The organism is Streptomyces sp. NPDC039480, from assembly GCF_055597165.1.
Genome location: NZ_JBVITX010000007.1, coordinates 390,131 through 487,737, shown reverse-complemented (window position 1 = coordinate 487,737; position 97,607 = coordinate 390,131). Strand labels below are relative to the sequence as shown.

The window sequence follows — 97,607 nt, the reverse complement described above, 5'->3', positions numbered from 1 at the left end:
CCACCCACCCGTTTACCCCGCGACGTCCAGCGGGGGTAGGGGCCGGTGGGTGGGGGATGCCCGCCACAGCCTGCCGGAGGTGGGGGCGGGTGGGTGGGTGGGGGGTTGCCCTCGACGGCCTGCCGGGGTGGGGGCCGGTGGGGGGATGCCCGCGACGGCCCGCGGGGGTAGGGGCCGGTGGGTGGGGGATGCCCGCCACAGCCTGCGGAGATAGGGGCGGGTGGGTGGGGGATGCCCGCCACGGCCTGCGGAGGTAAGGGCGGGTGGGTGGGGGATGCCCGCCACGGCCCGCGGGGGTAGGGGCGCCCCCCGTCGAGTCGTCAGCCGTGGAGGTGGCGGCCGCAGTGGGGCCAGGGGGTTGCTCCGCGTTGGATGTAGAGCTTCTTTGCGCGGTACGTCTGTTCCGCCGCCGGGGCGTCCTGGGGGCGGCCCGAACCGCCGAGCCCCTGCCAGGTCCGCGTGTCGAACTGGTAGAGCCCTCCGTACGTACCGGAGGGATCCACCGCCCCGGGCCGCCCACCCGACTCGCACCGCGCGAGCGACCCCCAGTCGAGACCGTCCGCCCCGGCCACCGCCATGGGCCGCTGCTTCGTGCCGACCTTCACGATCCGTTTCTGCGGCTCCCGCACCACCTCGGACCCGACCCGCCGCGGCTTCTGCTTGACGCCGTTGACGCTGCGCACCGTGTACGTGACCCGTCTGACCCCCTGCCGCCCCGCCTGCGCCACGACCTCCGTGCCGCGGAACAGCGACGCGTCCTCCCTCCGCTCCACCTCGAAGGGGATCGCCTCCTCGCGCACCTCCCTCGACCCCGTGACCCGCATGACGGTCACGGTCTGCCCGTCGCGCGGAAAGCTGTCGGGATGGACCGACGTCGTGTCCTGCCCCCGCAGCGTCACCCCGGACTCGGCGACGGCCTCCCGCACGGTCGCCGCGTTCGTGCGGATGGTCCGCTCCCGTCCGTCCGCCATGATCGTGACGGTGCGTTCCGTGCGGACGTCGAGAGCGAGCCCGTCCCGGCCGATGCGGCTGCTGCGCGAGGCCGACAGATGCGCCCCCTCCGCCCGCACCCCGAGCTGCCGCAGCGCCCCGTCCACGGTCCGCGCCGTGGTCCACACCCGGCGGCGCTGCCCGTCGAGGGTGAGGTGGACGGGCCTGCCGTAGCGGACGGCGACCTCGTCGCCGCTGGCGAGTGCGGTCCCGGCCGCGGGCGCGACGATGTCGTGGGTGCCGACGTCCACGCCCTCGTCGGCGAGGAGTTCACCGACGTCGTCCGCGAAGGTGTGCAGCGTGCGGGGCTTGCCGTCGACGATGAGCTGGACGGCCTTGTCGTTGGCGACGAACGCGGACGTGCCGCCCGCGAGGAAGGCGACGACGAGGGCCTGCGGCAGCAGTCGCCGGATCACCTCGGGCCGCTCGGCGGCCGCGGGCTCCGACGGGGGCTCGGACGCCGACCCGGGCGCCGACCCGGGCGCTGACTCGGACGCGGGCCCGGGCCCGGGAGCAGCCCCGGACGCCCTGAGCCCCCTCTTGCCGAGCCCCTTCTTGCCGCGCGCTGCCCGCCGCGCCCCCGCCCGACCTCCACCAGGCGCCGCCGCCTGCCGCGGCAGCGTGGCGGCTTCCGCATACGACGCGGCGTACGACCCGGCGTACGGCACGTCGTACGCCGTGTCCTCCCCCACTCCGCTCTGCGGCTCGCCATACGGCTCGTATGGCGCATACGTCTCGTACATCTCGTACGTCTCGTACTGCGAATTGCTCACGCCGACGCTCCAGGGGGTACGTACCGGGCGCACAGAACCTAGCGGAGCTCTCGTCACTCTCCAAAGCAGCGCGACTACTCGACGTCGCGACGTTGACAGTCGGAAAGGGACGGTCGGGACGGTCCTAGTAGGCGAAGGCGCGCGCCGTGTTCGCGGCGACCGCCGTGGCCATGGTGTCCTCGTCGATGCCGCGCACCTCGGCCATCGCCCGCAGCGTGACCGGAACCAGATACGGCGCGTTGGGCCGTCCGCGGTAGGGCGCGGGCGTCAGGAACGGCGCGTCGGTCTCGACGAGGACGAGGTCGAGGGGGGCGACGGCCAGCGCGTCCCGAAGGCCCTGCGCGTTCTTGAAGGTGACGTTGCCCGCGAAGGACATGAAGTAGCCGTGTTCCGCGCAGACGCGGGCCATGTCGGCGTCGCCGGAGTAGCAGTGGAAGACGGTGCGCTCGGGGGCGCCCTCCTCCTTCAGGACGCGCAGCACATCCTCGTGGGCCTCGCGGTCGTGGATGACCAGCGCCTTCCCGTGCCGCTTGGCGATCTCGATGTGCGCGCGGAAGGAGCGCTCCTGCGCGGCCATGCCCTCGGGGCCGGTGCGGAAGTGGTCGAGGCCGGTCTCGCCGACGCCGAGCACGTGCGGCAGTGCGGCGAGCCGGTCGATCTCGGCGAGCGCCTCGTCGAGGGCCGCGTCGCCGCCCGGCTCGCGCGCGCCCTGCCGGGACCAGCCGTCGGGGTCGCCGAGGACGATGCGGGGCGCTTCGTTGGGGTGGAGGGCGACGGCGGCGTGCACGCTGTCGTGCGCGGCGGCGGTGTCGGCCGCCCACCGGGATCCGCGGACGTCGCAGCCGACCTGCACGACTGTCGTGACGCCGACGGACGCGGCCTTGGCCAGGGCCTCCTCCACCGTGCCCGACTGCATGTCGAGGTGGGTGTGGGAGTCGGCGACCGCCACCCGGAGCGGTTCGGGCAGGGGCGGCGGTGCGTCGGCGTTCTTCGAAGGCATGCTCCGATCCTACGAAGCGCTCCGGAGAACCACCTCGGGCCCTACGGCCCTATTGTCCCTTGCGGTGCCGGCCTCGGGCCCTACTGTCCCTTGCGGTGCTGGAAGGGGTGCAGCAGGTCGGCGAGGTGCCAGTGGTGCCGCTCCCGCACGTCACCGCCGTCCTCGGGCCCGACAGGGTCCACGGGTCCGGCCGGCTTCCCCACCCCGCTGCCGGGGCGCGCTGCCGTGGCCCCGCTCGCCTGCTGCCGCATCATGTCGAGGACCGAGGACACCTGCCCCGCCCGCATGATCCGCACGACGTGCCCCCCGCAGTTCAGGCACGTGGGCCGGGTCAGCGGGGACGGTACGCGGGCGCCGTCCGCGAGGTACATCACGAATTCCTGGCCCGCGGCGTCGACGTGGTGCTCGATCTCGTAGGACTGTTCCCAGCCGTGGCCGCACCGCATGCAGGCGAAAGCGTAGGACTCCCGCACGACATTCATCGCTGTGGTGGGGTGGCCGGTGTCTGCGATCTCACTCATGCCAGCTGCTCCTCTTGCCCGAGGGACAAGCACTGTGCGTCCCTGCGACCAGTGGACGCCTTTCCCGGAGCGAGCGCATCAGACCTGTCGAGCATTGGAGCCGATTTGGCCTCCCCTTAGGAAAGAGGCCCGAAAGCAGCCTGGTGCGCGGTCCGCGCTTTGCTTTTCACGATAGTCCTTTGCCTGCCGATGGGCTGCCCCGATCCGCATTCTTTGCCGCGACGACGGCATCGAAGACCTCGCGTTTGGGCAGGCCCGCTTCGGCGGCGACCGCGGCGATCGCCTCCTTGCGCCGCTCGCCCGCCTCCTCGCGCACCCGCACCCTGCGCACCAGCTCGTCGGGGGTGAGCTCGGCGGCGCTCTTCTCCGGGGCGCCCTCGACGACGACGGTGATCTCGCCGCGTACGCCGTCCGCCGCCCACTCGGCGAGTTCCTTCAGCGAGCCGCGCTTCACCTCTTCGTACGTCTTGGTCAGCTCGCGGCAGACCGCGGCCCTGCGCTCCTCGCCGAACGCCTCGGCCATCGCGGCGAGCGTGTCGTCGATGCGGTGCGGGGCCTCGAAGTAGACGAGCGTGCGCCGGTCGTCGGCCACCTCCCGCAGCCGCGAGAGGCGCTCGCCCGCCTTGCGCGGCAGGAAGCCCTCGAAGCAGAAGCGGTCCACGGGCAGCCCGGAGAGGGCGAGTGCCGTGAGCACGGCGGAGGGGCCCGGCACGGCCGTCACCCGCACGTCGCGCTCCACGGCCGCGGCGACGAGGCGGTAGCCGGGGTCGGAGACGGACGGCATGCCCGCGTCCGTCACGAGCAGCACGCGCGCGCCGCCCACCAGCGCCTCGACCAGCTCGGGCGTGCGCGCCGTTTCGTTGCCCTCGAAGTACGAGACGACCCGGCCGCCGACCTGCACGCCGAGCGCCTGGGTGAGCCTGCGGAGGCGCCGGGTGTCCTCGGCGGCGACGACGTCGGCCGCCTCCAGTTCGGCGGCGAGCCGCGGCGGGGCGTCGGCGACGTCGCCGATGGGGGTGCCCGCGAGGACCAGGGTTCCGGGGGAATCTGCGCTTCCTGTCACGGATCCATCCTCGCAGGGCCCACGGACGGGACTCGCACAGTCTGGTTCCCTACGATGGCGCGGTGACCAGTACCGCGTCTTCCCCGGACACCCGCGGGGGCCAGGCAGCCGAGGAGCAGCAGCCCCCGTGGCAGCGGCGGCTGCGCCGATTCGGCCATGCGGCGCGGCCCAGAGCGGACGTCAGGGCGCGCCTCGTGCCGCCGTACACGGAGCCGAGCCCCCGCCTGTGGATGACGCTCGGTCTGTCGAGGGCGGCCGCCGAGCAGGTGGTGCGCTGGTCCGGCTGGGTCGGTCCGCTGCTGATCACGCTCGTCGCCGGGGTGACGCGGTTCTGGAACCTCGGCAATCCGAAGGCCGTGATATTCGACGAGACGTATTACGCGAAGGACGCCTGGGCGCTCATCCACCGCGGCTTCGAGGTCAACTGGCCGGAGAAGATCAACGACGACGTCCTGCGGCAGGGCGGCGACATCGCGATCCCGCACGACGCGGCGTACGTGGTGCATCCGCCGGTCGGCAAGTACGTGATCGGGGTCGGCGAATGGCTGTTCGGCTTCGACCCGTTCGGCTGGCGGTTCATGACGGCGGTGCTCGGCACGCTTTCCGTCCTGATGCTCTGCCGGATCGGGCGGCGGCTGTTCCGCTCGACGTTCCTGGGGTGTCTGGCGGGCGCGCTGCTCGCGGTGGACGGCCTGCACTACGTGATGAGCAGGACCGCGCTGCTCGACCAGGTCCTGATGTTCTTCGTGCTCGCCGCGTTCGGGTGTTTCCTGATCGACCGGGACAAGGCGCGGGCGAGGCTGGCGGCGGCGCTGCCGACGGACCCCGACAGCGCGGACGGGATCGTACGACCGGACGCGTATGTGGCGGAGACGACCCGTCTGGGGTGGCGGCCGTGGCGGTGGGCGGCCGGGCTCTGTCTGGGGCTCGCCTTCGGCACGAAGTGGAACGGCCTGTACGTCATGGTCTTCCTCTGTCTGATGACCGTGTTCTGGGACGTGGGCGCGCGCCGGGTGGCCGGGGCGGCCCGGCCCTACCGCGCGGTCCTGCGGCGGGACGTGCTCCCGGCGTTCGTGTCGACGGTGCCGGTGGCCCTGTGCACGTACGTCGTGTCGTGGCTCGGCTGGATCCTGTCGCCGACGGACGGCAGCGGCGGCTACTACCGCAACTGGGCGGCCACCCAGGGGCAGGGCGGCAGCTGGACGTGGCTGCCGGACTGGGTGCGCAGCCTGTGGCACTACGAGCACGCGGTGTACGAGTTCCATGTGGGTCTTTCGTCTCCGCACACCTACCAGTCCAACCCGTGGAGCTGGATCGTCGACGGCCGGCCCGTCTCGTACTTCTACGAGTCGCCGCTGCCCGGCAAGGACGGCTGTCCGGCCGACACCACGGAGAAGTGCGCCCGCGAGGTCCTCGCGCTCGGCACGCCGATGCTGTGGTGGGTGGCGGCCTTCGCGCTGGTGTACGTCCTGTGGCGGTGGGTGTTCCGCCGAGACTGGCGGGCGGGCGCGATCCTCTGCGGCGTCCTCGCGGGCTATCTGCCCTGGTTCTTCTACCAGGAGCGGACGATCTTCTACTTCTACGCGGTCGTCTTCGTGCCGTTCCTGTGTCTCGCGGTGGCGATGACGATCGGCGCGCTGCTGGGCCCGCCGGGGTCGAGTGAACGGCGCAGGACGGTGGGCGCCGCCGCTTCGGGTGTCGTCGTTCTGCTCATCCTCTGGAATTTCATCTACTTCTGGCCGATCTACACCGGCACGGCCATTCCCATCGATTCCTGGCGTTCCCGAATGTGGCTGGATACCTGGGTGTAATGGACACCTTCGGATAACGAAAGCCCCTTGCGTCACTCCACCCGCTTAAGGTTCATGGCGAACCTGGGGAGGGGAGCGCACCGTGCGCAAAGGGGTCAAGGTCGCGTTGGTCGGCGGGGTGTTCACCGTCATGGTGGGGGGCGCCGGATACGGCGCGTACAACCTCGTGAACGACGTCGCCGGGGACGGCGGCTCGTCGGGCTCCGGCCCGGCGGCCGTGAAGACAGGGCCGCCCACGGGCGACGAGGTCCGGGAGACCACGCGGAAGTTCCTCGCGGCGTGGGCCGACGGCGACGCCCGGCAGGCCGCGGCGTACACGAACAACAGCGAGGCGGCCGCGGCCGCGCTGACCGGCTACCGCGAGGACGCGCACCTGACGAAGGTGAAGCTGACGCCCGAGCGGGCGTCGGGCGCCCGGGTGCCGTTCTCCGTGTCGGCGACGGTGTCGTACAAGGGCAAGAGCAAGCCCTTCGCGTACGACTCGCAGCTCACCGTGGTCCGCGGCAAGACCACAGGACGCCCGCTCGTCGACTGGTCGGCGGCCGTCGTCCACCCCTCGCTGGAGAAGGGGGACACGCTCGTGACGGGCGAGGCCACCACTCCGCCCATCCAGGCCGTGGACCGCGCGGGCACCGTCCTGCGCCCGAAGGACTATCCCTCGCTCGGCCCGATCCTGGACACGCTGCGCACCAAGTACGGCGACAAGGCGGGCGGCGAGCCGGGCGTGGAGCTGTACGTGCGGCACGCGGACGAGAACGCGGGCTCCCGCGTGCTGCTCACCCTCGCCAAGGGCAAGCCGGGCAAGCTGCCGACGACGCTCAGCGCGGGCGTGCAGAAGGCGGCGGAGCAGGCGGTGCTGCGGAGCGACGAGTCGTCCGTGGTGGCGGTGAAGCCGAGCACCGGGGAGATCCTCGCGGTCGCCAACAACCGCAAGGACGCGTTCAACGCGGCGTTCCTCGGCAAGGTGGCGCCCGGCTCGACGATGAAGATCCTGACGGCGGCGATGTTCATCGACAAGGGCGTCGCCAAGGCGGACGGGCCCGCCCCGTGCCCGGCCACCGCGACCTGGCAGAGCCAGACCATCCACAACCTGAAGGGCATGGTCCCGAACGAGTCCGCGACGTTCTCGGAGAGCTTCGCGCGCTCCTGCAACACGGCGTTCGTGAAGCTCATCGACGAGGACGGCATCACGGACTCCTCGCTCACCGAGGAGGCGCGGAACAACTTCGGTCTGGGCGGGGACGACTGGCAGGTCGGCGTCCCCTCCTTCGACGGCTCCGTCCCCGCGTCGGCCGGCCCCGACCGCGCGACGAACGCCATCGGCCAGGGCGAGGTCCAGATGAGCCCGCTGAACATGGCGTCGGTCACGGCGACGGCGATGACGGGCACCTTCCGGCAGCCGGTGATCGTGCCGAAGTCCCTCGACGACCGTGAACTGGCCACCGCCCAGGGGCTGCGCGCCTCCACCGTCCAGCAGCTGCGTCAGATGATGCACCGCACGGCGGTGAGCGGCACCGGCGCGCGGGCCATGGCGAGCCTCGGCAGCGACATCGGCGCGAAGACCGGATCGGCCGAGGTCGACGGCCAGGAGAAGTCGGACAGCTGGTTCACCGGCTACCGGGGCGATGTCGCGGCCGCAGCGATGAGCCAGCGGGGCGGGCACGGCGGCGACGCGGCGGGGCCGATCGTGGCGGCGGTGCTGGGCGCAGGGTAATCGGTCGGGTGGCGCGTCGCCCGGCCGGGCGAAGAAGTGGTCGAGGGCTTCTCCGTACGCCTCTAAGGTGGCCTTCCGGTGACGAGCCGGGGGTTCTGGTGAAGAGCCGGGGGTTCTGGGGAACTGCGGAGGGTTTGTGGGCAAGCGAAGGCGCGCCACCGAGCGCAAGAGCGTCGGCGTCGGGAACGTGCGCATGGGGAACGTGCGGGTCGGGAACACGAGGCTGCACCCGGGTGTGCTCGGCGGGGCGGCGGCCGTGGTCCTGTGCAGTGTGGGGGCCGCCGCGTTCGCGCTGTCCGGTGGCTCCGGTACCGGTTCCGGTGGCGACGGGTCGACCGTCGACGAGAAGCCGGTGGCCTCCGGCCCGCCGACGGCCGCCGAAGTCCGCACCACCGCACGGGCGTTCCTCACCGCGTGGGCCAAGGGCGACGCGGCGCGGGCCGCGGCGCTCACGGACGACCGCGCGGCGGCGGAGAAGGCCCTGACGTCCTACAGCAAGGACGGCCACCTCACGAAGCCCCGCCTGACGCCGGGCAAGCGGTCGGGTGCAGAGGTACCTTTCAAGGCGGCCACCACCGTCTCGTACAAGAAGCAGAGCAAGCCCCTGTCCTACGAGTCCGAACTCACCGTCGTCCGCAGGAAGAGCGACGGGAAGACGCTGGTCGGCTGGCGCCCCTCGGTGCTGCACCCGGAGCTGAAGCAGCCGGGCGACCGGCTGGTCACCGGTGAGGCGGGCGATCCGCCGATCAAGGCGGTGGACCGGGACGGCGGCGAGCTGACCGCGGCGAAGTACCCGTCGCTGGGCACGGTCCTGGACGGGCTGCGTGAGAAGTACGGCAAGGAGGCGGGCGGCAAGGCGGGTGTCGAGCTGCGGGTGGTGCGGGCGGACGACGCCTCGGCGAAGTCCGCGGGGGGCGCGGCCGGCAAGGCGTCCGGCAAGGCGTCCGGCAAGAAGGACGACGCGAAGTCGACGCCCGACAAGACGCTGCTGACGCTCTCCCCGGGCACGCCGGGCACGCTGAAGACGACGTTCAGCGGCTCGCTGCAGTCCGCCGCCGAGCGCGAGACCGCCAAGCGGAAGCGGGCGTCCGTGGTCGTCGTCAAGCCCAGCACGGGCGAGATCCTGGCCGCCGCGAACTCGAACCCCACGGGCTTCAACACGGCTTTCCAGGGCTCGCTCGCACCCGGCTCCACGATGAAGGTCGTGTCGTCGTCGATGCTCCTGGAGAAGAAGCTCGCCGGGGTCGACAAGAAGCACCCGTGCCCCAAGTACGAGACGTACGGCGGCTGGAAGTTCCAGAACGACGACAAGTTCCAGATCAAGAACGGCACGTTCCGGGCGAGCTTCGCGCGGTCCTGCAACACGGCCTTCATCAGCCAGGCGAAGAAACTCGACGACGACTCCCTGACCAAGCAGGCCCAGGAGGTCTTCGGGCTCGGCCGCGACAACTGGTCGATCGGCGTGCCGTCCTTCGACGGCGCGGTGCCGGTGCAGAGCGACGCCCAGATGGCGGCCTCCCTGATCGGTCAGGGCGGGGTGCGCATGAACCCCCTTAACATGGCGTCGGTCGCGGCGACGGTGAAGTCCGGCACGTTCAAGCAGCCCTACCTGGTCTCCCCCGACATCGACGACCGCACGCTCGCGACGGCGCCCCGCAAGATGTCGGGCGCGACGGCGTCGGCGCTGCGGGAACTGATGCACTACACGGCGGTCGCGGGCACGGCGGCGGAGCCGATGCGGGGCCTCGGCTCCGACATGGGCGCGAAGACCGGCTCGGCGGAGGTCGACGGCCAGAAGAAGCCGAACGGCTGGTTCACCGCGTACCGCGGCGACCTCGCGTCGGCGGCGGTGGTCCAGCAGGGCGGGCATGGAGGGGAGTCGGCGGGGCCGGTGGTGCGGGCGATGCTGCGGGCGGGGTCCTGAGGGCCGGGGGCATCCGGGAGCCCCGAAACCGCTGAGTGGGCGACTCTGTCCGCTATACGGATACGTGGTCGCATGCCCCGTACACGGACCGCTAGCGTGCGGGGCATGAGCGCTACAACACCCACGCCTTCCGGCGCGTCCGACGCCCACCCCCGATTCGCCGAGGCCCTGCGTGACCTGGGCCTCGGCGAACTGCTTCCCCGGGTCCGCCGCTTCCCGGAGCAGACCCGGACGGCGGCGGAGGCGGCCGCGGCCATCGGCTGCGAGCTCAGCGAGATCTGCAAGTCGCTGATCTTCGCGGCGGACGGCGTCCCCGTACTGGTCCTGATGGACGGCGCGTCGCGGGTCGACCTCGAACTCGTACGGCAGGAGCTGGGCGCGGAGAAGGTGACCCGCGCCAAGGCCGACGTCGTCCGGCAGACCACGGGTTACGCGATCGGCGGCGTACCGCCGTTCGGCCACGCCACGAAGACCCGCGTCCTCGCCGACCGCTCCCTCCTCGACCACGACGTCGTGTGGGCGGCGGCCGGCACGCCCTACGCGGTCTTCCCCATGGCCCCCAAGACGCTGATCGCCCACGCGGGCGGCACGCTGGTGGCCGTGCGCGAGCCGGCGAAGTGACTGCGGGAGCCCGCGGAGTGGCCGTGCAGCCCTGTGGAGTGACCGCGCGAGCCCGCGAGGTGACCGCACACACCCGCGAAGTGACTGCGCGAGCCCACAAGGTGATGGCGTGACCCCGTTGGTCGCGGCGGCCGTCCTGCTCGCCGCCGTCACGCATGCGAGCTGGAACGCGATCGCCCACCACATCACGGACAAGCTGGTCGGCTTCACGCTCATATCCGGCGGCGGCACGCTGATCGGCCTGCTCATGGCCCCCTTCGTACCGATCCCGGACGCCGGGGCCTGGCCCTACCTGCTCCTCTCCGCGGCGATCCACGTCGGCTACTACGCCCTGCTCATGAAGTCGTTCAAGCTCGGTGACTTCGGCCAGGCGTACCCGATCGCGCGCGGCACGGCGCCGCTGGTGGTCACCGTGCTCGCGGCGGTCTTCGCCGGCGAGGTCCCCGACGGCTGGCAGGCGGCGGGCGTCGCGGTGTCGTGCGCGGGCCTGACGGGGCTCGCGCTGTGGGGGATACGGGGTTCGGGGCGCCGCCCGGACTGGACGGCGATCGGCGCGGCGCTCGCGACGGGCGTCTCCATCGCGGCGTACACGGTGGTGGACGGCCTGGGCGTCCGCGCCTCCGGCTCCTCGATGGGCTACATCGCGTGGCTGATGATGCTGGAGGGCGTAGCGGTCCCGCTGTACGCGGCGTACCGCTGGCGCGGCGAACTGCTCCCGCGCCTGCGCCCGTTCGCGGGTGTCGGCCTCCTCGGCGCGGCCCTCTCGGTCTCGGCGTACGGCCTGGTCCTGTGGGCCCAGACGAAGGCGGACCTGGCCCCGATCTCCGCGCTCCGCGAATCCTCGATCATCGTCGGCGCGGCCATCGGAGCGGTCTTCTTCAAGGAACGGTTCGGGGCGCCGCGGTTGGTGGCGGCGGGGTTGATGGTGGCGGGGATCGGGTTGATGCTGCACGCGGGGTAGCTCCGTCAGCGGTGCGCAACTGGGTGGCTCGCCACCTGCCACCCGGCGGGGGCGACGACGCAAGGCGAGCCACCGTCCCCTCCCCCTCTACGTCCCGTTCACTCACACAGGTGCCGACACCTCCGCCCACACCACCTTCCCGGGCCCGTCCCGCTCGGCAACATCCCACCGCTCGGCAAAGGCCGCGACGAGAAACAGCCCACGCCCCGAACACTCGTCGTCACCGGGCAACGACATCGGTTGCGGCAGCGCGGGGGCATCGTCGTACACCTCGATCCGTACGCCGCCGTCGACCATCCGCAGGTAGCGGGTCTCCACCTCCCGCCCCCTGGGCACCTCGCCATGGACGACGGCGTTGCTGAACAACTCCGAGAGAACGAGCAGCGCGGCGTCCTCGACACCGCTCAACTCCCAGCCGGCAAGGACCTTCCGCAGCCCTTCTCGCGCCCGCCGCACGGATCGCGGGTGACAGGGCCACCGCAGCACTACCGTCTCGTCCGTTCCTCCATCCATCAGGCCACCTCCATGCCGTGGATGAACCTCGGTCCGACATCGACGCCGTGCACGGCCAGCCACAACGCCCGTCTCCGCCGCCGCAAGCGCAGTTCGTCGGCCATGAGGTAAGGCCGGACGAGCGTGTTGTCCTCTCCGTTGAGCAGGTCCACCTCGATGAGCGGGACGGGCTGCCCAAACCCGCCGTGCGGGCAGGCCAGTCCGCCTCTGTGGCGCCCTGTCGCAGGGAGCAAGAACCGCAACAACGGTTCGAAGAGACGGGCGATAAGGTCTGTCATGTCAGCGCTCCTCCAAGCGTTGGCCATGCCCCCGGGCCGTTCCAGCGGCTGCGGGGGTTCTTTTGTGGCGCCCTGACATCACACTGAGCGTGCAGTGATACGCGGAGCGTCACCACGCCAAGTTAGGGGTGTTCGAACCACTACTGCAAGTAGCTCTCTCGCAAATTTGCGACCAGCCACCACGCCAAAGGTGACTGGCTGCTCGGAGCGCCAACACGGCAGACTGAACGAGACGTTGAGGGGAGACACCATGCCCGCAGGTGGGAGGCCGACGGTCCGCAGCCGGAGGCTGGGTACGGCGCTCAAGCGGCACCGTGAAGCCGCCGGCCTGGACCAGTCGGCTGCGGCCGAAGCGATTCTGAAGTCCGTCACCAAGGTCAGCCGACTGGAGGCGGGGCAGGTGTCGGCCTCAGCCCTGGAGGTCCGGACGCTCCTGGACTGCTACGGGGTGCAGGACCAGGACGAAAGAGAGCGGCTGGAGAAGTGGGCCCGCGCCAGCAACGACCGTGGCTGGTGGCTCGATTACCAGGAGATCGTCCGGCCCGACTACGCGGACCACATCACGCTGGAGAGCGACTCGACGTACATCCGCTCCTGGGAGCCGGCCCTCATCCCTGGCCTGCTGCAAACCCCCGCGTACGCCGAGTCCGTCATCACGTCGGGCCCGACCTTCATCACAGCTGAGCGAGTCGGACGGTTGGTCAAGGTCCGACAGGAGCGGCAGAAGCGGATCGAGGAGGGTGGAGCACATTTCACCGCCATCATCTGGGAACCCGCCCTCTTGGCCCTGGCTCATGACGCGTCAATCTGTGGCGAGCAATTGCTGAAGCTGCGCGACGCGAGCCAACGGCAGAACGTCACCATCCAGATCCTCCCGGCCGAGGCCAGCAACGCAGCTGGAATGTCCGGAGCATTCGTCACCTTCTCCTTCGGAGTCGAGCCCAACGTCGAAGCGGTGACCGTACGAAACGTGGCCAATACGTCCGTTGTGGAAGCGCCGGAGGACCTGGCTCTCTATGCGAACGTGTTCGATCAACTACGCTCGGCCGCCCTGTCGCCCGAGGAGAGCTCCGCCCGAATCCAGCACCTCCTCACCACCACATCACAAGAGATGGATGGCAGTCCGTGAACCCAGAGATCGTCACCGAGTTCCGTAAGTCGTCCTACTCGGATCAGCAGGGCGACTGCCTGGAGATCGCACACACCGGATCCGGCGGCCGCGCCATACGCGACAGCAAGAACCCGGGGGGACCGACTCTCGTCTTCCCCCCGGGACCCTGGGGCGAGTTCGTCATAGGGATCAAGTCGGTCCTTCTCAGGTAGCCCCGGGTCAGCCGACATCACGCCCACATCCGCAAAACTCCCGTTCCGAAGAACCTGGACACCCACGTGGTGCGTGCCCCGGCAAAAGTCGGCGCCTTCGGGCCGGCTCAGTCCAGCGCGAGGCCCGCGACCGGCAGGGTCGCGCAGCGGCGGCAGGCTCGGGCTGAGGTGGCTACGACGGCGTGGGAGGCCGCTGCCAGGGCTCCTGCGGCGGTGAGCAGGGGCCAGTTCGTGGCCAGGGCGGCGGACGTGGCGAGGGCGAGGGTCGCGACGGCCATCGCGGCACTTGCTGTGGTGCCGGTCCAGGCGACGACGAGGGGCAGTCGGTGCGGGGTCCGGTCCGGGACACTGTCCGGGGTGGGCAGGCGGCGGGCGAGGGGGCCGGTCGCGGCCAGTGTCGCCGCGGCGAGCAGTGCGGCGAGGGTCGCGACGAAGGCGAGGTGGACCGCCAGCAGTTGGGGCGTGTGCGCGAGTTCCCCGGGCGACGGTCCGCCGCCCGCCGTGCGGGCGAGGTACCAGCAGGCGACCAGGAAAGGCGCGGTGAGCGCGACCGTCCTGGCGGTGTGCCGGGCTTGTGCGATGGTCAGCTCGCGTTGGCAGGCGGGGGCTAGTTCGTCGACGGTGCCGAAGTCGCGGATCGCCCGGTGAGCCGCCGCCGCCTCGTCCGCCCCTTCGTCCTCGTACGCGGCGGCCGTGTCCGCGAGGCCGGCGCGCATCTCCTCGACCAGCCGGGCCTTCGCCTTGGCCGGTCCGTGCAGGGCGGCGGCCAGAGCCGTGATGTGCTCCTCGACCGGGTCGGCGGTTCGCAGGCCCGCGGCGGCGCTCATGTGGCGAGCCCGGGAGCCGTCGTGCCGGGGTTGAGGACCGAGCCGATCGCCGCCGTGAACTCGCTCCACGCCGCCCGTTCGCCGGCGAGCGTGGCGCGTCCGGCGTCGGTGAGCTCGTAGGCCCTGCGGCGTCGTTCGCCCGCCACCGTCTGCCAGTTGCTGCTCAGGAGGCCGAGGCGCTCCAGACGGTTCAGCGCCGGATAGATCGTGCCCGTACGCAGCTCGAGCGCGCCCCCGCTGCGGCGCTGCACCGCCGCGATGATCGCGTACCCGTGCAGCGGGCCCGGTTCCAGCACGGCCAGCAGCAGTCCGTCGAGGTGCCCTCGCACCGCATCCGCCTTCATGAGTAGGCAGCCTACCCAAAAGAGGCGTTGGCAGTGTATGTATTGGCAGCCAACGTAATTGCGTTGGCTGCCAATGTATGGGGTGGCGGCAGGTCCGAGCAGCCCCGGCCGGTTCGTTTTGGAGGCCTCGCGGTGACCAAGTTCCTGTTGTCCGTCCACGTATTGGTGGCGATCCTGGCCGTCGGGTCGATCACCGTCGCCGCGTCGATGTTTCCGCGGTACGCGCTGCGAGCGCTGGGAGGGACGGGGCGTGGAGCAGGGAGCGGTGAGGAGCCTGGCGGCGGTGTGGGGGCGGGTGACAGTGGTGAGCGGGGCGACAGTGGTGAGCGGGGCGACAGTGGTGATCGCGGTCGGGCCGCTGGGATCGCCGCGCTTCTGCACCGCGTCTGCCGTGCCTACGCCGTCGCCGGCCTCGCCGTCCCGGTCTTCGGCATCGCCACCGCGGCCCAGCTGGGCGTCCTCACCGACGCGTGGCTTATCGCCTCGCTCCTGCTGACGGCGATCGCGGCGGGGCTTCTGGCGCTGGTGATTCTGCCGGGGCAGCGGAGTCTGCTGGAGCTCGCGGAGTCGGCGCCGGGGGTTGCCCGCGACGCGGTGGTCGACCCCGCAACGGTCGCCCCCGCGACGGTCGACCTCGCGACGGTCCGTCCCGCGACGGCACGTCTGGCGATGCTCACCGGCATCTTCAACGTCCTCTGGGCGACGGTCACCGTCCTGATGATCGTCCGCCCCGGCTCCACGACGGGGGCGTGACTGTCGTGCTCACCCTGCGCACGCTCCGCATCGCGGCAGGCGCGGAGGCGGTGTCCCTGGCACTCCTCCTCACCAACCTGTTCACCGTCCACGCCCGGCCGCTCTCGTCCCTCCTCGGCCCGCTGCACGGCACGGCGTATCTGGTCGTGATCGCGGCCACATGGATGCTCCCGGCGACGACCGCTGCGCAGGACGCGGGGGCCTCCCGCGCCTCGGGCGCCGCGCGGTGGCGCGCCCTGGTCCCGGGGATCGGCGGCCTGCTGGCCTTGCGTCGGCTCAAGGACGGGGCCTGACCGGCCCCCGCCCCTCGTCAGCCGTCGGTTACTGTCACCGACGACATGGATGATGATCACGGGGGCGGGGACGCCATGAACGGCCGGTGGTACGTCGTATTGGGCGTCAACCTCCTGCTCGGCGTCCCTGCCGTCGTCCCGATCTGGATGCTCTACTACATCGCCATGACCTGGGCACACCCCGCGCCAGAAGAGAACGACGGCCTCGCTGTCGTCCTCGTCGGCTTCGGTTCCTTCGTCGCCGCTTGCGGGTTCCTGTGGTGGCTGGCCAACCGCCCTCTCGCCGCCCGCACGCGCCTGCACCCGGCGCTGTACTGGCTCCTGTGCATCCTCGGCACGCTCGCCCCTACGGTCACGCTGATGGGCATCAGCACCTGAGCACGGGTCGGCGCCACGGCTGTGGCGTCGCCGCGTCGCCGCGTCGGCAGTACGCAGGGGCGTGGGGGAAGTTGGCGGGACCGGGCGGGGGACGGTGACGTGCGGGGCTCGGCCGCGCGGGGCGGGTGACGGTGCGCGAAGCGCGGCCGCGCGCGGCCGGTGACGGCGCGCAGAGCTCGGCCGCGCGGAAGCGGTGACGGCGCGGTGAACCAGGGCCTGCTGGGCGCTGCGAGGCCACGGCGTCGCCCCGGCCCGGGGCCTGTCCGAAGGCTCCGCAAGGGCGGGCGGGTGGGGAGCTGACGGGGCCGGGCGGGGGCGGTGCGGTGGGGGGCCGTTGGGGGGTGTGGACGACGTCGCCCCGGGCCGTGGTCTGCTCGAAGGCTCGGTGGGGCGGGTGGGTGGGGAGTTGGCGGGGCGAAGGGAGTTGGGGGTGCCCGGTGCCGGAGGCGCGTACGAAGACGGGTGCGGCGCCCGGCGCCGGGGCCCCGCCCCGTAACACGTCACATCGCGTCGCGGAGCGCGCGGACCAGCGCCTGCGCCCGCGGATCCGCCGTAACCCCCTTGTTCATGCCATTGGTGACGTACCCGAAGGCCAGGCCCGACTCCGGGTCGGCGAAGCCGAGGACGCCCCCGCGGCCGGGGTGGCCGAAGGAGCCGGGCCCGAGGAGCGGCGACGCCGCCCCGTGGAGCATGTAGCCGAGGCCGAACCGCGTACCGACGACCAGGACACGGTCGGGCCCCGCCGACACCTCGCCCCGCGCCAGCGAGACCGTGGAAGACTCGAACAGCGGCCGAGCCCCGTCCACTTCGCCGATCAGCGCGGCGTAGAAACGGGCAAGTCCGTCCGCCGTGGCGATGCCATTGGAGGCAGGCAGGGCCGCCGCCCGGTAGGCCGGATCGTTCTCGTCCGGCAGGGGATCGATCGCCCCGAACGCACGACGGGTGAGCGAGTCGGGGTCCGCGTACGCCTCCGCCACATTCCGCTTCGGGCGCATGCGAAGCCCACCCGCCCCACCCGCCCCGGCCGGCGCCGGCTCGACGGGGCCGAGGCGGCCGGCCCGCGCCGCCGCCGCGTCGGGAAGCCCGACCCACAGGTCGGCACCGAGCGGCCGCGCGATCTCGTCCGCGATCCACTCCCCGACGGGCCGGCCCGTCACGCGCCGCACCAGTTCGCCGGTGAGCCAGCTGTACGTCTGCGCGTGGTACCCGTGGTCCTCGCCGGGCTCCCAGAACGGGGTCTGCGCCGCGACCACCGCGGCGGCGAGGTCCGGGTCGAGCGCCTCGGAGGGCGTCAGCGGACGGTCCAGGGCGGGCACCCCCGCGCGGTGCGCGAGCACATGCCGGACCAGGACGCGCTCCTTGCCGCGCGCCTTGAACTCCGGCCAGTAGGAGCCGACCGGCGCGTCCAGGTCGAGCTCCCCGCGCTGGTGCAGGAGGAGCAGCGCGGCCGCCGCCACCCCCTTCGTCGCCGAGCGGACGACCTGCGCGGTGCCGGACTCCCACGGGGCGTCGCCCGCCGCGAGGTCCCCGTCGACGTCCTTCGCCCCGCCCCACAGGTCCACGACCTTGCGCCCGTCCCGGTACACGGCGACGGCGGCGCCCCGCTCCCCGCGCTCGGCGAAGTTGCGTACGAAAGCGTCCCGTACCGGCTCGAACCCGGCCGCGACCGTGCCGTGCACCCGAGCGGCCCCACCTGTGACCGGCCCACCTGTGACCGCCCCACCCATGACGGCTCCACCTACGACGGCTCCACCTTCGACGGCTCCACCTATGACGTCATTCATGACAAGGCCAACCATCCCACTACCCCATCGATTCCCTACCCGCGAGCCCTCACCGTCTTCGGATCGAAGCCGAAAGGCAGTTCCAGGCGGTGTGCGCTCATCAGGTCCTCGTCGGCGAGGAGATCGCCCGTCGGCCCGTCCGCCGCGATGACGCCCTCGCTGAGGATCAGGGCGCGCGGGCAGAGCTCCAGGGCGTACGGCAGGTCGTGCGTGACCATCAGGACCGTCACGTCCAGCGAGCGCAGGATGTCGGCCAGCTCGCGGCGCGACGCGGGGTCGAGGTTCGAGGACGGCTCGTCGAGGACCAGGATCTCCGGCTCCATCGCTAGGACCGTGGCCACCGCCACCCTCCGCCGCTGCCCGAAGGAGAGGTGGTGCGGCGGGCGGTCCGCGAACTCCGCCATGCCCACCTGCGCCAGGGCCTTCCCCACCCGCGCCTCCAGCTCCGGCCCCCGCATCCCCGCCGCCGCAGGACCGAACGCCACGTCCTCCCGCACCGTCGGCATGAACAACTGGTCGTCCGGGTCCTGGAAGACGATGCCGACCCGGCGCCTGATCTCCGCCATGTGCTCCTTGCCGACGGGCAGCCCGGCCACGGCGACCGTGCCCGCGCCGCCGGCCAGGATGCCGTTCAGATGCAGGACGAGGGTCGTCTTGCCCGCGCCGTTCGGCCCGAGCAGGGCGACGCGCTCGCCGCGCGCGACGGTGAAGTCGACGCCGAAGAGGGCCTGGTGCCCGTCGGGATAGGCGAAGGCCAGTCCGGCCACTTCCAGAGAGGGGGCAGAGGTGGGTGCAGAGGTCACAGCGTCCATCCCAACAGGCATACGACAAGTGCGGAGAGCGGCAGGGTCAGCGCGTACGTCCACTGCGCCCGCGAGGCCGTCACCTCGTCGATGACCGGCATCGATCTGGGGGCACCTCCCACGCCTTTAGCAGTGGGGGAATAGCCCCGGCTGACCATGGCGAGGTGCACCCGCTCGCCCCTCTCGTACGAGCGGATGAAGAGTGCGCCCGCCGACTTGGCGAGGACGCCCCACTGACGTACACCCCGCGCCTCGAAACCGCGCGACTCCCGGGCGATCTTCATACGGCGCATCTCGTCCGTGATCACGTCGCCGTACCGGATCATGAAGGAGGCGATCTGGACGAGCAGCGGGGGCAGCCGCAACCGCTGCAGCCCGAGCAGCAGGGAGCGCAGCTCGGTCGTGGCGGCGAGGAGTACGGACGCGGCGACGCCCAGCGTTCCCTTGGCGAGGACGTTCCAGGCGCCCCAGAGTCCGTTGACGCTCAGGGAGACGCCGAGTACGTCGACGCGCTCGCCCTGCGCGACGAACGGCAGCAGCACGGAGAACGCCACGAACGGGACCTCGATCAGCAGCCGCTTCAGCAGGAAGCCGGCCGGGACGCGCGCGGCGTACGCGACCACGCCGAGCAGGACCGCGTACAGCCCGAAGGCCCACATCGCCTCGCGCGGCGTGGACACCACGACGAGCACGAAGCAGAAGACCGCCGCGAGCTTGGTGTGCGGAGGCAGCGCGTGCACCGGCGAGTGACCGTGCCGGTAGAGCCGGTGAGCGTGCCCCGCACCCACGTCAGGCCTTCTCGGAGGGGACGTCGTCGGGCACCGCGGTCGGCGAGGCGTCGCCCGTACGACGCCGTCGCAGCGCCCAGAACACCGCCGTGCCCGCGACCACCGTGACGCCCACGCCGATCACGCCCGCGAGGCCGCCGGAGAGGCGGGTGTCGGTGATGTCCTTGACGCCGTAGTCGGCGAGCGGGGAGTCCGCGGTGGCGTGCTCCTCGGTCTTCTTGTCGATGCCCTTGTCGTGGGCGACCTTTTCCAGGCCGTCCGGGTCGGCCGAGGCGTAGAAGCTGACGAAGCCCGCGAGGACCAGGGACGCGATGATGCCCGCGATCCAGACCGGGCGGGTCGAGCGGGAGGCGGCCACCGGCGCGGAGGCAGGGGCCGGGTCCGGGGCGGAAGCCGGAGCCGGGGCGTCCACCAGTTCTCCGGCGACCCGCAGCTTCAGCCGCTGCGTCATGCCCCGTGCCCCGTACACCAGGTCCGGTCGTACGGCGATGACGGCGCCGACCGTGAGCGCGGTGATCGCGGCCTCGCCGATGCCGATCAGGATGTGGACGCCGACCATGGCGGTGGCGACCTTGCCGATGGAGACGTCCGTCGTGCCACCGATGGCGTAGATGAGCGTGAACGCGATCGCGGCGGCCGGCACGGACAGCAGCGCGGCAACGAAGGAGGCGACGGTGACGGAGCGGCGCCCGCGGGGCAGCACCTTCACCAGGCCGCGGAAGGTGAGGTAGGCGACGACGGTCGTGACGATCGCCATGTCGGCGATGTTCACGCCGAGCGCGGTGAGGCCACCGTCCGCGAAGAGCACGCCCTGCATGAGCAGGACGACGGAGACGCAGAGCACCCCGGTGAAGGGTCCGACGAGGATCGCGGCGAGCGCGCCGCCGAGGAGATGTCCGCTGGTCCCGGCCGCGACGGGGAAGTTCAGCATCTGCACGGCGAAGATGAAGGCCGCGACCAGACCCGCGAGCGGCGCGGTCCGCTCGTCCAGTTCACGCCGGGCGCCTTTGAGGCTGACGGCCACGGCACCCGCCGCCACGACCCCGGCAGCCGCGGAGACCGGGACATTGATGAACCCGTCGGGGACATGCATGCGCGCGCTCCTGGGCAGGCGCCCTGGACAGGGCGGAAGGCTCGTGAACCGTTCAAGGATAGTGCGTTGTTGCAAACGGTTTGCAAGAGCGCGAAGGTCCCGAATCGGCTACGCACCCCCGCGCGCCCCTCACCGCGCCGCCGCGCCGCCCGGCCGCCCGCCCACCCGCGGCGAATTACCGTACATATGGGACATTGGTGAGGAAGTGCCCGTAAGGATGAGGAGTCCAGCGATGCCCGCAGTCGAGCAGTACGCACGCGCCCACCTCGTCACGGACTCCTCCGAGGGCCACCGCGCCGTGTCCGTCGTCCTCCGTTACGACCCGGAGGCCGACCCGGACACCGTGCGGATCGACCTTCCCGGCTCCCCGCACCGCCTCTTCGCCCGGCAGCTCCTGGAGCGGGGGCTGCGGGCCCCGGTCACCTCCGGTGAGGTGCACGTATGGCCGTGCGGCCGGGTCCAGACGGTCGTGGAGTTCCACGAACGCGACGGGGTGACGGTCGTGCAGTTCGACGCGTCGGCGCTGATCCGCTTCCTGCGTCGTACCCACACGACCGCCACCCCGGTCACCCGCTGACCGCGACCCGGTCGGACCTCTGACCGCGCACCCGGTCAGACGCTGACCACGCACCCGGTCGGATTCCGACCGCTCACCCGGTCAGACGCGAGCAAGCTCCCTCTCGGCGTCCTCCTTCTCTGCCGCCGTGCGCAGTCCCTCGCCCTCCACGTCGACGTTCGGCAGCGCGCGGTCCAGCCACTTCGGCAGCCACCACGCCTTCTTGCCGAGCAGCGCGAGGACCGCGGGCACCAGCGCCATCCGGACCACGAACGCGTCGAAGAAGACCGCGATCGCGAGGCCGAAGCCGATCATCTTCACCATCTGCTCGCTGGAGCCGATGAAGCCCGCGAACACCGCGATCATGATGACGGCCGCCGCCGAGACGACCCGCGCCCCGTGCCGGAACCCGGTCACGACCGCCTGCGCCGGGCGCTCCCCGTGGACGTACGCCTCCCGCATCCGCGTCACGAGGAACACCTCGTAGTCCATCGCGAGGCCGAAGACGACGCCCACCATGAAGATCGGCATCATCGACATGATCGGTCCGGTCTGCTCGACGCCGAAGAGCGAGCCGAGCCAGCCCCACTGGAAGACAGCGACGACCGCGCCGAGGGCCGCGAGGACCGAGAGCAGGAAGCCGAGGGCCGCCTTGAGCGGGACCAGGATCGAGCGGAAGACGACGATCAGGAGCAGGAAGGCGAGGCCCACGACCAGTGCCAGATAGGGCAACAGCGCGTCGTTGAGCTTCTGGGAGACGTCGATGTTCATGGCCGTGGTGCCGGTGACCATGATCTCGGCGCCGGAGTCGGACTTGATCTGCGCGCCGGTGTCGCGGATCGAGTGGACCAGGTCCTCGGTCTCGATGCCGCTCGGCTTGGAGGACGGCACGACGCTGATGATCGCGGTGTCCTTGTCCTTGTTGAACATCGGCGCGGCGACGGTCAGGACGTCGTCGAGCTTGGAGATCGTCTTCTTGATCTCACCGGCGGCCGCCGCGGGGTCCTCGGCGCCCTTCAGGTCGCCGACGACCATCAGCGGACCGTTGAAACCGGGGCCGAAGCCGTCCGAGACCAGGTCGTACGCCTTGCGCTGCGTCGTGGACGTCGGCTGTGCGCCGTCGTCCGGCAGGCCGAGCTCCAGCTGCGAGACCGGGACGGCCGCGGCGCCGAGGCCCACGATGCCGACGAGCAGCACGGCGACCGGGCGGCGGACCACGAAGCGGGCCCACCGCGTGCCCATGTTCTCCTTCGCCTGATCCTTCGCCTTCTCCTTCTCCTTCGCCTCGCCGGAGGCGCCCGCGGCCTTCTTCCTGCCGCCGCCGAACAGCCTGCTCTTCTCCCCCATGGGAAGGACGCGCCTGCCCGCGTAACCGAGCAGCGCCGGGATGAGCGTGAGCGCGATGAGGACGGCGATGACGACCGTGCCGGCCGCGGCGAAGCCCATCTTGGTGAGCATCGGGATGTTGACGACGGCGAGGCCGACCAGCGCGATGACCACGGTGAGTCCGGCGAAGACGACCGCCGAGCCCGCGGTGCCGACGGCCCGGCCGGCCGCCTCCTCGCGGTCGCGTCCTTCGGCGAGTTCACCGCGGAAGCGCGAGACGATGAAGAGCGCGTAGTCGATGCCGACCGCGAGGCCGATCATCATGGCGAGCGTCGAGGTGGTGGTGCCGAGGTCGAGCGCGTCGGCGAGCGCGGTGATCGACGAGACGCCGATGCCGACGCCGATCAGCGCGGTGATCAGCGGCAGTCCGGCCGCGATCAGCGAGCCGAAGGTGATGACGAGGACGACCGCGGCTACCGCGATGCCGATGATCTCCGTGGACCCGGTCTCCGGCATGGCCTGCAGCGCGTCACCGCCGACCTCGACCGTCAGCCCGGACTCGCGCGCGTCGTCGGTGGTCTTCTCCAGCGCCTCGCGGTCGTCGTCGGACAGCTCCATCGAGGTGACCTTGTACGAGACCGCGGAGTACGCCGTGGAGCCGTCCTTGCTGACCGTCTTGGTCGCGAAGGGGCTGTCGGCGCGGGCCACCTGGTCCGAGCCCGACTTGATGGCCGCGACGGTCTTCTCGATCTCGGCCTTGTTGGCCTTGTCGGTGACCTTCTCGCCGTCCGGCGCCTTGAAGACGACGCGGGCGCTCGCCCCGTCCGCGCTGGCCTCGGGGGCCCGCTTCTCCAGCAGGTCGAAGGCCTTCTGGGCCTCCGTGCCGGGTATGGAGAAGCTGCTGGAGGCGGCGGTGGGCGCGGAGGCCGCGCCGACGCCGGCGAGCGTCAGGAGCGCCACCCATATGAGGGCGACGAAGTGGCGTCGCCGGAAGGCGAGTTTGCCGAGTTTGTAGAGGAAAGTGGCCACGAGGGCGTACTCCCGGTCAGGTCGTGTGTCCGGATGTGGGCAGGGGGGATCAGCCCGACGACGTGAGCGGTGACGTCAGGTGCAGGGGGGTGGGGAGGGTCAGACGCCGAGGGCGGGGAGGATCACGGCGTCGATGTAGGAGGCGAGGAAGTCGCGGTCGACCGGGCGGTCCTCGATGAGGTCCCGGGCCACGAAGGCGCCGACCAGCATGTGGACGGCGAACTTCAGCGCCGGATTGTCCGCGGCGATCTCGCCGCGGTCCACGGCTCTGCGCAACAGGTCGTTGAGGCCGGTGAGCTCCGGCTCGATGAGCAGGTTCCGCAGCGCCTGGTGGAGTTCGGGGTTGTCGTGCACGGCATGGAACAGGCCCCGCATCAGCGCGGCGTCCTTCTCCATCTGGCAGTCGTCCGAGCGGGCCACCATCTCGTACAGGTCGCCGCGCAGCGACCCGGTGTCGATGTCCGCCAGGGACGTCGGCTTGTTGTGCCGCAGCGCCTTGGCGACCAGCTCCGGCTTGCTCCCCCACTGGCGGTAGAGGGTGGCCTTGCTGGAGCGGGTGCGGGCGGCGACGGCGTCCATGGTGAGGGCGTCGTAGCCGACCTCGCGGAGCAGGTCGAGCACGGCCTCGTACAGCTCGGCCTCTCGCTCGGGGGTGATCCGGCTGCGTCGTGGCGTCGCCGTCTCCGTCATGATCTCCACCTCCTCCGGGTGCCCGGATCGCCCGGTGCGTAACTACCTCGTACGAAACGGTTTCGTACGTCTGAGTACGCCATGACTGTACGCCCCTCACCTAACGAAACGAAACCGTTTCGTACGTGTGCTGCGTCACGCGCGACTTTCCTCCCCGGCAGAAGTTGCCGCGGCCCCCGGAGCGGAAAAGCATGGACAGGTGACCGACGCGCGCGACGATGCCCAGGACGACCACGCCGACCAGGCCTACCTGCGTTTTCCGCACCTCAGCGGCGACCGCCTCTGCTTCGCCGCCGAGGACGATCTGTGGGTGGCCCCCCTCTCCCCCGCGGGCACCCCCGCGGGACGGGCCTGGCGGCTCACCGTCGACCGGACCAAGGTGAGCCATCCCCGCTTCTCACCGGACGGCCGCCACATCGCGTACACGACGTGGCGCAGCCTCGACCCGGAGATCCATCTCGCGCCGGTGGGCGGCGGGCCCTCGCGCCGGCTGACCTACTGGGGCAGCACCGACACCCGGGTCTGCGGCTGGTCCCCCGACGGCGACATCCTCGCCGTGTCCTCGCACGGCGAGCCCTTCTCGCACCTGTGCTGGGCCTACAGCGTGCCCCTCGACGGCTCCCCGGGCGGCAAGCTGCCCTGGGGACCGGTCTGGGACATCGCGATCACCGACTCCCTCGCCGACAGCGACTGCGACCGCAAGACGCTGCTCCTCACCGGCAAGCCGCCGCACGAGCCCGCCGCCTGGAAGCGGTACCGGGGCGGTGCGACGGGCCGCCTGTGGATGCACGGCGAGCAGATCCTCGCCGACCTCGACGGGCACCTCGACTCACCCATGTTCGTCGCCGGGCGCATCGCCTTCCTCTCCGACCACGAAGGCATCGGCAACCTCTACTCCTGCCTGCCCGACGGCTCCGACCTGCGGCGCCACACCGACCACGACGCCTTCTACGCCCGGCACGCGGCCAGTGACGGCACCCGCGTCGTCTACCAGTGCGCGGGCGACATCTGGCTGGTCGACGACCTCGCGGCGGATTCCGTGCCGCGCCGCCTCGACGTGCGGCTCGGCGGGCCGCGCGCCGGCCGGCGGGTCTATCAGGTGCCGGCCGCGCAGCACCTCGACGCGCTCTCCGTGGACGCGACGGGCCGGGCGAGCGCCGTCGTCGTCCGCGGCTCGCTCTACTGGCTCACCCACCGGGACGGCCCGGCCCGCACCATCGCCGACACCCCGGGCGTGCGGGTCCGCCTCCCCGAGATGCTCGGCACCGGCGGACAGGTCGCCTACGTCACCGACGCCGAGGGCGAGGACGCCATCGAGATCGCCTATCTGCCGCGGGCCAGCGGCGCGCGCGAACCGCGCAGGCTGGCGAGCGGGCGGCTCGGCCGCGTCCAGGAGATGGTCGCCGACCGCGACGGTGAACGCCTCGCCATCGCATCGAACGACGGCCGACTGCTCCTGGTCGACACGTCGGAGGACGCGGCGGACTCGGGGGGCTTGGGGAGCTCGGAGAGCTCCCGGAGCTCGGAGAGCTCGGGAAGCTCCCGGAGCTCGGAGGACGCGGGAAGCTCCCGGAGCTCGGAGGACGCGGCGGACTCGGAGGGCTCGGGAAGCTCGCGGAGCTCGGACGGCTCAGGCGGCTCGGGCGGGCCGGGCGGCTCGGGCGGGTCGGGCAGCTCGGGCGGCCGGGTCACCGAGTTGATTCGGTCTGTCAATGGGCCCGTGCGCGATCTCGCCTTCTCGCCCGACGGCTGTTGGCTTACCTGGTCGCACCCCGGCATCGGCCGCTCCCTGCGGCAGATCAAGCTGGCCCGCATCGCCGGGCCGGGCCCCCGCACGATCGTCGACGTCACCAACGGCCGTTTCGAGGACGAGAACCCCGTCTTCACCCGCGACGGCCGCTATCTCGCCTTCCTCTCCTGGCGCGGCTTCGACCCCGTCTACGACGTGCACACCGGCGACCTGTCCTTCCCCCTCGGCTGCCGCCCCTACCTCGTACCGCTCTCCTCCGCGACCCCGTCCCCCTTCGCGCTGCTGCCCGACGGGCGGCCGGTGGCGGGTGGCCTCGACCCGGCCGACGGCGCCGGGGGTGACGGCACCACGACGGTGGAGGTCGAGGGGCTCGCGGCGCGGGTCACGCCGTTCCCCGTCGCCGCGTCGAAGTACTCGGCGCTCCAGCCCGTCAGCGGCGGCGGCCTGGTCTGGCTGCGCTGGCCGATCTCGGGCGCGCTCGGCGAGACCTTCGTCAACCCGGCCGACACCTCGGGCCGCCCCACCCTCGAGTACTTCAACATCGCCAAGGCCAAGAAGTCCCAGCTCGTCGACCACCTCGACTGGTTCGCGCTGAGCGGCGACGGCTCGCGGCTCGTGGTCGTCGACGAGGGCGACCTGAGCGCCGTGCCCGCCACCGAGACGGGCGACGTCGACACCACCGTCTGGATCGACCTGCGCCGCATCCTGCACGAGGTCGACCCGGCCGCCGAGTGGCGCCAGGCCTACGAGGAGGCGGGCCGGATCATCCGCGCCTACTTCTGGGACCCGGGGATGTCGGGCATCGACTGGGACGGGGTGCTCGCGCAGTACCGGCCGCTGGTCGAACGCGTCGCGTCCCCCGACGAGTTCGCCGACCTGCTCCGCGAGGTCCTCGGCGAGCTGGGCACCTCGCACGCGTACGTCTCCGCCGCCCGCCGCAACGAGGGCCCGCCGCACTACCAGCGCGCCATGGGCCTGCTCGGCGCCAACCTCGTGCACCGGGACGGCGGGTGGATGGTCAAGCGGATCCTGCCCGGCGAGTCCTCCGACTCCAAGGCGCGCTCGCCGCTGGCCGGGTCCGGCATCAGGGAAGGCGCGATCCTCACCCACATCGACGGCCGCCCGGTCGACCCTGTCACCGGCCCCTTCCCCCTCCTCGCGGCGGCGGGCGGCACGACCGTCGAGCTCACCTTCGAACCCGCGGAGGGCGAGGGCCCGGCCCGCCGGGTCGCGATCGTCCCCCTCGTCAACGAACGGCCCCTGCGCTACCAGGACTGGGTGGCCAAACGCCGCGAGGTGGTCCGCGAGTTGAGCGACGGCAAGTGCGGCTACCTGCACATCCCCGACATGGGCGGCTCCGGCTGGGCCCAGTTCAACCGGGACCTGCGCATGGAGATGTCCCGGCCCGCCCTGATCGTCGACGTGCGCGGCAACGCGGGCGGCCACATCAGCGAACTCGTCGTGGAGAAGCTGACGCGCAAGATCCTCGGCTGGGACCTGACACGGAACGCCGAGCCGGTCTCGTACGCGTCGAACGCGCCCCGCGGCCCGGTGGTGGCCCTCGCGGACGAGGCGACGTCCTCGGACGGCGACATGATCACGGCGGCCTTCAAGCTGCTCGGGCTCGGCCCGGTCGTCGGCCAGCGCACCTGGGGCGGCGTGGTCGGCATGACCGGACGGCACGCGCTCGGCGACGGCACGGTGATCACGGTGCCGATGAACGCGGGCTGGTTCGACGCGTACGGGTGGGGCGTGGAGAACCACGGCGTACCCCCGGACCTCGACGTCCTGCGGACGCCGCTGGACTGGGCGGAGGGCCGGCACGCCCAACTCGACGACGCGGTACGGCTCGCGCTCGACCTCCTGGAGCGGAATCCGGCGGTCGCGCCCCCCGACTACTCGGACGTGCCGGACCGCAGCAGGCCGCCCCTGCCGCCGCGACCGCCCCGGCCGTGACCACACTCCTGACCTGGCCACATGATCGAAATGCGAAGAATGCCCGCCCATGTAAATCTGATCGAGGCCCCATCCCCCCACCCAACTACGGGAGTGAATCGCATGGGCATGAAGGACCAGTTCCAGGACAAGGCTCAGGACCTCGCCAACAAGGCCAAGAGCTCCATGGGCGACAAGAGCGACCAGGCGCGCGACCGCGCCTCGCAGGCCCAGGACGAGGCGAGTGAGCGGTCCTCGCAGGCGCCGGACCAGGCCCGTGACGCCGCGCAGGAGCAGCGGGACAAGTTCGACCGCGACTACGAAGCCTGACGTCTGACGTCTGACGCCTGACGTGCAACTCGTGCGAGGAGGCCCCCGGGACGCCGGGGGCCTCTGCGCTGCGTACGGCCTCCGCGCTGCTTACGACCGCGCGACGCCGGCTCAACCGGCGGCGCGCTCCCGTTCGTCCGCCGAGCCGCCCGCGCCGACCAGACCGGTCGACACACTGCCGAGCCGCGGCTCGAAGCGCCGCATCTCGCGCTGGCCGACCGAGCCGATGACCGCGGGCAGATAACCGCGGACGCCCTGCATGCCCCGCAGCCACCACTGCGCGTACACATGGCTGGAGCGCCGCTCGATGCCCGCCACGATCCGGTCCACGGCAGGACCCAGCGGATACGTCTTGTTGGACGGCCACGGCAGCCGCTGCCGCAACTCCCGCATCACCTCGTCCTGGTCGGCGCCCCGCACCATGTCCGTGTCGGTCCAGGACAGATAGCCGACTCCCACCTTGACGCCCTTGTAGCCGACCTCGGCCCGCAGCGCGTGCGCGTACGCCTCGACGCCCGACTTCGACGCGCAGTACGCCGTCATCATCGGCGCCGGGGTGATCGCGGCGAGCGAGGCGATCTGCAGCAGATAGCCGCGGCTCTCCATGAGGACGGGCAGGAAGGCCCGTCCGGTCACCGCGCTGCCGATGAGGTTGACCTCGATGACGCGGCGCCACGCGTCCGGGTCGGACTCCATGAAGGGCCCGCCGCCGGCCACGCCCGCGTTGGCGACGACGATGTCGACCTTGCCGAAGTGCTCCTTGACCTCCTGCGCGACCCGCGCCATCGCCGCGTGATCGGTGACGTCGGCGTGCCAGTGCGCCGACTCGGTGTGCAGCCGCTCCGACACCTGCTTCAGCTCGTCCGGTTCCAGGCCGACGAGCGCGACCCGCGCGCCGCGCGCCGACAGCTTGCGCGCGAGCAGCTCACCGACGCCGCGCGCCGCCCCCGTGACGACCGCGACCTGTCCCTCCAGGCTGACCCTGCTCATGCGTCCTCCTTGATCGGCTTGGCCGGCTCGACCTGCTCGACCGGCGTGCCCTGCTCGACCTGTACGTACGTTCCGACGAGCTCCGCGATCCGCGCGGTGACCGCCTCGGGTGCCTCGATGGGCGTCATGTGTCCGACCCCGGTCAGCTCGGTGAGCCCCAGGCACTCGGGCAGCGCCGCCGCGATCCGCCGCGCGTGCACGACGGGCGTGAGCCGGTCGACCGTGCCGGCGATGACGGCGGTGGGCGCCCTCAACTCGCCCACTTCGACGTCCAGTTGCAGGGCGTCGAGGACGTGCGACCAGCCGTACCGCACGTCCCGCGGGCACGCGTGCACGATCCGCGCGCAGGCCTCCACCTTCTCCGGTGACGCGCCGGGGCCCATCGTCGCGTACTTGAGGACGCGCTTGGCCAGCGGCGTGACGGGCCCGAGCGGCGCGCGCGAGCCGAGCACCGACCGCGTGACGCGGGTCCGCGCCCGCCCGGCCCGCAGCAGCGGCACCACCAGCGACTCGGCGACCAGGGCCGAACTCCCCGTGCTGCACAGCAGGACGGCCGCCGCGTGCTCGCGGACCTTGTCCCTGCCGCCCGCCGCCATGATGGTCATGCCGCCCATGGAGTGCCCCACGAGCACGGCCTTCTCGCCCGGCGCGAGTGTCGCCGCCAGGACCGCTTCGAGGTCGTCGGCGAGCGCCCGCGTGCTGTAGCCGTCGGCGGCCCCGGGCGCGTCACTGCGCCCGTGCCCCCGCTGGTCGTACGCGATGACGCGGTGACCGGCGCGGAGTTCGCGGATCTGCGCGGCCCAGAAGGCGGTCGAGCAGGTCCAGCCGTGGGCGAGCACCACGGCGGGCGCTCCCTCGGGGCCGTGCACCTCGACGTGGACGCGGGCCCCGTCGGCGGAGACGGCGGTCAGTTCGCGTGCGGGGGCGGGCGGCGCGTAGAGCCCGTCCCGCACATGGGTCAGTCGGCTCATGCTCCGGCCTCGACCTTCTCGGCGCCGGTGTCGGGCACGGCCTTCAGCGCCCTCGGCTCCCGCAGCACCTCGTACTCGGAGAGGTCGACCCGTCGCGTCGCCGCCCGGAACTCGGTGGTCGTACCCGGCCAGACCGTGGTGTTGACGCCGTTCTCGTCGAGGTACCAGCTGTTGCAGCCGCCGGTGTTCCACACGGTGCGCTTCATCCGCTCCTGCACCCGGCGGTTCCAGGCGCTCACGGAGTCGGTCCTGGCGGCGAGGGCGGCGCGGCCGCCGAGGAGGTCCAACTGCCGCAGGTAGTCGGCCATGTAGTTCAGCTGCGACTCGATCATCAGGATCATGGAGGAGTTGCCGAGCCCGGTGTTCGGGCCGATGATCGTCATCCAGTTGGGGAAGCCGGCCGCGGTCGCGCCGCGCAGCGCGTTCATCCCGCCCTTCCAGCTCTCCATGAGGGTCTGGCCCTCGTCGCCCACCACGCGCTCGGCGATCGGCATGTCCGTGACGTGGAAGCCGGTGCCGAAGACGATCGCGTCGACCTCGGCCTCCGTGCCGTCCGCGGCGACGACGGTGTTGCCGCGCACCTCGGTCAGACCGCTGGCGACGACGTCGACATTCGGCTTGGCGAGCGCCGGGTAGTAGGTGTTGGAGAGCAGGATGCGCTTGCAGCCGATGCGGTACGTGGGGGTCAGCTTGGCCCGCAGCGCCGGGTCCTTGATGGCCCGGTACATGTTGCGCTTGGCGAGCTGCTCCACCATGCCGAGCTCGTTCGGCCGCTTGGTGAACGCCTGGACCTGCAACTCCCTGATGCCCCACAGAAGGCCGCGCCGGGCCTGCGTGGTGAACGGCAGCTGCTTGTGCAGCCAGCGCTCGGCGCCGGTGATGGCACGGTCGGCGCGCGGCATCACCCACGGGGGCGTGCGCTGGAAGAGCGTGAGCCTGCCGACCTGCTTCTGGATCTCCGGCACGATCTGGATGGCGGAGGCGCCGGTGCCGATCATCGCGACGCGCTTGCCGCGCAGGTCGTAGTCGTGGTCCCAGCGGGCGGAGTGGAAGACCTTGCCGGGGAAGGTGTCGATGCCCGGGACGTCGGGGGTCTTGGGGTCGGAGAGCGGCCCGGTGGCGGAAACGACGACATCGGCGGTGTAGGTGCCGTTGCTGGTCTCGATCGTCCAGCGCAGCCGGTCGGCGTCCCAGCTCATCAGCTTCACCTCGGTGTCGAGGCGGATGTGCGGGCGGAGCCGGAAGGTGTCGGCGACGTGCTCCAGGTACTCCCGGATGTGCTCCTGGCCGGAGAAGGTGCGCGGCCAGTCCGGGTTGGGCGCGAAGGAGAACGAGTACAGGTGCGAGGGCACGTCGCAGGCGCAGCCCGGATAGCTGTTGTCGCGCCAGGTGCCGCCCACCGCGCCGGCCCGCTCCAGGACGACGAAGTCGGTGATGCCTTCGCGGCGCAGCCGCACGGCCGCGCCGAGGCCGCCGAACCCGGAACCGACCACCGCCACTCGTACGTGCTCGTGCTCTGCCATTCCGCCGCCTCCCGGAAGTTCGCGAACCGTGCCAGTGGATACTGGCGCAATTGGAGAGTAGGGCAGTTCCGTACTCATGGGTAGGGGTCGAGCACGGTCGACTGACCCGTGCCCCCATCAGGGGCGCGGGGAATTGCGCGAGCAACCGACGACAAGCCGCACTCGCGGTGGAACCCGCCGCGGCAGACGCGACCGGCGCCTCGGCGGGGGCCGAGCGCGCAGTCCCCCGCGCCCCTGCCGGGGCACGGCATAGGCTTCCCCTGTGGCAGACGAACGTGACAGCGGATCCGGGGACGTACGCGAGTACCGCATGGCGGAGCTGGCCGAGGCGGCCGGCATCACCGTGCGCACCGTCCGCTTCTACCGCGAGCGCGGCCTCATCCCGCCACCGCGCCGCGAGGGCCGCATCGCCTGGTACGACGAGCACCACCTGGCCAGACTCCGCACCATCGCCGCCCTCCTGGAGCGCGGCCACACCCTCAACGGCATCGCCGAACTCGCCGACGCCTTCGAGAAGGGCCGCGACGTCGGCGAACTCCTCGGCCTCGGTGAGCCGACCGAGGAGCAGCCGGTCCGCCTCACCCCCGAGGAGCTGGCCGACCACTTCGCGGGCGAGGTCACCCCGGAGAACCTCGTCGCCGCCCTGGACCTCGGCTACCTCGGCACCGACGGCGACGAACTGGTCCACATCAGCCGCCGCCTGCTCGACGCCTCGTCCACGCTGGTACGCAAGGGGGTGCCCCTCGCGGCGGTCCTGGAGGCGGGCCAGCGCGTGCGCGAACACGCGGACGCGCTCGCGGAGTTGTTCATCACGGTCATGCGCACCCACACGCCCGAGACCGCGGAGGTCGACATCGAGCAGCTGCGGCCGCTCGCCAAGAGCGTGGTGGAGGCCGAGCTGTCCATGGCCCTGGACAGGCGCCTCAAGAAGCCCTGACCGGCGGGCCAGTGGTCCTGACCGGCGGGCCGGTTGTTACGGGTTCAGCGGGGCAGCCACCAACGCGCTTTATAGATACCGCCGTTGACGAGCTTGTAGCTGCTCGGGGGCCGGTGCACGCTCACCGTCGTGGTCCACCAGGTCTCGTCGAGCCCGCTCTCCGGCACGGTGGTCAGGACCTGCCCGGTGCGCGGATCGTCGCCGACGGCCTTGACGGACTTGCGGGAGATCTCCTCGGCCCCGGCGAAGTCTCGCAGGAAGGCGCCGCTGTCCGGCTCGTACTGGAATACGGCCGCGCTGGTCGTCACCCACAGCCGCCCCGGCCGCCCCGCCACGGGGAAGAGGTCGTGCCCGCCGGGCGTCCGGCCCGGCGTCCCGACCGGCAGGCCCACCGCGTACGTCCGCGTCAGCGTGGGCCGCCCGGCCGTGCCGCCCACCGCGTACGACACCAACTCGTCGTCACCGATGGCCCACAGCACCCGACGCGCGCCGTCCCAGTGCAGCCCGTGCGCGCCCTTGAGCGTCGCCTCCGCGTACCGCGTGGCCCGGGGCCCCCGCGACGCCGCGTACAGCCGCACCAGCGCGCCCGTGCTGCACGCGACGGCCACATTGCCGTCGGGCAGGATCTCGGCGCTGTGCGGGTTGAACAGATCGTCCCCGGGCCCGAGCGCCGCACCCCAGTACCGCCGGCCCGAGGGGTGTTCGACGACGGCCACGAAGCCGAACGACGCCGTCGTCAGCACGTACGTACGCTTCCGGTGCACCCGCACCTTCGCCTCGCACGGGTACACCCAGCTCTCGTCGGGCCGCAGATCCTTGTAGCGCGGGTCGCCGAGCGGCGAGAACTGCCAGCGCACGACGGACGGATCGAGGGCCGGGTCCCAGACGCGGCGCCGCGGGTCGAGGACGAGGAGGCGCCTGCTCGCCTGCTCGGTCAGCAGGACGGGCGGCGTACCGGCGGGCACCCGCACCCCGCCACCGCCGCCCTTCGCGTACGCCCGGGTGGCGGGCAGGGCCGCCGCGATCCCGGCACCCGCCGCCCCCAGCACGACGGCACGTCTCGATGGCGTGGCGGATGTGGACGCAGCTCTGGACGCAGCTCTGGGCACGGCCGACATGAAGTCCCCCCGGCAGCTGGGCAGTTGGTCATGTACGCGACCGCAATCTGCCATGCCGGGCGGGCGAGGGACAGCCTTCTGCCGGACTTTGCGCCCACGCCCCGCCACCGGCCACTCCTATGGCCCCCCTATGGCCCTTCCCATGCCCCGGGGATGCGCGGATCGAGGGCCGACCTACAGGTCGTAGACCACCGTCACGGGCGCGTGGTCGCTCCACCGCTCGGCGTGGGTCGCGGCCCGCTCCACGTACGCCTTCACCGCGCGCTCGGCGAGCCCGGCCGTCGCGACCTGGTAGTCGATGCGCCAGCCCGTGTCGTTGTCGAAGGCGCGCCCGCGGTAGGACCACCACGAGTAGGGGCCCTCGACGCCCGGGTGCTGGGCCCGTACGACGTCCTCGTACTCCGCGAAGACCTCGTCCATCCAGGCGCGCTCCTCGGGCAGGAACCCGGAGTTCTTCTTGTTGCCCTTCCAGTTCTTGAGGTCGGCCTCCTGGTGGGCGATGTTCCAGTCGCCGCACACGACGACGTGCCGCCCCTCGGCGGCGGCCCGCGCCTTGAGCTCCTTCAGGTAGTCGAGGAACTCCTTCATGAACCGGACCTTCTCGTCCTGCCGCTCCGTGCCGACCTCGCCGGAGGGCAGATACAGGCTGGCCACGGTGACACCGGGCAGATCCGCCTCGACATACCGCCCACTGCCGTCGAACTCGTCGGACCCGAAGCCGACCCGCACCCGGTCCGGCTCACGGCGCGTGTACAGCGAGACACCGGCGCGGCCCTTGGCGGCCGCGGGCGCGTGCACGACGTGCCAGCCCTCGGGGGCCCGCACCTCGTCCGGCAGCTGATGCGCCTCGGCGCGCACCTCCTGGAGGCAGAGCACGTCGGCCGAGGTCCCGGCGAGCCACTCCACGAAGCCCTTCTTGGCGGCGGCGCGCAGGCCGTTCACATTCACGCTGGTCACAGTGAGCATCCCGGCACGATACCGGCACACTGGACGACACCACTCCCATCCGATACGCATAGAAGTACGATGGAGCGCATGAATATCCAGGCCCGCGACACCGCCACCCACATCCCCGCCCAGCCCGGCACCACCACGGCCGCCACCACCCCTGCCCCCATCCACCTGCGCACGGTCACCTTCGCGCACCCGGACGCCGTCCGCCTCAACGACCGCGTCCAGCTCGAATACGCGGAGCGCTACGGCGACGACGGGGACCTCACTCCCCTCGACCCCACGATGTTCGAGCCCCCACGCGGCCTCTACCTCATCGCGTACGACGACGAGGGCACCGCCCTGGCCACGGGCGGCTGGCGCGGCATGGACCGGAACGAGGAGAACTACCGGGACGGCGACGCCGAGCTGAAGCGCATGTACGTCACCCCGGAGGCCCGGGGCCTGGGCCTCGCCCGCCGCATCCTCGCGGCGCTCGAGACCGACGCGAAGGCGGCGGGCCGCACCCGCATGGTCCTGGAAACAGGCACGAAGCAGCCGGAGGCGATAGCCCTCTACACCTCCAGCGGCTACACCCCCGCCGACGAAAAGTTCGGCTACTACCGCTTCGACGACTTGAGCCGCTGCTACACAAAACTCCTGTAGCGCACCGAGCCCCCCCCCCAGGGCCGCAGGAAACTACGCGCCCCAGCCACCCCCCAGGGGCGCGGGGAACTGCGCAATCACCACGGCGGGCGGCACGGGAACCCGCAGCCCAGCCCCGACCCCCAGGGGCGCGGGGAACTGCGCGACCAGCCCCCACAAACCCGCACACAACCCCCAAGCCCCAAGCCCCCCAACCCCCCAACCCCCGGAGGGTCACCGCAAAGCCGACCGCAGGTCGAACTCGACCAACGCCCCACCCCCCACCGAATTGGCGAACCGCAACCCCGCCCCCAACACCCGCGCCTGCCCCTGCGCGATGGTCAGCCCAAGCCCAAGCCCCACCCCCTCCCTCCCACCCCCGCTCCGAAACCGCTGCGGCCCCCCGGACAACAGGGACTCCGGAAACCCACCCCCGGAGTCCCGCACCCGCACCACCCCACCGTCGACCTCCACCACCACCGGCACCGCCCCATGCCGCAACGCGTTGCTGACGAGGTTGGCCACCACCCGCTCCACCCGCCGAGGATCGGTAACCACCTCCACATCCCGCACAACATCCACCGTCACACCCCCCACCCCGCCGCCCCCGCCGCCCCCGGCGGCTCCCGCAGCCCCCGCCGCAACAGACCTCCGCACCACCGCCCCCAGTGCACACACCTCCGCCGCAACCTGCTCCCCCGCCCCATCGAGCCGCGCCACCTCGATGACGTCGTCGACAAGCTCCCGCAACCGCCCCGCGGCCTCCCGCACCAGCTCGGACGGCCGCCCCGGCGGCAGCAACCCCGCCGCCGTGACCATGCCGGCCACCGGCGTACGCAGTTCGTGCGCGATGTTCGCCGTCACCTCACGCTCCGCCTGCAACCGCGCGGCAAGCGCGTCGGCCATCGTGTTCACGGCGGCCGCGAGCTGAGTGATCTCGTCCTTGCCCCGCAAGGGCAACCGCGCCGTCAGATCCCCGTCGGCGATGCGCCGCGCCGCCCCCGCCTTCGTCCTGAGGCGCCGCCCGAGCCGCGTCGCCACGAGCAGCCCCGCCGCACACGCGAGCGCCGTCCCGATACCGCCGGAGATCCACAGCACCCGGTCCAGGTCCCGTACGGTCTCCGCCTCCCTGTCGTACGGGCGCTTCAGCGCGACGACATGCTCGCCGTACTTGCTCGCCGCCCACAGCTGCGGCACCCGCCCGCTCCGGTCCAGATAGACGCCCCACCGCCCCTTCGCCACGGCCCCGGCGAGCGGCCCCGGCAGATCGGCGGGGTCGATGAGGGTGCGGTCCCCGTCGATCCCGGCCGCGTGGTCCTGCACGGCGGTCCGCAGCCGGTCCCCGATCTGGCTGCGCGCGGCCGCGTACTGCGCGTCGACGGTGCGGTGGTGCACGAGGAGCCCCATCACCGCGGCCACCACGGCCGCGGTCGCCGCGATGGCGAGCCCGATCTTGGCGCGCAACCCCATCCCCACACTCATGCCCGTGCCCTCAGAGATCCGGGGCCGACAGCCGGATGCCCTGGAACTGCACGTTCACCGCCGCGGCGGGCAGTTCCTCAGGCTTCCTCGGCTCGACGGTGGCCCGCCGGTAGTACGCCACGCCCTCCGGCCGCTCCAGACCGCTGAGCGTCAGCGTCGCGTCGTACGGCCTGTCACGGCACCCGGGTCGGCACCACGGGCCGCCGAGCTTCCCGGTGGCCCGCGCGGTCGGCCCGCCCCAGTCCCGCCAGCTCAGCTCCGCGACCACGACGGACTCGGTGAGCTCCACCTCGGCCGGCTGCTGCAGCGGCCGCCCCGACACGTCGGCCACATAGACGGGCCCGGCCACCCGCGTGGGCCGCAGCGCGGGCCCCTCCACCCGCAGCCCCCGGGGCTCGGCACACCCGCCCACGAGCACGGCGGCCAGAAAAGTGCCGCAGATCACGGCAACCCGCAAAGGGGACAGCATGGATCAAATGTATCCAGCTACGGATAAACCACACGGGGGCCACACCCGAGGACCACACCCATGGAGCGCAACGCAAAGATCCCGCCCAGTTCGATGAACTGGACGGGATCTCATGTGCAGTGGACCTGTGGGGATTTGAACCCCAGACCCCCTCGATGCGAACGAGGTGCGCTACCAGACTGCGCCACAGGCCCTTGCAACGAGTGAAACTCTAGCATCCCGATCCGGGTGCTTGGAAATCCGTTCCTGGCTGGTCAGCCGGTACGGACCTCGCCGCGCTTCACTCGTTGGCCGCACGCGGCCGGTCGCCGTCCTCGTACTGGTCGAAGAGCGGCGTGCGGCCGCGCTCGCGAGCGCGCCGCGCGGACGCCGCCCGGCGCTTGTCGCTGCGCCCGCCGCCCGCGTCCGCGCCTTCGGCTCCGTCGATGTCCCCCGGGCCCGCGGCCGACCGCTCCTGCTCGGCCGCGCGCTCGGCGGCCGGCTCCGCCGTGCTCGACCGCACGGAGCTCCAGACGTCGGGCGCGCCCAGGTCGACGCTGCCGGTGGCGCGCGGCGCGACCGGCGCGGTCACGTAGGTCGGCAGCGGTACCGGGACCGGGTCCCAGCTGTCGCCGCGGCCCGGGCCGCGCTGCCGCTCCCGCTGCTGGTCGACCCACTCCGCGTGGTCGGTCTGCTCGACGAGGGCGCGGCGGTCCGCGGCGAGCGCGGAGAGTCCGGTCTCCGTCTCGGGCGCCTGCCCTTCCTCCACCGAACCGTCGGGGACGTGTTCCGTGCCCGCGGGCCTGCGGCGGGGCTGCCGCTCGCGCAGCCGCTGCGCCGCGGCCTCGGCCCTGCGGCGGTCCATCGTGTAGGTGAAGCGGCGCCGCTCCTGGCCGCGCAGATAGACGATGTACGCGCTGAGCAGCACGGCGGGCCCTGCGGGCGCCCACAGGAAGGCGAGCCCGCCGACCGCGGCGACGACCGTGCCGGCCGTGAAGGCGAGGAAGAGGAGCACCGTCGTGCGGCGGCGCCGGGCGAGGACCTTGACGCGCCGGGCGCGCGCGGCGGCCTCCGCCGACGCGGCGCGCTGTGCGGGCGTGGGCCGGGCGGCCGGGTCCTTGCCGGGGGCCTGGGCACGGGGCGCGGGCGCGCGTTCGGGTTCGCGCTCCCGCTCACGTTCGGGCTCCCGCTCCCGCTCGTGTTCGGGTTCGCGCTCCGCCCGGTCGGGCCGGTCGGCCCGGTCCGGTCGGGATGCCGCCGTGTCGGACGGGGGCGCGACGAAGGACCGGACGTCCACCGAGCCGGTGATGACGTCCGGGTCGTCGAGCGACTCCCCTTCCTCGGGCGAGCGCGCTTGCAGGTCCCTGGCGTATCGGCGCTCCATCCCCGCCCGTCCGGACAGCAGCCGGATGGCGGTGCTGAAGCGTTCCGTCGGACGGGCTTCGTTCAGCTCGTCCTGCCTACGGAGCCACATCGGCACCAAGTAGGCGGCCCAGGCCCCGACGATGACTGCGTAGATGAGGCCGCTGCTGCTCACGCTCACACGGTAGAGGGGTTTGCATGAGGCCATCTGCCAATTGCGCCGGTGTGTCGCACGATCTGGCTGATATCTCGAACTTTTTTTGTGACTGATGCGATCAACGACGCGTCACGAGCGGGAAATTAATGCCTGAGACAAGTCTCATACTCGCCTCATACTCGCCTCGGACGGACCTTCGACGATCAATTTCGAACACATATTTCATTTACGGAGGTGACGGCCCGTTAGGCCGTGTTCCGAGGTCGCGCCTGGTGCCAGCGGCGCAACAGCCCTTCCGGGACCTCTTCGGCCGTGAGCGCGAAGACGAGATGATCCCGCCACGCGCCGTCGATGTGCAGATACCGCGGGCGGAGTCCCTCCTCGCGGAATCCGAGTTTCTCCACGACCCGTCGGCTCGGCGTGTTCTCGGGGCGAATACAGACCTCGATACGGTGCAGCCCCACCGAACGGAAGCAGTGGTCGACGGCGAGCGCCACGGCGGTCGGCATGACCCCGCGGCCCGCGACGGACTCGTCGACCCAGTAGCCCACGTGCCCCGAGCACATCGATCCCCAGGTGATCCCCGCGACCGTCAACTGCCCGACGAGACGGCCCCGGTACTCGATGACGAACGGCAGCATCCGGCCCGCGTTGGCCTCCGCGCGCAGATGGCGGACCATCTGACGGTAGGTGGGACGGTGCACGATCGGGCCGCTGGGGGTGGGCGGCGGGATCGTGGCCTCCCAGGGGCGCAGCCAGTCGCGGTTGCGCCGGTTGACGTCGCGCCAGGCCCGCTGGTCACGCATCTTTATGGGACGGAGGGCGATGTCGCCGTCCGTCAGCTCGACGGGCCAGGAGGAGCCGTTCAGCTCACACCCCCGGGCGGGCCTGCATGGTCGCCGCCCCGCAGCTGGTCGACGGCGTGCCTCAGCAGCGGCTCCAGGACGGCGAGTCCGTCGCGTACGCCTCCGGTGGAGCCCGGCAGGTTCACGATGAGCGTCCGGCCCGCGACCCCGGCGAGCCCGCGCGAGAGCACGGCGGTGGGGACCTTGTCCCTACCGTACGCGCGGATCGCCTCGCCGATGCCCGGCACCTCGTGGTCGATGACGCGGCGGGTGGCCTCGGGGGTGCGGTCGGTGGGCGAGATGCCGGTGCCGCCGGTGGTGAGGATGACGTCGTAACCGGCCTCGGCGCCCGCACGCAGGGCCTGTTCGACGGGGTCGCCGTCGGGGACGACCTGGGGTCCGTCGACGGCGAAGCCGAGCGCGGTGAGGCCCTCGACGAGGATCGGCCCGCCCCGGTCGGCGTAGACGCCCGCGGCGGCGCGGTTCGACGCGGTCACGACGAGCGCGCTGTACGGCGCGAGCAGGGCGCCGCCCAACGACGCGTCCGGTCCTGTCTGCCGCGGCGTCCCGCCCGGCTCCCGACCCGCCTGCGGCGCCGCGTCGTGCTCCACGCGTGCGTGCCCGTCACCCGCGCTCACGCCCCGGCTCCTTCCCGGCTCCACGTCCCCGACTTGCCGCCGGTCTTCTCCTCCACCCGTACGTCCGTGATGACGGCGCCCTTGTCGACGGCCTTCACCATGTCGACCACCGTGAGGGCGGCGACGCTCACCGCGGTGAGGGCCTCCATCTCGACGCCCGTGCGGTCCGTCGTCTTCACCGTGGCGAGGATCTCGACGGCGTCGTCCGCCACGGAGAGGTCGAGCTTCACTCCGGAGACGGCCAGCGGATGGCAGAGCGGGATCAGGTCCGGCGTGCGTTTGGCGCCCATGATCCCGGCGATCCGCGCGGTGGCCAGGGCGTCGCCCTTCGGCACGCCCTCACCGCGCAGCAGCTCGATCACGCGCGGCGAGACCAGGACGCGGCCGCTGGCGCGGGCGGTGCGCGCGGTCACGTCCTTGGCGGACACATCGACCATGCGGGCCGCGCCCGCCTCGTCGATGTGGGTCAGTCGCTGCTGGTCAGGGGCTCCGGGGGTGTCCCCCCGGGAAATCGCGGTCATGTGCTTGGCGCTCCCGGTCCGGGCTCCGCGCGGTGCGGCGCGCGGGCCTGTTGTGCGCGACACGGTACCGCGCGGGCGGCCTCCTCAGCCGAGCAGGACCACCTCGACGTCCGTGCCCGGCTCCACCGAGGTGGTGTCCTCGGGGACGACGATCAGCGCGTCCGCGTGGGCGAGGGCGGCGATCAGATGCGAGCCGGACCCGCCGACGGGCGTGACGTCGCCGGCCGCGGCGTCGTACCTCCCCCGGAGGAACTGGCGGCGTCCCTCGGGCGAGTGCAGCGCCTTGTCCGACACCAGCTTCGCGCGCGTGGTGGACCGGCGGACCTCCGGGAGGCCCATGAGGGTGCGGATCGCGGGGCGCACGAACAGCTCGAAGGAGACGTACGAGGACACGGGGTTGCCCGGCAGTGCGAGGAGCGGGGTGTGGTCGGGGCCGATGGAGCCGAAGCCCTGCGGCTTGCCGGGCTGCATGGCGATCTTGCGGAACTCGACGCCGCTGCCCGCCCCGATGCCGTCCTCGGCGTCCGGGTCGCCGATGGCGGTCAGGGCCTCCTTCACGACGTCGTAGGCGCCCACGCTGACGCCGCCGGTGGTGACGATGAGGTCGGCGCGGATCAGCTGGTCCTCGATGGTGGAGCGCAGCGTCTCGGCGTCATCGGCGACCGCGCCCACGCGGTAGGCGATGGCTCCGGCGTCGCGGGCGGCGGAGGTGAGGGCGAAGCTGTTGGAGTCGTAGATCTGGCCGGCCGCCAACTCCTCGCCGGGCTGGATCAGTTCGCTGCCGGTGGACATGACGACCACGCGCGGGCGCGGGCGCACCTTCACCGTGCCGCGGCCGATCGCGGCGAGCAGGGCGATCTGCGGAGGGCCGAGGACGGTGCCCGCGGACAGGGCCCGGTCGCCCGCCCGGACGTCGCTGCCGCGCTCGCGCACGTGCGCCCGTGCCTCGGCGGGGCGGTGCACGCGGACCTCTCCGGAGGCACCTTCGGGGGCGGCGCTGTGGGCGCGCATCCCGGAGACGGGGCCCTCGCCCAGGCCGCCGTCGGTCCACTCCACGGGGACAACGGCCTCGGCGCCGGGCGGCAGCGGGGCGCCGGTCATGATGCGGGCGGCCTGGCCCGCGCCGACGGTGGGCTGCGCGCCCGCGCCCGCGGCCACGTCGCCGATGACCGTCAGGACGGCGGGGAACTCCTCGCTCGCGCCCGCGAGATCGGCGACCCGCACCGCGTAACCGTCCATGGAGCTGTTGTCGAAGGGCGGCAGCGAGACGGGCACCGTGACGTCCTCGACCAGGACGCAGCCCTGGGCGTCGAGGAGTTGGAGCTCGATCGGTTCGAGCGGGCGGACGGTCGCGAGGATGTCGTCCAGATGCTCTTCCACCGACCAGAACTCGGGCCGGCCGGTGGTCGGTGTCGTCCTGCTGCTGCTCAAAGTGCTACATCTCCTCGGTGACGTAACTGCGAAGCCAGGCCTGGAAGTCCGGGCCCAGATCTTCACGTTCGCACGCGAGTCTGACAATGGCACGCAGATAGTCGCCGCGGTCACCGGTGTCATAGCGGCGGCCCTTGAAGACCACGCCGTGCACCGGGCCGCCGATCTTCTCGTCCGCGGCGAGCTGCTGGAGGGCGTCGGTGAGCTGGATCTCGCCGCCGCGGCCCGGCTCGGTCTTGCGCAGGACGTCGAAGACGGCGGGGTCCAGGACATAGCGGCCGATGATCGCGTAGTTGCTGGGCGCGTCCGCGACGTCGGGCTTCTCGACCAGGTCGGTGACCTTGACGATGTCGCCGTCCTCGGTGGCCTCGACCGCCGCGCAGCCGTAGAGGTGGATCTGCTCGGGGGCCACCTCCATGAGGGCGATGACGCTGCCGCCGTGCAGCTCCTGGGTCTCGACCATGCGGGCGAGGAGCGGGTCGCGCGGGTCGATGAGGTCGTCGCCGAGGAGGACGGCGAACGGCTCCCGGCCGACGTGCGGTGCGGCGCACAGGACGGCGTGACCGAGCCCCTTGGGGTCGCCCTGGCGCACATAGTGCATCGTCGCGAGGTCGCTGGATTCCTGGACCTTGGCGAGGCGGGCCTCGTCGCCCTTCTTCAGGAGGGCGGACTCCAGTTCGTAGTTGCGGTCGAAGTGGTCCTCCAGGGGGCGCTTGTTGCGGCCCGTGACCATGAGGACGTCGTCGAGACCCGCGGACGCCGCCTCCTCGACCACGTACTGGATCGCCGGCTTGTCGACGACCGGCAGCATCTCCTTGGGGGTCGCCTTGGTGGCCGGCAGGAAGCGTGTGCCGAGGCCCGCCGCGGGGATGACCGCCTTGGTGATCCTGGTGTGGGGGGGTTGAGACTCAGTCATGGCGCCCACCATATCCGGTGCCTATGTGCGGAATCTGTGGGTCCAGATAATTTCTCGGCATATGCGCCGACCAGGAACGATTTGGGAGATCCCTGTGAGCCGAACCGGCGGAGCAGACGGCCAGCCAACCAAGCGGATGTTGCGGCGAGACTTCCTCGCGGTGAGAAGCGGGTTGACGGCGGATGACGTGCGGAAGGCGGCCGCGGCCCTCGCCGAACGCGCGCTGGAACTACCGGAACTCGCCGCCGCGCGGACCGTCGCGGCGTACGTCTCCGTGGGGAGCGAACCCGGCACCCGCGCACTGCTCGACGCCCTGCACGCGCGCGGGACCCGCGTCCTGCTCCCGGTGCTCCTCCCGGACAACGACCTGGACTGGGGCGTGTACGCCGGAGAGGGCTCGCTCGGCCGCGTACAACACCTGGGGAAGATCGAGCTGCTGGAGCCCGCGGGGGCGCGGCTCGGGCCCGACGCCGTCCTGGAGGCGGACGCCGTGCTGCTGCCGGGGCTCGCCGTGGACACGCGCGGGATGCGGCTCGGGCGGGGTGGCGGATCGTACGACCGGGTCCTCGCCCGCCTGGAGCGGTCGGCGGCCGACCCCGCGCTCGTGGTGCTCCTGTACGACTCCGAAGTCGTCGCCCACCTCCCCGAAGAGGCACACGACCGGCCGGTGCACGCCGTCGTGACGCCGTCGCGGGCGCACCGCTTCCGCTGAGACCCGGGACGGTCACCGAGGCCTCGGGAACGCCGAAAGGGCCCTCCACGCGTGCGTGGAGGGCCCTTTCAGGATGTGACGTGCGCGACCGTCAGGGGCGCAGCACCAGCTTGTCGCTCGTGCTGCCCTCGACCGCCTTGTCCGTGTAGGCCCACGGCAGGAGTTCGCCCTTGGCCCACTTGTCGGTCTGGTCGGTGTAGTGGGCGTTGTACGCGTGCCCCGAAGCGCCGGTGAGGTTGATCCACTTGGACTTGTCGAGGTCCTTGAGGTTCACGACCATCCGCATCGACGGCACCCAGAGCACTCCGTAGCCGCCCGCCGCGTTCCAGCCGGTCGCGTTGACCGCGGCCTCGCCGCCGCCGAGCTTCCACGGGCCGCGGTTGAGCACGTACTGCACCCAGCCGGGGCCTTCGGTGCCGAGCGTCTGGTTCTTCAGCGTGAGCCGGTGCAGGCGGCCCCAGCTCCAGGTGTCGATGTCCTTGCCGAGCTTGGCCGTCAGGTCCCAGCGCGCGTCCTCCAGGGCCCGCGCGAACAGCTGGTCGCGGGTCTTGGTCTCCTTGTCGGTGCGGGTCCCCGGCGACTTCCACCAGGCGTTGGTCTCGTCGTCGATGATCTTGCGGATCACCTCGTAGTAGCGGTCGCCGCCGTCCGGCTGGGCCGAGTCCGCGTCGCGCTCACCGCACTCGCGCACCTTCTTGCCCTCGTCGGCGGGGCCGGTGTTGCCGGCCGGCTCGACGCTCAGGCACTGACCCTTGACGCGCAGCTCCTTGGGGAGCTTGTTGCCGAAGGCCAGCTTCAGGATGTTGCGCCAGACCGAGTTGAAGTACGCGGCAGCCGCCGAGTCGGCGTCCTGGGTGTAGTCCCAGCCTTCGAGCAGCTTCTGCGCCTCGCGGACGTACTTGTCCTTGACGTCGATCTTCAGCAGCTTGGGCACGAGCAGCTTGGCGATCTCGCTGCTGTTGTCCATCTGCATGAGGCGCATGTCCTCGGTGGAGATCTTGCCGCCGTTCTTGATCTTCGACTGGATGAGGTCGTCGATCCGCTGGCTGCGTGCTCCGTAGCCCCAGTCCGAGGTGAGCTTGTACGGGTACTTGTCGCTGATCACGGCCTGGTTGGCGGTGACGATGTAGCCGCGCTTGGGGTTGTACTCGTACGGCAGCGCATCCTGCGGGATGGAGCCGGTCCAGCGGTAGTCGCGGTCCCAGCCGGGCGCGGGGAGCGAGCCGTCGCCCTTGCCGCGGGTGGGGATCTTGCCGGGTGCCTGGTAGCCGATGTTGCCGTCGGTGTCGGCGTAGATCAGGTTCTGGGACGGCACTTCAAAAGAAGCGGCCGCCTTGCGGAACTCCGTGAAGTTCTTCGCCTTGTTGAGCTCGAAGACGGCGTCCATGGACTTGCCGGGGGTCAGCGCGGTCCAGCGCAGCGCCACTCCGTAGCCGTCGCCCCGGTCGGGGGCCGCGGTGTCGACGTGGGCCTTCTTGCCGACCTTGACCAGCTCGTCGTTGCGGTCGGAGATCAGCGGGCCGTTGTTGGTCTCGCGGACCGTGATCTTCTTCGACTTGCCGCCCGCGACCTTGATGGTCTCCTCGCGCGAGGTGAACGGCAGCACCTTGCCGTCGTACTGGTAGCCGTCCCCGGTGAACTTCTCCAGGTACAGGTCCGTGACGTCGGCGCCGAGGTTCGTCATGCCCCAGGCGATGTCCTTGTTGTGGCCGATGACCACGCCCGGCATCCCGGAGAAGGTGTAGCCCGAGACGTCGTACCCGCACTTCTCGGAGACCGACCGGCAGTGCAGGCCCATCTGGTACCAGACGGAGGGCAGCTGCGGCGCCAGGTGCGGGTCGTTGGCGAGGAGCGGCTTGCCGGTGATGGTGTGCTCACCGGCGACGACCCAGGAGTTCGACCCGATGCCGTTGCCGTTCGGGCCGAGGATGGCCGGGACCTCGTCCAGGGCTCCGGAGAGGCCGTTGAGCTGCGACTGGAGCCCGTCGGGGGCCTGGGCGCCGCCCGCGAGGCCGCTTCCGGCCGCGCCGCCGGTACCGCCCGTGCCGGTGCCTGTACCCGTGCCCGTCCCGGTGCCTGTGCCGGTGCCTGTGCCCGTACCAGTGCCCGTACCCGTCCCGGTGCCGGTCTGCGTGTCGGTGGCCGTGGCGTCGGGGTCGTACTCCTCGGTGACGCTGTTGTAGGCGCCCTCGCGGACGATCGGCTTGTTCCGCTTGTACGGGTACTTCGGGTACAGGTCCTTGATCTGCGACGGGCCGAGGCGGCTCGTCATCAGGGAGCGGTCGATCTCGTCCTGCATGTTGCCGCGCAGGTCCCAGGCCATGGCCTTCAGCCAGGCCACGGAGTCGACGGGGGTCCACTCCTGCGGCTTGTAGTCGTTCTTGAAGCCGAGCGCCGCGTACTCGACGGAGATGTCCTTGCCGTCCTTGCCGGCGAGGTAGGCGTTGACTCCCTTGGCGTACGCCTGGAGGTACTTCTTCGTCTCCGGCGAGAGCTTGGAGTCGTACTCCTTCTTCGCCACCCGGTGCCAGCCGAGCGTGCGCAGGAATTCATCGGTCTTGACCTGGCCCTTGCCGAACATCTCGGAGAGCCGCCCGGAGGTCATATGACGACGGACGTCCATCTCGTAGAAGCGGTCCTGCGCCTGGACGAAACCCTGGGCCATGAAGAGGTCGGCGTCGGAGTCGGCGTAGATCTGCGGGATTCCGTTCCCGTCCCGCTTCACCTCGACATTGCCCGAGAGGCCGTCGAGCTTGATCGTTCCCTTGGTCTGCGGGAAGGAGGCGCGCACGGTGCTGATGCTCCAGTACGCGCCGAAGCCGATGCCTCCGACGATGGCCAGGACCAGGACGATCACGACGAGTCGGGCTCGGCGCCCCTTCTTCTTGCCGGACTTATGACCGGAAGAGGCGGTGGTGTTGGAGGGCATCGCTGTCCTTGCTGTCCTTACGCGAGCGGCAGGGCGGGCTGTGCTGTCGACTGGGCGGCTCTGGGAGCGCAGGAGCAACCATAGGCGCAGGGCGTTCCGGCTCCGGACGCGGAGTCAGGAACCCGCGCCTCAAAAGATCGAATAACCATTCGAAGGCGTCAAGGAAGCGTTAACAATTAGGTAAGGTAACGAAGTACTCCTACGTAGTGCTCGGCTTCCCGGCGGAGCACTCGGCTCAGCAGCGGAAGGAACGGCCCCTGACTGTCCACCACCTCAACCAGCTCCTGCTCGTCTGCTCGCTCGTGCTGCTCGTCGCCGTGGCGGCGGTCCGCGTCTCGTCGCGCAGCGGGCTCCCCAGCCTGCTGCTCTACCTGGGCATCGGCGTCGCCATGGGCCAGGACGGCGTCGGCGACGTCCACTTCAACAATGCCGAACTGACGCAGGTCATCGGCTATGCGGCCCTGGTCGTGATCCTCGCCGAGGGCGGCCTCGGGACGAAGTGGAAAGAGATCAAACCGGCCCTGCCCGCGGCGGCCGTGCTCTCGACCGTCGGCGTCGCGGTGAGCGTCGGCGTCACGGCCGCGGGAGCCCACTATCTCGTCGGCCTCGAGTGGCGGCAGGCGCTGATCATCGGTGCGGTGGTCTCGTCCACGGACGCGGCCGCGGTCTTCTCTGTGCTGCGGAAGGTGCCGCTCCCCTCCCGTGTGACGGGAATCCTGGAAGCGGAGTCGGGGTTCAACGACGCCCCTGTGGTGATCCTCGTCGTGGCGTTCTCCACGGCGGGACCGGTGGACGACTGGTACGTACTGATCGGCGAGATCGCCCTGGAGCTGGCGATCGGCGCCGCGATCGGCATCGCGGTCGGCTGGCTCGGCGCCTACGGCCTGCGGCACGTGGCGCTGCCCGCCTCCGGCCTCTACCCCATCGCCGTCATGGCGATCGCGGTCACCGCGTACGCCGCGGGCGCCATGGCGCACGGCAGCGGCTTCCTGGCCGTCTACCTCGCCGCGATGGTGCTCGGCAACGCCAGGCTGCCGCACTGGCCCGCCACCCGCGGCTTCGCGGAGGGGCTCGGCTGGCTCGCCCAGATCGGCATGTTCGTCCTGCTCGGGCTGCTCGTCACGCCGCACGACCTGCTCGACGACACCTGGCACGCGATCCTCATCGGCCTGGTCCTGACCGTGGTGGCACGCCCCCTGGAGGTCGTGCTCAGCCTGCTGCCGTTCCGCACGCCGTGGCAGGAGAAGGCGCTGCTGTCCTGGGCGGGCCTGCGCGGCGCCGTGCCCATCATCCTGGCCACCATCCCGATGGTGAGCGGCGTCGAGGACAGCCAGCGGATCTTCAACATCGTCTTCGTCCTGGTCGTCGTCTACACCCTCGTACAGGGCCCCACGCTGCCCTGGCTGGCCAGGAAGCTGCGGCTCGGCGACGGCTCGGAGGCCGCCGACCTCGGCATCGAGTCCGCGCCCCTGGAGCGCCTCCAGGGGCACCTGCTCTCGGTCGACATCCCCAAGGGTTCCCGCATGCACGGCGTCGAGGTGGGCGAGCTGCGGCTGCCGCAGGGCTCGGCGGTCACGCTGGTCGTCCGCGACGGAGAATCGTTCGTGCCGCTGCCGACGACGGTGCTGCGGCGCGGCGACGAGCTCCTGGTGGTGGCGACGGACCCGGTGCGGGACGCGGCCGAGCGGCGGCTGCGGGCGGTCGGACACGGCGGAAAGCTGGCCGGTTGGCTGGGAACCGACGGAGAAAAGCACCAATCGTAGGTGGCGGGGGTCTCATCGGCTGCGAATACAGGGGCCGATGGGACGTTCCCCTGTACGATAAAGGCACCAGATCGAACCAACTCTGCCTGAAGCAGAGCTGGCGCGACCGTATGGCGGCCGAGGCACCCTCGCAGTGGGGCCCGGCATCTACCGCAGTTCCGCGCAAGAGGACAGCTCTCGGCGTCGTCGCCCTACCAGGGCGACCGCTACCAGGCGGCAGAAAGGCACGGGCCGTGGCATCCACGGTCACCGAATCCCGCCCGGGTTACGGACAGCTCCTGCGCACCCCTCGCGCCTGGACGTTCCTGCTCCCCGGCTTCGCGGCGCGACAGCCGTTCGCGATGCTGACCATCTCCATCGTCCTGCTGGTGCAGCACACCACCGGCTCGTACGGTGCCGCGGGCGCCGTCTCGGCCGTCACCGGCGTCTCCATGGCGCTCTTCGCCCCGTTCACCGGCAAGCTCGCCGACCGGTTCGGGCAGCGCGCCGTCCTGCTGCCCGGTGTGCTCGTCCACTCCGCGTCCGTCGTCACGCTGACGGTGCTCGCGCTCTCCGACGCCCCCCTGTGGGCGCTCTTCGTGGCCGCCGTGCCCGCGGGCGCGTCGACGCCGCAGATCGGCCCCATGGTGCGGGCCCGCTGGGGCGTCAAGCTGCAGGACTCCCCCCTGGCCACCACCGCGGCCGCCTTCGAGTCGGTCACCGACGAGCTGACCTTCGTCCTCGGCCCGCTCCTCGCCACCGCCCTGTGCACCGGCATCTCGCCCTCCGCCGGACTCCTCACCGAGGCCGGGCTCACCCTGGTGGGCGGTCTGCTCTTCGCCGCGCAGAAGAGCACCCAGCCGAAGCCGTCCGCACACGACGACGCCCACGCGCGCGTGGAGCACGTCTCCGCGCTCCGCATCCCCGGAGTGCGGGTCCTGATCGTCACGTTCCTCGGCATCGGCGCCGTCTTCGGCGGCATGCAGGTCTCGCTGGCCGCCTTCACCGAGTCGATCGGCCAGCCCGGCCTGAACGGTGTCCTGTACGGCACGTTCGCGGCGGGCAACATGCTCTCCGGTGTCGCCTGCGGCGCCATCGCCTGGAAGATCTCGCCGCAGCGCCGGCTCCTCGTCGGGTACGCGGCACTCACCCTGATGGCCTCCGGACTGTGGGCCGCGCACTCCGTGCCGCTGCTCGCCGGTCTCGGTCTGCTGGTCGGCGTCTGCATCGCGCCCGCCCTGATCACCGGCTACACGCTGGTCGACAAGCTGGTCGCGCCGACCGGCCGCACGGAGGCCTTCACCTGGCTGACCGGCGCGGTCGCGCTCGGGCAGGCGGCGGCCGTCACGGTCGCCGGACAGCTGGAGGACCGCTTCTGGGACGGGGCCGGATTCCTGGTCCCGCTGGGCGGCACGGCACTGGCCCTCGTGGTCCTCGTGACGCTGCGCTCGCGGCTCGCCCCGAAGTCCGCGGGCCGCACCGTGGCACGTGGCGTCGGTCACCGCGTGCCCGTGTCAGTGGACTGATCCCGCGGAATACGTCACTATGGACCGTCGTTAGCACTCATCGAGTGAGAGTGCCAGGAGGAAGCAAGTGCCGACGTACCAGTACCAGTGCACCGAGTGCGGCGAGGGCCTCGAGGCGGTGCAGAAGTTCACCGATGACGCCCTGACCGTTTGCCCCAACTGCGACGGACGCCTCAAGAAGGTGTTCTCGGCGGTCGGCATCGTCTTCAAGGGCTCCGGCTTCTACCGCAACGACAGCCGCGGCTCGTCGTCGAGCAGCACTCCGGCGAACGCGTCGTCGAAGTCGTCGGGCTCGTCCGACTCCGCGGCCTCGAAGACCTCGTCGTCTTCGTCGTCCACCTCTTCCTCGGACTCCAAGTCGTCCGGCTCCTCCTCGACGTCCACGTCGAGCTCGGCCGCGTAGGACTTCCCGCAGGCTCTTCCGTGTGACCCCGCCGTCCTGTGACGGCGGGGTCGTCGGCATGTGCCGCCCCGGCTACTGTGCGGGCCATGGTGAACACGGCGAAGGCGAGCGTCGCGCGGGCCGAGATCGGCGTGATCGGCGGCTCCGGCTTCTACTCCTTCCTCGACGACGTGACCGAGACGCAGGTCGACACCCCCTACGGAGCCCCGAGCGACTCCCTCTTCCTCGGTGAGGTCGCAGGCCGACGGGTCGCCTTCCTGCCCCGGCACGGCCGCGGCCACCACCTGCCGCCGCATCGCATCAACTACCGCGCCAACCTCTGGGCGCTGCGCTCCGTCGGCGTACGGCAGGTGCTCGGGCCGTGCGCGGTCGGCGGTCTTCGCTCCGAGTACGGGCCGGGCACGCTGCTGGTGCCCGACCAGCTCGTGGACCGCACCCTTACGCGCGCGCAGACGTACTTCGACGGTGTGCCGCTGCCCGACGGAAGCGTGCCGAACGTCGTACACGTCTCGCTCGCCGACCCGTACTGCCGCGCGGGCCGCGGAGCCGCACTGAAGGCCGCACGCGGCCGCGACTGGGAGCCGGTGGACGGCGGGACGCTGGTCGTCGTCGAGGGGCCGCGCTTCTCCACCCGGGCGGAATCGCGCTGGTACGCGGAGCAGGGCTGGTCGGTGGTGGGCATGACCGGCCACCCCGAGGCGCCGCTCGCCCGTGAACTGGAGCTCTGCTACACGTCGCTGGCGCTGGTCACGGACCTGGACGCGGGCGCGGAGAGCGGCGAGGGCGTCTCGCACGACGAGGTCCTGCGGGTGTTCGCCGCCAATGTGGACCGGCTGCGGGGCGTGCTGTTCGACACGGTCGCGGGGCTGCCGCAGGGCGGCCGGGGGCGGGAGTGCGGGTGCGCGGGGGCGTTGGGCGGGATGGATCCGGGGATTCGGCTGCCGTAAGAGGGCTTGGGGCTCGAGTCTCGGGCCGACCGGCCTGTGAGCGGCTGGAAGTCCCCCTTCGGGTGAGGGAGTTGTCCACAACCGGCGAGTAGTCCACGGGGCTCAGCGGGAATCGGCGGGGGCCTGCATCGTGGGAGCGGAAGCCCAGCTCCTCGCACCGCAGGCGGTGGTTGTCGTGACGCACGTACCCCCTCAGACCCGACCGGCAGACGGACGCCCGGTCCCCCAGTTCCCGCCCGTGCGGGTGCGCGGCGGTCATCCGCGGCTGCGCCGGCTGCTGCGGCACAGACGTCGGGCGATGGCCGTGGGGCTCGCGATGACCGCCGCCGCGCTCGCGATCACGGCACCGCGCGACGCGGCCCGCCCGCAGGAGATCGCGTCCGTCGCGGGGCCGAGGGACGCGGCGGAAGCGGCGTCAGCGGCGGGGGCAGCCATGGTGGCGGCGCCCGTGCGGATCGCGGACGCGGAGGCGGCGCGCCTGCTCCGGCCCGGCGACCGGGTCGACGTGATCGCCGCCGAAGGGCCGCCCGCAGCCGGCGCGAAGCCCCGCGTGGTGGCGGCCGGAGCGCGCGTGTCCGAGGTGCCCGAGCCGGGGGAAGGGGCTGGGCAAGGGGGCGCCGAGAGCGGTGCGTTGGTGGTGTTCTCCGTCCCGAGGGACACGGCGGCACGGCTGGCCGGGGCCGGGGCGAGCACACGTCTCGCGGTGACCCTCCGATGAAGCGGAACGTTCACGATCGCACTGACAGCCTGTCAAGTAGCTCGTTCGTGCGGGACGATTGGACAGGCTGGCCATGGGCTCACGTAGGTTGCGAAGTTGTTTGTTCAGCAACCCGCACATGCAACGAAAGGCCTCGTGGTGAGCGAGAAGAAGGAACCGGGTGTCTGGGAGGGCTTCAAGGCCTTTCTGATGCGCGGCAATGTCGTCGACCTAGCGGTCGCGGTGGTCATCGGCGCCGCGTTCACGAACATCGTGAACTCGGTGGTCAAGGGTGTCATCAACCCGCTGGTCGGCGCCTTCGGGACGAAGGACCTCGATCACTACAGCTCGTGCCTGAAAGCGCCCTGCGAGATGAACGCCGCGGGCGAGGTCAGCAAGGGAATCCCGATCATGTGGGGTTCCGTGCTCAGCGCGGTCCTCAGCTTCGTGATCACCGCGGCCGTCGTGTACTTCCTGATGGTGCTGCCGATGGCCAAGTACCTCGCGCGGGTCGCGGCGCGGCGGGCCGCGAAGGAGGGCGCGAAGGAGGTCATGGAGATCACCGAGCTGGAGGTGCTCAAGGAGATCCGCGACGCCCTGGTGGCGCAGCGCGGCTCGGGGCACCGCGAGGAGTAGCGCGCCGGTCGGCCTTGGGGGTCGCGCGGGCTCAGAGGTGGTGGGGCGGCTTCTCGTCGAGGAAGCGCGCCAGGTCGGCGGCGCTGTCGCCGCCGGTCTCGGCCCGCTCGCCCCACCCTCGGTCCGTGTCGTCCGAAGACTGCTGCGACAGCGGGTCGTCGAAGACCAGCTTGTTCTTCGCCTTGGGCTTCGGCTTGTCCGGATCGCGCGGTTCGGGGGCGGGGGCGGTACTCATGCCTCCAGAGTACGTCGGCCGGGACCGGCCGCCCGGTTCAGACGGCCGTGAGCCCCTGAGCTGCGAAGATCTCCTTTGCGGCGGCCACCTGGCCCGGAGTGGGCGAGGGAGTGCCGCGGAGCGTGAAGTCCTTGCCGAGCGCGTCCCACTTCGCCTCGCCCAGCTTGTGGAAGGGCAGCACGTCGACGCGCGAGACGTTGCCGAGCGAGGCGGCGAAGCCGGCGACGCCCTCGATGTTCGCCGGTTCGTCGGTCACTCCGGGGACGAGGACGAAGCGCACCCACGTCTCCTTGTCGAGGCCGGCAAGGCGGCGGGCGAAGTCGAGGGTGGGCCGCAGGGGGCGGCCGGTGAGGTGCCGGTAGGTGCCGGGGTCCCAGGACTTGATGTCGAGCAGGACCAGGTCGACGTCGCGGAGCAGGGCGGCGGTGGCCCGGCCGCCGAGGTGGCCGGACGTGTCGAGTGCGGTGTGCAGCCCCAGGTCGTGCTTGAGGCGGTGCAGGAGCTCGCCGGTGAAGACGGGCTGCAGGAGGGGTTCGCCGCCGCTGACGGTGGCTCCACCCCCCGCCGCGGAGATGAACCGGGTGTATCTGGCGGCTTCCCCGAGGACGTCGTCGGCCGTGGTCCGCTTGCCGTCGCGCATCCGCCAGGTGTCGGGGTTGTGGCAGTACAGGCAGGTGAGGGGACACCCCGCGAGGAACGTGACGAAGCGCGCCCCGGGCCCGTCGACGCCGGTCGACAGGTCCCAGGAGTGGACCGAGCCGGTGACGGGGCGGCGGGTGACGGCCGCCGCGGGGGTGAGGACAGCCATGGCGGTACTCCCGGACTGCTCGTGGAGGGCTCAGAGGGAGCCGTGGAAGGTGCGGTTGATGACGTCGAGCTGCTGGTCCCGGGTGAGCCGGATGAAGTTCACCGCGTATCCGGAGACCCGGATGGTCAGCTGCGGGTAGTTCTCCGGGTGCCGCATGGCGTCCTCCAGGGTGGCCTTGTCGAGCACGTTCACGTTCATGTGGAAGCCGTCGCTCGCCATGAAGCCGTCCAGGACTCCGGCGAGGTTCGCGACACGCTCCTCGGAGGTGCGGCCGAGTGCGTCGGGGGTGATGGTGTTGGTCAGCGAGATGCCGTCCTCGGCGTCGTCGTAGGGCAGCTTGGCGACCGACATCGCCGAGGCGATGTAGCCGTGCTCGTCGCGGCCGTTCATCGGGTTGGCGCCCGGGGCGAAGGGCGTGCCGGCGCGGCGGCCGTCGGGGGTGTTGCCGGTCTTCTTGCCGTAGACGACGTTCGAGGTGATGGTCAGCACCGACTGGGTGTGCACCGCGTTCCGGTAGGTGGGGTGCTTGCGGACCTTCTCCATGAAGCCGTGCACGATGCGCCGGGCGATGTCGTCGGCGCGGTCGTCGTTGTTCCCGTAGGCGGGGTAGTCGCCCTCGATCTCGTAGTCGACGGCGAGGCCCGTCTCGTCGCGGATCACCCGCACCCTGGCGTGCTTGATCGCCGAGAGCGAGTCCGCGGCGACCGAGAGCCCGGCGATGCCGCACGCCATCGTGCGCAGGACGTCCTGGTCGTGCAGCGCCATCTCGATGCGTTCGTAGGCGTACTTGTCGTGCATGTAGTGGATGACGTTGAGCGCGTGGACGTAGGTCTTGGCGAGCCAGTCGAGCATCGCGTCGTACTGCCGCACGACCGTCGGGTAGTCCAGGTGGTCGCCGTCGATGGGTGTGAAGCCCTGGACGACGGTCTTGCCGGACTTCTCGTCCCGGCCGCCGTTGATCGCGTAGAGGAGGGCCTTGGCGACGTTGACGCGGGCGCCGAAGAACTGCATCTGCTTGCCGACGGCCATCGCGGAGACACAGCAGGCGATCGCGGTGTCGTCGCCGTACTTGGGGCGCATCAGCTCGTCGGACTCGAACTGGATGGCCGAGGTGTCGATGGCGGCCTTGGCGGCGAAGTCCTTGAAGCCCTGGGGCAGCCGCTGCGACCAGAGGACGGTGAGGTTCGGCTCGGGAGCGGGGCCGAGGTTGTAGAGGGTCTGCAGGGCGCGGAAGGTGGTGCGCGAGACCAGGGGGCGGCCGTCCTCGCCGATGCCGGCCATCGTCCAGGTGACCCAGGTCGGATCGCCGGAGTACAGCTCGTTGTACTCGGGGGTGCGCAGGAAGCGGACGATGCGGAGCTTGATGACGAAGTCGTCGATGAACTCCTGGGCCTCGGACTCGGTGATGCGACCGGCGTCGATGTCGCGCTGGAGGTAGATGTCGAGGAAGGTGTCGATCCGGCCGATCGACATGGCCGCGCCGTTCTGCTCCTTCACGGCGGCGAGGTAGGCGAAGTAGAGCCACTGGACGGCCTCGCGGCCGGTGGTGGCGGGCCGCGCGATGTCGTAGCCGTACGCCATCGCCATGGCCTTCAGTTCCTTGAGGGCCTTGATCTGCTCGGAGATCTCCTCGCGGCCGCGGATGACGTCCTCGGTCGCCCACTGTTCGCCGAGGGCGGCCTTGTCGGTCTCCTTCGCGGCGATGAGCCGGTCGACGCCGTAGAGGGCGACGCGGCGGTAGTCGCCGATGATGCGGCCGCGGCCGTAGGCGTCGGGCAGGCCGGTGATGATGCCGGAGGAGCGGCAGGCGCGGATCTCGGGGGTGTAGGCGTCGAAGACACCTTCGTTGTGGGTCTTGCGCAGGTGCGTGTAGATGTCCCGGACGTCGGGGTCGGCCTGGTGGCCGTAGGCGTTGAGCGCGCCCTCGACCATGCGCCAGCCGCCGTTGGGCATGATGGCGCGCTTGAGCGGCGCGTCGGTCTGCAGGCCGACGATGAGGTCCCTGTGGTCGGCTGCCGAGCCGTCGACGTAGCCGGGCTTGAAGGCGTCGATGCGGGAGGGGGTCTTCACGTCCACGTCGTGGATGCCGCGCTCTATCTCGGTGGGGAACATCGAGAGGAGCTTCTGCCAGACCTGGGTGGTGCGTTCGGTCGGTCCTGTCAGGAAGGAGCCGTCTCCTTCGTACGGGGTGTAGTTCCGCTGCACGAAGTCACGGACGTCGATGGAGTCCCGCCACAGGCCGCCCTGGAAGCCGTCCCAGGCCTCGCCGTCCCGAGCCTCACCGTTCACTGTCGTTTCCATAGGGGTGGCAGTCATGATCCGCACCTTCCGTACCTTTCGTATTGCTTCTTCACTGTGAGCTCCCCTCACCCGTCAGCTCGGCGACTCCGCGCCCTTGCGGGCGTAGAACCACCAGGCCACCGCGATACAGCTGATGTAGAAGGCCACGAAGCCCCACATCGCGCTGGTGACCGAGAAGTTGGCGAACATCGCCGGGATGAAGAAGAAGCCGTACGCGGCGATGGCGGACGTGAAGCCGGTGACGGCGCCCGACTCCATCTCCGACTGCTTCAGCGCCTTCGCGTACTCGGGCGTGCCTTCGGTAAGGCCCTTCAGGTGCTGGTTGCGGAAGATCACCGGGATCTGGCGGAACGTCGAGCCGTTGCCGATGCCCGAGAAGAGGAACGCGAAGAGGAAGCAGACGAAGAAGCCCCAGAAGTTGCCGTCGTCGCCGCCGGAGGGCAGGAAGCCGATGACGCCGATGATCGACAGAGCCATGCCGACGAAGGAGAGGATGGTGACCCTCGCGCCGCCGATCTTGTCGGCGATCCAGCCGCCGGCCCACCGGGCGAGCGCGCCCACGGCCGGCCCCATCCAGGCGTAGGTGGCCGCGGAGTAGGCCGCGTCGATCGGGGTGAACGTGGTGTTGATGAGCATCGGCAGGGCGGCGGCGAAGCCGATGAAGGAGCCGAACGTACCGACGTAGAGCCAGGTCATCAGCCAGTTGTGCTTGCGCCTGAAGATGATCTTCTGCTGGCTGAAGGGGGTGGAGGCGACCTTGAGGTCGTTCTGGCCGAACCATGCGACGGCGGCCAGGATCACCAGGACCGGCACCCACAGGAACGCGGCGTTCTGCAGCCAGACCGGTGTCCCGTCGGCCTTGTGCTGGGCGGAGCCGACCGCGACGACCGAGCTGGTGATGACGATCGGGGTCAGCAGCTGGACGACGGAGACGCCGAGGTTGCCGAGACCGCCGTTGATGCCGGTCGCGTTCCCCTTGTCCTTCTTGGGGAAGAAGAAGCCGATGTTGGCGAGGGACGAGGCGAAGTTGGCGCCGCCGATGCCGCAGAGCGCCGCGATGGCGATCATCACGCCGTACGAGGTGTCGGGGTTCTGGACCGCGATGCCGAGCCAGATCAGCGGGACGACCAGGACGACCGTGGAGAGGGCGGTGAAGCGGCGCTGGCCGATCATCGGGCCGAGGAAGGTGTAGAGGATCCGGGCCGTGCCGCCCGTCAGACCGGGGACGGCCGTCAGCCAGAACAGCTGAGAGGTGGAGAAGCCGAAGCCGACGTCCTTGAGGTTGGTCGCGGTGACCGACCACACCTGCCAGACGACGAAGGCGACGAGCAGGGCGGGGACCGCGATCCACAGGTTGCGGACGGCGACCTTCCGGCCTGTGGACCGCCAGAAGAGTTCGTTCTCCGGCTCCCAGTCGGTGATGGTCCTGCCGGGTCGGTACTGCGCGGGGTCGTACGACTTGGCCAGGTCGCGCGGGGCGGCGGGGTCGCGCGACGCGGCGGGGTCGTACGACGTGGCCGTGGGCTCGGTCCGCGTGGGCTCGGTCCGCGTGGGGTGGGCGACAGGCGGTCTCATGTTGGTTCCCGGTTCGCTCAGGGTCCCGACCTTGCTACGGGGCCTGACACCTCCACGGTCCGTCGCGCGGGCCCGCGCGGGCAGAGGCGTTGGGCACCTGCCGGCCGGGCGAAAGACCGGGGCCAAGGTCAGGGAGCGCGGCAGGACTTCGGACCCCGGGCACTGCGGCGGCCGGGTGGCGCCGCCGTGCCGCTTGGCGCCGCGGCCCGGTCCTGCGGACACGTTCTGCTGTTGTGGAGGAATGACCTCCGCTTCTGCCTCTCCCCCACCGCACACCGGCCCGCCCTCCACCACCCCGAAGCCGCTGCGGCCACTCCTCTCCCGCGGGCGCGACGAGGAGCACCGCGCCGCGACACCGCTCGAGCTCTTCTTCGACCTGTGCTTCGTCGTGGCGGTCGCGCAGGCCGGTGCGGAGCTGGTGCACGCCGTCGCCGAGGGGCATGCGGGCGAGGGCGTCCTCAACTACGCGATGGTGTTCTTCGCGCTGTTCTGGGCGTGGGTGAACTTCTCGTGGTTCGCCTCGGCGTACGACAACGACGACGTGCTGTACCGCGTGGTCACGCTGGTCCAGATCGCCGGTGTGCTCGTCTTCGCCGCCGGGGTCTCCAAGGCCTTCGAGGAGCACGACTTCCTCCTGGTCTGGCTCGGCTACCTGATCATGCGCATCGCGCTCACCTCGCAGTGGCTGCGCGTGGCCAGGGCGGCGACGGGCGCCGAGCGCGGCACGGCCCTGCGGTACGCGTGCGGTGTGCTGCTCTGCCAGGTCGGCTGGTCGGGGCTGCTGTTCCTGCCGGAGGGCGCACGGCCCTGGCTGTTCCTCGTGATGGCGGTCGCGGAGCTGTGCGTGCCGGTGATCGCGGAGCGCGCGTACACGACGGCCTGGCACCCGCACCACATCTCCGAGCGGTACGGCCTGTTCACCATCATCGTGCTCGGCGAGACCATCGCGGCGGCGACCGTCGCCGTGAAGTCGGGGATCGAGGAGAACGACGCGCTCGACGAGTTGCTGCCCATCGCCGCGGGTGGCCTCCTCATCGTCTTCGCCGCGTGGTGGATCTACTTCGTGGTGCCGATCCACGGGCGGCTGGCCGGCAACCGGCAGGCGTTCCTGTGGGGTTACGGCCACTACGTGATCCTCGGCTCGGCCGCGGCGATCGGGGCCGGGATCGAGGTGGCGGTCGAGCAGGCCGTCGGCAAGGCGCACATCTCGACCCTGGCGGCGTCCGCCGCGGTGACCGTGCCGACGGCGCTCTATCTGTTCACCGTGTGGGCGCTGCACTCCCGTTACTACAAGGTGGGGACGGCGCAGCAACTGGTGCTGCCGGTCAGTACGTTGGCAGTGCTGGCGAGTACGTTCGCGGGGCGCTGGGCGGTGCTGGTGGCCGGGCTCGTGACGGCGGCGACGGTCGCGACGGGGGTGACGCTCACGGCGCGCATGACACGCGTGACAGAACGGCGCGGGTGACGCTCACCACGTGTGTGGGGCGGCGCTCATGAGGGGTGGTGCGTGGTACGGATCGGGGCATGACTACTGACTCCCTGACCGATGTCGCGGGGCTCCGCGTCGGCCACGCCACGCGGGCCGGCGACGGGTGGCTGACCGGCACCACCGTGGTCCTCGCCCCCGAGGGCGGGGTGGTCGCCGCCGTGGACGTGCGCGGCGGCGGGCCCGGCACCCGGGAGACGGACGCTCTCGATCCGCGCAATGTGGTGCAGCGCGTCGAGGCGGTCGTCCTCACCGGCGGCAGTGCGTACGGCCTGGATTCCGCGTCCGGGGTGGTGGCGTGGCTGGCGGAGCGCGGCCGGGGCGTGCGGGTGGGCCCCGATCCCGCCCACGTCGTGCCCGTCGTCCCGGCCGCCTGCGTCTTCGACCTGGGCCGCGGCGGCGACTTCGGGGCCCGCCCCGACGCGGCGACCGGGCGGGCCGCCGTCGAGGATGCCGCGCGCACCGAGCCGTTCACGCCCGTCGTGGAGGGGAACGTGGGGGCGGGCACCGGCGCGGTGGTCGGGAGTTGCAGGGGCGGTGTCGGCAGTGCGAGCGTCCGCCTCGACTCGGGGATCACGGTCGCCGCGCTGGTCGTGGCGAACGCCGCGGGTTCGGGGGTGGATCCGGGGACGGGGGTGTTGTACGGGCGGTACTTCGAGGGGCGGCGGGTGCGTTACCCGGCGTCCGAGGTGCATGAGGAGGCGCGGCGGCGCCTCGCGGAGGCCGCCGCGGAGAACGGTCCGCCGCCGCTGAACACCACGCTCGCCGTGGTCGCCACCGACGCCGACCTCACCAAGGCGCAGGCGCAGAAGCTGGCCGGCACCTCGCACGACGGAATGGCGCGCGCGGTGCGGCCCGTCCATCTCCTCAACGACGGTGACACGGTCTTCGCCCTCGCCACCGGGGAGCGCGCCCTGGCCGCCGAGAAGCCGCTCGCCCTCAACGAGATCCTCGCGGCGGGCGCGGACGTGGTGACGGCGGCGATCACGCGGGCGATGCTCGCGGCCCATTCCGTGAAGACGCCGGGCGGCAGCTTCCCCGCGTACCGAGACCTCTACGAGCCCGCGGGCAACTAGCCCAAAGGTGCCCAAACAGCCCCACAGTTCCGCCTGTTGGGCTCACCGAGTGTGCTCACACTCACACCCTCCGGACGGAACCTATCCACGCACAGGAACGCTCTTAAGTCGTACTGGAACAGAACACCCAACTGGATCAGAACACGTACTTGGAGCAGCCCGTGACAAGGTCGGTCATAGTCAACCCCCGGCGCCGTGCCCTGCTGGCCGCCACCGCGCTCGCCGCCGTGGGCGCGCTGACCCTGACGGCCTGCGGCGGCGACGCCGACGCCAAGAACGACAAGAAGGGCGCCAACTCCGCCGCCAAGGGCGCGGAGATCACCATCTCCTCGAAGGACGGCGCCACCGACGCCTCGATCAACGCCACCGGCGTCAAGGTCAAGGGCGGCAAGCTGACGAGCGTGAAGATGACGTCGGTGACGTCCGGCGCCGCGGTCGAGGGCACCATCTCGGGTGACGGCACCACCTGGAAGCCCAAGGGGCAGCTGGAGCGCGGCACGAAGTACAGGGTGACCGCCAACGCCAAGGACCCCAAGGGCAACGCGGCGACGGAGAACGCGACGTTCACCACCGTCTCCACGGCCAACAGCTTCATCGGCAGCTACACGCCCGACGGCGGCACCACGGTCGGCGTCGGCATGCCGGTCTCCTTCAACTTCGACAAGGCGATCACGGAGAAGAAGGACGTCCAGTCGAACATCACGGTGACGTCGAGCAGCGGCCAGAAGGTCGTCGGCCACTGGTTCGGCAACCAGCGCCTCGACTTCCGGCCCGAGGAGTACTGGAAGGCCGGCTCCAAGGTCACCATGAAGATCAACCTGGACGGCGTGAAGGGCGGGAACGGCATCACCGGCGTGCAGCACAAGACGGTCACCTTCACCGTCGGCCGCGCGCAGGTCTCCACCGTCGACGTCAAGGCCAAGAAGATGACGGTCGAGCGGGACGGCAAGGTCATCAAGACCATCCCGATCTCCGCGGGCAGCCCGTCGAACCCGACGTACAACGGCAAGATGGTGATCTCCGAGAAGTTCACCCAGACCCGGATGAACGGTGACACGGTCGGCTTCGGCGGGGAGTACGACATCAAGGACGTGCCGCACGCCATGCGGCTGTCCACGTCGGGCACCTTCATCCACGGCAACTACTGGGGCTCGCCCTCGATCTTCGGCAGCGCCAACACCAGCCACGGCTGTGTCGGCCTCCAGGACGCGCGAGGCGCGGGCGACCCGAACACCATGGGCGCCTGGTTCTACAACAACTCCCTGATCGGTGACGTCGTCTCGGTCACGGGCTCGCCCGACAAGACGATCGCCCCGGACAACGGCCTCAACGGCTGGAACATGTCCTGGAGCGAGTGGACGGCCGGCAGCGCGAGCTGACGCGCTCACGGCACCGGCAACTGGGCGGGCCACGCGGGAACTTCCCGGGGTGGCCCGCCCGTTTTCCTGATCCCGGGCATCTTGCTCGCGCGTTTTCCCGTTCCCGGGCATGATGTCGGACCCAGGGGCTACGGTATGCACTCACCAGGTGACATGTAGCAACGCCGGGAGCAAGCCTTGAGCGTTCCGTACGACACTGCGTACGAGCCACCCGAGTCGCCCGAGCCACACTCTCCGGAGGAGCACCTCGAGCGACTCCTCGGCCGTGCCCTGAACTCCTTCGACCTGCCGGACGAGGTCCTGGCCCGCCTGGGCTCCGCCCTCGCCCACGACAGCTCCCTGCACTCCGCGCACCACAGCTCGGGGCTGCACCGCGAGACGTACAGACACACGTGGCTGCTCGCCGACGCCTCCGTGCTGACCCTCTGGGAGCTCGTCCACAACACCGCGCCGGGCAGCGCCCCGACCCACGAGGTCTACGCCGACGAGGAGGAGGCGGGCGTCGCCACCTCACGGCTGCCGCTGCCGCCCGACCCGCCGGCGTGCGGCCGGCCCGTCGTGCTCCAGTTCCCCGCCGACTCCGAGCCGCGTCACGCGTATGTTCCGGACGACTCCGCGGACCACGCGCGCCGGCTCCTGCGCCGCGCGGAGAACCCGGACGGCGACCGGCCCGACGAGAGCGTCGCGCGACTGCTGCGCGCGGCGTTCGCGCACCAGATCACCCAGGCCTTCGGCCGCCCCTGCCTGACCGGTGAGATACGCACGTCCTTCTCGCTCTACGAGCACGCGTTCCTGCTCTTCGACGGCGGCGAGATCAGCCTGTGGGAGGTCGAGCACACGCTCACGCCCGACGGGCGGCACATGTGCGAGGTGTACGACAGCGAGGAGGCGGCCCGCGCCGCGATGGAGCGCAGGGCCCGCGACTGGACGGCGCGGAGCCGCAACCGCTCCTGATCTCCCGAGTTCCTGAGCTCCTGAGCTCCTGAGCTCCTGAGCTCCTGAGCTCCTGAGCTCCTGAGCTCCTGAGCTCCTGAGCTCCTGAGCTCCTGAGCTCCTGAGTCAGCGTCCGTCGCCGAACTGTCGTACGAGACCCGCGAAGGCGTCCCGCTCGTCCGGCGTGAGCTCCACGGTCTCCGCGCGCGGCGGGCCCTGCTGGGCCGGCAGCGCGCGGAGCGACGGAGCGGGGCGCGGCGCCTCCACGGCGAAGCGGCCCTTGCGCATCATCCGCACCAGGCCGACGGCCCAGGCGACGGTCGCCGCGGCGAGGACGGCCACGCCTATCTGCTGAACGATCGAGACATCCTGGAGCATGCGGCCCAGTAGACAACAGCGCCCGGGGCTTTCGACAGGGGGTAATGGGACTTAGGTCCCGAAGTGACGCAAGTCGCACACTCCGGTTCAGACCGCCGCGGGGGACCCCTTGGCGTCCTTGGCGTCGGTCACGCCCGCCACAGCCTCCTCCTCCGTCACCGCCGTCTCCCCGGGTGCCGTCTTCCTGGCTCCCTTGAGCAGGACGACGACGACCGTCGAGACGCAGACACCGGCGGCGATCGCCACGAGGTAGAGCAGGGGGCTGCCGATCAGCGGGACCACGAACACACCGCCGTGGGGCGCGCGCAGAGTGCAGCCGAAGGCCATCGACAGGGCTCCGGTGACGGCGCCGCCCGCCATGGACGCGGGGATCACGCGCAACGGGTCGGCCGCCGCGAACGGAATCGCGCCCTCCGTGATGAAGGAGGCGCCGAGGAACCAGGCCGCCTTGCCGTTCTCCCGTTCGGTCTTGGTGAAGAGACGTCCGCGGACCGTCGTGGCGAGCGCCATGGCGAGCGGCGGGACCATGCCGGCCGCCATCACCGCGGCCATGACCTTGAGGCTGCCGTCGGTCGGGTGGGCGAGGCCGCCGACGGCGAAGGCGTAGGCCACCTTGTTCAGCGGGCCGCCGAGGTCGAAGCACATCATCAGGCCGAGGATGACGCCGAGGATGACGGCGTTGGCTCCGGAGAGACCCTCCAGCCAGTCGGTCAGCGAGCTCTGCAGCGAGGCGATGGGCTTGCCGACGACGAGGAACATCAGGAAGCCGACCACCGCCGAGGAGATCAGCGGGATCACCACGACCGGCATGATGCCGCGTAGCACGGCCGGGATACGGACCCGTTGGATGCACATGACGACGGCGCCGGCGATCAGGCCGGCGGCGAGGCCGCCGAGGAAGCCGGCGTTGATGGTGACGGCGACCGAGCCGCCGACGAAGCCGGGGACCAGGCCCGGCCGGTCTGCCATTCCGTACGCGATGTAGCCGGCGAGGACCGGGACCAGGAAGGCGAAGGCGAGACCGCCGATCTGGAAGAGCAGCGCGGCCCAGCTGGTGTGGTCCGTCCAGATGAAGTGCTCGGCGACGGACGGGGCCTTGTCGATCTTCCAGCCGCCGATGGCGAATCCGAGGGCGATCAGGAGGCCGCCCGCGGCGACGAAGGGGACCATGTAACTGACGCCGGACATCAGCCACTTGCGGAGCTTGGTGGCGTAGCCGTCGCCGCTGTCGCCCGTGTTGTCGACGGGGGTGGGCCCCCCAGTGGTGGGGGTGGCCGTCTCACCACGTGCGGCCTTTTCCCTCACCTCCGCGATGAGTTCGGCGGGACGGTTGATGCCGGCCTTCACCCCTACGTCGACGGTGGGCTTTCCGGCGAAACGGTCCTTGTCCCGTACCGGGACGTCGTGCGCGAAGACGACGCCGTCCGCGGCGGCGATGACGGCGGGGTCGAGGCGGGTGAAGCCGGCCGACCCCTGCGTCTCGACCACGATCTCCACGCCGGCGCCACGGGCGGCGTTTTCGAGGGACTCCGCGGCCATGTAGGTGTGGGCGATGCCTGTGGGACAGGAGGTGACGGCGACGATGCGGAAGGGTTGGGTGGGGGGAGGGGCCGGGGTGGGCGTGGGGGTTGGGTTGGCGTCGGCGTCAGCGTCAGCGTCGGGAGCGTCGGCGGCGGGGAGGGCTTCGGCTGCGACGTCCGTTTCGGCTTCGGCTGCCTCGCCGCTGATCAGGGCCGCCGCCTCCGTGGCCGACTCCGCCGACCGCAGTGCGGCCGTGAACTCCGCGTCCATCAGCTGCCGTGCCAGGGACGACAGGATCGTCAGGTGGGCGTCGTCCGCGCCCGCCGGGGCCGCGATCAGGAAGATCAGGTCGGCGGGGCCGTCCGGTGCGCCGAAGTCGATGCCGCGTGCCGAGCGGCCGAACGCGAGGGTCGGCTCGGTGACGTGCGCGCTGCGGCAGTGCGGGATGCCGATGCCGCCGTCCAGGCCGGTCGGCATCTGCGCCTCACGGGCCGCGACATCGGCCAGGAACCCGTCCAGGTCGGTCACTCGGCCGAGGGCCACCATGCGTTCGGCGAGGGAGCGGGCCGCGGCTTCCTTGGTTTCGGCGGACAGGTCGAGTTCGAGGTCGACCAGGTCCGCGCTGATCATCTGAGTCATCGCGGGCTCCTTCGCACGCGTATCACCCGTGCCGCCGCTGGTGTTGCTGGGTGGGCGGAGGGGGTGTTGGGGGGACGGGGGCAGCTGGGGGGCTACTGGGGGGCGGGGCTATTGGTGTGGTGGCGGGCCGGTGAGGAGCCGCCGCGCCCGGGGCGACGCGGCGGGCTTCACCTGGGGGAGCGGGGGCGGGGGGAGAACCGGGGAGGCGGGGCCGGGGCGGGGACGGGTGCCGCTGAAGGGATGCGGCAGGTGCGGGGGCGGGGGCTGTTGAGGGAGAGGGGGCGAGTGAGGAGACACGGGCCACCCGAGGAGCAGGGGGCGCCGAGGGAGCGGGAGCCGCTGGAGGAACGGCGGCAGGTACGGGGGTGGGAGTCGCTGCGGGGGCGGGGGCGAGTGAGGGGGTGAGGGCCGCTGGAGGAGCAGGGGGTGCTGAGGGGGCGAAGGTGACTGCGTGGGCAGGGGACGCTGAGGGGGCAGGGGCGAGTGAGGGGGTGAGGGCCGCTGGAAGAGCAGGGGGTGCTGAGGGGGCGGAGGTGACTGCGTGGGCAGGGGACGCTGAGGGGGCAGGGGTGACTGCGTGGGCAGGGGGCGCCGGGCGTCGGGGGGTGGGGAGAGGGTGCGGGGCGGGGGTCATGGGGCGGGTTCTGTCAGGGGGCGGGACAAGGGGGGCTTGTCCGTTAGCGTGACCGCGGACGGGGCCAGGTCCGACGGGGTCGGCATTGCGCTGCCCGGGAGTTGGACCGCGGCCGCGCCGTGTGCCACGGCGGAGGCGAGTGCGCGCGGCCCGCTGCCGCCGGCGATCAGGAAGCCGGCGAGGGAGGAGTCGCCGGCGCCGACGTTGCTGCGCACGGTGGCGACGGGCGCGCTCGCGAAGTACGTGCCCGTCGCGTCGACCAGGAGCTGGCCGTCGGCGCCCAGGCTGGCGAGGACGGCGCGTGCGCCCGCCCCCCGCAGCTCCTCCGCCGCCTCGACCGCGTCGCCGACCGTCACCAGAGGGCGGGCCACGGCCTCGGCGAGCTCCTCGACGTTGGGCTTGACGACGTCGGGGCGTTCGGCGAGCGCGGCGAGCAGGGCGGGGCCCGAGGTGTCCAGGGCGATCCGGGCGCCCGCCGCGTGCGCGCGGGCCACCAACTCCGCGTACCAGGAAGGCTTCAGGCCCCGCGGCAGGCTGCCGCAGCAGGCGATCCAGTCGGCGCCGGCCGACCGCTCACCGATCGCGGCGAGCAGCAACTCGCGCTCCCGCTCGAATAGTTCGGGGCCGGGCGCGTTGATCTTCGTGAGGGTGCCGTCCGGCTCCGCCACCGCGATGTTGGAACGGGTCTGCCCGGCCACCGGCACCGGGGCCGCCTCGATGCCCTGCTCCCGCAGGAGTTGGGCGACGAGGGCGCCGGGCGCTCCGCCGAGGGGCAGCACGGCGACCGTCCGCACGCCCGCGGCCGCGACGGCCCGCGAGACGTTGACGCCCTTGCCGCCCGGGTCCATGCGCTCGCCCGTGGCGCGGACGACCTCGCCCCGGTCGAGGGACGGCACCTCGTAAGTGCGGTCGAGGGACGGGTTGGGGGTGACGGTGAGGATCATGCGCGTACTACTTCCGTGCCGCCGCGCTCGATGGCGGCCGCGTCGTCATCGGTCAGGCCGGTGTCGGTGATCAGCAGGTCCACGTCGGCGAGGCCGCCGAAGCGGGCGAAGTGCTCCTGGCCGTGCTTGGCCGAGTCGGCGAGCAGCACGACGCGGCGGGCGGCGGCGACGGCCGCCCGCTTCACGGCGGCCTCGGCGAGGTCGGGGGTGGTGAGGCCGCTCTGCGCGGAGAATCCGTTGGCGGCGAGGAAGACGACGTCGGCGCGGATCTCGCCGTACGCCCGAAGGGCCCATGCGTCGACCGCCGCGCGCGTACGCTGCCGGACCCGGCCGCCGATGAGGTGGAGCTGGATGCCGGGGTGGTCGGCGAGGCGGGCGGCCGTCGGCAGGCTGTGTGTGACGACGGTGAGCGTCGACTCCAGCGGGAGCCCCGCCGCAAGGCGCGCGACGGTCGACCCGGCGTCGAGGATGACGCTGCCCTCGGCGGGCAGCTCGGCGAGGGCGGCGCGGGCGATGCGGTCCTTCTCGTCGGCGGCGGTGCCCTCGCGCTCGGCGAGGTCCGGCTCGAAGTCGAGGCGCCCGGCGGGGATGGCGCCCCCGTGCACGCGGCGGACGAGACCGGCCCGGTCGAGCGCCTTCAGGTCGCGCCGGATGGTCTCCGCGGTGACCTGGAACTCCTCGGCCAGTGACAGGACGTCGACCCGCCCACCGTCCCGCGCGAGCCGCAGGATCTCCTGCTGCCGCTCCGGTGCGTACATGTCCGTTCGCCTCCACCGAATGCCCGAGCCTGTGGTTTCACTCGCAGAGTACGGCTGGATTTCCGGAAAGTAAACAACTTCGGGCGCTACTCGGACACAAACGGACTTCCATCGGCAGCCGAAGATAGACAGGCGATGGGTCGCTTCTGGCCGGCCCTACGGCCAGGGAAAGGCGTCCAGCGACGCGAGGCAGCGCGCCGCGAGCGCAGCCGGGCCGTCGGTGGCGTTGTCCGCCGGTGCGCCGCCCGCGGCCCAGGTCTCGACGGCCACCCGCACCGCCGCACTCGCGACGGCCGCCGCGAGGCGAAGGTCCAGGTCAGCGCCTTCCGACTCGGGGTCCGCCGGACCCCGCGCGCCGGCACGCTCCGCCAGCACCGACAGGAGCGTCTGCTCCGACGCGTGGCACGCGTCCGCCCACACCGAGCGCAGCGCCGGGCTCTCCGCCGACATGCGCAGCAGCGCGCGCACCCAGTCCAGGGACTCCGCCGCGCCCGCGTCGTCGGCGCCGAGCGCGTCCGCGACCGCGTGCCGCAGCGCGTCCGGAACGGACAGCTCCGCCGGTGCCCGGCGCACCGCCTCCGCCCACTGCTGCGCCCCCGCGACGAAGAGCGGCGCGACCGACTCCTCCTTGGTCGCGAAGTAGCGGTAGAAGGTGCGCGGCGCCACGCCCGCCGCCCGGGCGATGTCCTCGGCACGGGTGGCACGCAGTCCGTCTGCGACGAAAAGCGCCGCCGCTGTGCGGGCGATGTCGAGGCGGGTCTCGGCCTTACGGCGCTCCGTCAGCGACGGTTGTGACGACTGCGAACCACTGGGCATGACAGGCAGGTTATGTCAGCCCACCACGGACCACCTCGTCGCCACTAACTGCCCCTGTGGCAGAATCTGCCACCACGAAAGCATGTAGAACCGCAGAGGCAAAAGGTGGCGAACAGGTGCGTCGTCGGAAGTTCCTTCTCCACACGGCCGGTCTCACCGGCGCCACCGCCCTCGGCGCCACCGCCCTCGGCACCGTCGGCCTGACCGCCTGTTCCGCCGAGACCGACTCCCCGCTCAAGCTCCTCGTGGCCAGCTACGACAAGAGCGTGGGCTCCTCGATCGGCGACCAGTGGGGCGGCCTCATCGGCGCCTTCAAGAAGGCCCACCCGGACATCGAGGTCCACCTCGAACGCGTCCCGTTCACCAAGCTCGACCAGACCCTCGCCCGGCGCGTGAAGGACGGCGACGCCCCCGACATCGCGCAGTCCAACTTCTTCGCGCCCTACGCCGAGGACGGCAAGCTGTACGGCGCCGACGACCTCTTCGACGTCCGGACCGAGGGCGACTTCATCCGCTCCTACGCGGAGGCGGGCATGGTCGACCGCGTCCAGTACGGCCTGCCCTTCCTGGCCAGCACCCCGCGCCTCTTCTACAACAAGGCCCTCTTCAGGCAGGCCCGCGTCAAGGCGCCCCGCTCCTGGGCCGAACTGCGGGAGGCGGCCGAGGCGTTGAAGGCGATCGGCGTACCCACCCCGTACGGTCTGCAGCTCGGTCCGGAGGCCGCCGAGGACGAGGCGCTCGCCTGGCTCCTCGCGGACGGCGGCGGCTACGCCGGTCTCACCGGCTACGACTTCGCCACCCCCAGCAACATCGACACCCTCACCTGGCTGCGCGACAACCTCGTGGCGCGCGGCCTGGCGGGCGCCGACCCCAAGTCGCTGACCAGGACGGAGGCGTACGCCCAGTTCCTGCGCGGCAAGATCGGCATGATGATCGCCCACCCGGTCCTGATGGGCGCCGCCGATCAGGCCAAGTTCCCTTACGCGCACGCCCCGTTCCCCAAGAAGCTCGGCGGCGTGGCGCCGCCCGTGGGTCTCAACGACTGGCTGATGGCGTTCAAGCAGAACGGGCGGCGCGAGCAGTGCGGCACGTTCCTGAGCTATCTGTACGGCAGGAAGTCCGCGTTGGCGTACGGCGGAAGTCAGTCCGCCCTGCCGGTGACGAGCTCCGCGGCGGACGCCCTGCGCGAGGACCCCAAGCAGCGGCCGCTGTGGGACTTCATCGACCAGATGCCGCAGGCGCAGTTCCAGCCGACGAACCTCGGTTCCTGGCCGGAGGTCCGGAGCGCGGTGCGCCGCCGTATCGGCGAGGCGGTCGTGAAGGGCGGCAGCCCGAAGGACGTCCTGGAGTCCCTGGACACGGCGGCGGCCCAGGCGGAACTCGCGTAACTCCAGAGTTCCCCACCGGGCCGCCCGGGCCGCCCGGGCCGCCCAGGCCGCCCACCTCACCGGGACCACGCCACCCCGCTACCGCGTCAACGCAGGCTCCTTGTCCGCGAGTTCGTCGTCGGCGGCGGCAGCGGCGGGCAGCTCCTCGCCCGCGCCACCCTCCACGTGCACCCGCGGCTTCGCCGGCAGGGCGAACATCACCAGGAAGATGACGGCGAGCACACCCGTCACCCACCACAGCGCGTTCTGGAAGCCGTCCGCGAACTCCGCGGGGATCCGCTCCCTCGGGACCCGCTCGTCGATCACTCCGAAGAAGACCACCGACACCAGGCCGAGGCCGAGCGCGGTGCCCATCTGCTGCACGGTGTTGATGAGACCGGAGGCCGAACCCGCGTGCTCCCGCGGAACCTCCGAGAGAACCGCGTCCGTCAGCGGGGCGACGATCAGGCCCATGCCGACGCCCATCACGACCAGCGGGAGCGCCATCTGCCAGGGGGCGATGTCCGCGCCGTACCGGCCGGCCTCCCAGATGTAGATCAGTACGCCCGCCGCCATCGCCAGGGCACCGGCCTGCAGCACCTTGCGGCCGAAACGGGGCACGAGCTTCTGCACGGAGATGCCGGCCGCCGCCGAGACGGCGATCGAGAACGGCACCCCGGTCAGTCCGGCGCGCAGCGCGGTCCAGCCGAGGCCGACCTGCATGTAGAGCGTCCAGACCAGGAAGAAGATGCCCATCGTGACACCGAAGACGGTCTGCACGGCGATGCCCGCGGCGAAGCTCTTCACCTTGAACAGCGACAGTTCGACGAGCGGCGAGCCGTCCTTGGCCGCCTTCTTCTTCTCGTACGCGACGAGGGCGGCGAAGACGACGAGCGAGCCCGCCATCATGACGTGACCCCACACCGGCCAGCCCAGCTCGCGCCCGCGGGTGAGCGGGTAGAGCAGCATCAGCAGGCCGACGGTGACCAGCACGACGCCGAACAGGTCCAGCTTGAGGGCGCGCGGCGCCTTCGACTCGGTGATGAACTTCCGTCCGAGGATGAGCCCCGCGATGCCGACCGGCAGGTTGATGAGGAAGATCGGGCGCCATTCGAGGCCGAAGATGTTCCACTCGGTGAGCAGCGCGCCGAGCAGCGGCCCGGAGACCGCGCCGAGGCCGACGATCATGCCGAAGAGGCCGAAGACCTTGCCGCGCTCGTGGGCCGGGAAGGTCGCGTGCACGATCGACAGCACCTGCGGGACCATCAGCGCGGCCATGCCGCCCTGGAGGATGCGCGAGGCGACCAGCATCTCCGGGTTCACCGCGAAGCCGCAGAGCGCGGAGGCGACGGTGAAGCCGGTGATCCCTATCAGGAAGAGCCGCTTGCGGCCGTGGATGTCGCCGAGCCGGCCGCCGGTGACGAGACCGGCGGCGAAGGCGAGGGCGTAACCCGCGGTGATCCACTGGATCTGGCTGTACGAGGCGCCCTCGTCCCGCTGGATGGCCGGGATGGCGATGTTGACGATCGTGACGTCGACGAGGTCCATGAACGCGGCGGTCATCACGATGGCCAGGGCGAACCACCGCCGGCGGTCGCCGACGGCCGCAGGTGTCCCCGGGGCGGAAACGGTGCTGGGTGAAGTCATGCCGCAAGGCTAGGGGCCATATAGGCCAGGACATGACCTAATTATCCGGCATGCTGATGACATGACGACGGCATGGCGGATACGAGGCGTGAGGACGCGTGAGGACGCCGTGACGACGACATGCCGGGTGGCTGGCTTGACGACGGCGTGACGGCGTGACGGCGGCATGGCGACGTATGACTACGGCGCCACAGGCGTCATGACGGCGGCCTGACGACGCAAGACGACCGCACCACAGGCGCCATGACGGACGGCCTGACGGCACAGGACGCCCGCACCACAGGCGCCATGACGGACGGCCCGACGACGACACCACGGACGCCACGACCACGCCCGACGACACCACGGACGCCACGACAACCCACGAGGACGCCATGACGGACAGCACCACGAGGGCACGACCGACGGCACGACCGACGCCGCGACCGCGGCAAGACGACGATGGGACGGCGGCATGACCATGACGACGGACGGTACGGCGGCCGGTGCCGACACCCCGGCGCGCCTCTTCCAGCTCCTTTCCCTCCTCCAGACTCCCCGCGAGTGGCCCGGCGCCGAGCTGTCCGAGCGGCTTGGGGTCAGCAGGCGCACGGTGCGGCGCGACATCGACCGGCTGCGGGACCTCGGCTACCCCGTGCGGGCCAGCCAGGGCGCCGCCGGTGGCTACCGGCTCGTCGCGGGCAAGGCCATGCCGCCGCTCGTCCTGGACGACGAGGAGGCCGTGGCCATCGCGGTGGGCCTGCGGGCCGGGGCGGGGCACGCGGTGGAGGGCGTGGAGGAGGCGTCCGTGCGGGCGCTCGCCAAGCTGGAGCAGGTACTGCCGGGGCGCCTGCGCCACCGCGTCTCCGCGCTGCAGACCGCGACGACGGCGCTGACCAGCGGGGACGGGGCGAGTATCGCGCCGGAGACGCTGACGGTGATGGCGTCGGCGGCGGCCGGCCACGAGCGGCTGCGGTTCGCCTACCGGGCGGGCGACGGCACGGAGTCGCGCCGCCTCACCGAGCCGTACCAGCTGGTGTCGACGGGCCGGCGCTGGTACCTCGTGGCGTACGACATCGACCGCGAGGACTGGCGGACCTTCCGGGTGGACCGGGTGGCCGATCCGTTCGCGACGGGGGCGCGGTTCGTGCCGCGGGAGCTGCCGCAGGGGGACGCCGCGGAGTACATCCGTCAGTCGATGTGGCGCGGACGCCAGACGTACGACGTGGATGTGACCTTCGGCGCGCCCGCGGAGTTCATCGCCGCGCGGCTGCCCGCGCACCTGGCACCGGTGGAGCCCGTGGACGACCACACCTGCCGCCTGCGCTGCGCGGCCTCGGACTCCGTCGAATGGCTGGCGGTACGCCTGGCGGTCCTGGACTGCGACTTCACGGTCCACGGCCCGGGGGAGCTGGTGGCCTGCATCAGGGACATGGCCGAACGCCTGACCCGCTCGCTCCCGGACAAAGGGCGGGCGGGTGGGGAAAACGCGCGAAGCGCGACGCCCCGGCAAAACGGCGCAGGAGGATAAGGCAACCGCCCCAGGCCGGCCGCCTAGGCCGCCGCGTCGAACCCCGTGTCCCGCGCCAGCTTCTTCAGCTCCAGGAGCGCGTGCTTCTCTATCTGGCGGATCCGCTCGCGGGTCAGCCCGTGCTCCTTGCCGACCTCCGTGAGCGTGCGCTCGCGGCCGTCGTCGATGCCGTACCGCATCTTGATGATGGAGGCCGTGCGCTGGTCGAGGCGGCCGATCAGGTCGTCGAGCTCCTCGCTGCGCAGCAGCGAGAGGACGGACTGCTCGGGCGAGACCGCCGAGGTGTCCTCCAGGAGGTCGCCGAACTGGGTGTCGCCCTCGTCGTCCACGCCCATGTTCAGCGAGACGGGGTCGCGGGCCCAGTCCAGGACGTCGCTGACGCGCTCGGGCGTCGAGGCGAGCTCCGCGGCGATCTCGGCGGGCTCCGGATCCCGGCCGTTCTCACGGTTGAACTCGCGCTGGACTCGGCGGATCCGGCCCAGCTCCTCCACGAGGTGGACGGGGAGGCGGATGGTGCGGGACTGGTCGGCTATCGAGCGGGTGATGGCCTGGCGGATCCACCACGTGGCGTACGTGGAGAACTTGAATCCCTTGGCGTAGTCGAACTTCTCGACGGCTCGGACCAGGCCCGCGTTGCCCTCCTGGATGAGGTCGAGGAGGGGGAGGCCGCTGCGCGGATAGCGGCGGGCCACCGCGACGACCAGGCGGAGGTTCGACCGGATGAAGACGTCCTTGGCGCGCTCGCCGTCGGCCACGAGGGCTTCGAGCTCCTCGCGGTCCGCGGTGACCTTGCTGTCCTCGACCTCGCCGTCCAGGATCTTGCGGGCATACACGCCCGCCTCGATGACCTGGGAGAGCTCTACTTCCTTGGCGGCGTCGAGCAGCGGCGTGCGCGCGATCTCGTCGAGATACATGCCGACCAGGTCGCGGTCGGCGATCTCCCCGCCTACGGCGCGAACACTGCGTGCCGCGTCGGTCCCACCGGAGGCGGCGGACTTGCGACGGGCGACGGCACGGGTTGCCATGCGTGCTCCCTTGCGATGGTGGTCCTGGTCGGCCCTTTCTGGGGCCTCTGTGGTGGATGGCACACCCTCGGGTGCCCTGCATCCGATGGAAACAACGACTGGAATCCGGACAGAATTCCCAAGCCGCGCATCTTTTTTCCCGGCGGTGCAGTACCCTGTCGCGCCACGGAGGGGGTCCGGATGCCGACGGAACGTACAGAGGTGCAGGTGAGACCGGCCGTAGAGGCTGATCTCGAGGCCCTGACGGACCTCTACAACCACTACGTGCGTGAGACGGCCGTCGCCTTCGACACCGTCGCCTTCCTGCCGGAAGAGCGCCGCCCTTGGCTGCTCTCCCACCCTGAAGACGGCCCGCACCGCCTCTTGGTTGCTCAGGAGCACGATTCCGGCCCGGCCCCCGGCCCCGGCTCCCGGCCCCACACCTCTCGTGTGCTCGGATACGCGACCAGTAGTCCTTTCCGTCCGAAGCCCGCCTACTCCACCTCCGTGGAAGTCAGCGTGTACTGCGCCCCGGAGGCCGCGGGCCGGGGCATCGGCACGCTCCTCTACAAGGCGCTCCTGGAAGCCCTGGAGGGCGAGGACGTGCACCGCGTCTACGCCGGGATCGCCCAGCCGAACGAGGCCTCGGTCCGCCTGCACGAGCGCTTCGGCTTCCGGCACGTGGGGACGTACGAGGAGGTCGGCAGGAAGTTCGGACGGTACTGGGACGTCGCCTGGTACGAGCTGCGGCCGGGCGTGGCCCAGACCTTCCTGGGCCCCAGGACCTAGATCGCAAGCCCGTTACGCACCGGCAGGTCAGCGGCCTACCGTCCCCGCATGACTGACACCACAGGAATCCTCGACGAAGCCCTGCAGCGGTTGCACACCTCCGGTCCCGAGCGTCTTGGACGGCTCACCAACCACGCCCCGATGGCCGTCGAGGCGCTTGCCGCGCACGGGCAGTCCCGGGCCGTTCACCGGTGGCTGGATCTTTACGCCCCCAAGCTGGAGGAGTTTCCCGCCCCGTTCGAGCCGGTCACCGACGCGAACTGGCGAGCCGCCCTGGGGGACCCGCGCCGCGCCGCCGACTGGATCGCGTACTTCGGCCGGGAGATCGAGGCCCGGCCCTGGCGCGACGTGCTCGCCGAGTGGTGGCCGCGCCTGCTGCCCGGCCTGTACGGCAGTGCCACGCACCCGGTGATCCGGGTGGGCCACGCCGTACGCACCTTGGAGGAGAGCGACGCGGAGGCGGGGAACGGGCAGACGGGGAGCAGCGGGCAGGCGGGGAGCGGGCCAACGGCGGGTGGCCTGACCGAACCCCGGCTCGCCGAGCTCGCGCACGGCCTCGGCTACTGGGCCGCTCGCCACTACCCGCTCGCCGGTGTCGCCACCCTGCCGGGCGCCGAGAGCGCCGCCGGGGCGCTGGACGCGGTGCCGCCCATCGGGAACCGGGCCGACGGCGGCTACCCGACGCGGCTCGGCCGGGTCGAAGGGCTGCCGGTGTGGGCCGCGTCGGTCGACGACCCGGAGGAGGCCAGGCGCCGGCTGACGGAGCTGGTGCGGGCGGCCACCCACCGGTACGCCACCCACGGCCACGGCGACGAGACGATGCTGGTGCACGCTGCGACCGCGCCCAACGCCGTGCTGCGCGCCCTGCCCGCGCTCCCCCGCGCCCTGTGGGTGCCGAGCCTGCACGCCGCGTGGACGGCGTCGGCGGCGATCACCGCCATGTACGCGCCGGACGAGCCCGTGGCGTACGCCCCACCGGGAACCTTCTCCGCCGAGGAGATCTTCGAGCGGGCCATGGAGCACGGCGACGAGCACGTGATCAAGTTCGCGGACACGGCGCTCGACGTCGGCGACGAGCGGGCCCTGGCGGCGGCCCTGCGCGCCGTCGAGCTCAGCGAACCGCTCGCGTAGAGGGGGCATCGCGGGGCCCGCCCGCCCCCACATCCGCTCCCACATCCCCCCTCACCCGAACTGCACCGACCTCTTCGCGAGCCCCATCCAGAACCCGTCGATCACGCTGCGCTGCTCGCCGAGGTCCCCTGTCGCCTCGGCCGCGCCGAGCGTGACGAAGAGCGGTGCGAAGTGCTCGGTGCGGGGGTGGGCGAGCTGCCCGGCCGGGGACTTGTGCCCGAAGTCGAGCAGCGCGTCCACGTCACCCGCCTCCAGGGCCTCGTACCCCCAGGCGTCGAACTCGGCCGACCAGCCGGGCACGCCGCCGTGGCGCAGCGCGGCCAGGTTGTGCGTGAAGAAACCGCTGCCGACGATCAGCACCCCCTCGTCGCGCAGCGGCGCCAGCCTGCGGCCGATGTCCATGAGGCGGCGCGGGTCGAGGGTCGGCAGGGAGATCTGGAGCACGGGGACGTCCGCGTCCGGGTACATCTCCACGAGCGGGACGTACGCGCCGTGGTCGAGCCCGCGGTCCGGCACGTCCTGCACGGGCATACCGGGCGCGTGCAGCAACTTGCGTACGGAGGCGGCGAGTCCGGGCGCGCCCGGCGCGGCGTACGTCACCTGGTAGTAGTGCTCGGGGAAGCCCCAGAAGTCGTACACGAGGGGCAGTGTCTCGGTGGCGGACAGGGCCAGCGGCGCCTCCTCCCAGTGGGCGGAGACCATCAGGATCGCCTTGGGGCGCGGCAGCTCCGCGGACCAGGCGGCCAGCTCGCCGGGCCAGACGGGATCGTCGGCGAGCGGCGGGGCGCCATGGCTGAGGTACAGGGCGGGCATGCGGGTCATCGCGCACCTCCGGGCGGGCGGAACGTGAAACAAGCGGAGAAAGTACTTGAAAGCTCAAGCTCTCACGTCAACCGTACGCACGGTTTGTTCAAACTTCAAGGAAGGGCCTCGTACAGTGGGGTACATGGATATGGCAGCGACCCCTCCCCCGGCCGGTGAGCCGCACTGGCTGGACGGCGACGAGCAGCGCGTCTGGCGGGTCTATCTCCAGGCGACCACTCTTCTCGACGACTTCCTCGACCGTCAGCTCCAGCGCGACGCGGGCATGCCGCACATGTACTACGGCCTCCTGGTCCAGCTGTCCGACGCCCCCCGGCGGCGGCTGCGGATGACCGAGCTGGCCAAGACCATGAAGATCACCCGGTCCCGCCTCTCGCACGCGATCGCCCGCCTGGAGAAGAGCGGCTGGGTGCGCCGCGAGGACTGCCCCTCCGACAAGCGCGGGCAGCTGGCGATCCTCACCGACGAGGGCTTCGAGGTGCTGCGCAGGACCGCCCCCGGTCATGTGACCGCCGTCCGCCAGGCCCTCTTCGACCGGCTCACCCCGGAACAGCAGAAGTCCCTCGGCGAGATCATGACGATCATCGCCGAGGGACTTCAGCCCAAGGAGGCCGGTGCGGACCTCCCCTGGCTCCGCTAGGTGCTCACCAAGAGGATCTGACTGGACCCTAGTGGGTCCAAGCGGATCAGTGGGCCATCACCGGGATCTTCACCTCGTCCTCGGCGCCGTCCGTCGAGTCGCCCGAGGCCGAAGCGCCGCCCTGGTGGCCGGTGTTGATGAACGTCGCCGCGATCAGCGCGGAGACGGCCAGGATGCCGACCGCCCACCAGATGGCGCTGGTGTAGCCCTCGACCATGGCCTGCGCCTGGACGAGCTTCGGGTTGGCGGCGCCGGCCGCGTGGTCCGCGATGTACGCGGAGGTCGCGGAGGCGGCGATGGTGTTCAGGAGCGCCGTGCCGATGGCGCCGCCGACCTGCTGCGAGGTGTTGACCATCGCGGAGGCGACACCGGCGTCACGGGCCTCGACGCCGTGCGTGGCGAGCGACATGGCGGGCATGAACGCCGTACCCATGCCGAGGCCGAGCATCAGCTGCGCCGGCATGATCAGCCCGGTGTACGAGGAGCCGACCTCGAGCTGCGTCAGGAGCAGCATGCCGACGGCGGCGAGCAGGAAGCCCGGGCCCATCAGCAGCCGCGGCGGGACGCGCGTCATCAGGCGGGCGCCGATCTGCGTGGAGCCCACGATCATGCCCGCGATCATCGGCAGGAAGGCGAAGCCGGTCTTGACCGGGGAGTAGCCCTCGACGATCTGCAGGTAGTACGTGAGGAACAGGAACAGGCCGAACATCGCGATGACGGCGAGGCCGAGCGAGAGGTAGACGCCACCGCGGTTGCGCTCGGTCAGGACGCGCAGCGGGAGCAGCGGCGACTTGACCTTGGCCTCGGTGAGGACGAACGCGGCGAGCAGCACGACCGACGCGACGAACATGCCGATCGTCACGGAGTCCGACCAGCCGTCGGACTCGGCGCGCGTGAAGCCGTAGACCAGCGCGACCAGGCCCAGGGTGGACAGGACCACGCCGGGGATGTCGAGCGGCGAGCGGTTGCGGCCGCCGGCCGGCTCACGGATGACGAAGTACGCGCCGAGGGCGGCGATCACCGCGAACGGGATGTTGACGAAGAAGGTCCAGCGCCAGTTCAGGTACTCGGTGAGGAAGCCGCCGAGGATCAGGCCGACGGCGCCGCCGCCACCGGCGATCGCGCCGTAGATGCCGAAGGCCTTGGCGCGCTCCTTGGCGTCGGTGAACATCACCGCGAGCAGCGAGAGGGCGGCGGGCGCGAGCAGCGCGCCGAACACGCCCTGGAGGGCGCGGGCGCCCAGCATCATGGCCTCACCGGTCGCGGCACCGCCGAGCGCGGAGGCCGCGGCGAAACCGATCAGACCGGTCACGAAGGTGCGCTTGCGGCCCCACAGGTCGGAGATGCGGCCGCCGAAGAGCAGCAGACCGCCGAAGGCGAGCGCGTAGGCCGTGATGACCCACTGGCGGTTGCCGTCAGATATGCCGAGGTCCTCCTGGGCGGAGGGCAGCGCGATGTTCACGATGGTCGCGTCGAGCACGACCATCAGCTGCGCGAGGGCGATGAAGACGAGCGCTTTCCAGCGGTTGGCGTCTGGCCCTGAGTCGGGCTTGAGGGCTGTTTCGGACATAGGGGTAGCCACCTAGCGGTACGGAGTGAACTGAAACAGAAAAACGAACTGGAAAAAGGGGGGCGGGTGCGGTTCGGCGGGGGTCAGTGCCGGCAGAGGTCAGTGCCGACGGAGGTCCTTCAGCGTCGCCGCCGCCCCCGGAAGCTCGGACCGGGCGGGCGTCATCAGCCCGTCCAGGAACAGCTGGAGGTGACGGTGGATGAAGCTGTCCATGTTCACGCAGGCCGTGCCGGGCAGCGGCCGGGTGAGCTGGGAGAGGGCGACCATCAGGTCACCGACGTCGATGTCGGTGCGCAGCTGCCCCGCCGAGCGGGCCCGCTCCATGAGGCCTTCGATGGACCGTTCGAGGCGGTCGCGGGAGTCGAGCAGATCGGGGTGGAAGGGGTCGAAGTCCGGCGCGAGCATCGGGCACATGGCGCCGATCCGCTCGTCGACCGCGGCGTGCACGAAGGTGCGCAGCGCACCGAAGGCGGCGCCCTCGTCGGCGTCCGCCGTGGCGATGCCCTGCTCGGCGAGGTCCGCGACGCGGTCCGTCACCGTGCGGACGACCTCGCGCACCAGCTCGGCGCGGTCGGCGAAGTTGCGGTAGACCGTGGCGTTGCCGACGCCGGCCCGGCGCGCGACCTCGTCGAGGGGCACGTCCGCTCCGTGCTCCACGAACATCTCGCGTGCGGCGGCGACGATCCGCTCCCGGTTGCGCAGGGCGTCGGCCCGCGGGCGGGTGACTCGGCGCTGCGGGGCGGTGGCGGTGTCCACGGCTGCTCCTCGTTGGTCGGGGTGCTCGGCTTACGGTTCCAAGGGTCCGCGATGTGGGGAGTAAGTCCCCGCTTCGTGCGGACACACTTCTAAACGGGGAGAGAGTCCCCGGATATTTCCGCTCCGCCACCCAATCCATGTGACCTGAGTCACTCCACTTTCGCCGGGAAACCCTCGATCGGTCGCACCCAACGAGCGCCCGCGCACCCCCCGTCACAGGCTGACCGGACAGGGTGCAGCCAGGACCGGCGGCTGCCGCGGAGTGGAAGGCCCAGGCATGCAGCAGCCGACTCGGCGCCGGATACGCCCCGCCCGCCGCGCCGTCGCCCTGACGTCCGTCGCCGCGCTGGCCCTCGCGGTCACCACGTCGGCGAGCACCGGCCGCCTGATGGCGGACGCGCCGAGCGCGGCGGGCCCGGTCTCCCTCACCCGGAGCACCGCCCTCGGCCCGTGCATGATCAGCGGCACGATGGGCGTGCAGATGTCGGAGGGCATGCCCACCCCGCCCGGCTACTCGCGCTCCACCGGCACCGTCCGGGCCCTGAACCTCATGGTCGACTTCTCCGACGCGCCGGGTCAGGGCAGTGCGATGGACCGCCTGGCGGAGTTCTTCCCGCAGACGTCCCAGTGGTTCCGCACCAGTTCGTACGGGCGTCTCGACTACCGCCCCGAATCCCCCGTACCCGAGTGGCTGCGGATGCCGAAGACGTTCAAGGAGTACGGGATAGAGCGCGGCGCCCCCTTCGACCCCGGCTACCGCCGGCTCGTCGAGGACATCGTGGCGGCCGCCGACCCGGACGTGGACTTCCGGGCGTACGACCTCGTGAACATCCTGATCACCCCGAACGCGGGCCCCTCCGCCCTCGACACCGTCCTGTCGGTGACCTTCGCGGGCAACCACGAGGCGCCGGTCGCGGACGGCGTCCCGGTCTCCAACGCGTCCTTCGTCTACAGCCGCCAGGACGACGGCTCGGGCAGCTACCACGAGACGGGCTACCGCGTCCTGCCGCACGAGAACGGCCATGTCTTCGGCCTGCCCGACCTGTACACGCAGGACGGCGGCGGCGCGGTCGGGCACTGGGACATCATGAGCGAGGACTGGGGGGCCAACAACGACCTGCTCGCCTGGCACAAGTGGAAGCTGGGCTGGCTCGACGACGACCAGATCGGCTGTGCCGCGAGCTCCGGCACGACCGAGCACGTCCTGTCCCCGCTGGCCCGCTCCGGCGGCACGAAGCTGGCCTTCGCCCCGCTGAACGAGAAGACGGGGTACGCGATCGAGGCCCGCACCCGCGGCGGCAACGACGAGGCGGTGTGCAAGCCGGGCGTCCTCGTCTACCGCGTGGACGCGGAGGTCGACACCGGCCAGGGCCCGGTCACGGTCTCGGACGCGGCACCCGACAGCGGCGGCTGCACCCGCCGCCCCAACGTCCACGCGGAGCTCTCCGACGCGACCCACGGCATCGGCGAGACGTTCACGGACCGCGAGACCGGGGTGCGGGTCGCGGTGACGGGAGTGACCGAGGACGGCGACTACCGGGTGCGCGTCACGCGCCCTTAGCGCCATTACGGCCGCACCCCGGACCACTAAGCCCCGGGCACGGTCTGCCGCACCTGCCGCAGGAACGCGGCGTTGCTCGGCGTCTTCTTGACCCGGTCGAGCAGCACCTCGAGGACGCTGTGCTGGTCCCGCCCGTGCAGCGCGCGCCGCAGTCCGCGTACAGCGCTCAACTCCTCCGCCGACACGAGGAGTTCCTCGCGCCGGGTGCCGGACGGAATGACGTCGACGGCCGGGAAGACGCGCTGGTCGGCGATGCCGCGGTCGAGCCGCAGCTCCATGTTGCCGGTGCCCTTCAACTCTTCGAAGTAGTAGTCGTCGGCGCGCGATCCGGTCTCCACGAGCGCGGTCGCGAGCATGGTCAGGGAGCCGCCTTCCTCGGCGAGGCGCGCGGCCCCGAAGAGCCGCTTCGGCCCTTGCACGGCGGCGGCGTCGACACCGCCGCTGAGGGTGCGGCCGCTGCCGGTGGCCGCGTTGTTGTACGCCCGGCACAGCCGCGTCAGCGAGTCGAAGAGCATGACGACGTCCCGTCCCGCCTCGACCATGCGCTTGGCGCGCTCGACGGCGAGTTCGGCGAGGGCGATGTGCTCCTTGGCGGGCCGGTCGAAGGTCGAGGCCAGCACCTCGCCCTGGACCGAACGCCGCATGTCGGTGACCTCCTCGGGCCGCTCGTCGAGGAGGACGACCATCAGATGGCACTCGGGGTGGTTCTGGGCGACGGCGGCGGCGATCTGCTGGAGCAGCACGGTCTTGCCGGTCTTCGGCGGGGCGACGATCAGGCCGCGCTGCCCCTTGCCGACGGGCGCGACGAGGTCGACGAGGCGCCCGGCGACGGGCCCGCCCTCGGTTTCGAGGCGGAGGCGTTCGCGAGGATGCAGCGGCGTCAGCTCGCCGAACCGCGGCCGGCCGCGCAGGGCTTCGGGGGCACGTCCGTTGACCCGCTCGGCCCCGGCGAGCACGCCGGGCCTGCCGACGACGCCTTCGACGAAGTCGCCGGTGCGCAGCGCGAGTTGGCGGATCACGGCGACGGGGACCTGCACGTCGTTCTTCCCGGGCAGGCAGGCGGCACCCCGAAGGAAGCCGCGCCCGTCACGCTGGACGTCGAGAACTCCGCTGCACGCGTGGGCAGTTGTCTCCGATGCCTCGGACAAGGATTCAGTTGCTGTGAGAGTCATGGTGGGGCGTCCTTTCACGGACATGCGCGAACTTCATGGGCGTACGCAGGGGAGGGGCCCGGCGGGGCGGCGATGACACGCCCCCGCACAGCGGGCGGAGAAAGAGAACTGCCGTAAGGCGGGCAGTGCGCTGAAGGCCGGAAGCCGGCCTGACAGATCCCGGCGGACCGGGAGAAGGAGAAACAGATCCCGGCGGACCGGGAGAAGGGGTGACAGTACGGGCGCCCCGAAGAGAGGGCGTACACACGTACTGCTTGCAAGGTAACACACGCACCGACCACCCGGCACGGATCCGTCAGATCCCTCCCCGGACCTCCCAAGATCCTTACCGGGATGGGTTAGGTTAGGCTTCCCTAACTGAACTTCGGGGAGGTAGCTCACGCATGCCTGAGCACATACGGAACGCCGAGGGCGAGTTCGCCGGGCGCACGGCTCTGGTGACCGGCGCCGGCCAGGGCATCGGCGCCGCGGTGGCCGCCGCGCTCGCCGCCCGTGGCGCGCACGTCGTCGCCACCGACCGCGACGCCCACGGCATCGACGAACTGGCCGCCGCGTGGCGCGGAGCGATGACACCCCGCGTCCTGGACGTCACCGACGCCACCGCCGTGACGTCGGTGATCGCCGACACCATCCGCGACCACGGCGGCCTCGACATCCTCGTGAACGTGGCGGGCATCCTGCGCAGTTGCCCCGCCGCCGAACTCACCGACGCCGACTGGGCCGACACGTTCGCCGTGAACGCCACGGGCGTCTTCCACACCTCCCGCGCCGCCGCCTCCCACATGACGGCGCGCGGCTCCGGCTGCATCGTCACCGTCGGCTCCAACGCCGCAGGCATCCCCCGGACCGGCATGGCCGCGTACGCCGCGTCCAAGGCGGCCGCCGCGATGTTCACCAAGTGCCTCGGCCTGGAGATCGCCCGCAGCGGCGTCCGCTGCAACGTCGTGGCCCCCGGCACCACCGACACCGCCATGCAACGCGCCCTCTGGCCCGCCACCGCCACCGAGGCCCCCGCCGCCGTCCTCGACGGCAATTTGGAGACGTACCGCACGGGCATCCCCCTGGGCCGCATCGCCACGCCCGAGGACATCGCGGACGCGGTCGTCTTCCTCGCATCGGACCGCGCCCGCCACATCACCCTCCAGGAGCTGTACGTGGACGGCGGTGCGACCTTGCGCTGACCGCGCTCGTGCGTGGAGCACAGTGCGCCGCGTCCCGAGTCCCGACTCCCGAGTCCCGAGTTGCCGAGCACCGAGTTCCCGAGCCACACCTGCCCACCCCACCCCACCCCACCCCACCCCACCCCACCCCGAGATTTGGAGCCCCCGTGTCGACGGCACCCCAGGTCGCCCCACCCGTCACGCACACCACGACGGCCGAGCGGAACAACCCCGTCGTAGGAGCGGCCACTTCACTCCTCGCCGCCTACACCCCGGGCGCCAGGTTCCTTGCGACCCCGACCCGCACCCTGCTCGCCCCCGCCACCGCACACGCGGAAGTACCGCACGACGAGAGACCGTTGCCGCAGCGCGTCGCCGCGACCCTCGCCGAGGCACGCCGCGCGGGCATCGCCGAGCCGCACGTCATCGGCGCGGTCCCCTTCGACCACACCGCGCCCGCCGCACTTACGGTCCCCGAGACCCTCCGCACCGCGCCCCCGCTCACCGCGGACCCGCTGATCGTCCTGCCCACCGAGACGGCGGACGCGACCGGCTGGCGGATCCGCCCGGTGCCCTCCCCCGAGGAGTACGGCGCCGGTGTGGCCGCCGCCGTGGAGCGCATGTGGCGCGGCGACTTCAGCAAGGTCGTCCTCGCCCGCACCCTCGAACTCACCGCGCCCGCCCCGCTCGACCTCCCCGCGATGCTCCAGCGTCTGGCCCGCCGCGACCCGCCCGGCTACACCTTCGCGCTGCCGACGGCCCCCGGCCGTACCCTCATCGGCGCCAGCCCCGAGCTGCTCGTCTCGCGCCACGGCGACCACGTCGTCGCGAACCCCCTCGCGGGTTCGACACCCCGCAGCGACGACCTCGCCGAGGACGTGCGCCGCGCGGCCGCGCTCCTGGAGTCGGCGAAGGACCTGCACGAACACTCCGTCGTGGTGGACGGCGTGCACCAGGCGCTCGCCTCGTTCTGCACGGACCTGACCGTGCCGTCCCGCCCCACCCTCGTCCGCACGGCGACCATGTGGCACCTGTCCACGACGGTGACCGGCACGCTCACCGACCCCGACGCGTCCGCCCTCGAACTGGCCTGCGCCCTGCACCCCACCCCGGCGGTGTGCGGCACGCCGACGGCGACGGCGCGCGAGGTGATCCGCGAGACGGAACCGTTCGACCGCGGCTTCTTCACCGGCGTGGTCGGCTGGGGCGACGCGAACGGCGACGGCGAGTGGGTCGTCACCATCCGCTGCGCGGAGGCCGAGGAGCGCAGTCTCCGGCTGTACGCGGGAGCGGGTGTGGTCGCCGCGTCGGACCCGGCGGCGGAGACCGCGGAGACGGGCGCGAAGTTCCGTACGTTCCTGAACGCGGTGGGGGCGGAGCTGTGAGCACCTTGACCACGGCGAGCACGGTGGACGCGCCCGGGTGGCCGCAGGAATTCGCGGACCGCTACCGCGAGGCGGGCTGGTGGCGCGGGGAGACCTTCGGCCGGATGCTGCGCGACCGTGCCGCGGTGCACCCGGACCGGGTGGCGATCGTGGATCCGGGCCAAGACCGCCAACGGCCCGCGCGCCGCTGGACGTACGGCGAACTGGACCACCGAGCCGATCGCCTGGCCGCGGGCCTGCTCGCCCGGGGCATCGCGCCGGGCGACAAGGTGGTCGTCCAACTCCCCAACATCGCCGAGTTCTTCGAGACGATTTTCGCGCTGTTCCGCATCGGCGCGCTCCCGGTCTTCGCGCTCCCCGCACACCGCGAGACGGAGATCCGCTACTTCTGCGAGTTCACCGAGGCGGTCGCGTACGTCATCCCGCAGCAGCTCGGCGGCTTCGACTACCGCGGCCTGGCGGCCAAGCTGGTCGACGAGGTCCCCACGCTGCGGCACGTGTTGGTGGCGGAGGGCGACCCGGGCCCGTTCGAGGCGCTGTCGGACGTCGCCACCGACCCGGTCGAGATCCCCGACCCGCCGGCCCCGTCCGACCTGGCGTTCCTCCAGCTCTCCGGCGGCAGTACGGGCGTCCCGAAGCTGATCCCGCGCACGCACGACGACTACATCTACTCGCTGCGCGGCTCGAACGAGATCTGCGCGGTCGACGAGGACAGCGTCTACCTCGTGGCGCTCCCCGCGGCCCACAACTTCCCGCTCTCCTCGCCGGGTTCGCTCGGCGCGCTGTACGCGGGCGCCCGCGTCGTCCTCTGCCCGCAGCCCAGCCCCGAGACGGCCTTCCCCCTCATCGAGTCCGAGGGCGTCACGATCACGGGTCTCGTCCCGCCGCTCGCCCTGCTCTGGACGGAGGCGGCGCCGACCACCGCGTACGACCTGAGCAGCCTGGACGTACTCCTGGTGGGCGGCGCGAAGTTCAGCGAGGAGGTGGCGCGCCGGGTGAAGCCGGCTCTGGGCTGCACGTTGCAGCAGGTCTTCGGCATGGCGGAGGGGCTGGTCAACTACACCCGCCTGGACGACGATCCGGAGACGATCGTCACGACGCAGGGCCGGCCGATCTCGCCGGACGACGAGATCCGCGTGGTCGACGACGAGGACAACGACCTGCCGGCGGGCGAGACGGGCCACCTCCTCACCCGCGGCCCGTACACGATCCGCGGCTACTGGAAGGCCCCCGAGCACAACGCCCGCTCCTTCACGGCGGACGGCTTCTACCGCACGGGTGACGTCGTACGCCTCACCGGGACCGGCCACATCGTCGTCGAGGGTCGGGCGAAGGACCAGATCAACCGGGGCGGCGAGAAGATCGCGGCCGAGGAGGTCGAGAACCACCTCCTCGCCCACCCGTCCGTGCACGACGCGAACGTGGTCGCGGAGCCGGACGCGTACCTGGGCGAACGCACGTGCGCGTACGTCATCCTGCGCGCGGGCGCCGACCCCGTGAAGCCGGCGGCCATCAGGAAGTTCGTACGCGAGAGGGGCCTGGCGGCGTACAAGGTCCCGGACCGCGTGGAGTTCGTGGAGGTCTTCCCGCAGACGGGGGTCGGCAAGATCTCGAAGAAGGCACTAAGAGCAGCGTCACTCAAGTAGCAACCCCTCCGGCAGCACCCCCTCCGGTAGCACCCCCTCCCCTCTCTGAACGGACCGCCCACCACCATGGCCCTCCCCGCCATCCCCCCGTATCCGATGCCGTCACCCGACCAACTGCCGGCGAACCGCGTCGACTGGCAGGTCGACCCGTCCCGCGCCGTCCTCCTCGTACACGACCTGCAGAACTACTTCCTCTCGGCGTACGACCGCACGGCTTCCCCGGTTCCGGAACTCCTCTCCAACGTGGCGGAGCTGAAGAAGACAGCGGCCCACCTCGACATCCCGGTCGTCCACACCGCGCAGCCCGGCGGCCAGAGCCCGGCCGAACGCGGCCTGCAACAGGACTTCTGGGGCCCGGGCCTGCCCGACGACGCACAGGCGGCGGCGATCGCCTCCGAGATCGGCCCGGCCCCCGCCGAGACGGTCCTCACCAAGTGGAAGTACAGCGCCTTCGTCCGCACGGACCTCCTGGAACGCCTCCGTGAACAGGGCCGCGACCAGCTGATCATCACCGGCGTCTACGCCCACATCGGCGTCCTGATGACGGCGTGCGACGCGTGGATGCAGGACATCCAGGCGTTCGTGGTGGCCGACGCGGTGGCGGACTTCTCGGCGGAGGACCACGCGATGGCGCTGCGCTGGGCGGCAGGAAAGTGCGCGGTGGTGAAGACGACGGAAGGACTGCTCACCCACTGAGCCACTACACCGCTACGCCACTACGGCCCGGGGACTACGCCCCCCGCCGCCTCACCGAACACACTCACGAGACACCCGCCCCTTATCACCACCGCCTATGCCGCCACTGCGGCCATCAAGGGCATCGGTGAGCTGATTGAGCCGGAGGCGCAGGTCCCGCACCTCGTCGAGGGAGAGCCCGGTGGACTCGGCGATGGCGCGGGGCACGGCGCGGGCGCGCTCCCGCAGCGCGCGCCCCTCCTCGGTGAGCCGTACGGCGACGGACCGCTCGTCCTCGACACTGCGCCGCCGCTCCACGTGCCCGGCGGCCTCCAGCCGCTTGAGCAGCGGCGAAAGGGTGCCGGAGTCGAGCCGCAGGCGCTCGCCGATCTTCTTGACGGGAAGCTCGTCGTGCTCCCAGAGGACGAGCATCACGAGGTACTGGGGATAGGTGAGCCCCAGATCCTTCAGCGCGGCGCGGTAGACGCTGTTGAAGGCGCGCGCGGCGGCGTGCAACGAGAAACAGATCTGATCATCGAGCCGAAGGAAATCCTCACGTTCCATACTCCTCACTCTACAACAGCACCCAATTAAGTTGCGCACAACTAAATAGGATGCAATGCTTACGTCGTAAGAGCACGAGAACCACGACGAGAACGGGACACCCATGGACGCGCTGTACACGGCAGTAGCCACCGCCAACGGCCGCGAGGGCCGCGCCGTCAGCTCCGACGGCCAGATCGACCTGCCGCTCGGCTTCCCGAAGGCACTGGGAGGCAACGACAAGGGCACGAACCCGGAGCAGCTCTTCGCCGCGGGCTACGCGGCCTGCTTCGCGAGCGCGATGGGCAGCATCGCGCGCCAGGAGAAGATCGACGTGTCGGACGTCTCGGTGACCGCCGAGGTCAGCATCGGCAAGGACACGGACGGCGGCTTCGGCCTCGCGGTGGTCATGCGAGCCGAACTCCCCGACCACCTGCAGGGCCCCGCAGGCGAGGACCTCCTCAAGAAGACCCACGCGTACTGCCCCTACTCGAAGGCGACCCGAGGCAACATCCCGGTGGAACTGATCATCGAGTAACACCCCCTCCGCAGGCAGGGAGCCCGGCCGGGTACGACCGGCCGCCCCAACCCCCCACCCCCATATTGACCACCCGCTACACTGACGGCGGTGCAGCAGTACACGCGACTGCCACCACCCCGCCTTCGTAGCTCAGGGGATAGAGCACCGCTCTCCTAAAGCGGGTGTCGCAGGTTCGAATCCTGCCGGGGGCACACAGGTCAGATCGACAGAGGCCCAGGTCACGGATGGCAGATCCGGTCCTGGGCCTTCATCTTTTCCGGGATCTCGAGGAGCGGTGGACGGCCCCGGCCGGATCCTGAGCTCCGCCGCACAGTGCACAGGAGTACGAGGCCGACGATCTACGCATCCACTCGTGCACGCGGCCTCGGTGGTACTGCAGACCGCGCAGCTGAGCGTGTGCGTGCGGATACGCCCGTGGAGCAGCCTCGAGTCTGTTTCGGTGTCGGGTCTGCTGCGGGGCCAGCTTGCGGGCCTCGGCGATTGAAGCGAGTGCCGCGTCGGTGCGGCCGGTCTCCATCTCACAGCGGCCTCGGTCGATCAGAACGTGCGCACGGCGGGAGGTCGGCCATGAGTTGGGCAGACGCAGCCGTTTCGCCTTCTCCACAGCCTTCCCGTATCGACCCATCTCAGTGAGCGCGGACAGCTCGTGGGCGGCCCAGTTCGTCGGTCCGAAGGACAGCCAGTGCACGTGCTCGACAGCGCCGGCGCGGTTGGCTATCTGTTTGGCCTCCCTCAGGTGGGTCTTCACTGCGGCCTCGTCACGAGCGCGCGCGGCGATGACGGTGGCGCCGAGATGCAGTTGTCCGGCGACGGCCGACGACTCCGGCGTCTGGCCGGCCGAATTGAGCAGGCGGTGGCCGGCGTTCACGAGGCGAAGCCCGATGGTGTGCTCGCCCTCGCGGTGGTAGACGAGCGCCCGCATGTACTGCCGTACCGCAGCGAGTACCGGGTCAGAGGCGCGCTCCGCGGCCCAGTCCATGCGGTCCAAAGCGATGGTGGACAGGTCGTAGAACCCGAGCTCCACCGTGACGTCGTGGGCGGTGCGGGACGTGGGTCCGAGAGCGGCCCATGTCCGCCGCGGTCACCAGCTGGAGGGTCTCGCGCGTCGCGACGTCGGGAGCAGCGCCGAGGTCGTACAGATCGAGTGATTCGCGGATGGGGTGGATGAGCTCGGCGAGGCGCTCGCTGCCGCGAGGCAACTGGCGGACCGGGCATGAGGAAGGCCCCCTTCTGCCCGAAGGCGGGAGAGGGCCGATGTCACGGGTACTGGCGGCGGACGGGATCAAGCGCGTCCTGCGAGCTGGCTCGTCGCCCGACTCTGATTCGGGCGCCCCATCGCGGGTCTCGGAGATCATGGTCCTAGTGGTGCGACAACCCTGGGCTTCGGTCGGAGCTCGAACCAGCACCTCGCTCCCTCGCGAAGCACATTCTGGGAGACACAAGGTGGTCGTCATCCGATCGCCTCCCGTGCCGGATAGCGGGCAGTACGCTGAACCCAACGGGATCAGGCCCGCAGCACAGTCTTCGGGAGGCGCTTCGTGACGGTCGAGATGGTGGCCCCGGCATGGATGCATGAGCAGATCACGGCGGAAGAGTACGAGTCGTGGTCCGAGGAACAGTGCGCCGGTATCGAGATCGTGGACGGGATGGTCGTCGTGAGTCCGAGTGCGTCCAAGCGGCACAACCGGCTGGCCCGCATTCTGGCGAACGCCCTGGATGACGCCGCGGGCCCGGAGTGGAACGCCGACACGGACTTCGACGTCCGGCTTCAGGACGTCCCGCTCACCAACCGCCGTCCGGACGTCGTCGTGTACCGCGCGGACACGATCGACATCACCCCCACCCGCCCCGAGCACGTGCTGCTGGTCGCGGAGGTGGTGTCGCCAGGCTCGGAGACCACCGACCGGGTCGTGAAGGTCGACCAGTACAGCAAGTCCGGCATCGCCTTTTACTGGAGGGTCGAGCAGGCCGCGACAGGGGTTCCCCTCGTGTACACCTACGTTCTCGACCCCGCGACGAAGACCTATCGGGAGGGAGACGTGTACACCGGCGTCCTCAAGGCTCTGGCCCCCTTCCCGGTGGAGATCGACCTCAGCCAGATCTGACCACGCGCCGGTCGGAGACGTTCAGATATTCCCTCACCACTGGCGGCGTGGCGTTGCCTTTTCGCCTGTTATCAGGGTGGCCGCGGGGACGTTCTCCGTTACGACCGCTCCTGCGGCGATTACTGCGTCTCGGCCGATTGTGACGCCGGGGAGGATTGTGGCGCCTGCGCCGATCCAGGCGTTTTCGGCGATGTTGATGGGGGCGCCGGTCAGCCATGTGCGGCGGTCCTCGGGGGTGACCGGGTGGCCGACCGTGATGAAGGTGGCCTTGGGGCCGATCATCACGCGTTCGGCGATGCGGATGCCGGCGTAGTCCAGGAACGTGCAGTTCTGGTTGATGAAGACGCGTTCCGCGAGGTCCAGGTTGAGGCCGTGGTCCGTGTAGAAGGGCGGGTAGATCGTCGTTCTCGGTGGCAGGGGTTTGCCGAGGATCTGGCGGAACAGGGTCGCCTTGCCTTCCTCGTCCTCGAAGGGGAGGACGTTCAGGCGGGACGTGAGTTCGGTGGCTCGCAGGACCCGGTCTGCCATGGCCTGGAACTCGGGGCTGTGGATGCGCATCAGGTGGTTGGCGGGCATGGCGTGATCAGCCTTCTGGGAGGGGCAGGGCCCAGGACGGGCGCCAGGTCGGGGTGGGGAGGGCCGGGAGGGTGGCGAGGTGTGTGATGAGGCCTCGGACGCCCGGGTGGGGGTTTGTGGTGGGGAGGAGCAGGGAGAGCGGGTACGCGAGCGTCGGGTTCCTGATCGGGATGCGGCCCAGGTCGTGGGCCGGCGGCCAGGTGTAGCGGTCGCGGGCGCCGACCAGCGTGGCCAGGTCGGCTGAGTCCGCCAGGGTGTCCTGGAGGACTTCGTCCCCGAAGTGCGGGCCCGCCGCGTCGACGCGTAGGTCGAACTCCGTGGCGAGCTGGTCGTAGAAGTCCGCCCATTCGCTTCCCTGTGCGATGCCCGGCACCCAGATCCGGTGCCCTCGCAGCTGTCGTGGCGTCAGGCTTTTCGCTGCGGCGAGCGGGTGTCGCGGGCCGACGAGAAGTTCCAGCGGGGAGTCGAACGCGTGGATCATCCGTACGTCGGGCGGCAGGGCGTCCGGGTCGATGACGGTACGGAACGAGGCGTCGATGTCGCCCGCCGCGACCGCGGCGGCCGCCGTGCGCGGGTCGTCCGTGCGGAGGGTCACCACGTCGAGGTTGGTCCCGGGGCGCGAGCGCCAGTAGTCGTGCAGGATGACGGCCTGTGCGCTGCGCAGGCCGAGTACGTCCACCCGAAGGGCCCGGGAGCCCGGTCTGACGGAGGCGAGCGCGCGTTCGACGGCCGCGACGATGCTCCGGGCGTGGGGGAGGAACGCCTGGCCGTCCAGCGTCGGCTCCACCCCTCGGGCGGTACGGGTGAAGAGGCGGGCTCCCAGCTCGCGCTCCAGGGTCGCGATGCGCTTGGAGACGGCCTGCTGCGTCACGCCCAGCTCTTCGGCCGCGTGCTGCAGGCGTCCGAGCTCGGCCGCCCGGACGAAGGTTCGGAGTGCCTCGGTGTCCACGGGGGTCACCCTAGGGGGGCACAACCGATCGTTGTGGCTTGGTCGGGGGTGGTTGTCGGCGCGTGCTCACCTCGGCTGTCGGTGCGCCCGCCTCGGTTGTCGGTGTGCTCACCTCTCCGAGCGGGGGCCGCGGGCGCGGCGGCGTTCGGTGTGGTTGTCCGCCGGTGGTTTCGTCGTCCCGGACTTGAGTTGGGCGCGGAGTTCGTCTATCTCCCGCTGCATCGATTTCAGCTGCCCGTACGTCTCGAAGAGGTAGCGGACCTTCGTACGCAGGGTCAGGGGGTCGATGGGTTTGAGGGCCACGTCGGCCACGCCCAGGTGGAACGCCGCGGCGGCCGTCTCGCGGCTGACGTCGAAGCCGGTCAGCAGGATGATGGGGATGGAACGCGTCTGCTCCAGACGGCGTACGTAGCGCGCGACGTCGAGGCCGCTCACGCCCGGCATGCGCACGTCGAGCAGGATGAGCCCTACGTTGCCCCGCAGGATCACCCGTAACGCGTCGTCGCCGTTCGAGACGCTCACCAGCGGGTAGCCGAGAGGGCCCAACGCGCTCTCCAACGCGAACAGAGTGTCCTTGTGGTCGTCGACGACCAGGATCACGGAGTTGGTCAGCATGGACTGAGGCCCCCCTATGTCAGTAACCACGCTATGCCGACCCCGAGTTGTGTATCCCGTGTGTCAGCACACGGGCAATACCTAAGTTCATAGCCGCAGTATCAGCAGCAACAGAGGAAAAAGCGCCCCCTTCGGCCGCAGCGGCCGTTCGGATGATTTGGGGCTTGAGGGGATTGCTTCCCGCCACATTGCGGGGAAGCCCGTAATGTCCCCTTTCACACCTCTCAGAGAGGCAACACATGCGTATCCGCACTGCTGTCGCTGCCACTGCTCTTGCCGCCTTCGCCGTCCTGGGTGGCGCGGGAGCCGCCGCCGCCAACGAGGATGACGGCGACTACGGCATCGGCAATGACCACAACCTGGTCACCAGCGTCGTCGAGAACTCCGAGACCGAGTTCGGCGACCTGGTGATGGACTAGGGCTTGCCCCAGTCATGACCCAAGGCCCCCTCCGGCGCGAGAGCCGGGCGGGGGCCTTGTCGCGTCCCCATTCCCGCGGACGTGGCTGGAAACGTGCGGGCGTCGTACCTCTCCCGTTCGTTGGCCTGAGGGCATCAGCGTCTGAGGGCAGCAGCGTCGAGGAGGTACCGCCATGCGCATTCCCGGGCCCGAGTGGGGTGATGACGGTGGGGCCGGGGCCATCACGGCCGCCGGGGGGCTTCACCTCTACCAGTTGTGGCTGCACGCCGAGTACGGACCCGTGGTGCGGTTTCAGCTGCCGGGGGTGGGGGCCGCCGTGTCCGTCGCCGATCCGGTGCTGCTGGAGGCCACCGCCCGGATCGACGAGCGGCCCGCACCGTTGTTCGAGTTTCTGGCGCCCCTGTGCGAGGCCGGGAACCTCCAGGTCATCGGGGCCGAGGAGCACGGGCCCTGGCGGCGCGTGCTGTTGGAGGTGTTCGCCGGGCGGCCCTCCCACGAGCGGCACTTCGGGGAGTTCGTCTCGCTGGTGGAGGGGCTTGCCGACCAGTGGGCGACGGAGGGGGCGGGTGGTACGGGTGGTGCGTCGACCGTTGCGTTGCAGAAGGATCTGACCGGGCTGTCGTTGCGGATGATCTGTGCGTACGCGTTAGGCGTGGGCGGCGCCGGTGAAGGTGCTGGTGGAGGGCTGGTTGTCGAGCCGGACAAGGTCGTAGGCGCGTTCGAGGACGTGCTCACCGAGCACCTCGGGCGGATCTACCGCGTCGCCGGGGACGAGCAGGACGAGAGCGCGGCGCGGGCCGATCGCGCGCTGGCGTACCTGCGTGACACCGTCGACCGTGTCGTCGCCACGCATCATGACCAGAGCGACCAGAGCGACCGAAGCGACCTGATCCGCGCCCTCATCGACTCCGGCACCTCCCCCGCCCGCATCCGCGACACCGTCATGATCACCATGCTGGCCGCCCACCACACCACCGGAGTCGCCGTCTCCTGGACGCTGTACCTGCTGGGGCGCCACCCGGAGATCGCCGAGCGCGTCGCCGGCGAGCTGGACCGTGTCCTCGGTGACCGGTCCGCGCCCGACTACGCCGACCTGCGGCGGCTCACCTACCTGGACATGGTGCTGAAGGAGTCGATGCGGCTCTATCCGCCCGGGCCGTACGGAGCCAGGGAGGCGACGGAAACGCTGCGTCTGGGCCCGTACGAGATACCGGCCGGGACCACCCTCTTCTTCCCCTTCTGGGCCGTCCACATGAACCCGGACCACTGGCCGGAGCCCGAGAGGTTCGACCCCGAGCGGTTCACGCCGGAAGCGGTGGCGAAACGGGCGCGCCTTGCCTACATCCCGTTCGGGATCGGGCCGCGCAGCTGCGAGGGCGCCGGACTCGCCATGGTCGAGGCCGAGCTGATCCTCGCCGTCCTGCTCAAGCGGTTCCGCTTCCGGCTCGCTCCGGGGCACGAGGTGACGCCCGTCGAGCGGTTCGTGCTGTGGGCCGCCGACGACATCCGCATGACCGTGACCCCGCGACCGTGACCCCGCGAGGCCGCTGACGAGCCGGCTCAGCCGAGCCGCTCGCCGTACACGTGGTCGACCGTCATCGTCATGAGCACCCGGCGGTCGGCCACCATCGTCGCGCGGTACTCGTCCCAGTCGGGGTGTTCTCCGGCCGCGACGCGGTAGTAGCGCACCAGCGCCTCCACCTCGGGCCCCTCGGGGTCGGTGCCCGGGCCCGTCAGGGTCGCCGTGCCCTCGGCGGTGGCCCAGGAACGGCCGTCGGGTCCTGTCACCTCCAGCGTGGCCCGCGGGTCCCTGCGCAGGTTCGCCGTCTTCGCCCGGCCCTCCGTCATCGATACGTGGAGGACTCCCGCCTCCCTGTCGTAGAAGGGCATGACGGGCGAGAGCTGCGGGCGGCCGTCCGCCTTGATCGTGGCGAGTACGCCGAGCCGCGACTCGGCGAGCAGCTCACGCGGGTCGAAGGCGGCTGCGGATGCAGGGGTGGACGCGGGGGCAGGGGCGGACGCGGGGGTCTCGGGCATGGTGGGCCTCCCAGGGGAACGGTGACGTGACAGGGCGTACGCACGGCACCAAAGTGCGGTGCCGCATCAACAGCAATTCATCACCCCCGCCGCTAATTCCCGTACACCCCCCGCCCTTTGACCAGCCGCCACGCCGCCACCCGTCCCCCACCAGGCCCCGGCACCACCCCCACCACCTAAGCTGCCCGCCTGGCCAGCCGCACCACCACGGACCGGGGGAACCATGACCACCACCGAGACCCCCGCATCCACCCCCACGCCCACCCCCGCATACACGCCCGCCTTCCGCCGCTTCGTCCTCGCGCAGCTCGTCTCCGCCGCCGGGTCCGCGATGGCCCCGCTCGCCCTCGCGTACGCGGTGATCGGCGCGGGCGGCGGGGCCGGGGCGCTCGGTCTCGTGCTGGCCACCACCACCGTGCCGACCGTGGCCCTCCTGCTCGTCGGCGGTGTCCTCGCCGACCGGCTGTCCCGCAGTCGGCTGCTGTTCCTCGGCAATCTCCTCGCGGCGGCCGCACAGGGCGTCCTCGCCCTCGTCGTGGGCACCGGGCACGCGAGCACCGGGGCGATCGCCGCCTGTGGCTTCGTCTCGGGGGCCGCGGTGGCGTTCACCACGCCCGCCGCGCAGGGCGTGGTGCCGCAGCTCGTCCCACCGGACCAGCTGCAGCGGGCCAACGCCCTGCTGCGGCTGCCCGTCAACGCCGTCAAGGTGGTCGGCCCGGTGGCCGGCGGCCTCGTCGTCGCGGTGAGCGGCCCCGCCTGGGCGCTCGGCTTCGACGCGCTCACGTTCGCCGTCGCCGCGCTGCTCCTGCTCGGGCTGCGGCTCGGCGCCCCGGTCACGAAGGCCGGCGCGCTCGCCGATCTGCGGGAGGGCTGGTCGGGCTTCTGGTCGCGGACCTGGCTGTGGACGTACACGGCCGCGGGGACGGTGCTCGTCGCCGCCTGGCTGGCGGGCTATCAGCTGCTCGGGCCCGTCGTCGTCGAGCAGGAGTACGAGGGGGCGCGCACCTGGGGGTTCATCCAGGGCGCGTTCTCGCTGGGCCTGCTCGCGGGGGCCGTGGTGTGTCTGCGGTGGAGGCCGGACCGGCTGCTCACCGTGGCCGTCGGTGCCAGTGCGGGGCTCGCGCTGCCGCTGGCGGGGCTCGCGTTCCGGCTGCCGCTGCCCTGGTTGCTGCTCTCCGCCGTGCTCGCGGGCATCGCCCTGGATGTCGCGGGCGTCGCCTGGGTGACGGCGTTCCAGCAGCACGTGCCGGACGCGGAGTTGGGCCGGATGAGCTCCTTCAACCAGATCGGCGAGCGGCTCGCGATCCCGCTCGGCTATCTCGTCGTCGCGCTCGTCTCACCCGTGTTCGCCGGGCGGTCCGTGCTCCTGGTCTGTACGGGGATCATCGTCGCCGCCACGCTCCTCAACCTGTGCGTACGGGACGTCCACCGCATCAGGCGCGTGCGGTAGCGGAGCCCGTACACGCGGAGCCCGTACACGCGGAGCCCCCACACACAACGCCCCGCCACAAACAGCCCGTCCGGTCGGTTGATGCTTTCGCGCTATCACCGAATGGCATCGGTCCGAACGCGCCCACGCTCCCGATACTCGTCCCGACCGGAGGCCGCACCCGCAGGCCTCCATCCCGGAAGGGACACACCCCCATGAACAGATCCAGAACCGGTCTCCTCGCCACGCTCGGCGCCGCCGCTCTCGTGGCCTCCCTCGCCGCCGCCCCCACGGCCCTCGCGGCCCCGGCCCCCGAGACCGTCAAGCCCACCTCCGCGTACTCCCTCTCCACGTACGCCGGTTCGGCCGAGGACCAGGCCGCCAACCGCCAGTTCTTCGAGGCCGTCATGAAGTCGGCGCTGAAGAGGCAGGCGGCGGAGCCGGGCATCCAGGCCGTCACCGTCCGGTACAGCACGAGCCGGGCGCCGAGCTTCCGCAGCCAGATAGCCCAGAGCACCCGGATATGGAACTCCTCGGTCAGCAACGTGCAGTTGCAGGAGACCACGTCGGGCGCCGACTTCGAGTACCGCGAGGGCAATGACTCGCGCGGCTCGTACGCCTATACCGACGGGCGCGGGCACGGCTACATCTTCCTGGACTACCGGCAGAACCAGCAGTACAACTCCACGCGCGTGACGTCCCACGAGACGGGTCACGTGCTCGGTCTGCCGGACAACTACCGGGGCCCGTGCAGCGAGCTGATGTCCGGCGGCGGACCCGGCCCGTCCTGCACCAACGCGACTCCGAACGCCACGGAGCGCCAGCGGGTCAACTCCCTCTGGGCGCGCGGGATCGCGACCCTCCAGGACAAGGGGAACCTGACGAAGGTCCGCTGACCCCGCCCGCCTCCCCGCGGCGGACTGTTACGTACCGCAAACAGGCTCCGGGCCAACCCGGCCGCGTGCGGCGCGCTCTCTCCCGGCATGGGGACACATGCTCAGGGGAAGAAGTCGCGCCGCCGTGGCCGGCGGCGGCTCGTGGACTACCCGCGCGCCGGCCGGAGCGGCGTCCGCCGCTGGCTCCCTTCCTGGCGGCAACTCCTCGCCCTCTTCGCGCTCTTCGTCACCTCGGTCGCCGTACTCTTCATCTGCGTGTACGTCAGCGTGGACATCCCCGACGAGAACGCGGCGGCCCGCCGCGAGGCCAACGTCTACTACTGGTCCGACGGCACCCAGATGGTCAGCACCGGCGAGGTCAACCGGCAGAACGTGGAGCTGGACCAGATCGCGCCGTCCGCCGTCGAGGCGGTGATCGCCGCCGAGAACGAGACCTTCTACGAGGACTCCGGCGTCTCCCCCAAGGGCCTGGCCCGCGCCGTCGTCAACATGGTGCGCGGCA

92 protein-coding genes and 2 tRNA genes (1 of these 94 cut by a window edge) are annotated in these 97,607 nt (G+C 71.3%); 44 read left to right on the top strand and 50 right to left on the bottom strand.

Translation table 11 applies throughout. The features are described from left to right. Positions 1–320: 320 nt before the first annotated feature. The 4 genes from ACZ56E_RS24150 to rsmI form a co-directional block, all read right to left on the bottom strand. The gene (locus ACZ56E_RS24150; protein ID WP_471217192.1) at positions 321–1,763 is read right to left on the bottom strand and encodes a ubiquitin-like domain-containing protein; all 1,443 of its coding nucleotides are present in this window, start codon (positions 1,761–1,763) and stop codon (positions 321–323) included. A 124-nt stretch (positions 1,764–1,887) separates the two neighbouring features. Then, positions 1,888–2,763, bottom strand: a complete 876-nt coding sequence (locus ACZ56E_RS24145) for a TatD family hydrolase (RefSeq protein ID WP_471217190.1) — start codon at positions 2,761–2,763, stop codon at positions 1,888–1,890. Positions 2,764–2,843: 80 nt separating this feature from the next. Next, positions 2,844–3,284 carry a hypothetical protein gene (locus ACZ56E_RS24140; protein ID WP_471217188.1) on the bottom strand — a complete coding sequence of 147 codons (441 nt, stop codon included), beginning with the start codon at positions 3,282–3,284 and terminating at the stop codon, positions 2,844–2,846. A gap of 166 nt (positions 3,285–3,450) precedes the next feature. Further along, positions 3,451–4,347, bottom strand: coding sequence for a 16S rRNA (cytidine(1402)-2'-O)-methyltransferase (rsmI, locus tag ACZ56E_RS24135; RefSeq protein ID WP_471217186.1), 897 nt, complete (start codon positions 4,345–4,347; stop codon positions 3,451–3,453). Between the two features lie 62 nt (positions 4,348–4,409). On the opposite strand from rsmI, the gene ACZ56E_RS24130 reads away from it, so the two are divergent. From ACZ56E_RS24130 to ACZ56E_RS24110, 5 genes are all read left to right on the top strand, one after another. After that, entirely contained in the window at positions 4,410–6,158 is a 1,749-nt protein-coding gene (locus ACZ56E_RS24130) for a dolichyl-phosphate-mannose--protein mannosyltransferase (protein WP_471217184.1), read from the top strand. An 82-nt stretch (positions 6,159–6,240) separates the two neighbouring features. Continuing rightward, entirely contained in the window at positions 6,241–7,872 is a 1,632-nt protein-coding gene (locus tag ACZ56E_RS24125) for a penicillin-binding transpeptidase domain-containing protein (protein ID WP_471217182.1), read from the top strand. A 193-nt stretch (positions 7,873–8,065) separates the two neighbouring features. Further along, a complete protein-coding gene (locus ACZ56E_RS24120; RefSeq protein ID WP_471217231.1) occupies positions 8,066–9,796 on the top strand; it encodes a penicillin-binding transpeptidase domain-containing protein in 1,731 nt (576 codons plus the stop codon). A gap of 105 nt (positions 9,797–9,901) precedes the next feature. Beyond that, positions 9,902–10,417 carry a YbaK/EbsC family protein gene (locus ACZ56E_RS24115; protein WP_471217180.1) on the top strand — a complete coding sequence of 172 codons (516 nt, stop codon included), beginning with the start codon at positions 9,902–9,904 and terminating at the stop codon, positions 10,415–10,417. A 109-nt stretch (positions 10,418–10,526) separates the two neighbouring features. Continuing rightward, on the top strand, positions 10,527–11,378 hold the full coding sequence (locus ACZ56E_RS24110; RefSeq protein ID WP_468610246.1) for a DMT family transporter: 852 nt from the start codon (positions 10,527–10,529) through the stop codon (positions 11,376–11,378). 102 nt (positions 11,379–11,480) lie between these two features. Here ACZ56E_RS24110 and ACZ56E_RS24105 read toward each other — a convergent pair whose 3' ends face one another. After that, positions 11,481–11,891, bottom strand: a complete 411-nt coding sequence (locus ACZ56E_RS24105; protein WP_471217178.1) for an ATP-binding protein — start codon at positions 11,889–11,891, stop codon at positions 11,481–11,483. Further along, positions 11,891–12,169, bottom strand: a complete 279-nt coding sequence (locus ACZ56E_RS24100) for a hypothetical protein (protein WP_471217176.1) — start codon at positions 12,167–12,169, stop codon at positions 11,891–11,893. The genes ACZ56E_RS24105 and ACZ56E_RS24100 overlap by 1 nt, the downstream gene beginning before the upstream one ends. A 250-nt stretch (positions 12,170–12,419) precedes the next feature. On the opposite strand from ACZ56E_RS24100, the gene ACZ56E_RS24095 reads away from it, so the two are divergent. Further along, complete coding sequence (locus ACZ56E_RS24095; protein WP_471217174.1) at positions 12,420–13,298, top strand: helix-turn-helix domain-containing protein; 879 nt, start codon at positions 12,420–12,422, stop codon at positions 13,296–13,298. Next, the gene (locus tag ACZ56E_RS24090; protein ID WP_471217172.1) at positions 13,295–13,492 is read left to right on the top strand and encodes a DUF397 domain-containing protein; all 198 of its coding nucleotides are present in this window, start codon (positions 13,295–13,297) and stop codon (positions 13,490–13,492) included. The genes ACZ56E_RS24095 and ACZ56E_RS24090 overlap by 4 nt, the downstream gene beginning before the upstream one ends. 107 nt (positions 13,493–13,599) lie before the next feature. Here ACZ56E_RS24090 and ACZ56E_RS24085 read toward each other — a convergent pair whose 3' ends face one another. Further along, entirely contained in the window at positions 13,600–14,319 is a 720-nt protein-coding gene (locus tag ACZ56E_RS24085; protein WP_471217170.1) for a permease prefix domain 1-containing protein, read from the bottom strand. Then, positions 14,316–14,663: a PadR family transcriptional regulator gene (locus ACZ56E_RS24080; protein ID WP_471217168.1), complete on the bottom strand. Its 348-nt coding sequence runs from the start codon at positions 14,661–14,663 to the stop codon at positions 14,316–14,318. Before ACZ56E_RS24080 ends, ACZ56E_RS24085 begins: the two co-directional genes overlap by 4 nt. Before the next feature lie 132 nt (positions 14,664–14,795). Here ACZ56E_RS24080 and ACZ56E_RS24075 point away from each other — a divergent pair, with 132 nt between their 5' ends. From ACZ56E_RS24075 to ACZ56E_RS24065, 3 genes are read left to right on the top strand one after another with little or no spacing between them, the layout of a single operon-like run. Then, positions 14,796–15,416: a hypothetical protein gene (locus ACZ56E_RS24075; protein ID WP_471217167.1), complete on the top strand. Its 621-nt coding sequence runs from the start codon at positions 14,796–14,798 to the stop codon at positions 15,414–15,416. Continuing rightward, positions 15,413–15,709 carry a hypothetical protein gene (locus ACZ56E_RS24070; protein WP_471217165.1) on the top strand — a complete coding sequence of 99 codons (297 nt, stop codon included), beginning with the start codon at positions 15,413–15,415 and terminating at the stop codon, positions 15,707–15,709. The genes ACZ56E_RS24075 and ACZ56E_RS24070 overlap by 4 nt, the downstream gene beginning before the upstream one ends. A gap of 45 nt (positions 15,710–15,754) precedes the next feature. Next, positions 15,755–16,087: a hypothetical protein gene (locus tag ACZ56E_RS24065; protein ID WP_471217163.1), complete on the top strand. Its 333-nt coding sequence runs from the start codon at positions 15,755–15,757 to the stop codon at positions 16,085–16,087. A 500-nt stretch (positions 16,088–16,587) separates the two neighbouring features. On the opposite strand, the gene ACZ56E_RS24060 is transcribed toward ACZ56E_RS24065, so the two are convergent. The 4 genes from ACZ56E_RS24060 to ACZ56E_RS24045 form a co-directional block, all read right to left on the bottom strand. Continuing rightward, positions 16,588–17,814 (bottom strand): serine hydrolase domain-containing protein, encoded by a 1,227-nt coding sequence (locus ACZ56E_RS24060; protein ID WP_471217161.1) that lies wholly within the window; start codon positions 17,812–17,814, stop codon positions 16,588–16,590. 92 nt (positions 17,815–17,906) lie between these two features. Then, entirely contained in the window at positions 17,907–18,683 is a 777-nt protein-coding gene (locus ACZ56E_RS24055) for an energy-coupling factor ABC transporter ATP-binding protein (RefSeq protein WP_471217160.1), read from the bottom strand. Next, positions 18,671–19,462, bottom strand: a complete 792-nt coding sequence (gene cbiQ, locus ACZ56E_RS24050; protein WP_471217158.1) for a cobalt ECF transporter T component CbiQ — start codon at positions 19,460–19,462, stop codon at positions 18,671–18,673. Before cbiQ ends, ACZ56E_RS24055 begins: the two co-directional genes overlap by 13 nt. Before the next feature lies 1 nt (position 19,463). After that, positions 19,464–20,555 (bottom strand): energy-coupling factor ABC transporter permease, encoded by a 1,092-nt coding sequence (locus ACZ56E_RS24045; RefSeq protein ID WP_471217156.1) that lies wholly within the window; start codon positions 20,553–20,555, stop codon positions 19,464–19,466. 232 nt (positions 20,556–20,787) lie between these two features. Here ACZ56E_RS24045 and ACZ56E_RS24040 point away from each other — a divergent pair, with 232 nt between their 5' ends. Continuing rightward, positions 20,788–21,132, top strand: coding sequence for an SsgA family sporulation/cell division regulator (locus ACZ56E_RS24040; protein ID WP_468610278.1), 345 nt, complete (start codon positions 20,788–20,790; stop codon positions 21,130–21,132). 81 nt (positions 21,133–21,213) lie between these two features. On the opposite strand, the gene ACZ56E_RS24035 is transcribed toward ACZ56E_RS24040, so the two are convergent. Further along, positions 21,214–23,466 (bottom strand): MMPL family transporter, encoded by a 2,253-nt coding sequence (locus ACZ56E_RS24035; RefSeq protein ID WP_471217154.1) that lies wholly within the window; start codon positions 23,464–23,466, stop codon positions 21,214–21,216. Between the two features lie 99 nt (positions 23,467–23,565). Beyond that, a complete protein-coding gene (locus ACZ56E_RS24030) occupies positions 23,566–24,156 on the bottom strand; it encodes a TetR/AcrR family transcriptional regulator (RefSeq protein ID WP_471217152.1) in 591 nt (196 codons plus the stop codon). Positions 24,157–24,355: 199 nt separating this feature from the next. Between ACZ56E_RS24030 and ACZ56E_RS24025 the strand changes: the two genes are divergently transcribed. Beyond that, entirely contained in the window at positions 24,356–27,862 is a 3,507-nt protein-coding gene (locus ACZ56E_RS24025; RefSeq protein ID WP_471217150.1) for a S41 family peptidase, read from the top strand. 102 nt (positions 27,863–27,964) lie between these two features. Beyond that, on the top strand, positions 27,965–28,171 hold the full coding sequence (locus ACZ56E_RS24020) for a hypothetical protein (RefSeq protein WP_471217148.1): 207 nt from the start codon (positions 27,965–27,967) through the stop codon (positions 28,169–28,171). 111 nt (positions 28,172–28,282) lie between these two features. On the opposite strand, the gene ACZ56E_RS24015 is transcribed toward ACZ56E_RS24020, so the two are convergent. From ACZ56E_RS24015 to ACZ56E_RS24005, 3 genes are read right to left on the bottom strand one after another with little or no spacing between them, the layout of a single operon-like run. Then, positions 28,283–29,161, bottom strand: a complete 879-nt coding sequence (locus tag ACZ56E_RS24015) for an SDR family oxidoreductase (RefSeq protein WP_471217146.1) — start codon at positions 29,159–29,161, stop codon at positions 28,283–28,285. After that, positions 29,158–30,132, bottom strand: a complete 975-nt coding sequence (locus ACZ56E_RS24010) for an alpha/beta fold hydrolase (RefSeq protein WP_471217145.1) — start codon at positions 30,130–30,132, stop codon at positions 29,158–29,160. The genes ACZ56E_RS24015 and ACZ56E_RS24010 overlap by 4 nt, the downstream gene beginning before the upstream one ends. Next, positions 30,129–31,655 carry a flavin-containing monooxygenase gene (locus ACZ56E_RS24005; protein ID WP_471217143.1) on the bottom strand — a complete coding sequence of 509 codons (1,527 nt, stop codon included), beginning with the start codon at positions 31,653–31,655 and terminating at the stop codon, positions 30,129–30,131. The genes ACZ56E_RS24010 and ACZ56E_RS24005 overlap by 4 nt, the downstream gene beginning before the upstream one ends. A gap of 310 nt (positions 31,656–31,965) precedes the next feature. On the opposite strand from ACZ56E_RS24005, the gene ACZ56E_RS24000 reads away from it, so the two are divergent. Beyond that, positions 31,966–32,592 (top strand): MerR family transcriptional regulator, encoded by a 627-nt coding sequence (locus tag ACZ56E_RS24000; RefSeq protein ID WP_468610624.1) that lies wholly within the window; start codon positions 31,966–31,968, stop codon positions 32,590–32,592. 44 nt (positions 32,593–32,636) lie between these two features. Here the strand turns inward: ACZ56E_RS24000 and ACZ56E_RS23995 are convergent, their stop codons facing one another. After that, positions 32,637–33,641, bottom strand: a complete 1,005-nt coding sequence (locus tag ACZ56E_RS23995) for a DUF6528 family protein (protein WP_471217141.1) — start codon at positions 33,639–33,641, stop codon at positions 32,637–32,639. A 243-nt stretch (positions 33,642–33,884) separates the two neighbouring features. After that, a complete protein-coding gene (locus ACZ56E_RS23990; protein WP_468610296.1) occupies positions 33,885–34,676 on the bottom strand; it encodes an exodeoxyribonuclease III in 792 nt (263 codons plus the stop codon). A 69-nt stretch (positions 34,677–34,745) separates the two neighbouring features. Here ACZ56E_RS23990 and ACZ56E_RS23985 point away from each other — a divergent pair, with 69 nt between their 5' ends. After that, positions 34,746–35,306 carry a GNAT family N-acetyltransferase gene (locus tag ACZ56E_RS23985; RefSeq protein ID WP_471217139.1) on the top strand — a complete coding sequence of 187 codons (561 nt, stop codon included), beginning with the start codon at positions 34,746–34,748 and terminating at the stop codon, positions 35,304–35,306. A gap of 213 nt (positions 35,307–35,519) precedes the next feature. On the opposite strand, the gene ACZ56E_RS23980 is transcribed toward ACZ56E_RS23985, so the two are convergent. From ACZ56E_RS23980 to galU, 9 genes are all read right to left on the bottom strand, one after another. Further along, positions 35,520–36,767, bottom strand: coding sequence for an ATP-binding protein (locus ACZ56E_RS23980; protein ID WP_471217136.1), 1,248 nt, complete (start codon positions 36,765–36,767; stop codon positions 35,520–35,522). A 10-nt stretch (positions 36,768–36,777) separates the two neighbouring features. Further along, positions 36,778–37,236, bottom strand: coding sequence for a hypothetical protein (locus ACZ56E_RS23975; RefSeq protein WP_471217134.1), 459 nt, complete (start codon positions 37,234–37,236; stop codon positions 36,778–36,780). Between the two features lie 120 nt (positions 37,237–37,356). Further along, positions 37,357–37,430: transfer RNA gene (locus ACZ56E_RS23970), tRNA-Ala, on the bottom strand. 86 nt (positions 37,431–37,516) lie between these two features. Then, on the bottom strand, positions 37,517–38,752 hold the full coding sequence (gene sepX / locus ACZ56E_RS23965; protein WP_471217131.1) for a divisome protein SepX/GlpR: 1,236 nt from the start codon (positions 38,750–38,752) through the stop codon (positions 37,517–37,519). A 227-nt stretch (positions 38,753–38,979) separates the two neighbouring features. Continuing rightward, a complete protein-coding gene (locus tag ACZ56E_RS23960; RefSeq protein WP_468610626.1) occupies positions 38,980–39,603 on the bottom strand; it encodes a GNAT family N-acetyltransferase in 624 nt (207 codons plus the stop codon). Further along, the gene (locus ACZ56E_RS23955; protein WP_471217228.1) at positions 39,600–40,115 is read right to left on the bottom strand and encodes a MogA/MoaB family molybdenum cofactor biosynthesis protein; all 516 of its coding nucleotides are present in this window, start codon (positions 40,113–40,115) and stop codon (positions 39,600–39,602) included. Before ACZ56E_RS23955 ends, ACZ56E_RS23960 begins: the two co-directional genes overlap by 4 nt. A 98-nt stretch (positions 40,116–40,213) precedes the next feature. Then, positions 40,214–40,738 (bottom strand): cyclic pyranopterin monophosphate synthase MoaC, encoded by a 525-nt coding sequence (gene moaC, locus ACZ56E_RS23950; RefSeq protein ID WP_362998686.1) that lies wholly within the window; start codon positions 40,736–40,738, stop codon positions 40,214–40,216. Between the two features lie 84 nt (positions 40,739–40,822). Next, a complete protein-coding gene (gene glp / locus ACZ56E_RS23945; protein ID WP_471217129.1) occupies positions 40,823–42,169 on the bottom strand; it encodes a molybdotransferase-like divisome protein Glp in 1,347 nt (448 codons plus the stop codon). A gap of 4 nt (positions 42,170–42,173) precedes the next feature. Further along, on the bottom strand, positions 42,174–43,085 hold the full coding sequence (gene galU, locus ACZ56E_RS23940) for a UTP--glucose-1-phosphate uridylyltransferase GalU (protein ID WP_468610308.1): 912 nt from the start codon (positions 43,083–43,085) through the stop codon (positions 42,174–42,176). A gap of 136 nt (positions 43,086–43,221) precedes the next feature. Between galU and ACZ56E_RS23935 the strand changes: the two genes are divergently transcribed. Then, positions 43,222–43,797 (top strand): 5-formyltetrahydrofolate cyclo-ligase, encoded by a 576-nt coding sequence (locus tag ACZ56E_RS23935; RefSeq protein WP_471217128.1) that lies wholly within the window; start codon positions 43,222–43,224, stop codon positions 43,795–43,797. A 91-nt stretch (positions 43,798–43,888) separates the two neighbouring features. Here the strand turns inward: ACZ56E_RS23935 and ACZ56E_RS23930 are convergent, their stop codons facing one another. After that, on the bottom strand, positions 43,889–46,726 hold the full coding sequence (locus tag ACZ56E_RS23930; RefSeq protein WP_471217126.1) for a penicillin acylase family protein: 2,838 nt from the start codon (positions 46,724–46,726) through the stop codon (positions 43,889–43,891). Between the two features lie 206 nt (positions 46,727–46,932). Here ACZ56E_RS23930 and ACZ56E_RS23925 point away from each other — a divergent pair, with 206 nt between their 5' ends. The 6 genes from ACZ56E_RS23925 to mscL all read left to right on the top strand — a co-directional run bounded on the left by ACZ56E_RS23925 (position 46,933) and on the right by mscL (position 52,677). Beyond that, positions 46,933–48,489, top strand: a complete 1,557-nt coding sequence (locus ACZ56E_RS23925) for a potassium/proton antiporter (RefSeq protein WP_471217124.1) — start codon at positions 46,933–46,935, stop codon at positions 48,487–48,489. A gap of 233 nt (positions 48,490–48,722) precedes the next feature. Continuing rightward, on the top strand, positions 48,723–49,994 hold the full coding sequence (locus tag ACZ56E_RS23920; RefSeq protein WP_468610314.1) for an MFS transporter: 1,272 nt from the start codon (positions 48,723–48,725) through the stop codon (positions 49,992–49,994). Between the two features lie 67 nt (positions 49,995–50,061). Next, on the top strand, positions 50,062–50,397 hold the full coding sequence (locus ACZ56E_RS23915) for an FmdB family zinc ribbon protein (protein WP_468610316.1): 336 nt from the start codon (positions 50,062–50,064) through the stop codon (positions 50,395–50,397). An 86-nt stretch (positions 50,398–50,483) separates the two neighbouring features. After that, positions 50,484–51,344: an S-methyl-5'-thioadenosine phosphorylase gene (locus ACZ56E_RS23910; protein WP_471217121.1), complete on the top strand. Its 861-nt coding sequence runs from the start codon at positions 50,484–50,486 to the stop codon at positions 51,342–51,344. A gap of 166 nt (positions 51,345–51,510) precedes the next feature. Then, the gene (locus tag ACZ56E_RS23905) at positions 51,511–52,062 is read left to right on the top strand and encodes an RcpC/CpaB family pilus assembly protein (RefSeq protein WP_471217226.1); all 552 of its coding nucleotides are present in this window, start codon (positions 51,511–51,513) and stop codon (positions 52,060–52,062) included. 138 nt (positions 52,063–52,200) lie between these two features. Then, positions 52,201–52,677, top strand: a complete 477-nt coding sequence (gene mscL, locus ACZ56E_RS23900; protein ID WP_471217118.1) for a large conductance mechanosensitive channel protein MscL — start codon at positions 52,201–52,203, stop codon at positions 52,675–52,677. A gap of 31 nt (positions 52,678–52,708) precedes the next feature. Here the strand turns inward: mscL and ACZ56E_RS23895 are convergent, their stop codons facing one another. The 4 genes from ACZ56E_RS23895 to ACZ56E_RS23880 are packed head-to-tail and all read right to left on the bottom strand — an operon-like array spanning position 52,709 to position 57,596. Then, entirely contained in the window at positions 52,709–52,912 is a 204-nt protein-coding gene (locus tag ACZ56E_RS23895) for a hypothetical protein (RefSeq protein ID WP_398303347.1), read from the bottom strand. Between the two features lie 37 nt (positions 52,913–52,949). Continuing rightward, positions 52,950–53,720, bottom strand: coding sequence for a pyruvate formate-lyase-activating protein (pflA, locus tag ACZ56E_RS23890; protein WP_471217115.1), 771 nt, complete (start codon positions 53,718–53,720; stop codon positions 52,950–52,952). A 30-nt stretch (positions 53,721–53,750) separates the two neighbouring features. Next, positions 53,751–56,036, bottom strand: a complete 2,286-nt coding sequence (gene pflB, locus ACZ56E_RS23885; protein WP_471217112.1) for a formate C-acetyltransferase — start codon at positions 56,034–56,036, stop codon at positions 53,751–53,753. Between the two features lie 57 nt (positions 56,037–56,093). Further along, complete coding sequence (locus ACZ56E_RS23880) at positions 56,094–57,596, bottom strand: NarK family nitrate/nitrite MFS transporter (RefSeq protein ID WP_471217110.1); 1,503 nt, start codon at positions 57,594–57,596, stop codon at positions 56,094–56,096. Between the two features lie 241 nt (positions 57,597–57,837). Between ACZ56E_RS23880 and ACZ56E_RS23875 the strand changes: the two genes are divergently transcribed. From ACZ56E_RS23875 to ACZ56E_RS23860, 4 genes are all read left to right on the top strand, one after another. After that, positions 57,838–59,061: a low temperature requirement protein A gene (locus tag ACZ56E_RS23875; RefSeq protein ID WP_471217108.1), complete on the top strand. Its 1,224-nt coding sequence runs from the start codon at positions 57,838–57,840 to the stop codon at positions 59,059–59,061. 59 nt (positions 59,062–59,120) lie between these two features. Continuing rightward, the gene (locus tag ACZ56E_RS23870) at positions 59,121–60,158 is read left to right on the top strand and encodes a P1 family peptidase (RefSeq protein ID WP_471217106.1); all 1,038 of its coding nucleotides are present in this window, start codon (positions 59,121–59,123) and stop codon (positions 60,156–60,158) included. Positions 60,159–60,307: 149 nt separating this feature from the next. Next, entirely contained in the window at positions 60,308–61,537 is a 1,230-nt protein-coding gene (locus ACZ56E_RS23865) for a L,D-transpeptidase (protein ID WP_471217104.1), read from the top strand. Between the two features lie 177 nt (positions 61,538–61,714). Then, positions 61,715–62,491, top strand: coding sequence for a DUF6227 family protein (locus ACZ56E_RS23860; RefSeq protein ID WP_471217102.1), 777 nt, complete (start codon positions 61,715–61,717; stop codon positions 62,489–62,491). Between the two features lie 105 nt (positions 62,492–62,596). Here ACZ56E_RS23860 and ACZ56E_RS23855 read toward each other — a convergent pair whose 3' ends face one another. From ACZ56E_RS23855 to ACZ56E_RS23835, 5 genes are all read right to left on the bottom strand, one after another. Then, positions 62,597–62,848 carry a hypothetical protein gene (locus tag ACZ56E_RS23855; protein WP_471217100.1) on the bottom strand — a complete coding sequence of 84 codons (252 nt, stop codon included), beginning with the start codon at positions 62,846–62,848 and terminating at the stop codon, positions 62,597–62,599. Positions 62,849–62,935: 87 nt separating this feature from the next. Continuing rightward, positions 62,936–65,008, bottom strand: coding sequence for a PTS fructose transporter subunit IIABC (locus ACZ56E_RS23850; RefSeq protein ID WP_471217098.1), 2,073 nt, complete (start codon positions 65,006–65,008; stop codon positions 62,936–62,938). A gap of 630 nt (positions 65,009–65,638) precedes the next feature. Beyond that, complete coding sequence (gene pfkB, locus ACZ56E_RS23845) at positions 65,639–66,586, bottom strand: 1-phosphofructokinase (protein ID WP_471217096.1); 948 nt, start codon at positions 66,584–66,586, stop codon at positions 65,639–65,641. Further along, positions 66,583–67,344: a DeoR/GlpR family DNA-binding transcription regulator gene (locus ACZ56E_RS23840; RefSeq protein WP_468715430.1), complete on the bottom strand. Its 762-nt coding sequence runs from the start codon at positions 67,342–67,344 to the stop codon at positions 66,583–66,585. Before ACZ56E_RS23840 ends, pfkB begins: the two co-directional genes overlap by 4 nt. A gap of 156 nt (positions 67,345–67,500) precedes the next feature. After that, positions 67,501–68,160: a TetR/AcrR family transcriptional regulator gene (locus ACZ56E_RS23835; protein WP_471217094.1), complete on the bottom strand. Its 660-nt coding sequence runs from the start codon at positions 68,158–68,160 to the stop codon at positions 67,501–67,503. Positions 68,161–68,276: 116 nt separating this feature from the next. On the opposite strand from ACZ56E_RS23835, the gene ACZ56E_RS23830 reads away from it, so the two are divergent. Continuing rightward, entirely contained in the window at positions 68,277–69,548 is a 1,272-nt protein-coding gene (locus ACZ56E_RS23830; RefSeq protein ID WP_471217091.1) for an extracellular solute-binding protein, read from the top strand. Between the two features lie 78 nt (positions 69,549–69,626). Here ACZ56E_RS23830 and ACZ56E_RS23825 read toward each other — a convergent pair whose 3' ends face one another. Continuing rightward, positions 69,627–71,174, bottom strand: coding sequence for an MFS transporter (locus tag ACZ56E_RS23825; protein WP_471217089.1), 1,548 nt, complete (start codon positions 71,172–71,174; stop codon positions 69,627–69,629). A gap of 460 nt (positions 71,175–71,634) precedes the next feature. Between ACZ56E_RS23825 and ACZ56E_RS23820 the strand changes: the two genes are divergently transcribed. Further along, positions 71,635–72,684, top strand: coding sequence for a helix-turn-helix transcriptional regulator (locus tag ACZ56E_RS23820; RefSeq protein ID WP_471217224.1), 1,050 nt, complete (start codon positions 71,635–71,637; stop codon positions 72,682–72,684). A 23-nt stretch (positions 72,685–72,707) separates the two neighbouring features. Here ACZ56E_RS23820 and ACZ56E_RS23815 read toward each other — a convergent pair whose 3' ends face one another. Further along, complete coding sequence (locus ACZ56E_RS23815; protein ID WP_471217087.1) at positions 72,708–73,709, bottom strand: sigma-70 family RNA polymerase sigma factor; 1,002 nt, start codon at positions 73,707–73,709, stop codon at positions 72,708–72,710. Positions 73,710–73,889: 180 nt separating this feature from the next. Between ACZ56E_RS23815 and ACZ56E_RS23810 the strand changes: the two genes are divergently transcribed. Further along, positions 73,890–74,477 (top strand): GNAT family N-acetyltransferase, encoded by a 588-nt coding sequence (locus tag ACZ56E_RS23810; protein WP_471217085.1) that lies wholly within the window; start codon positions 73,890–73,892, stop codon positions 74,475–74,477. 48 nt (positions 74,478–74,525) lie between these two features. Continuing rightward, complete coding sequence (locus ACZ56E_RS23805; RefSeq protein ID WP_471217083.1) at positions 74,526–75,608, top strand: questin oxidase family protein; 1,083 nt, start codon at positions 74,526–74,528, stop codon at positions 75,606–75,608. Between the two features lie 51 nt (positions 75,609–75,659). Here ACZ56E_RS23805 and ACZ56E_RS23800 read toward each other — a convergent pair whose 3' ends face one another. Then, positions 75,660–76,421 (bottom strand): dioxygenase family protein, encoded by a 762-nt coding sequence (locus tag ACZ56E_RS23800; RefSeq protein WP_471217222.1) that lies wholly within the window; start codon positions 76,419–76,421, stop codon positions 75,660–75,662. Positions 76,422–76,554: 133 nt separating this feature from the next. On the opposite strand from ACZ56E_RS23800, the gene ACZ56E_RS23795 reads away from it, so the two are divergent. Further along, positions 76,555–77,070 (top strand): MarR family winged helix-turn-helix transcriptional regulator, encoded by a 516-nt coding sequence (locus ACZ56E_RS23795; RefSeq protein ID WP_471217081.1) that lies wholly within the window; start codon positions 76,555–76,557, stop codon positions 77,068–77,070. A gap of 46 nt (positions 77,071–77,116) precedes the next feature. On the opposite strand, the gene ACZ56E_RS23790 is transcribed toward ACZ56E_RS23795, so the two are convergent. Both ACZ56E_RS23790 and ACZ56E_RS23785 read right to left on the bottom strand, forming a co-directional pair. Next, a complete protein-coding gene (locus ACZ56E_RS23790; RefSeq protein ID WP_471217079.1) occupies positions 77,117–78,640 on the bottom strand; it encodes an MFS transporter in 1,524 nt (507 codons plus the stop codon). 99 nt (positions 78,641–78,739) lie between these two features. Beyond that, positions 78,740–79,396, bottom strand: a complete 657-nt coding sequence (locus ACZ56E_RS23785; RefSeq protein WP_468610365.1) for a TetR/AcrR family transcriptional regulator — start codon at positions 79,394–79,396, stop codon at positions 78,740–78,742. Between the two features lie 277 nt (positions 79,397–79,673). On the opposite strand from ACZ56E_RS23785, the gene ACZ56E_RS23780 reads away from it, so the two are divergent. Further along, positions 79,674–80,957, top strand: coding sequence for a M6 family metalloprotease domain-containing protein (locus tag ACZ56E_RS23780; protein WP_471217076.1), 1,284 nt, complete (start codon positions 79,674–79,676; stop codon positions 80,955–80,957). A gap of 26 nt (positions 80,958–80,983) precedes the next feature. On the opposite strand, the gene rho is transcribed toward ACZ56E_RS23780, so the two are convergent. Further along, on the bottom strand, positions 80,984–82,129 hold the full coding sequence (gene rho / locus ACZ56E_RS23775; RefSeq protein ID WP_471217075.1) for a transcription termination factor Rho: 1,146 nt from the start codon (positions 82,127–82,129) through the stop codon (positions 80,984–80,986). 383 nt (positions 82,130–82,512) lie between these two features. Between rho and ACZ56E_RS23770 the strand changes: the two genes are divergently transcribed. From ACZ56E_RS23770 to ACZ56E_RS23755, 4 genes are all read left to right on the top strand, one after another. Then, the gene (locus ACZ56E_RS23770) at positions 82,513–83,310 is read left to right on the top strand and encodes a 2,3-dihydro-2,3-dihydroxybenzoate dehydrogenase (RefSeq protein ID WP_471217073.1); all 798 of its coding nucleotides are present in this window, start codon (positions 82,513–82,515) and stop codon (positions 83,308–83,310) included. A gap of 146 nt (positions 83,311–83,456) precedes the next feature. After that, on the top strand, positions 83,457–84,674 hold the full coding sequence (dhbC, locus tag ACZ56E_RS23765) for an isochorismate synthase DhbC (protein ID WP_471217071.1): 1,218 nt from the start codon (positions 83,457–83,459) through the stop codon (positions 84,672–84,674). Beyond that, positions 84,671–86,320, top strand: coding sequence for a (2,3-dihydroxybenzoyl)adenylate synthase (locus ACZ56E_RS23760; RefSeq protein ID WP_471217069.1), 1,650 nt, complete (start codon positions 84,671–84,673; stop codon positions 86,318–86,320). The genes dhbC and ACZ56E_RS23760 overlap by 4 nt, the downstream gene beginning before the upstream one ends. 66 nt (positions 86,321–86,386) lie before the next feature. Then, positions 86,387–87,016, top strand: coding sequence for an isochorismatase family protein (locus tag ACZ56E_RS23755; protein WP_471217067.1), 630 nt, complete (start codon positions 86,387–86,389; stop codon positions 87,014–87,016). Between the two features lie 51 nt (positions 87,017–87,067). Here the strand turns inward: ACZ56E_RS23755 and ACZ56E_RS23750 are convergent, their stop codons facing one another. Then, entirely contained in the window at positions 87,068–87,559 is a 492-nt protein-coding gene (locus ACZ56E_RS23750; RefSeq protein ID WP_471217065.1) for a MarR family winged helix-turn-helix transcriptional regulator, read from the bottom strand. Positions 87,560–87,662: 103 nt separating this feature from the next. Between ACZ56E_RS23750 and ACZ56E_RS23745 the strand changes: the two genes are divergently transcribed. Together ACZ56E_RS23745 and ACZ56E_RS23740 are read left to right on the top strand one after the other, a co-directional pair. Continuing rightward, a complete protein-coding gene (locus ACZ56E_RS23745; RefSeq protein WP_471217063.1) occupies positions 87,663–88,076 on the top strand; it encodes an organic hydroperoxide resistance protein in 414 nt (137 codons plus the stop codon). A gap of 121 nt (positions 88,077–88,197) precedes the next feature. Beyond that, positions 88,198–88,270, top strand: a tRNA-Arg gene (locus tag ACZ56E_RS23740). Positions 88,271–88,326: 56 nt separating this feature from the next. Here the strand turns inward: ACZ56E_RS23740 and ACZ56E_RS23735 are convergent. Continuing rightward, positions 88,327–89,058 carry a hypothetical protein gene (locus ACZ56E_RS23735; protein ID WP_471217061.1) on the bottom strand — a complete coding sequence of 244 codons (732 nt, stop codon included), beginning with the start codon at positions 89,056–89,058 and terminating at the stop codon, positions 88,327–88,329. Positions 89,059–89,617: 559 nt separating this feature from the next. Between ACZ56E_RS23735 and ACZ56E_RS23730 the strand changes: the two genes are divergently transcribed. Further along, entirely contained in the window at positions 89,618–90,184 is a 567-nt protein-coding gene (locus ACZ56E_RS23730) for a Uma2 family endonuclease (protein ID WP_471217059.1), read from the top strand. Positions 90,185–90,217: 33 nt separating this feature from the next. On the opposite strand, the gene ACZ56E_RS23725 is transcribed toward ACZ56E_RS23730, so the two are convergent. The 3 genes from ACZ56E_RS23725 to ACZ56E_RS23715 form a co-directional block, all read right to left on the bottom strand. After that, entirely contained in the window at positions 90,218–90,760 is a 543-nt protein-coding gene (locus ACZ56E_RS23725) for a sugar O-acetyltransferase (RefSeq protein ID WP_471217057.1), read from the bottom strand. A 7-nt stretch (positions 90,761–90,767) separates the two neighbouring features. Beyond that, the gene (locus tag ACZ56E_RS23720) at positions 90,768–91,709 is read right to left on the bottom strand and encodes a LysR family transcriptional regulator (protein WP_471217055.1); all 942 of its coding nucleotides are present in this window, start codon (positions 91,707–91,709) and stop codon (positions 90,768–90,770) included. 108 nt (positions 91,710–91,817) lie between these two features. Then, positions 91,818–92,324: a response regulator gene (locus ACZ56E_RS23715; protein ID WP_471217053.1), complete on the bottom strand. Its 507-nt coding sequence runs from the start codon at positions 92,322–92,324 to the stop codon at positions 91,818–91,820. A 239-nt stretch (positions 92,325–92,563) separates the two neighbouring features. On the opposite strand from ACZ56E_RS23715, the gene ACZ56E_RS23710 reads away from it, so the two are divergent. Then, positions 92,564–92,743, top strand: a complete 180-nt coding sequence (locus tag ACZ56E_RS23710; RefSeq protein WP_468610389.1) for a hypothetical protein — start codon at positions 92,564–92,566, stop codon at positions 92,741–92,743. A gap of 172 nt (positions 92,744–92,915) precedes the next feature. After that, a complete protein-coding gene (locus ACZ56E_RS23705) occupies positions 92,916–94,277 on the top strand; it encodes a cytochrome P450 (protein WP_471217050.1) in 1,362 nt (453 codons plus the stop codon). Between the two features lie 26 nt (positions 94,278–94,303). Here the strand turns inward: ACZ56E_RS23705 and ACZ56E_RS23700 are convergent, their stop codons facing one another. Next, positions 94,304–94,780 carry a PPOX class F420-dependent oxidoreductase gene (locus ACZ56E_RS23700; RefSeq protein ID WP_471217048.1) on the bottom strand — a complete coding sequence of 159 codons (477 nt, stop codon included), beginning with the start codon at positions 94,778–94,780 and terminating at the stop codon, positions 94,304–94,306. 223 nt (positions 94,781–95,003) lie between these two features. Between ACZ56E_RS23700 and ACZ56E_RS23695 the strand changes: the two genes are divergently transcribed. The 3 genes from ACZ56E_RS23695 to ACZ56E_RS23685 form a co-directional block, all read left to right on the top strand. Further along, complete coding sequence (locus ACZ56E_RS23695) at positions 95,004–96,230, top strand: MFS transporter (protein ID WP_471217047.1); 1,227 nt, start codon at positions 95,004–95,006, stop codon at positions 96,228–96,230. Between the two features lie 194 nt (positions 96,231–96,424). Further along, positions 96,425–97,105, top strand: coding sequence for a snapalysin (snpA, locus tag ACZ56E_RS23690; protein ID WP_468087130.1), 681 nt, complete (start codon positions 96,425–96,427; stop codon positions 97,103–97,105). A gap of 87 nt (positions 97,106–97,192) precedes the next feature. Continuing rightward, positions 97,193–97,607, top strand: the start of a protein-coding gene (locus tag ACZ56E_RS23685) for a transglycosylase domain-containing protein (RefSeq protein WP_471217045.1). The gene runs 1,529 nt beyond the window's last position; 415 of the gene's 1,944 nt are visible here — the first part of the coding sequence; the start codon lies at positions 97,193–97,195; its stop codon lies off the right edge, out of view.

Coding starts and splice junctions, on each gene's coding strand:
- ACZ56E_RS24065 (WP_471217163.1), top strand. CDS start 15,755: ATGGATGATGATCACGGGGGCGGGGACGCCATGAACGGCCGGTGGTAC.
- ACZ56E_RS23875 (WP_471217108.1), top strand. CDS start 57,838: ATGACCTCCGCTTCTGCCTCTCCCCCACCGCACACCGGCCCGCCCTCC.
- ACZ56E_RS24000 (WP_468610624.1), top strand. CDS start 31,966: ATGGCGGAGCTGGCCGAGGCGGCCGGCATCACCGTGCGCACCGTCCGC.
- ACZ56E_RS24055 (WP_471217160.1), bottom strand. CDS start 18,683: ATGGACGCTGTGACCTCTGCACCCACCTCTGCCCCCTCTCTGGAAGTG.
- ACZ56E_RS24010 (WP_471217145.1), bottom strand. CDS start 30,132: ATGAGCCGACTGACCCATGTGCGGGACGGGCTCTACGCGCCGCCCGCC.
- ACZ56E_RS23895 (WP_398303347.1), bottom strand. CDS start 52,912: ATGAGTACCGCCCCCGCCCCCGAACCGCGCGATCCGGACAAGCCGAAG.
- ACZ56E_RS24015 (WP_471217146.1), bottom strand. CDS start 29,161: ATGAGCAGGGTCAGCCTGGAGGGACAGGTCGCGGTCGTCACGGGGGCG.
- ACZ56E_RS24045 (WP_471217156.1), bottom strand. CDS start 20,555: ATGCATGTCCCCGACGGGTTCATCAATGTCCCGGTCTCCGCGGCTGCC.
- ACZ56E_RS23980 (WP_471217136.1), bottom strand. CDS start 36,767: ATGAGTGTGGGGATGGGGTTGCGCGCCAAGATCGGGCTCGCCATCGCG.
- ACZ56E_RS23755 (WP_471217067.1), top strand. CDS start 86,387: ATGGCCCTCCCCGCCATCCCCCCGTATCCGATGCCGTCACCCGACCAA.
- ACZ56E_RS23815 (WP_471217087.1), bottom strand. CDS start 73,709: ATGGCAACCCGTGCCGTCGCCCGTCGCAAGTCCGCCGCCTCCGGTGGG.
- ACZ56E_RS23695 (WP_471217047.1), top strand. CDS start 95,004: ATGACCACCACCGAGACCCCCGCATCCACCCCCACGCCCACCCCCGCA.
- ACZ56E_RS23975 (WP_471217134.1), bottom strand. CDS start 37,236: ATGCTGTCCCCTTTGCGGGTTGCCGTGATCTGCGGCACTTTTCTGGCC.
- ACZ56E_RS23880 (WP_471217110.1), bottom strand. CDS start 57,596: ATGAGACCGCCTGTCGCCCACCCCACGCGGACCGAGCCCACGCGGACC.
- ACZ56E_RS23990 (WP_468610296.1), bottom strand. CDS start 34,676: ATGCTCACTGTGACCAGCGTGAATGTGAACGGCCTGCGCGCCGCCGCC.
- ACZ56E_RS23710 (WP_468610389.1), top strand. CDS start 92,564: ATGCGTATCCGCACTGCTGTCGCTGCCACTGCTCTTGCCGCCTTCGCC.
- ACZ56E_RS24085 (WP_471217170.1), bottom strand. CDS start 14,319: ATGAGCGCCGCCGCGGGCCTGCGAACCGCCGACCCGGTCGAGGAGCAC.
- ACZ56E_RS24115 (WP_471217180.1), top strand. CDS start 9,902: ATGAGCGCTACAACACCCACGCCTTCCGGCGCGTCCGACGCCCACCCC.
- ACZ56E_RS23930 (WP_471217126.1), bottom strand. CDS start 46,726: ATGCCCTCCAACACCACCGCCTCTTCCGGTCATAAGTCCGGCAAGAAG.
- ACZ56E_RS24100 (WP_471217176.1), bottom strand. CDS start 12,169: ATGACAGACCTTATCGCCCGTCTCTTCGAACCGTTGTTGCGGTTCTTG.
- ACZ56E_RS23910 (WP_471217121.1), top strand. CDS start 50,484: ATGGTGAACACGGCGAAGGCGAGCGTCGCGCGGGCCGAGATCGGCGTG.
- ACZ56E_RS23805 (WP_471217083.1), top strand. CDS start 74,526: ATGACTGACACCACAGGAATCCTCGACGAAGCCCTGCAGCGGTTGCAC.
- ACZ56E_RS23840 (WP_468715430.1), bottom strand. CDS start 67,344: ATGTACGCACCGGAGCGGCAGCAGGAGATCCTGCGGCTCGCGCGGGAC.
- ACZ56E_RS23855 (WP_471217100.1), bottom strand. CDS start 62,848: ATGCTCCAGGATGTCTCGATCGTTCAGCAGATAGGCGTGGCCGTCCTC.
- ACZ56E_RS23735 (WP_471217061.1), bottom strand. CDS start 89,058: ATGGACTGGGCCGCGGAGCGCGCCTCTGACCCGGTACTCGCTGCGGTA.
- moaC (WP_362998686.1), bottom strand. CDS start 40,738: ATGACCGCGATTTCCCGGGGGGACACCCCCGGAGCCCCTGACCAGCAG.
- ACZ56E_RS23850 (WP_471217098.1), bottom strand. CDS start 65,008: ATGACTCAGATGATCAGCGCGGACCTGGTCGACCTCGAACTCGACCTG.
- ACZ56E_RS24120 (WP_471217231.1), top strand. CDS start 8,066: ATGGGGAACGTGCGGGTCGGGAACACGAGGCTGCACCCGGGTGTGCTC.
- ACZ56E_RS23870 (WP_471217106.1), top strand. CDS start 59,121: ATGACTACTGACTCCCTGACCGATGTCGCGGGGCTCCGCGTCGGCCAC.
- ACZ56E_RS24080 (WP_471217168.1), bottom strand. CDS start 14,663: ATGAAGGCGGATGCGGTGCGAGGGCACCTCGACGGACTGCTGCTGGCC.
- ACZ56E_RS23700 (WP_471217048.1), bottom strand. CDS start 94,780: ATGCCCGAGACCCCCGCGTCCGCCCCTGCCCCCGCGTCCACCCCTGCA.
- pflB (WP_471217112.1), bottom strand. CDS start 56,036: ATGACTGCCACCCCTATGGAAACGACAGTGAACGGTGAGGCTCGGGAC.
- ACZ56E_RS23790 (WP_471217079.1), bottom strand. CDS start 78,640: ATGTCCGAAACAGCCCTCAAGCCCGACTCAGGGCCAGACGCCAACCGC.
- ACZ56E_RS23835 (WP_471217094.1), bottom strand. CDS start 68,160: ATGCCCAGTGGTTCGCAGTCGTCACAACCGTCGCTGACGGAGCGCCGT.
- rho (WP_471217075.1), bottom strand. CDS start 82,129: ATGACTCTCACAGCAACTGAATCCTTGTCCGAGGCATCGGAGACAACT.
- ACZ56E_RS23810 (WP_471217085.1), top strand. CDS start 73,890: ATGCCGACGGAACGTACAGAGGTGCAGGTGAGACCGGCCGTAGAGGCT.
- snpA (WP_468087130.1), top strand. CDS start 96,425: ATGAACAGATCCAGAACCGGTCTCCTCGCCACGCTCGGCGCCGCCGCT.
- ACZ56E_RS23825 (WP_471217089.1), bottom strand. CDS start 71,174: ATGACTTCACCCAGCACCGTTTCCGCCCCGGGGACACCTGCGGCCGTC.
- ACZ56E_RS24145 (WP_471217190.1), bottom strand. CDS start 2,763: ATGCCTTCGAAGAACGCCGACGCACCGCCGCCCCTGCCCGAACCGCTC.
- ACZ56E_RS23935 (WP_471217128.1), top strand. CDS start 43,222: ATGTTGCGGCGAGACTTCCTCGCGGTGAGAAGCGGGTTGACGGCGGAT.
- ACZ56E_RS23715 (WP_471217053.1), bottom strand. CDS start 92,324: ATGCTGACCAACTCCGTGATCCTGGTCGTCGACGACCACAAGGACACT.
- ACZ56E_RS24105 (WP_471217178.1), bottom strand. CDS start 11,891: ATGGATGGAGGAACGGACGAGACGGTAGTGCTGCGGTGGCCCTGTCAC.
- ACZ56E_RS23770 (WP_471217073.1), top strand. CDS start 82,513: ATGCCTGAGCACATACGGAACGCCGAGGGCGAGTTCGCCGGGCGCACG.
- ACZ56E_RS24140 (WP_471217188.1), bottom strand. CDS start 3,284: ATGAGTGAGATCGCAGACACCGGCCACCCCACCACAGCGATGAATGTC.
- ACZ56E_RS23985 (WP_471217139.1), top strand. CDS start 34,746: ATGAATATCCAGGCCCGCGACACCGCCACCCACATCCCCGCCCAGCCC.
- ACZ56E_RS23780 (WP_471217076.1), top strand. CDS start 79,674: ATGCAGCAGCCGACTCGGCGCCGGATACGCCCCGCCCGCCGCGCCGTC.
- ACZ56E_RS23800 (WP_471217222.1), bottom strand. CDS start 76,421: ATGCCCGCCCTGTACCTCAGCCATGGCGCCCCGCCGCTCGCCGACGAT.
- ACZ56E_RS23795 (WP_471217081.1), top strand. CDS start 76,555: ATGGATATGGCAGCGACCCCTCCCCCGGCCGGTGAGCCGCACTGGCTG.
- ACZ56E_RS23820 (WP_471217224.1), top strand. CDS start 71,635: ATGACGACGGACGGTACGGCGGCCGGTGCCGACACCCCGGCGCGCCTC.
- pfkB (WP_471217096.1), bottom strand. CDS start 66,586: ATGATCCTCACCGTCACCCCCAACCCGTCCCTCGACCGCACTTACGAG.
- ACZ56E_RS24095 (WP_471217174.1), top strand. CDS start 12,420: ATGCCCGCAGGTGGGAGGCCGACGGTCCGCAGCCGGAGGCTGGGTACG.
- ACZ56E_RS24040 (WP_468610278.1), top strand. CDS start 20,788: ATGCCCGCAGTCGAGCAGTACGCACGCGCCCACCTCGTCACGGACTCC.
- ACZ56E_RS24005 (WP_471217143.1), bottom strand. CDS start 31,655: ATGGCAGAGCACGAGCACGTACGAGTGGCGGTGGTCGGTTCCGGGTTC.
- pflA (WP_471217115.1), bottom strand. CDS start 53,720: ATGGCTGTCCTCACCCCCGCGGCGGCCGTCACCCGCCGCCCCGTCACC.
- ACZ56E_RS23745 (WP_471217063.1), top strand. CDS start 87,663: ATGGACGCGCTGTACACGGCAGTAGCCACCGCCAACGGCCGCGAGGGC.
- ACZ56E_RS24060 (WP_471217161.1), bottom strand. CDS start 17,814: ATGGGTGGGGCGGTCACAGGTGGGCCGGTCACAGGTGGGGCCGCTCGG.
- galU (WP_468610308.1), bottom strand. CDS start 43,085: ATGACTGAGTCTCAACCCCCCCACACCAGGATCACCAAGGCGGTCATC.
- ACZ56E_RS23705 (WP_471217050.1), top strand. CDS start 92,916: ATGCGCATTCCCGGGCCCGAGTGGGGTGATGACGGTGGGGCCGGGGCC.
- ACZ56E_RS23750 (WP_471217065.1), bottom strand. CDS start 87,559: ATGGAACGTGAGGATTTCCTTCGGCTCGATGATCAGATCTGTTTCTCG.
- ACZ56E_RS24030 (WP_471217152.1), bottom strand. CDS start 24,156: ATGACGGAGACGGCGACGCCACGACGCAGCCGGATCACCCCCGAGCGA.
- ACZ56E_RS23725 (WP_471217057.1), bottom strand. CDS start 90,760: ATGCCCGCCAACCACCTGATGCGCATCCACAGCCCCGAGTTCCAGGCC.
- ACZ56E_RS24020 (WP_471217148.1), top strand. CDS start 27,965: ATGGGCATGAAGGACCAGTTCCAGGACAAGGCTCAGGACCTCGCCAAC.